Below are 115,343 nucleotides of genomic sequence, written 5' to 3'. Positions count from 1 at the left end.
TTTGGTCGAAAGCGGCATGTATAAAGGATATGCTTTCTACGATTTGAATTACCAAATCAACAATCTCGACATTTTGAGAAACATCATCACACCGATGCAAAGCAATCGTGATACTCGAAACAGTATTCAAAGTTATATGCGAAAAGCAAAAACAATCAAGATTATCAATTTCTAACAGTAGTGAAATACCTAATTACCATCGTAGGACCAACAGCCATAGGAAAAACTTCCTTGAGTATCGATTTGGCACAAGCATTTAATTGCGATATTATTTCCTGCGACAGCCGACAGTTTTTCAAGGAAATGCAAATTGGCACTGCTGTTCCATCAATGGAAGAATTGGCTGGAGCGCAACATCATTTCATCCAAAACAAATCGATTTTCGAGAATTACACCGTTGGCGATTTTGAAAAAGAAGCTATTTCTAAATTAGACGAATTGTTCCAAACCAATGACTATGTAGTAATGGTTGGTGGTTCGGGCTTGTATGTCGATGCGGTTTTGAAAGGCTTTGACGATTTTCCCGAAATTGATGTTTCGGTTCGGGAGGAAGTGACTTCCAATTATGAAAAATTAGGAATTGAATACCTGCAAACCGAATTGGAAAAACGCGACCCCAATTATTTTGAAGTCGTGGCCAAAGAAAATCCGCAACGAATGATGCGTGCCTTGGAAGTTTGCATAGGTTCAGGAAAGCCCTATTCTTCGTTTTTAAACTTGAAGAAAAACACCCGCAACTTCACTCCCATCCTCATTGGTTTGGAAGCTGAAAGAAGCGTGATTTATGATCGAATCAACCAGCGTGTAGATATTATGATAAACGAAGGTTTATTGGTCGAAGCCAAAGCATTACTCCCACACAAAGACTTGAACGCCCTGCAAACCGTAGGTTACCGAGAATTATTCCGTTATTTTGAAGGTGAAATCAGTTTAGAATTTGCCATCGAAGAAATTAAGAAAAATACGAGACGATTTGCCAAACGACAGCTCACTTGGTTCAAAAGAAATGAAAACACCAAATGGTTTGATTATTTGACGGATAGACAAAACATAATTGAATACGTAAAGGAATTCAAAATTTAAACAGGAAATAAAATGCCAATAGCAGAAAATTTCACCTCCATATTCAGCAAAGATTGGGAGATTAATTTCACCCAATGTCTTCCCAACGGATATCTAAAATATACCGATTTGTGCAACATTTTGCAGCTGACTGCGGCGGCACATTCTGAAGTTGGTGGCATCAGTTTTTCGGATATGCAGGAATTCAATCAGGCTTGGGTTTTGAGCAGAATGCGGGTTGAAATAACGGAATTACCCCAATGGAAAGACGTCGTGACGTTAAAAACCTGGATTAACACGCTCGAAAATTCCCGTTCAGTTCGTGCTTTGGAATTGTATGTAAACGGGAAAAAAATGGTGGGTTGCGAAACTTTTTGGGCGGTTTTCAATACCAAAATTAGACGACCAGAAGCTTTGGCTTTGCCTTTCGAACATTTTGAATTGTATCCGGAACAAAAAGCAACCGAAAAACCTTTTTCCAAAATCAACTTCAGTAGCGAAACCGAAATGGTCTTCGAAAAAACCGTGGCACTTTCGGATTTAGACATTGTCAATCACGTAAATAATGTAAAATATTTGGAATGGTGTTTGGATTTGGTGGATACAGAATTGATTCTAAACCAAAAAATTGAAAGTTTTGAAATGAATTTTCTAAAGGAATTGTCATTAAAAGACCAAGTCGCTATTCACGAAAACCTAACTTCGGAAGCAATGGTTTTTAGTATTACCAAAGATAATAAAACCTGCTTTGCCTTGCAATTGAATTTGAAATAAATGACCTTTTAAATTTATATCTTTATGAAAATCAAGCTTCGAATAATTGTTTTTGCTGTCTTATTTTTGTTTTTTAATACTACAATGCTACTTGCTCAAAAACATCAAGTTTCCAATAATAAAGACTTGATTTTCAATGGTAAACATATTATTTATAAAGGCAATAAAATTGAGCTTGGTCCAAAATCTTTTTATATTGACGGACAACTTTCGAATGAAGAAGCGGCTAAACACCCCTATGTTTACAACTCAATAAACGAAGCCTCCAAACATTTGACTAACGGAACCGAAGCCTCGCCAATGGTTTTGTACATTGCGCCTTGGGTGTATTGGATTGACAATCCGAACGATCCCGAAATCCGTGTTCCAAAAACTATTGGTGGAACGCCATTTGGACTCGAAATTAATTGTGAATGGTTGCGTTTTCAAGGGTTGTCCGATAATGCGCAAGATGTAGTTTTAGCTTGCAATCGTGGACAAACCATCGGATCCAAAGGTAATTTCACAATGCTAAACATCAAAGGAGAAGGTATAAGTTCCGAGAATATTACTTTTGGAAATTATTGCAACATTGACCTGATTTATCCTTTGAATCCAAAACTGAACCGAGAAAAAAGAAGCTCGGCCATCGTGCAAGGGCAACTCATTTTTTCGAATGGAGATAAAGTATTTGCACGAAATACTTGTTTTGTGAGCAGACTTAATTTGGGACCGTTTTGGGGAAGTAAAAGAACCCTTTTTGATCGTTGCCATTTCGAATCGACCGACGACGCCTTGAACGGAACAGCGGTTTACCTTAATTGCAGCTTTGATTTTTATTCCTCGAAACCTTTTGGTCACACTTCGGGAACAGGTGCCATTTTTCTGAATTGCGACATTCAATCCTTTACTCGTGAAAGACAGTATTTCGTAAAAGGAAGTGGTCCAGTGGCTGCCATCGACACCCGATTTACAGCCCAAAATCTAGATTATATTGGCTGGCGAGAAATTCCCGATACCGAAGCGCGTTACTATCAGTACAACATTTCCTTAAATGCCAAACCGATTGGCCTTGGCAAAGATTTCCCCAATATAACCGTTGACTTGACAGGAAAAGAATTACTCAATGCTTACCGCTTTGAATTCAACAATGCCACTGTCTATAATACCTACAATTTAATGCGAGGCAACGACAATTGGGATCCAATGGGAATTAAAAGTATTGTAGAAAAAGCTGAAAAAGAATCTGGTAAGAACTACTCCTCTATTCCAACGCTACTGAAAATAAAGCCTTCCAGGGAAACTTTGGAAACTGGAAAGGACAGCGTAACATTGGAAGCCACGGTGAATCGTTTTGGAAATTATGAATTAAAAGACCAAAAAGTAGTTTGGAAAATAGCTCCTGAATACCAATCCTTGGTCAAATTAGAAGTGAATGAAGACGGGAAATGTGTCGTCATTCCTATAAACAAGGGCAATGAAACAAAGGAAGTGATTATCACAGCTTCAACCGAATCAGGATTGGAAGCAGCCAGCGTATTCCAAATTGCGCCTGCTTTTATGGCTCCACCAACATTCACAACACTTCCAAGAATTAATAAAACCACTGACGGAAAATTATTGCTGAACTACGCCTTAGATATGACTTTTGAAGATGAATCGTTGGTTAATTGGTACCGATGTCGTGATGTAAAAGGTAGTCATCCCATAGAAATTGCCGTTTCTAGAAATAATAAACCCTTGAAAACCTACGATCTTTCATCTGGAGATATTGGTTATTATATTATGGCAAGCATTTCTCCAAAACATTTGCGATGCCAAGCAGGAACGCCAAAAACAGTAGTGTTCAAAGATAGGATTTCAAAAAAAGACATCAAAGAATCTACTATTCTTGTTCCAAATTTTGAAAATATGTCGGCTAAATTCCAACCCGAAATTCTACCCGGATTTTGGACTCTTGACAGTTTCGCTCCAGCCGACACAAATGACCAAAATTGGGTTGCAGACAACAGTATTTCGCCTTGGTTTTATGGCAAAGGGGAAAATGGAGCCGCTAATGATGTGGGATTTATTCAGGCTTCCAAAGGGGCTAGAATGCGTTATACTCCAGTTGGAAATTCTTTTGGAGATATGAAAATTAGCTTCACGGCTGTACCTGCCAAAACGGCTGGACAAGGATTTAGCAGTGCCAGAAGTCAATATATGGACATTGGAATCAAGATGGATACTAAAAAAATAAACGGCTATGCGCTCCGAATCATCCGCACCACAAAATTCAGCGATGCTGTCGATTTTATTCTAATGAAATACGAAAACGGGGTTGTAATTCCTATTAGCAAATCTGTGACCACATCTTGTTATCGTCCTAATTGTGTCATTACCATTGAAGTAAAAAACAAAAAAATTAGTATTCAGGCTAAAAATACTCTCGATTATTTTGCTGAAAATTATCCAGCTGAAGTTATGAAAACTGTAAATCTCGAAGCCGAAATCATTCCAAATACTTTTGGAGGAATTAGTTTTCAACACACAGGAACCATTGGAAGCGGAGCCACTTTGATAAAAGATTTACAAATAGAATGGAAACCATAAAATTTTCTAAACTATCAACAACCAAAAAGGCTTCGAATTTCTCGAAGCCTTTTTATATTTCAAACAAAATGTTTTATTTCTTAACTACTAATCTAAAACCTTCTCCGTGAATGTTCAAGATTTCTACATTTGAATCTAATTTAAGATACTTTCTTAATTTAGCGATATAAACATCCATACTTCTGGAAGTGAAATAGTTATCATCTCTCCAAATTTTAGTCAATGCTAATTCTCTTGGCATCAAATCGTTCTCATGCAGAATCAACATTTTCAATAATTCGTTTTCTTTTGGAGACAATTTCACTGGTTCTTCATCGCCAATAGACAAAAATCGAAGTTTGGAATTCAAATGAAATTTACCCACATTGAATTCAAACTGAACAGGTTCAGCTTGAACTGTAGATGATTTTCTTTGAATGATAGCTCTGATTTTCATCAACAAAACCTCTGAATCAAAGGGTTTGTTCAAATAATCATCGGCTCCAGCTTTGTATCCTTTCAACACATCTTCTTTCATAGATTTTGCGGTTAAGAATATTATTGGCACTTCTTGGTTTTTTTCTCTAATTTCTTTTGCTAAAGTATAGCCGTCCTTGTAAGGCATCATTACATCCAAAATACATAAATCGTAATTATCTTTTTTGAATTTCTCAAAGCCTTCCATTCCGTTTTTGGCCAAAGTGACATCAAAATCATTTAGCATTAAATAATCTTTCAACACAGCTCCAAAATTAAGGTCGTCCTCAACCAAAAGAATTCTTTTATTTACATTTTCCATATCTTAATTTATTAATGGTATTTTTATTATGAAGGTACTTCCTTTTCCCTTTTCACTTTCTACATAAATTTGACCGTTGTGGTCGTCTATAATCTTTTTAACATAAGCCAATCCTAAACCATGACCTTTAACATCGTGCAAATCTCCAGTATGTTCTCGATAAAATTTCTCAAAAACTCTTTTCTGAGCCACTTTACTCATTCCTATGCCATTGTCTTTGACTTTAATAATCAAATAATCTTTTACATTTTCGGTATAAATGTCAATTTTAGGAATATCCGGAGAATACTTGATAGCGTTTTCCAAAATATTCACAATTACGTTTATAAAATGAACTTCATTCAATAAAACTGAAGTTCTCTCAGCGTTAAAATGTGTATCAATTGTACCTTGTCTGTCTTCTAAAATCAAATTGACATGCTCCATAGCATCTTCAATAACCTCTTGAATATTAACAGATTCCTTACTAATATCCAACTCTTTCTTTTCTAATTTTGAAATTCTCAACACATTTTCAACTTGAGCATGCATTCTCTTGTTTTCGTCTTTAATCATTTGAAGGTACTTCAAAACCATCTGCTCATTACCAATTATTTTTGGATTTTTAATTGCATCTAAAGCCAAATTTATAGTTGCAATTGGTGTTTTGAATTCGTGTGTCATATTGTTGATGAAATCTGATTTTATCTCCGATATTTGACGCTGACGAATCAATTGGTTCAGTGCACTTGTATAAGCAATAATAATTATGAGCGTAAAAATGATTGATAATAATGTGATTCCAATCAAATCAGTAAGCAAAAATTTCTTTTTATTGGGAAAAGATACCATTAATTCATATTTGTTACTTCCCTCATTATCTGAAAAAATAGGTATAGAATAGGTGTTTTTTGAATCATAAATAAATCCATCCGATTTTACTTTAGTCGCTAAACTACTGCTAAAAACACCAAATTCAAATTTTGTATTTACACCATATTCCTCTAATTCTTTTTTCAATAACTTCTGAATTGTTTCTTTTGAAACCCTTTCTTGAAGCGGCATTGCAGAAGCAATTTCTTTGTAATTAATTTCATAAGCTATATCATCCAATACGTCCAAACTTCCCGATTTTTCATTCTTTACATCTGGTATTACCGTATTTTGCAATTTTGAATTATCAAATTTATTATTGTTATATATTTCCGTAACCCTCTTAGAATTAAAGCTTTTCAACTTTAAACTATCTGATTTTTTATCAAAGAACGATGAAGAAATTGTATAATCTTCAGATGAAATACTGTTTGTAAAAACAATAGTGGTATTATTTTTATGATTTTTTTGAACGTAATAAAACTCTAATAAATCATCCTTTTGAGGAATTTTTCCCGTGCTGTCTTTATACCGATTAAATTTCTCGTAATAGGTATATTCTTCTTGTTTTTGAAGCTTTTCGGCAACATTTCCTATTACTGATTTTACATGAAATTTAAATTGCTCGTCATTATTTTCTAACGAGGTATTAAACCAATATACTTGAACTAAAATTATCCCGATCAAGGATAAACTCATCAATAAAACCAGTATTCTAAAAAATAATTTATTCATCGATACAAATTTAGTATTTTAACAGTATAACTAATAATAAATTAACCAAAGATTAACAACAAAGATTCTGATTGTCAAATATTCAAAATTTTAAGAATTTTACCTATTTCTAATTTTGTGGTCTTTGGATCAATGTTTACTATAACAAAATCACTTTTAGAAATACGTTGAGTATCATCCCATTGTGCATTAATCCGCTTTAAAACTTGCTCCCGAGTAGTTTTGTCGCGCTGAATGACACGCTCAATTCTGGTTTCGATTGGTGCAGTTACTGTTATTATTAAATCACAATTTTTATAACTGCCACTCTCAAACAAAATGGCGGCTTCATAAATAACAAACGGATATTTCTCGTGATTTAAAACCCAATTCTGGAAATGTTTTCTAACCGCTGGGTGTATAATTGCGTTCAGAAGTTTTAATTTTTCGGGCTCATTAAATACAATTTGTGATAGTTTTTCTCTGTTTAGAATAGTATCATCAAAAATTTCAGAACCAAAAGTATTTTTGATTTCTTCAATAATTTCAGGCGATTGCATAATTTTTCTTGCCTCGTCATCAGCAATATAAACTGGAATATTAGCCTCCCTAAAAAGATTAGCGATAGTGGTTTTCCCACTTCCAATACCTCCAGTTAATCCAATTATTTTTGTCATTTTATTTTTTAAAAAACAACTCAGGAAAAGCCTCTTGCGGTTTTTGATTCAATATAATAACTTTAATGAAGGATTCGATGAACCCTGTTCCATAGCCAAAAAATTGTTTCCAAACCGCTTTGATAGATAACAAACCCACTTTGAAACTTTTATTTTTATAAGTAGAAACCAAAAAAATCATTAAAAAGTAAACAAAATACAATTGAAGCAATACATCATAAGTAAAAATCAACAAAACCACAGCAAAAAGTAGTCCAATTATAAAAAATGAGGGAAAGAAAAAAGTAAGTTTGTTGTATTGAGGATACCAACTATTGAGAATTGGCCTGGCTTTGCCAAATTTATTGACTTGAATAGTAAATTTTTCCCAATCGATTCTTCGTTTGTGATACACGAATGCTTTAGGAAAAAGCTGGGTTTCAAAACCTAAATTCCACAATCTTATAGATAAATCTGGGTCTTCGCCTGGGTGTATATTTCCATAACCATTAGATGCTTCAAAAGCTTTTCGAGACAATCCCATATTGAAACTTCGAGGTTGAAATTTATCGATTTTCTCCGAACCACCACGAATCCCTCCTGTGGTAAGAAAAGAAGTCATGGCAAAATTAATGGCTTTTTGAATATCCGAAAAACTGTCTAATGCCGCGTCTGGTCCACCAAAACAATCGACATAATTTTCTTTTAACGCCTTGGCAACTTCAGTCAAATAGCTTTTTGGAATAATACAATCTGAATCAAAAATGATAAAATAATCGCCATTTGCCTTTTTCATTCCATAATTTCTAGAATCTCCAGGACCTGAATTTCCTTTAAAAGAATAGGACAAATGCAATTTTCCAGCATATTTACGCACCACATCATCGCATCGCAACTCAGATCCATCTTCTACTATTACCACTTCAAAATTATCTGTATAATCCTGTTGTGACAAACTCTCTAAAAGTTCATCCACTTCGTCTGGGCGATTGTAAACCGGTATGATTAAAGAAAACAACATACTCTTGAATTAAAATTTATGAAATAGTATTTATTTTTTGCAAAGATATACTTTATCAATGGCGGATTCAATACTTAAACGCAAATTTTAGATAATTGATTTGGCTTTTTTGCCTTTGTTTAAGGATAGAAAATCATTAATTATCAATAATTTTATGTAGCTTTTTTTATTATAAAAATAATAAATAATAACAAAAGACAATCTAAATTTTACTATATTTACTTACTATTTAATCACTCGACTGAGCAGATTGAAAGTAAGAATAGTAGAAAGTATAATTCTGAACAATAACAACAAAAAAAAGTTCGTATATAGAAAATACTTGCTGTTTCAAATAAAAAAAAACAATTTTTAGTATAAGAAATTATTAAACACTAATAAAAAAAATTATGAAAGCACTAATGTTAACTTTAGTCATGTTGCTATCACTTGCTAGTTGCAATGATGATAAAACAAATGAAAACAACAAAAGTATTGTAGGAACTTGGAAACTAATTGCAACTTACGGAAGCGATGGTGGAAGTATTGCAAAATGGTCTTCCGTAGATAAAGGGTACACTTACACATTTAATAGCGATGGAACATTTACTTCAACCAGATTTTCGGAGTGTACACAAGGAACATACACATTAAATCCAACCTCTTTAATACTTGATTATGGGTGTAATGGATTTGATACAAAAATTGAAACTCCAGCAGGTACATTTTCAGAAAAAATTACTTATGAAAATGAGAATGTAATATTAACGCCCAGTTATTTAATGTGTGATGAAGGTTGTGCATATAAGTTTGAAAAAGTAGCCCAATAGCAAAAAACATTCAGCTTAATTCCCAAAAATATGTGGCCTTATTTTTTTGAGTTTGTCAAGCAGAATTACTTCTTTGATTACAAACAAGAATAAACCAAAAACCCTTTCAGAATTTTAAACTTTGAAAGGTTTTTTTATAAATAAAAACCATCAACTATTAATTGATGGTTTTACTTATTTAAAACAATACTTTACTTCTTAAACAATACTAGGAATCCCTACCATTTCGTCAGTATCTGCTTTATAATCTACACCTGCGAAATCGAAACCAAAAAGGTTCAAGAAATCTTTTCTATAGCCTTCTAAATCTCCTATTTCTGGCAAACTTTCGGTGGTAGCTTGTTTCCATAAAGTGGCTACTTTTTCTTGAACATCGTCACGCATTTCCCAATCGTCCACTCTAATTCTACCTTTTTCATCTGTAGGAATTGGATTTCCAGTGTACAATCTGTCTTGGTATAAACGTTGGATTTGTTCGATACAACCTTCGTGAATTCCTTCTTCTTTCATTATTTTATACAACAAGGAAATATACAAAGGAATAACAGGAATGGCAGAACTAGCTTGAGTTACCAAAGCTTTATTTACCGAAACAAATGCCTCTCCATCAACAGACTTCAAGCTATCCGAAATCGAAAAAGCTGTGGCTTCAAGATGATCTTTGGCACGACCAATTGTTCCTTTTCTATAAACCGCTTCAGTCAATGATGGCCCGATATAAGAATAAGCAACCGTTTTAACGCCTGGAGCAAGTAAATTTTCGGCTTTCAAAGCATCCATCCACATAGCCCAATCCTCGCCACCCATTACGGCAACAGTATTGGCAATATCGTCATCTTGGCAAGGTGCAATGCTAATATCAGTCACAACTCCTGTATGAAAATCGACGGTTTTATTGGTGTAAGTGGCTCCAATTGGTTTTAAAACCGAACGATGCAAAACTCCAGTAACTGGGTGCAAACGAACGGGAGAAGCCAAACTATAAATTACTAAATCAACCTGACCTAAATCGGCTTTGATTAAATCTAATGTTTGTCTTTTTATTTCATTCGAAAAAGCATCTCCGTTCACACTTTTGGCATACAAACCTGCCTTATTAGCTTCTGTTTCAAAAGCGGCTGAATTGTACCAACCTGGAGAACCTGGTTTTCCTTCTAATGGAGGTTTTTCAAAAAACACACCAATTGTTGCAGCATCTGAACCAAAAGCAGCTGTAATTCTTGAAGACAATCCAAATCCTGTTGAAGCTCCAATTACTAAAACTTTCTTCGCTCCATCAATTGTTCCTTTGGATTTGATGTATTCAATTTGATTTTTTACACTTTGCGCACATCCATCTGGGTGCGAGGTTACGCAAATAAATCCTCTCATTCTTGGTTCTATAATCATAATGGCAAAATTATTCTGTTATTCGGTTTTTGTGACGACAAATATATATTATTTCTTTAGTTTAACAAGGCTTTTGCGTGGTTTAATGCTGAATCCGAAACTACAGTTCCAGATAACATTTGTGCAATCTCGACCACACGCTCCTGACTCGATAATAATTTTAATTCAGACTGCGTATCCTCGCCAACTGTTGCTTTTGAAACTTTGAAATGTGCAGTTCCTTTTGCGGCAATTTGAGGTAAATGTGTGATGGCAAATATTTGCATCGTCTGACTCATTTCTTTCATAATCTCCCCCATTCTATTGGCTATTTCGCCCGAAACTCCTGTATCGATTTCATCAAAAATCAAGGTTGGAAGTTTTGAATATTGTGCCAAAATTGCTTTTACGGCCAGCATAATTCTAGACATTTCACCACCTGAAGCTACTTTTTTTAACAAGCCAAAATCCGTTCCTTTGTTGGCAGAAAACAAAAACTCAAGTTCGTCTTTTCCGTTTTCAAAATAAGTAGAAGATTCATTTAAATCCATTTTAAAACGAACATTTGGCATTCCCAAAGTCTCTAAAATTGAAATTAATTGTTGTGATAAAACTGGAACTGCATCTACTCTTTTCTTATGAATCGCTTTTGATAAAGCATCTAATGATTCTGTTTTTTGTTGAATAGATTTAGTAAGAAAAGCAATTTCTTGTTCTAAATTTCCTAATTCTAAAACTGAATTTTCGAGTTGGGTTTGAATTTCTAATAACTCATCAACTGTTGCAACTTGGTGTTTCTTTTGCAAATTATAAATCAATTGCAATTTTTGATTAATTGCTTCTAGTTGTTCAGGATCATTAATCAACTTTTCTGAACAACGACTCAATTCGGTTGAAATATCATCAAATTCAATCAAAAGGCTGGAAATTCTTTCTAAAAGTGAAAAATATTCAGGCGAAAAAGAAGCTATTTTTTGCAAAGAAATCTTGATTTCTTTCAAATTATGCATCACTCCAATTTGTTCTTCATTGGCTATAGCCAAAGATTTATCGATAGATTCTTTAATAATTTCGACATTATTAAGTTTTTCATAATCGGCTTCGAGCGTTTCTTGTTCACCAGATTTTAAATGAGATGTAACTAATTCATTCAATAAAAAAGTATTGTATTCTTGTTCTTTGATAGCATCTCCTTGTTTTTTAAGAAGCAAATTCAATTTTGATTTATCTGATTTATAGGTTTTCAAAAGTGTTTGATAGTCCAAAATTAATTCTTGGTTATTAGCAATTGCATCAATTATTTCAAACTGAACTTTTTCTTCTGAAAGTTCTTGTGTTTGATGTTGCGAATGTATATCTATCAAAAACAAACTCAATTCCTGTAATTCCTGAAGATTCACAGGACTATCATTGATAAAAGCTCTAGATTTTCCAGAAGGAAGAATTTCTCGACGAATGATGGTTTCGTCTTCATAATCTAAATCGTTTGCTTCAAAAAAAGGGCGCAAATTGTACTTCAAGATTTCGAAATGAGCTTCGATAACACATTTTTCTTCTTTATTTTTAAGCGAAGTTAAATCGGCTCTTTTTCCTAAAACCAATCCTAAAGCTCCTAAAATTATGGATTTCCCAGCACCTGTTTCTCCTGTGATTATCGAAAATCCTTTAGAAAAATCGATAGACAATTTTTCGATTAGTGCATAGTTTTTTATCGACAGAGAAGTTATCATTTGTATATTTTTGAAAAAAAAAGAAGATTAAAAGTTAAAAATTAAACTTTCTATTAATATTTAATTTTCGCCCAATTACTAGAGTTTAAAGGGGATGTTTTATTTAAACTTTCTACCAAATCTGCTATGGTAATACTTGGGCCGCCTGAAAAAATAGAAGTAATTTCATCAGCTTTGGCATCAAAAAATACACGAGTCAAAAAGGCATTGGGTTTTATTGCATTCAATTTTCCAACGTTTAGCAAAGCCAATTTGATTTTTTCTTTTGCTGCTTTCAAGTCCTGACTCATGATATCCAAACCTGCATGATAGGTTAATGACGATTGACGAATATCATTGTAAGCTGGCGCTAACAAATCATTCACTAAATAAAAACGACTGTTGTTTCCATCTGCTTGACTCCAACCTTTATAACCACTTTGCTGAGCAACATTTGAAATGTTTTGAGCAGTTTCATAAAACGAATTTCCTCCTAATGGCACAAAAGTGTCGGCATCCATTCCTAAAATCATATAACTATAAAAGGAAATCACCGAAACCAAATTAGATTCAAATTCAGATGGATTAAAAATTAAAGGTTGAAACTCGGTATAACTAAAGCTAAAATCTTTGTCATTATAATTAAAAACCGGAGTTAAATAAGTAGAATTATATACCAATCTTGATGATTGTACTTGAATGGTTGCTGTAAATTGATCTGAACTATTAGATGAAACCGTGATGTACATCGAACAATTAATTTTTTCGTTTTGTTTGTACAATTGACCTGTCCATTGGGTTTGATTCACAAATTCGCTCAAAGAGGTTTGAAGTGTTTTGAAAACCTGTTGATTGGCATTAGATAACTTTTCGGTGTTTACTGTAACCGTGCAGTTTAACTCCTGAGAATGAGCAAAACTAACTGTAAGCAATAAGAAAAAAGCAATTATTCTAGTCATAAAAATGTGCTATTACTTTGTTTAAAATATCATCGGCAACGGCTTCCTTCGATTTCAATTCCATAGGTTCAATCTTGAAATTTTTATCAATAAAAGTAATTTTATTGGTCAATTTTCCAAAACCTGCTCCTTCGTCTTGCATCGAATTAAGAACTATCAAATCTAGGTTTTTTTTCTGAATTTTCGACTTTGCATTTTCAATTTCATTTTCGGTTTCCAAAGCAAAACCAATTAAGAACTGATTTTTCTTGATTTTGCCCAATGAAGCTAAAATATCTTTTGTTTTTTCGAGTTCAATCGAAAACTCATTAGCTTCTTTCTTTATTTTTTGAAGCGATACATTCTTTGGTCTGTAATCAGCAACTGCTGCTGCTGCGATGGCTACATCTACATCAGAAAAATAGGAATGACATACATCAAACATTTCCTGAGCAGAAACAACCGGAATTACTTTTACCAATTGATTATCGATTTTGAAATGCGTTGGCCCTGCAACCAAAATTACCGAAGCTCCTAAATTGGCAGCACTTTGCGCAATATCAAAACCCATTTTTCCTGAGGAATGATTTCCAATAAAACGCACAGGATCTATTGCTTCGTATGTTGGGCCAGCAGTAATTAGTATTTTTTTTCCTTTGAGAGGTAGTTTTTTTTCTAAATCGGCTTCCAAAAAGGCCACAATATGTTCGGGTTCAGCCATTCGTCCTTCGCCAGACAAGCCACTGGCTAGTTCACCTGTTTCGGCTGGAATCATTGTATTTCCATACAACTTCAAGGTTTTAAAACTCTCTAAAGTTGAAGAATGAATATACATATCTAAATCCATTGCAGGTGCAAAATAAACGGGACATTTTGCCGATAAATAAACAGCAATTAAAAGATTGTCACAAGCGCCGTTTGCCATTTTAGACAAGGTATTGGCGGTGGCTGGTGCAATAATCATTAAATCGGCCCAAAGACCTAACTCGACGTGACTATTCCATTTTTCGTCTGCTTCATCTTGGTTATAAAAACTAGAATAAACAGGGTTTTTAGATAAGGTAGATAACGTAAGTGGGGTTATAAAATCCTTAGAAGCAGGTGTCATTATCACTTGGACATGTGCACCTGCTTTTATAAAAAGTCTGACTAATGTAGCTGTTTTATAGGCTGCAATTCCACCGGAAACTCCCAGCAAAATCTTCTTTCCGTTTAAAACTGACATTGACGATAAATTATTTATTTCCGTCTCTATGGTAGATTTTTCCTTCTAACCATTCTTGAACAGCTAAAGCATGAGGTTTAGGTAATTTTTCGTAAAATTTTGAAACTTCAATTTGTTCTTTGTTTTCAAAAACTTCTTCTAGACTGTCATTGTATGTAGCAAACTCGTCTAATTTTTCGGTCAATTCTTTTTTGATTTCAGAATTGATTTGATTTGCTCTCTTAGCCATAATTGTTATAGCTTCATACACATTTCCTGTAGGTTCTTCAATAACATTTTTATTGTATGTTATTGTGTTTACTGGAGCATTTGTCTTTCTTAAATCCATGACTTTGTTTATTATTTAGTGAAATTTTTTAAATCGGTTTCAATTCGAGCTAACATATCGTCAGCTTGTTTTTTATATTTGGTATCTGGTTTAAATTTAATTAAACTAGTATATGCTGTTTTGGCTATATTCAATCGTTCTTCCATTTTTTCAGGCACACTATTTATCCCTATTTGATAAGCCGAATCAAATTTATAAAACAAAGCGTCTTCTTTGTAAGGAGTTCCAGGATAATCTGAAATAAAATTATCAAGCGCTACCATTGCTGCTTTGTGTTGCGTAATCGTATTGTATTGTTTAGCGTTTTCAAAAACCTTCTTCTCGATTTTATCATTCAACTCTTTTAAAACTGCATTAGCCTCTGGCAAATAAGTAGAATTTGGATACATATCTATAAATCCTTGTAGCTTGTCTATTGCCTTGAATGTATCTACTTGATCTAAACTATATACAGGTGAAAGTTTTGAAAAACATTTAGCTCCAATAAACGATGCTTCTTCTTTTTTTTCACTTTTTGGATAACCCGATACAAAACTTTCAAATTGATACGAAGCAAGATAATATTGTTTTGTATTGTAATAAGACATTGAAAACATATAAAATAATTTCTCTGCCTGTGGTTTTCCTCTGTATGCTGGAGCAATTTGCTCTATAAGTCTTATGGCGTCATTATATTTACCTGCATCATACAATTTAGTAGCCATTTCAAACTTTACGGCAACATCTTCTGTTTTAAGTGCTTTTTGATATTCGCTACATGAAGCAAAAAGAACAACAAGAAGGAATACTGAAACTAATTTTTTCATTTTTTTATTTACTTTTTGCAACCTAATTGAAAACCAAAACTCTTAAATAAAATTATAGAAGTTTTCGGTGGCAAATTTAGGTATTAATTTAGCCACTTCAAAATATATTTTTTATAATAAAAGAGATAGAGTTTTAGATAGATTTATTAATTTTTTCAACAAAAAGATCGATTCTTTTTGCCAACGATTCATTAGAATGCACGAGTGGCAATCTCACTTTATTCTCCGACAAACCAAGTGATTGAAACACTTGTTTGATTCCAACAGGATTTCCTTGTTCGAAAATCATATCGATACAATCTGAAAAAAGGTATTGCAATTTAAAGGCATCATCTACTTTTCTATTCAATCCTAAACGAATCATTTCTGAAAATTCTTTTGGAAAACCTTGAGCAATTACCGAAATAACACCAGAACCACCCGCTAGAACCATAGGAAGCGCAATCATATCATCGCCAGAAAGTACTAGAAAATCTTTTGGTTTATCTTTTAATAATTGCAAGGCTTGAATCATATCGCCAGCAGCTTCTTTTACAGCTACAATATTTTCGAAATCGTTAGCCAAACGTATTACTGTTGATGGCAACACATTACTTCCTGTTCGGCTAGGAACATTATATAAAATAACTGGGATTGGAGAAGCTTCAGAAATGGCTTTGAAATGCTGATAAATCCCTTCTTGAGATGGCTTGTTATAATAAGGTGATATCGAAAGAATAGCAACAAATTGCGACAAATCTCTTGTTTTTAATTCTTCAACCACTTCGGAAGTATTGTTTCCTCCTACTCCAAGCACCATTGGCAATCTTCCTTTGTTGGCTTCGACAATAGTCTTGATTACGTGTTCCTTTTCATCCTTTGTCAATGTAGCATTTTCAGCAGTTGTGCCAAGTATTACAAGATATTCAACACCTCCATTAATAGAATAATTCACTATATTTATTAATGCTTCTGTATCTATTGATAAATCGTTTTTAAATGGAGTTGCAAGAGCAACGCCTGTTCCAATTAATGATTGCATAATTTGTTTTATATTTTGTTTAATATTTTTAAATATCTAAATAATTCATGAACAAAAACAGTATGATTTTCAGCATTTGTATTAATCATCAAATGATTTAGTCTTTTATCGACTGACGAAAAACCGACTTTAAACTGCGCTCTTGAATTATTGGTTACTTTTATTAAAAAAGCTTTTTCTACATCATAGTAACTGATCAATAAATCAAATTTATCTTTGATAAATTCTCTTAAGGTTGCATCCGTAATTTGTGCATTCCAATTCAGATGTTTTGTACCAAATGTTGGCTGAGTATAGACCTCATTTTTCTTCAACTTATCTCGGTAAACAATTATTTTAATATTAGATTCTTGAATACCATTAGCAATTAATTCCGATATTAAATCCTCTTTTTCTAAAAAATAACTCTCATCAATTAACAAACCAACCGTTTGAATTAACGTTAAATCCTTACTGCTCTTTACATTATCTAAATTATTTTTTAATATTTTTAATAAAAAATAATTCTTTATATAATTTAAAAACATAGTACTTTTACCTTATTGCAAAATTAATTAATTAAGTCTCATTTCAGATGGTAAATCTAAAAAAGTATAATGGTGTTTTAAAACTTTTTGTTATATTCTTAACATTTATTTTTATTGTTTCTTGCGGAAAACAAAATTATTATGTTTCAAAGATTGAAGGAAAACGCATAACAATTACCGACAAAGAAGCTAAAAATCAAGAAATTGAAAATTATGTAAAACCATATAGGGAGCATATTAACAAAGATTTAGACAGCGTTTTAGCTTATTGTCCAACAACATTAGACAAAAGCGACGGAAAATGGCAAACTACCATTGGAAATCTAATGGCTGATGTCACAATGCAAAGAGGAAATATCATTTTTAAAGCTCGTGAAAAAAAAGATATCGATTTTTGTATTCTCAATAATGGTGGTATTCGTGCTATGCTTCCAAAAGGAAATGTCACTACAAGAACTGCCTATGAGATAATGCCTTTTGAAAATGGTCTTGTAGTTATGGCTCTAAAAGGAGAACAGGTTTTAGAAATGGTTGATTATTTTATTGCAACTGAAAAACCACATCCTTTATCAGGTATTACATTCACCATTGGTAAAGACAAAGTAGCAAAAAACATAGCAATACAAGGAAAACCTTTAGATAAAAACACCATTTACTATGTAGCTACCAATGATTATTTATCGAACGGAGGCGACAATATGCTTTTCTTTAAAAAAGCAGTCCAAAAATATGATTTAGATTATAAGCTAAGAAATATCCTTATTGATTATTTCAAAGAAGTAGATACAATTCCCGTAATTAATGATGTAAGAGTTACTGTTGAATGATTTTTAGATTGCAGATTTTAGATTACAGAATTAAAAAATTAGAAGATGAAAAGAAGAGATTTTATAGAAAAAACAGCCGCTAGTACAGCATTATTAAGTTTAGGATTGTCGTTAAGTAGTTTCAAATCGGATAGTAAACATATAACGATACTCCATACTAATGATGTTCATAGTCATATTGACCCATTCCCTATAGACGATCCTCGAAATCCAAATATGGGAGGTGTTGCCAGAAGAGCTTCATTAATTGAATCTATTCGTAAAGAAAATCCAAATGTTTTGCTATTGGATGCCGGTGACATTTTTCAAGGAACTCCCTATTTTAATTATTATGGAGGTGAATTAGAATTCAAATTGATGAGTATGATGAAATATGATTTATCAGCTATTGGTAATCACGATTTTGATAATGGTGTCGATGGTTTAGCTGCTCAAATGCCTCACGCTACTTTTGAATTTGTTTCAGCAAACTATGATTTCAAAAATACTTCTATGGATGGTTTTGTAAAACCGTTTAAGATTTTCAATAAAAATGGAATTAAAATTGGTGTTTTTGGACTCGGAATTGAACTTCAAGGATTAGTAGATAAAAGAATGTCAAAGGAAACCGTATATAATGATCCATTAGAAATCACTCAGGATATGGTTCGGATTCTTAAAAAAGAAAACAAATGCGATTTGATTATTTGCTTATCACACCTTGGTTATAAATATTCCAAAGAGGATGCAAACAAAATTTCTGATTTGAAATTGGCCGAAAAAACCAAAGACATTGACCTTATCATTGGCGGTCACACCCATACTTTCCTGGACAAGCCCACAATTGTAAAAAACTTAGATGGAAAAGAAGTTTTAGTAAATCAAGTAGGTTGTTATGGCATCAATCTAGGAAGAATTGATTTCTATTTTGATAACGACAAATCAAAAATTGGCATCGGAAAATCAATTATTGTTTAACTTTTTCATTTGCTCTAATATATTTATAAAATGAAAAATAAACTCCTGTGTTTAATGTCATGGCTAATGGCCTAAAAGCTAAAGGAGATATTCCAGCTAGATAATATCTCTCTAGAAAAACAATAAGATATTGCACAACTGAAATCAGCCCGAATATATACAGCCAAGTTGAATTTTTATTGTATAACACCATATAATGTGCTAAAATAATTCCTGCCAAAATTGACATTAATATATTTTGAATTATTACAATATAATACGTTCTAAGTGTAAATACACTAGAAATTGACAACAAATAGAAGAAAATAAACAAAAAAGGAATCGTTGCTATAAGCAAAGGAATATAATCTTTAATTTTTGCCAACTCATTAATATAATAAATCAATAGCATTCGATTTATAAAAAGAAAAAGTAATCCCAAAAAAAGCATTGGCTCTTTATTAGATATAAAAAAAAAGTCAGTAATCATAGCCAATGTTACTACTACAAAAAATAGCAGATTTTTTTTATTTGACGCTACCCAATAAAGAGACATCAAAACAAAAGGTATTAGTGGCTTAAAAACATAAACTAATGGCTTGTATGCAAACGATTCTGCAATAATTTCAATTGCTGCAACAACGCAATACAAAACCAACAATATTTTTTCAGCTACACTTTTTGGACTAGAATTTTTCATTTTTTATTTGTTTTAAAAGGTATTTATCATTTTCTATAAAATAATTGACCATAAAAAAATAGGAGAAAACTTGAACTGAAACACCAATAAAACTTAAGGCATATAAACTCAAATAAAATTTATTAATTACAAAAAAAGCATCCGAAATCAAAAAACACAAACACATTATAGCCAAATTAAAAAAAGTATAATTTGGTTTTCTAATATAATTTGAAATCGAAACAAAAACTAAAAGACTTAAAATAATGGCATAAATTACATATAACGAAAAGTCTAAAGCCAAATTTTCAAATTGCAGACTTAAAACCGAAGTACTGATAGTTGCAACGAACAAGAAGGTGATTAAAACTGGAAAACGATCCTTGTTTTTAAATTTTAAACTTCTAAAATCATCATAAGTAAGTTTTAGTAGCAATAAATAAACTACTAAAAAGGACAGTAAAGCTCCTAAAGCCGAAAAAGTAAAATTCAACAAATTGAATAAATCTCCAATAAAACAAAACAAAAAAATCAATGCCTTTATCCTTCCTATTTTATAATTATTTGTAATAAAGTAATAAATAAATAGTAATGGTATGATTATCGATTTTGTATAAAGAACATAGGAATCCCATTCTAACATCTTAAATAACACAACCAAAGTACTAGCTGCGAAATATAAAAATAAAGAAGGACTATTCGGCTTCATTCAACATTGTTTTAAAATCATCTTCCGAAATAATCGGGATATTCAACTTGACTGCTTTTTCCAATTTAGCTGGTCCCATATTCGCACCTGCCACAACATAATCGGTCTTTGCCGAAATGGAACTTCCTACTTTTCCGCCATTGTCTTCGATAGCTTTCTTTAAATCATCTCTCGAAAATTGTTCAAAAACACCCGATACTACAAAAGTTTTTCCAGAGAGTTTATTTGTGGCGTTTGGATTTATAATTTCGACAGTTTCAAATTGAACTCCGTAATTTTTTAATCGTTCAATAATAAGGCTATTTTCTTGATTTTCAAAGAAATCTATCACACTTTGTGCTATTCGCTCACCAATTTCATCAACCAATACCAAATCCATCAAACTGGCTTGACTCAAAGAATCAATGCTTTTGTAATGTTTTGCTAATTTTTTAGCTACAGTTTCGCCAACAAATCGAATGCCGAGTGCATACAAAACACGTTCAAAAGGAATATTTTTCGAATTTTCGACACCGTTAACTAAATTTTCTGCCGATTTTTGAGCCATTCTTTCCAATGGTAAAATATCTGCTACAGTCAATTGATACAAATCGGCATAATTTTGCACTAAACCATTATTATAAAGTAAAGCCACCGTTTCGCCACCCAAACCTTCAATATCCATCGCTTTACGTGAAATAAAATGCTGTATTCTTCCAATAATCTGTGGTGGACAACCATAAAAATTAGGACAATAATGGTTAGCTTCTGTTTCGCCACGAATCAATTCGGTTTGGCATTCTGGACAATGGGTGATGTATTTTGTAGGTTCTGAAAGTTCAGGTCTTTTGCTTAAATCAACTGCAATAATTTTTGGAATAATCTCGCCCCCTTTTTCCACAAAAACGGTGTCACCAATACGAATGTCCAGTTTTTCGATTTGGTCAGCATTATGCAAAGAAGCCCGTTTGACAATGGTTCCGGCCAATTGTACCGGCTCTAGATTAGCCACCGGAGTTATAGCCCCAGTTCTTCCTACTTGATAAGAAATGGAATTTAATCGAGTAGAAACCTGTTCCGATTTGAATTTGTAAGCAATTGCCCAACGAGGCGATTTGGCTGTAAAACCCAATTCTTCCTGTTGTTGAAAATCATTTACTTTTATGACAACCCCGTCTGTTTCATAAGCAAGATCATGTCGGTGTACATCCCAATAGTCTATAAATTGAAAAACCTCCTCTAAACTATTGGCTAATTTGGATTCTTTTGGCACTTTGAACCCCCAATTTCGGGCAGTTTCTAAACCTTCGAATTGAGAATTGAAAGGCAATTTATTTCCAATTAGAAAATACAACAAACAATCTAATGGTCGTTTAGCTACTTCAGCGCTATCTTGCAATTTCAAACTTCCCGAAGCCGTATTTCTTGGGTTAGAATAAGGTGTTTCTCCTATTTCAATCAATTCTTGATTCATTTTTTCGAATCCAGCAAAAGGCAAAATGATTTCGCCACGAACGTCAAATTTATCTGGAAAATTACCTTTTAATTTTAAGGGAATAGATTTTATAGTTTTGATATTATTTGTAACATCATCGCCTTGAACTCCATCTCCACGAGTGACGGCGCGTTTTAGTTTTCCATTTTCATAAGTGATGCTGATTGATGCACCGTCGTATTTCAATTCACAAGTATATTCTAACGGAACATCTCCCAACACTTTTTGAACACGCTTTTCCCAATCTACTAATTCTTCTTTAGAATAAGAATTATCCAAAGAATACATTCTATGGTCGTGTTTTACGGTTTCAAAGTTTTTGGTGACTGCTCCGCCCACACGTTGAGTTGGAGAATTTTCATCAAAATATTCGGGATGTAGCTGCTCTAACCCTTGAAGTTGTTTGAATTTTTGGTCAAATTCAAAATCAGAAATAGTAGGTGTATCCAACACATAATAATTATGGTTGTGCTGGTTTAATTCTTCTCTTAACTTTTGAATTGTATTTTGAATATCCATAAAAAAATTGGCTATTTTAGTTCTTAAAATAAAACACTAAAATAACCAATTAAATAGAAAAACGATACAATTACGATTCAATAATCGAAATTATTTGTTTGAATAATTGTCCTTCACTCAAAATCGCTCCTTGTTGTATCAATTGAAAAATAGAACTATTGCGTTCATCGGTAAATACTTTTTTACCTGTTTTGATTTCGATGGTTTCGGTAAACATATTGTCGCTTAACCATTGCAATCCCTCTTTGGTCAAAAAATCGGTTTCAGGAACCAACGATTTCAAGACAATTGATTGAATATAATTATCAAAACATTGAAAAAGGAAAATATGATTTTTAGAAAAATGTTCTAAATATTCAGTTCTACCTAAAACACCTTCCCAAACCAAATCTGAAAAAACATCTAATTCTTGTTCAGCAACTTCTGGTTTTTCAATTTTTAATTGATCCCATTCGACTTTATCGATAGTTTGAGTGGCAAGAAAAGTACTAAATTCTTGATGTAATTCTTCGAATTGTTCTTTGGTTAATCTGCTATACTTCATTTATACTGAACTTGTTTCAGTATCTTCTATAAGATACGGTAATTAAAAAAATGAAAATCTGAAATAAATTCAGATTAAACAAAAAAAATCCCGACTTTCATCGGGATTTAATTTTATGAATTTAGAAATTATGCTTTTTCAGCAATGATTTCATAAGCTAACTCAACTACTACATCTCTGTGTAATCTGATGCTTGCAGCATATTTACCTGTACGTTTTACGATACCAGAAGTAATAAATTTTCTTTCGATTGATTGACCAGCTTTTTCCAAAGCTTCAGCAATATCGATGTTTGTGATAGATCCAAAAAGTTTTTCTCCACCCGCTTTTGCGAAAATTTTAATCTCTAATGCTTTCAAAGTTTCAGCCAATGCTTTTGCATCTGCAACTACTTTAGCTTCTTTGTGTGCTCTTTGTTTTAGGTTCTCAGCCAATACTTTCTTTGCAGAAGGAGTAGCTAATTGAGCAAATCCTTGTGGGATTAAAAAATTACGACCGTATCCGTTTTTTACGTTTACTACATCGTCTTTAAAACCTAAATTTTGAACGTCTTTTTTTAATATAAGTTCCATGTTGTTGTCCTTATTAAGAAGTTAGGTTTCATATTTCAGAAAACCAACAACTGTTAATTTTTTAATTATTTTAATAAATCGGCCACGTATGGCATTAAAGCTAAGTGACGCGCTCTTTTTACAGCTACAGACACTTTTCTTTGGTATTTCAATGAAGTTCCTGTCAAACGACGAGGAAGAATTTTTCCTTGTTCGTTAACAAATTTCAATAAGAAATCAGCATCTTTATAATCAATATATTTGATACCTGATTTTTTGAAACGACAATACTTTTTAGTTTTGTTAGTTTCTATGTTTAAAGGAGTAAGATATCTGATATCTCCGTCTTTTTTTCCTGAAGCAGATTGTTGTAATGTTGCCATGATAATTAAGCTTTTTGAGATTTAAGTTTTGCTCTTCTTCTTTCAGCCCAAGAGATAGCATGTTTGTCAAGACTTACAGTTAAGAAACGCATAACTCTTTCGTCACGTCTAAATTCAGTTTCAAAAGCGATAAGAACCTCACCAGCAACTTTGAATTCGAATAAATGGTAAAAACCACTTTTTTTGTTTTGGATTTCGTAAGCCATCTTTTTAAGACCCCAGTCTTCTTTAGATACCATTTCAGCTCCTCTACTAGTAAGAAAATCTTCAAATTTGCTTACTGTTTCCTTTACCTGAACTTCAGATAAAACGGGATTTAAAATGAAAACAGTTTCATAATGATTCATAAATATGTATGTATTTGTTAAATTGGCTGCAAAAGTAATCTTTTATTTCTAATATCCAAACAAAATTAAACTTTAATCGTCATAATACAAAAAAAAACCGATAAAGATTAGGTTAATTGAATTCCATGTATTACTTTTACTATCCCGAATCTAAAATAATAAGAATTATGAAACTAAATTGTGTTGTAGTAGATGATAGTTCCATTCAGAGAATGATTATCACAAAGTTAGTAAATAATCACCCCAATTTACATTTAATTGGTGATTTTTCTAACGCTATTGAAGCAAAAGGCTGTATGACCATACATAATGTGGATCTGATCTTTTTAGACATTGAAATGCCCGTAATTAGTGGTTTTGATTTTTTGGATGGTTTAAAAACTAAACCCCAAATTATTTTTATCACCTCAAAGGCAGAATATGCTATGAAGGCTTTTGATTATGATGCAACTGACTATCTGCAAAAACCTATTGCAGTCGATCGTTTTAATGCGTCTGTCAAAAGAGCGATTGATATGCATTTGCTAAAATCAGAAACCCATGATGAAGATGGTGAACACATCTTTATTAAAAGTAATCTAAAAAAATTAAAAATCTTTACTGCAAAGATTAAATGGATTGAAGCTTTTGGTGATTATGTTAAAGTTGTAACCGAAGAAGACAGTAATTTGGTACTTTCTACCATGAAATCTTTCGAAAAAGATTTACCAAAAGACAAATTTGTTAGAGTGCACAAATCTTACATTATCAATATTGATAAAGTGGAACGCTTCAACAGCAGGTTTGCCGAAATTGGAGTTACAAAAATTCCTTTAAGCAGACATAAAAAAGAAGATTTAGTGAAAGCTTTAGCTATTAACTAATAAAAATCGACATTTACAGATACTTTTATAGCTCTGTACTGTGGAACAACATCAAAACTATTCAGTATTTTCTGGATAGTTTTTTTTGTACCTTGCAAAGACTGATTGGTTGGAATTTTGACCATTATAGTTCTAATGTATTCATTTCGAATTCTAGAAATAGGCGGTTCTTCTGGACCAAGAATTGGAATAGTAAAATTTTGCTTCATTACTTGATACAACCACATAGATCCTTCTTTGAGTTTATCAAAATCTCTATGTTTCAACGTTAACTTTATAAGTTTATAATAAGGTGGGTAATGATAAATTTGCCTGTCATACAACTGCTCTTTATACATACCTATATAATTATTATGAACAACCTGTTGAATGATGTTATGATCTGGATTATAAGTCTGAATAATTACTTTTCCTTGTTTTTCAGAACGACCTGAACGCCCTGAAACTTGTGTCATCATTTGGTAACTTCGTTCGAAAGCCCTAAAATCGGGATGATACAACATATTATCGGCATTCATAATACCTACTAAACTCACGTTATCAAAATCCAAACCTTTGGCGAGCATTTGAGTTCCGACCAAAATATCAATTTCTCTATTTTTGAAACTATCAATTATTTTTTCGAAACCAAATTTTCCCCGAGTCGTATCTTGATCCATTCTTCCCACTTTTGTATTTGGAAATAACTCGACCAATTCTTGTTGAATTTGTTCTGTTCCAAACCCTTTTGTAGTGAGATGAACACTGGTACAAGAATGACAATTAGTTGGTTTTGCCATCGAATAGCCACAATAATGACAACGCAACTGATTTTTAAATTTATGATAAGTCAAACTCACATCGCATTGTGGACATTGTGGCACGTGTCCACAAGTCATACATTCGATAACTGGAGAAAATCCTCTGCGATTTTGAAACAAAATAACTTGTTCGCCCAAAGACAAAGTTTTCGTAATTTCCTCAATCAAAATATCGCTGAAATGTCCTGACATTTGCTTGCGAAAATATTTGTCTTTCAAATTGACCAATTCAATTTCCGGCATCTTGACATTGCCGTATCTTTTAGAAATTTCGACCAAACCATATTTTCCCGATTGGGAATTAAAATAGGTTCCAATACTTGGCGTTGCCGAACCCAAAAGCACTTTCGCCTTATGACTATTTGCCAAAACAATTGAAGCATCGCGGGCGTGATAGCGTGGCGAAGGATCAACTTGTTTGAATGTTTGCTCATGTTCTTCATCAACAATAACCAATCCCAAATTAGAAAAAGGCAGAAAAAGTGCCGACCTAGCTCCGATAACAATCTGAGCTTTTGGCGATTGTTCCAAAACTTGCTGCCACACTTCTACCCTTTCGTTATTGCTGTATTTCGAATGAAAAACGGCCACTTTATTACCAAAATAATCACGCAGTCTTCCCACCAATTGGGTCGTTAAGGCAATTTCGGGTAATAAATACAGGATTTGTTTTTCTTCCTTTATATATTGTTCGATAAGTTTTATGTAGATTTCTGTTTTTCCACTAGATGTTACTCCGTGTAAAAGACAGACTTCTTTTTGGGTAAAATTTTCTTTTATTTCTTCGAAAGCAATTTGTTGAACTTCACTTAATTGAAGTTGTTCGTCTTTAGTTTTTCCAATGAAATTAACACGATCCACTTGAATGTAATATTCTTCGAAAATTTCTTTATCGATTAATGTTTTTACAATTGTTGATGTCGAATTTGCAACTTCAATTAACTTTTTGACTGTGATTGGTTTTTTCTCGGAAGCACTCAATTGAAAATAACTCAAGACGATTTCCTTTTGCTTATTGGCATTTTTAAGCACTTCCAATAATTCGCTCAAGCCTTCATTTGTTTCGTACTTGGAATGTAATTTTACGTATCGAACTAGTTTTGGTGTATAAGTTTCCAACATTTCTTCTTGAAGGACTAGAATGTTTTTGTCAATCAACTTTTGAATCACTGGAAAAATATTCTTCTTATTTAAAATATTGATTATATCTTGAACTTTCAAAGAACTTTGTTGCTGCAAGGCTTCATAAATTAAAAATTCATCATCTGTGAGCAAACTTTCATCTACAAAACCATCGTTTTTTTGAGAAATAATGGTTTCGCTTTCCAGCAAAAGTGCCGAGGGCATTGCACCACGATACACATCGCCAATGGCACACATATAATAAGAAGCTATCCATTGCCAATGAGTAATCTGAATTTCGGTTACAATGGGTTTTTCGTCCAGAATTTGATGAATTTCCTTGGCGTCATACAAAGTAGGTTTGTTTTGGTGAATAGCTATAACCAAAGCCGTGTAGATCCTACTTTTGCCAAAAGGCACAGCCAAACGCATTCCTATTTTAATGTAATTGTACTCGGTTTCAGAAACGCTGTAAGTAAACGTTTTGTCAAGGGAAAGCGGTAAAATTACTTCTACAAAATGCATTATTTATATGGAATTTTAATTTTGAAAAAAAATTAATTCTTTTCTTCAGCATCAGTTTTTATTAGTTTTTTCTGCTTTAATTTGGTTATAGAAGCATTCAATTCGAAACCGAGAAGTAGAATCGCACAGTTTATCCAAATGTAAAACATCATAATCAACAAAGTCCCGATGGAACCGTACAATTCATTGTATTTGGAAAATCGCAACACCCAAATACCAAAAACATACGAATCTAAAATAACTAAAACAGTAGTAAAAACTGAGCCTATTGAAATAAATGCACTGTTTTTTGTGTGTGTTGTTCCAAACTTAAAAAGTATGGATATGGTTATCAAAATCATTAGAATTACAAAGACATATCGTCCTAAAATAATTAGGGGAATCCTATCGCTCAACACATCTTGAATGATGGTCATTTGAATAATAACTTCAAAAACAATAATTATGGTAACTGTTAGCAATAACAATAACGACAAAACTAAAGACATTCCCAAAGCAACCAAATATTGATGCAAAAAACCTCTTTTGATAAGCACATGCTTCGAAGATTCAAAACCACCTAAAATTCCATTTAAACCATTTGCCATCAAGAAAATAGACAAAATAAAACCAGAAGAAAGTAAGCCTGAATGACTATTATTGAGAATATCGCTAATGATTTTATAAATAGCATCGTAGGTATTGGGTGGAACTCCATCCTTGACAAACTCAAGGAAATCGGCCTGAAATCCTTCGATAGGAATATACGGAATGAGGTTTAAAATAAACAAAGCAAAGGGAAACAAAGCCATGAAAAAGCTAAATGCAATTGCGCTGGCATGATAAGAAAAGGCACTTTCGGCAATTCCGAGACCGTACAATTCCAATAAGTCGTAAAAAGACAAACCTCCTAATTTGGGTAGTTTTATCTTTTTTAATGGACGAACCACATTGCGCAGTACTGGTATTTTTTCAATTTTTGCTTCTATTTCTTTACTCATTTTTCAGATTTAAAAAGCCTTCAAACTCAAATCCATATTATAAATTGAATGTGTCAATGCTCCTGATGAAATAAAATCAACACCACATTCGGCATAACTGCGAATAGTGTTTTCGTTGATGTTTCCAGAAGATTCTGTTTGACATTTATCTCCAATCAAGGCAACTGCTTTTTTGGTGTCTTCAAAATCAAGATTATCAATCAAGATTCTATAAATACCATCACTTTCGAGAATTTCCTTGATTTCATCCAAATCTCTGGCTTCGACAATGATTTTTAAATCGAGATTATTTTCTTTGAGATAGGCTTTGGTTTTGGCTATAGCCAATGTAATTCCACCTGCAAAATCAATATGATTGTCCTTTAGCATTATCATATCATAGAGTGCAAAACGGTGGTTTTCGCCTCCGCCAATCTTCACTGCCCATTTTTCGCAAGCACGGAAACCAGGTGTAGTTTTGCGCGTATCTAGAATTTGTGTTTTGGTTCCTTGCAATAAATCTACATAGCTTTTGGTTTTGGTAGCAATAGCACTCATTCTTTGCATAGAATTTAATACTAACCTTTCGGATTTTAAAATAGATTGAGAACTTCCTGAAACATGAAAGACTACATCGCCTTTTTTTACAGCTGTTCCATCAGTTATAAATGTTTCCATTATTAGATTGCTATCCACATATTCGAAAATCATTTTGGCAAAAGCCACTCCTGCAATAATACCATCTTCTTTGACTATAAGTTTTGCTTTTCCTGTTGCCGATGTTGGAATACAGGCCAATGAACTGTGATCGCCATCACCAATATCTTCACGAATGGCATTATGAATTATGAGTTGTAGTTCGTTGTTAAATTGTTTTTCGCTAATCATTTTTATCTAAAATTTCAAGATGCTAAAGTATGATTTTATTTGGTGAATTAAAAATTTGAGGTTTCCCAAATTCATTAAATTACAGAATCGTTTTAATTTTCTGAATGTTTTTTTAAGCACTTTTGATTACATTTGATACTTGTAAGTTTTCTTATCTTTTAACTCACAACAATTACGAATTAAGAATTGCGGATTATGTTACTAATACGAATTTTATGCTGAAAATGAGATAGAAAATTATGAATCATAAAAAATCAATATGAAAAAAAGAAAATTTCCTTCTGCACAAACTATTTTACTAGTTATTGCAGCATTTGTAGCCCTACTCACTTGGATTATTCCTTCTGGAAAATATGATAGTTTAATTTACAACAAATCAGACAATACCTTTAGCCTTGACAGCAAAGGAAAAATAAGTCAGATTCCCGCCAATCAAAAATCGCTTGACGAACTTTCGATAAAAATACCTCTCAAAAACTTTACTAATGGAGCCATTTACAAACCCATTAGTATTCCGAATACATTCGAAAAAGTGGAAGCCAATCCGCAAGGTTTTTTTGAGTTTGTGCAATCGCCTGTTAAGGGAATAATTGAGGCTTCGGATGTTATTTTTTTGGTACTTTTTATTGGTGGATTAATCGGAATTATGAATCTTACAGGAGCATTTGATGCTGGAATTTTTTGGTTATCAGATGTGCTGAAAGGGAGAGAATACCTGCTAATAATATTTACCACCACTCTAATTGCTATTGGCGGTACCACTTTTGGCTTAGCCGAAGAAACCTTAGCTTTTATACCTATTTTAATTCCAGTTTTCATTGCTGCTAAATATGATGCTATGGTGGGAATAGCTTGCATTTTTTTAGGAAGTTCTGTAGGTTCGATGTGTTCTACTACTAACCCATTTGCAACCATTATAGCTTCTGATTCTGCTGGAATAAATTGGACTACTGGAATTTATGGAAGGATTATTATGTTCTGTATTTGTACAACCATTTCTATTATTTATATTCTTCGTTATGCGAAACGAATCAAGAATGACCCCACAAAATCAATCATTTTTGACCAAAAAGAAGAAATAGAAAAATTATTTGGGAGCAACAAAGAAAATATTCAATCAAAATTAACCCTCAGATTAAGAATCATACTTTTCATATTCACGGCAAGTTTTATCATTATGGTTATTGGAGTTTCGATGTTGGATTGGTGGTTTACAGAAATGGCATCCGTGTTTTTTGTTGGAGCTATTGGCATTGGTTTTGTTGCCAAAATAAAGGAAAATGATTTTGTAAATGCATTTTCTAATGGAGCTGGCGAATTGTTGAGTGTTGCTTTTATCATTGGCATTGCCAGAGGAGTTTCGATCCTGATGAAAGATGGTTGTATTAGTGACACCGTACTTTACAATACCAGCGCCATAACCGAAGGAATGAACAAAGGAGTTTTTGTAAACACCCTGTTTTTTATCTATAATGGTTTGTCTTTTTTCATCCCTTCTTCATCTGGAATGGCGGTTTTATCTATGCCAATTATGTCTCCATTGGCTGATACTGTTGGCATTGGAAGAGAAACCATAGTCAATAGTTATCTATATGGAATGGGAATATTCGGATTTATCAACCCAACTGGAATGATATTAGCAACCTTAGGAATCGTTAAAATTGGCTTTGACAAATGGCTCAAATTTGTATGGCCATTGGTGGTCGTATTAGTCTTAATTTCAATGGTGTTTTTAACTCTTTCTGTTTATTAATTGCAGCTTGTAATTTTTACTTTATGGGTTCAAAACTTATTGCTGTTCCTCCTCCTGGAGCCAAATTCAAATTGATTTTTGATTTATTGGTCACCTCTAATGTTCTTATTTTATAAGCAATAGGATTTTTTTGCCAATGGGCATCTTTTGCATCTTCATAGATAATGGCTTTATACTTTTGCCCTTTGTCAAGAAAGTCTAATTTAATTTCTGATTTTCTTGCATTTTCATCGGTTATTGCTCCAAGAAACCAAGTTTCTTTTCCTTTGGCTTTTCTAACTACAGTTAAATAATCACCTGGTTCGGCTTCAAGGTATTTACTTTCGTCCCAATCTGCAGCGACATCTTTTATAAACTGAAAAGCATCATTGTATTTTTCGTAGTTTTCAGGTAAATCAGCTGCCATTTGAAGAGGAGAATACATCGTTACATACAAGGCTAATTGCTTGGCTAAAGTAGTATGAACTTGTTCGGTTTTACTTTTATCATAAAAACTCATTTTAATTTCGAAAATACCCGGAGTATAATCCATTGGTCCTCCTAAAAGTCTAGTAAAAGGCAAAATAGTTTCGTGCATTGGCGGATTCCCGTTGCTCCAAGCGTTAAATTCATTGCCACGAGCAGCTTCGGCAGCTATGTAATTGGGATACGTTCTGCTATACCCTGTTGGACGAGAACTTTCATGAGAATTCACCATTAACTTATTATCGGCAAAACGTCTTGCTACAAAATTAAAATGGTTCACCATAGTTTGACCGTCATGAAATTCTCCCCTTGGAATAATCTTGCCCACATAACCTGTTTTGGCAGCTGGATAATCATATTTTTTCATTAGATCTAAGGCTCGATCTAAATGACGTTCATAATTAGCAACAGATGCCGAAGTTTCGTGATGCATAATCATTTTCACATTTTTTTCTTTGGCGTAAGCCGAAATAGCAGCAATATCAAAATCAGGATAAGGTGTTGTAAAATCGAAAACCTCTTCTTTCCAGTTGCCAAACCAATCTTCCCAACCTACATTCCAACCTTCTACAAGCACTCCATCAAAACCGTTTTTGGCAGCAAAATCTATGTATTTCTTTGTATTTTCGGTAGTTGCACCGTGTTTTCCAGTTGGAATTGGTTTTCCATCAACATTTTGTGCGTTTTGAGAACCAGCATAATCCCAAGTTGATTTTCCAACATGCATTTCCCACCAGATTCCAACATATTTCATTGGTTTAATATAAGACGTATCGCCAATTTTACAGGGGTCATTGAGGTTCAAAATCATTTTTGATCCTACAATATCTCTGGCATCATCACTAATCATTATGGTTCTCCAAGGCGAAACACAAGGAGTTTGCAAATAGGCTTTATCGCCAATGGCATTAGGAACCAATTGCGAATTAAATTTGTAATTAGCTACATCAACATTCAAATGCATCACTGGATAATTGACCACAGCAGCTTCAAATATATTTAAGTACAAACCCTCTGCCGTTTTCATCATCAATGGCGATTGAACCATATGTTTTCCTGCAATTGATTTTACTCCAATTCCATTATTCAAATTAAGTTTTTGTGTGTCAATCTCAGAAATTTTTGATTCATTATACACATATTCCTGACTATCATAATCACCTGGAATCCAGAAAACCTTGTGATTATCCGTTAAATTAAATTGAGAAACTTCATCCGAAATGATGAAATAATTCAAGTCTTTTTGCTTTGGAAAATCATATCTAAAGGCAACACCTTCATCAAAAACCCTGAAAATAATATTCATTTTTATGTGGGTTTCCTTTTGAATGAGAGCAATTATAAGTTCATTGTAATGATTGACAATAGTTGCTTGTTCTCCTAAAACGGGTTTCCAAGATTCATTGAAACTGGAATTTTTGACGTTATCTATTTCAAAATCAGCATCTAAAGCTGGTTTGTTCTTCAGTTTTATCCCTAAAGTACTTTCTAAAATTACCGGTTTATTGTTGTAATTTACTGAATAAGAAGGTTGTCCAGAAGGTGTTAATTTGAACTCAACAGCAATCTTTTGAGAAGGCGATTGAATATTTTGTGAATAAACCATATTCAGTATAAAAATTAGAGAAAGAGAAAGCAATTTTTTCATTTGAGTATTTATTTAATTTATTACACTAAAATAATTACTTATTTGAATCGATTTTATTGTAAAAAAACTATAACCTTGTAGTACTAATAAGTATTTCAAAAACAAAGTATTATCTTAATAAATGATTTACTAAACATTCGAATGTATCTATTTTTAAATTATTATCACCTAAGAAAAAGGCTATTAAGAGTGTCTGAAATCAATGTTAAAACCACTTCAGAGAAATACTATTTAAAAAAAACATTATTTTCCATCTATATAATCCTGTAAATAGCTAAATCTTGGTGTTAGTTTTCCCTTTGCGGTGATTTTTGCACGTTGCAAAATTCCGTCTTTATCGTCATTGAAAAAAGCAGGAATCACATTTTGCATAAACATTTCGCCGAAACCTTCGCTAGATTCTTTTGGCAATTCGCAAGGCAAATTGTCAACTGCCATCACCACAATTGCGGCAGGATGAAAAACATCGACTTCTTTGTTTTCGATAGGCAAATAACCATAAAAAGGTTCAGCAATGGTAGAAGTTCTTAGAGTGCAAGCTATAGAATTGTTGACATCACAAGAGATATCGGCAACTACTTTTATTTTACAATCCTTGGCATTTAGCATTTCTTGAGAGAGAATATTTGGAGCGCCATTAGCATGAAAATGTCCCGTGATATAAATGTCTGATACTTTGGTAAAACGTTCAAAATTTGAAACATAGTCCTGTGGAGTCTGAAAAAAATCATTAAAATCTAACACTTGACCGTCTTTTCGAATGTTATAATCCAAAACATCAATTTGAGTATAAACAGGTTGCGTATAATTTTTGGTCAAATAATTTTCAACTGTAACTTCCTTGATTTTAATAGCATTTAGAATTTCTTTGACACCACTTCCAACTTTTCCAGTTCCAGTATTTACAATTTTTATTGGCGGTAAAACCAATCGTTTCAAATGAGCAATCATATCTTGCTTTCCAGAAAGAGATTCAGCTTTTGGAAGTTTAAACAATTCGAATTTTATTCCAAAAGCACGAAAACCATTGTAGGCTCCAACAAATCCAGCGTATTTTCCAAAACCGATAAGTCTTATATTATGCTCATTGACAATGGTTTCGTGGTCATAAAAGTCAATATTTTTTGCTAACAAAGCTTGTAGCAATTTACGATTATGGGGTTGCTTTTTAATTGTATGTGAAAAAAAGAAATACGATTTATTAGGAATCAAATTTTCTATTGGAACCTCTTTTACACCAAAAAAAACATCAGAATCACTAATATCATCACTAACTTCTATTCCCATATTTCGATATTCATCATCTGTAAAAACTCTAATATCGGAACTTTCAACTTTCACAGAAGTGTTTGGATGAAGTTGTTTTAATCTGGCCAATTCATCTGGAGTAAATACAACTCTTCTGTCGGGCGTACTTTTTCTTTCTTTAATAATTCCGAATTTCATGCTTATGAATACTATTTAAATATAACTTTATATTGATTTTTTGTTACAAAAATAACAATTATTATGAATTATATTGCCCTTTTTATATAATGTTTTAGAAAATAAAAACATTAATGATTGATTATTAAGATCCTATTAAATAGGAATTAGAAAACTGTTAAGTTTTTCAAAAAAGGAGTAAAACTAAAGAATAGGATTCTATATATTTGCCTTAATAGCAAATCACTTATGAATTTTATCAAACGCGCAAATATACTACAATTTCTTTTCTTACTTTTGGTTTTAAGCTCTTGCATGAAAGAGAAAAAAATAGAGATTTCAGAAATTAAAGATGCTGACCTTCCAAAAGGCACATTACCAAAAATGAAGCCCTTAACCAATGAAAAGCCAAAACTCACAGCAGAATACATCAATACGACCCGAAATTCAATAGATTCATTTTATAGAAAAAACTGGCCAAACAACAGCATGAATGGTGGATTTCTTGTAGCCAAAAATGGTCAAATTATATATGAAAAATATGAAGGTTTTGCCAACTTTAGAGACAAAACACCTATAACTTGCGACACTCCTATTCACATTGCATCAGTTAGTAAAGTGTTAACGGCCACCGCCGTTTTAAAATTGGTCAATGCCAAAAGAATTAATTTAGATGCAAAAGTTACCAATTATTTAAAAGAGTTTCCGTATCCAGACGTAACCATCAGAATGCTATTAAGTCACCGAAGCGGAATGCGCAGTTATGCCTATTTTACGGATCGTGATAAAACAGTTTGGGACCGACATAATACTCTAACCAATCAAGATATCTTGACCATAATGAGAACCAAAAATATTGGTTTAGAGCAAAAAACAGGCACTCGTTTTGCTTATTGCAATACCAATTATGCTATGTTAGCTTTGATCATTGAAAAAGTGACCAAACTTTCATTTAGAGAAGCTATGAGTCAAATGATTTTCAAACCACTAAGTATGACCCATACTTTTGTTTTGGATTTTGACAAAGACAAGCATAATGTAGCTCCTTCCTATAAAGGAAATAGAGTGGAAATAGGTATTGATTATCTTGATAAAGTATATGGTGACAAAAATATTTATTCGACCCCACGAGATTTATTAAAATTTGATCGTGCTCGAAATTCACCTTCTTTTTTAGAGCCAACTCTATTAAAACAAGTTTATACTGGCTACAGCAATGAACATCCTGGACGAAAAAATTACGGCTTGGGAATTCGAATGATTAATTGGGAAAATGGGAAAAGCTTTTATTTTCATAATGGCTGGTGGCATGGTTTTACTTCGTCATACATCACGTTAAAAGATGAAAATGTTACTATAATCGCTTTGTCAAATAAGTACACCAAAAGTACTTATGCTGTTAGGAAATTAGCGCCTATATTTGGTTCCTATCCTTTTAAAGTAGAAGATGAGTAAGGAGTTAACAGTGTTCAGTTATTAGTATTCAGTTTATACTATTGTAAATACACCTGAATTAATGTAACTTTGCAGCCTTATTGTAATAAGTGTCTTTTGGATTTCGTTTAATACTGAACACTAAAAACGGATTACTGAATACTAAAAAAATGGGGTCGACTGGTTTTGACAGCAAGTCGAATTGAAAAGTAAGCACGTCGAGAACTGGGACAATTCTCGTTAATAAAAGGTCTCAAACACTTTACACGGCGAAGGAAACTACGCTCTTGCTGCATAATCTGAATCATAGTAAGATTAGCCTCGTCCTACAAGGTAGGAAAGCAGGATTCATCTCGAAAGCTCTGGTTTATAGCGTTCGATAAAGATGAATCGTAAATTTAAACCTAGATTTTCAGAAGCTTCGGCTGGATTTCGAAACTAAAGAAGCTAAGCGAAGTGTGGCTGTTTCTGGCCGAGCACAAAGTCGAAAATTCAATCAGGAAATAAGCGTGTAGAAAGTTTTTTAGTTGCTTGTTTGGACGGGAGTTCGACTCTCCCCGACTCCACTTAAAGCCTTGTAAATAATTGATTTACAAGGCTTTTTTATATTAACTATACTTTTAGTTTAAATATTTAATAAGTTAAAAATTTACGTAAAACCAAAAAATAATTAAAATCTACTAATTCTATTTTTCATCAAATTCAAATATTTTTCTTTCATAGCATTTGACAAAAATGAAATTTCAATAAGTTCAATCCATTTAGATGTGCTTTTATTCATATCCAATAAAACGGCATCAATAGTTTTATCTGTCAATCCCAAATGCTCTTTAGCATAATAATCAATAAAATCGGACGATTTGAAATTACTCATTTTTCCTTTTAAGGACAGTGCCAATTCATCTTCAGGGTTTTTTATTGCAATTGAGGAATTCAAAAAATCATAAATGGGTGTTAGGGTCGTTTTTCCTGCTTTGGTTATTACAGAAAAATTCTTTAAGTGCATATCTTCATTTCCTGTAATAAAACAGAACAAAACTCGTTTGAAAAAATCGGCTTTTTCTATTGCTGGAAATGTACAAAACTCATCAATTACTTTGACTAACTTTTCCATTGTATAATTGTACTTGGTATCTCGTGAATGATCCGTTAGCTGTGCAAAATCCTCAGTAGCGAATTTTTTTCCTTTGCCGTACCTATCAAATCTTTTTATAAAATAAGAGAGACTCCTGTCTTTAGAATAAATCAATCCGTGAAAAGGGACATCAAGTCCATAAACTTTTGCCATTTTCATAGTTAGATCTTCATTTTCAGGCAACTCAGGAAAAATATCATTTTGAGGTTTAATGATATAATTTCCAAATTGATCTACAATTTCAAATTGGTGATTTACAACCGAAATAACAGCACTTAGTTTGGGTTGTACACCTTGAATAGACAACTTCTTTGCTCGATTAGCTGCTTCTTGTCTTTGTTCGGCTGCTGATAATGGCAAATCATTTAATACGGTAAGTTTAGGAGCTATCAAACGAAGCCCTTTTTGACTGTATTTTTCAGTACCACATAATTCGTAAGTTATTGGACATCTATTCATTTTGCCACTCTTTTACTGTTACTGATCCTACTAAATCATTTCCTGTAGCAATCAACTGCGAGAAATAATCATTTTTATCAATTTTACCTATTTTTAAAAGACCTTCAAGCATAACACCTTCTGGCAATAAACCCTCAAAAAAAGGGGGGAACTTGTCAAATAAATACACTTTATTAGATAATGGCATGGTGAGAGAAACTGCTTCACCATCATAATTTTCATCATATAAAAATTGAAAACCATTAGCATCATTTTCAATCAATACTCCAGCCCTTTTATTGTGAACTATTATTATTGCTTTTCTCATTGTTGTTTATGAATTGGACTTTTAAATTGAATTTCAATATTCAATACTTTTAGTACTGATAATAGTGTATTCCAACTGACAGTTCCTTTATTTTTTTCAATATCGAAAACCGTAGTCTTCCCTACTCCAGCTAGATTTGCTAATTGCAATTGTGTTAATCCTGCCTCTTTGCGATGTTCTTTTATAAAGATCCCTAAATTAAAATCATTCATTTTTTACCGTTTAAGCAGTAAATATAGTGAATTTTAACGCTTACTAGTGTGAAATATTAAATAAACCTATTTTTTTACTGCTATAGCAGTAATTTAGACCTTATTTATAAAAAAATAAGACAATAAATAGAACTAAATTAAATTTTTTACTGTTATAGCAGTAATTAAAAATCCGATGTCTCGAAAATGCGGATGTTTTTTCTGTTACGATATTCGTGCAGTCTAATATATTTTGTTGGCATTTTTTTTTATTTTAAGATATTAAAAAAAGCCACACCTTTTTACAGATGTAGCTTTTTGACTTGTTTTGTTTGCTCAACTTTGTGGGAACGGATTACAAATCCGCTCTATCCGTAAGAGGATATTTACTCATATCCGAGCCATCGGGGTTTATATTTTGTTGATATTTTTTATTTTTTAAAGATATAAAAAAAAGCTACACCTTTGTACAGAATGTAGCTTTTGTTGATTGGTTGGCTCTTGTTTGTGGGCACAGTTTGAAAAACTGCGCTAACGATTCAAGGAGATATCCGAAGCATTAGTACCTATTTTTATGAAAATTAAGGGTAAATTGAACACAGATGCAACAAATTAATATCAATTCTTATACATCTTACATTTCATCTTGTCTATATATTATTATCAATTCTTTATAATCGCTCAATGATTGGTTTCTCGAAGTCAACCCATTTTTCATAGCCTTTATCATTTAGATGAAGGCCGTCTTTGGTCAATTCTTTTGGCAGTTCGCCTTGTGCATCCACAAATTGGGCATATAAATCAATGACTTTATAATAGCCTTTAGCCTCATTTTTTTTAATGATTGCATTCACCGAAAGAATATCTTCTTTCAGGAATTCTCTTCGGCTAGGCAAAAGTGTACGCACATAAATCTTTGTTGCCGGTGATTTGCGATGAATTTTTTTGGCAATTTTCAATATGTTTTTGGCTATATATTCTGTTGAAGGGACAATTTTATCATACTTTAAAGAACGATTGTCTTCATTGTGATGAAGGTTAAAAAGGTCATTGATTCCAATGAGGATAAATACGGCTTTGGGTTTGAAATAAATAATTTCGTCCAAGCGGTACAATACGCCATCGGTACCGTCTCCGGAAATTCCTCGGTTGCGGATATGGTTTATTCCAAATCTGGCACTCCAATCCTTTCCTCCTTCTGTAATGCTATTGCCTATAAAAACAATTTCACCAAACTCCAAAGGTTCTTTTTTAAACTCTTGAATCCGTTTTGGATAATATTTTTGGGTCCAATCGTTATGATAACGGCTTACGATTTTTTGGGTTGGGTATAATGCTGCTAATTTATTTTCATCAGCTTGAGCAGATTGTCCAAAAGTGTTGATGCTTGTAATTAAAAATAAAATTAGGCCTATTTTTTTCATAGTGTTTTGTTTGTGCTATTTTAATGGAATCCGTTTAGCTTTCAAAGCTTTTAGTAAAATTTTCAATAAAACCAACTTTATCTTTTTTTACAAGTTCAAGCATTTCTCGAATTTCTTCCGGAGTTGTCTCGTATTTATCAAACCACAGATGAATTTCGATTAAAATGGGCAACAAATCAATTCCTTTTTGGGCTAATTTATACAACACCTTGGCTTTGCTAGTCGGGTGTTCTAGTTTTTCGATTACTTTATTTTCTTCCAAAGTAACCAGCCTGCTTGCTAATATGTTAGTAGCAATACCTTCTGCCGATTTCAAAAAATCACCATAAGTACATTCTTTAGCAAATAATAAATCCCTAATTATTAGAAACGACCACTTGTCGCCAAACACGTCTAAGGTGCAGCTAATAGGGCAATCCGATCTTTTTTTTACCTCTTTCATAAAATTATTTTTAAAAACCACTTGCATATTGAAAGTAATTTATATATTTGCACTTGCGATATGCAAGCAAAAGTATAGATTAATTTTTAAAAACAATTAAAATGAAGAAAAATATTTTAGTAACAGGTGCCTCATCAGGTTTTGGTTTGTTAATCGCAAACAAGTTACATCAAAGTGGTTACAATGTAATTGGTACCAGCAGAAACCCTGAAAAGTATGGAGCAACTGTACCATTTAAAATGATAGCATTGGATCTTGATTCAGAGCAATCAATAAACTCGTTTTCAGAAAGGCTATTTAAAGAAATAGGCAAATTGGATATCCTAATTAATAATGCAGGTTTTTTAGTGTCAGGTATTGCAGAGGAAGTTCCTATTGAGTTGGGAAGACAACAATTGGAAACTAATTTTTGGGGAACCATCAAAGTAACCAACGCTGTATTGCCCCATTTAAGAAAACAAAAATCCGGTAAAATAATCACCGTAGGTTCTATTATAGGATTAGTATCTTTTCCTAATTCCGCTTACTATGCCGCATCAAAACACGCCTTGGAAGGTTATTTCAAATCATTACGTTATGAATTGAATGAGTTTAATATCAGCGTAGCAATGATTGAGCCTGCTGCTTTTAAAACAAGTATTTTAGACAATTCAACTTCTACTTTAAATAAAATTCAAGATTACAATTCTTTGAGAAGTAAAATAGAAAAATTCACAAATGAATTGGTTAAAAGTGCCGAAGACCCAATTATAGTTGCAGAAAAAGTGCTTAAAGTGGTGCAAACGGATCAACCTAAATTTAGAAATATTGTTGGTAAAGGTACCACAGCCTTAATAAATCTACAACATTTTGCTTATGGCTTATTAGAAAAAAATGTGCTGAAACAATTAAATAAATAGAATGAAAAAAATTAGCATTATATTAGTAGTGTGTCTTTTAGTATTTACTAATGTTTTCTCACAAATTAAAAATTCTGAAATCATGGCTTTTCAAAATGTAAAAACAGAATCTATAAACGTAGATGGAACTCTATTTTATTATAGAAAACTTGGAGCAAGTAATGATGGAATTCCTGTCATTTTCTTAAATCACCTAGGTGCTACTTTAGATAACTGCGATCCAAGAATTATGGATGGTATGGCAACAAGACATCAAATAATTCCATTTGATAATAGAGGCATTGGTGCAACTAAGGGGACAACGCCAAAAACTATTGCCGAAATGGCAAAAGATGCCATTAGTTTCATAAAAGCTTTAGGTTATGAGAAAGTGGATCTGATGGGATTTTCAATGGGGGCTTTTGTGGCTCAGGAAATTGTGCTTCAACAGCCTCAATTGGTTCGCAAAATGATTATGACCGGAACAGGTCCTGCAGGCGGAATTGGTATTGATAAAGTTACCCCTATAACTTATAAAGATATGCTAAAAGGATATTTAACTTTTAGAGACCCTAAATTTTATCTGTTTTTTAATCAAAACTCCAATGGAAAAGCAGCAGCCAAAGCTTTTTTGAAACGCATCAAAGAACGTAAAGAAAACCGCGACAAAAAAATCAGATTGGGTTCGTTTGGCAATCAATTGGACGCCATAAAGGCTTGGGGACAACAAAAGCCACAAGATTTATCCGTAATTAAACAGCCTGTTTTAATTGCCAATGGTGATAATGACAAAATGGTACCTAGTAGTAACACGTATGATTTAGCAAAACGTATTTCGAATTCTGAATTGATTGTTTATAAAGATTCAGGACACGGAGGCATATTTCAGAATCACGAAGAGTTTGTAAAAAGTGCCTTAGCTTTTTTAAATAAATAAATTTCCAACAACAATTTAAAAACAACAAAATGAAAGCATTCATAGTAAAAAAATACAGCAAAAAAGAAAAATTGCATTTAACAGATGTAAATACTCCAACAGTAAACGAAAATCAGGTTTTGGTTCAAATTCATAGTGCTGGTTTGAATTTATTGGATTCTCTTATTAGAAATGGCGAATTTAAAATATTTTTGCCCTACAAAGCCCCTTTTATAAACGGTCACGATATGGCTGGAACTGTTATAAAAGTCGGTTCAGGTGTAAAGAAATATAAAGTTGGAGACGAAGTCTATTCCAGAGTTGGCGACCACAGAATAGGGACATTTGCAGAACAGATTGCCGTAAATGAAACCGATTTGGCATTAAAACCTAAAAACATTTCAATGGAAGAAGCCGCTTCTATTCCTTTAGTTGGGCTTACTTCTTGGCAGGCTCTTGTTGAAATTGCGAACCTGAAAAAAGGGCAAAAAGTGTTCATTCAAGCGGGTTCTGGAGGCGTGGGTACTTTTGCCATTCAGTTAGCCAAACATTTGGGGGCTTTTGTTGCCACTACAACCAGTTCGGCAAATACGGCTTTGGTCAAAAGCCTCGGTGCCGATTTGATAATTGATTACAAAACACAAGATTTCGCTACTATCTTAAAAGATTATGATATGGTATTGCATAGCAACAGAGAAGCAAAAATCCTGGAAAATTCGTTAAAAATTTTAAAACCAGGAGGTACACTTGTTTCTTTGACTGGACCTCCTACTCCAGAATTTGCAAAAGAAATTGGGTTAGCCTGGCCTTTTAGAATACTGATGGGACTATTGAGTGGATCGGTAAGACGAAAAGCCAAAAAGTTAGGTGTGAATTTTAACTTTTTGTTTATGAGAGCCCAAGGAAGCCAATTACAACAAATTACCCAATTAATAGAATCAGGTGTTATAAAACCTATTATCGATAAAGTTTTTCCATTTGAGAAAACCAACGATGCTATGACTTATGTAGAATCGGGACGTACCAAAGGGAAAGTAGTTGTTAAAGTAAAATAGTTACTAATAACATTGTCGTTTCTGCAAAAAAACCGTTGACATTTATTAAACTGCTCCCAAATAGTGTCTAACTTTTTGGGGGCAGTCTATTTTTAGGGTGATTTGATAAAGAACATTTAGTCTGAACTAAAAACAAAATTTCAACTGTTTTACTCCATGAAAAGAACAGGCTTAATGGAATTTTTAATCCAAATGTAGTCAAAGAACAACTTCAAAATAGAAAACAATTCTAAACTGCACTTAAATTTGAAGCATCAATAGTTTGCAAATTTTTAAGTCTTTTAATATTGTCATTCAATTTCAAAATTCTATCCAATTGTTTTTTTTGAATTGTATATTTAGTGTAATATTTATACAATTCTTTACCGATAAAAAAGGTGCTCACGGAAACTCCTGTGAGTAAACCAATAAAGTAATAAGTAAGATCCATAATTATATATTTTTAAAATTAAAAAGCATTTTCATCTCCTTTCAAGGTTACAATAATTGTTAAAAAACAAATTTTAACATCAGTAATTAAACTCCAACGCTGAACATATTCGATGTCCTTATTGACGCGTCGTATCATATCAGAAACTCTTTTAGTTTCTCCCCTAAATCCCGAAACTTGAGCCAGACCAGTAATTCCAGGCTTGACAAAATGACGAACCATAAAATTATGAATGTGGTCATTATAGTCTGATGTATGTTTGATCATATGAGGTCGTGGCCCTACAACACTCATATTTCCCATAAATACATTAAAAAATTGAGGCATTTCATCCAAACTAGTTCGCCGTAGGAATTTCCCAATTGGTGTGACCCGTGCATCTCCTTTTTTAGCTTGTTGACTTTCATCGCCAACATTTATATACATACTTCGAAATTTATAACAACAAAAAGGCTCATTTTTTTTACCTGTCCGCATTTGTTTGAATAAAACAGGTCCTTTGCTTTGTTTCTTAATGATAATGGCTAATAAAGGATAAAGCCAAGACAGGATAAAAACAATAACCAAACTGCTAAAAACAAGATCAAATATCCTCTTTATTAACCTATTATAAGCATTTTGCAATGGCTCAAAACGGGGCATTATTACATGAAAATTATCTAGATGGCTAGAGCAAAAATGCTTTTTTGAAATTAAAGAGAAATCAGGAATAAATTTCAAACGCATACAATGTTTGTCGCCAAGCTCAAAAAAATAATTTAAATCAGAAATATAATCAGGTTTTGATACAATATACAATTCATTTACATTCTCGTTTGAAGCCTTATGAATAGCTTCTGTCAATGCTATACTAAAATCTTCATTGTTTGTATAATTTACAGTTGAATTTTCGTTAATAATTCCTATAAAGTCAATAAAAAATGAATTTGCTTCTAAATGTGATGCTAATTCGATACTCGTTTTATTAAACCCCCAAATTGCTACTGTATATTGTTTAAATACCCAACCTTTAATTTTATTTATCACTACTGTAAACAAAATTCTGGATATCAAAAAATAGAACAGCAAAAAACTCAATTGAAACAAATTGGCTTTAGTCCCAAAAAAATATAGTACATCGTCCTGAAAAACATAAATATAGCCATACCATATAATTCTTTGTGTAAAGAATGCTCGCCAACTATTTCGATAAAAAAAATCTAAACTAAAAAGAACATCTACTCGATACAATTGAAAATAGGTAACCGAAAATAACCAACTTAAAATTGTAATAGGAATCATTTTATCAAGAAACATTAGGTTCCACCCTACTGCCTCAGTTGTTGTAAAATTCAAAAATAGTATAGTACCTAATACCATTGCTATCATATCTGCAATTGCACAGCAAATTATGAAGGCAAATTTATGTCTATTACGCATTTCTCAATCTTTTAAATAAATTATAGACTAATGAACCTATGCTACTTCCTAGAACTCCATAAAGAACATCCATTAAATCTGGATTCCTTTTTTGAATTAAAAATTGTCCTCCTTCGGCCATACAAACAATTATTGTTGCTATACCAATATTCTGGATGAAATTTTTATTTTTATTATGTTTTATTTTAAATGCATTTCTATGTTGTGTATAAACTTCTAATAACCAACCTACAGCTATAAAAGGGATTGCAGTGCGCAAATTGTAATTCTCATTACTCCAATCTAAAAGCCATTTTGGTATGAAAATTTGATTCTTAAAACTAGAATCAGGCAACCAAGAAAAATAAAATACTAAACCAACAACTACGAACAATAGTACTAAAACAATTTTATTAGACATTTTATACTATTTAATAATTGATGCTACTTTTTATACTGCTTGAAATAAGTTTATGAATGAAAAATTATTTGCTCAGTATTTTTTTATACCAAGGCTTCTTGACTTTTGCTTCTTGATACTGATAACTGTAATTTCGTCCATAACCATATCCGTGGGCTGTTTTCATATTTACACCGTTGATAATAATACCAATATTTTTTAATTGTTCTTTTTTAATAAAACTATTAATATTGGCTAAAGTGTTCTTTTCTGAATAATCATATTTCAAAACAAATGCAGTTACATCAGCCAAATAACTGAAATTGAGCGTATCAGAAACCATTTGCACCGGAGCTGTGTCTAAAATTATATAATCATAAAGATTTCTCGCTTCTTCAATTAATGATTCAAAATTTGAATTAGTCAATAATTGAGTCGGATTGGGAGGAATTTCTCCTGAGAATAGAACATCCAGATTATTTGAAAAATTAGTATCTTTTTGCAAGAATTCTTTCCAATCATCACTTTTATTAGACAAATAATTTGTTAACCCTAAAACATTTCTATCAATATTAAAATATTCATGCAATTGTGGATTTCTTAAATCAACCCCAATTAGCAAAACTTTTTTATTAAGGTTACTAATTGTTATTGCATTATGAAAAGCACAAAATGATTTTCCTTCTCCTTGAATTGAGGAGGTAAATAGTATTACACTTCCTTTATTTTCTTTATTTCTAGGCAGCAGGTAGGTTATGTTTGAACACAAGGTGCGGGTTGCCTCGGCTATCAAAGAACGTGAATTTGCTGTGTTGTCTAATTTTTCGTCATCACTAATTTTAGGAATAAATCCCAAAATAGGCACATTAGGAACAACACTCTGAATGTCTTCTTCGTTGTGTATTTTAGTATCCAATCGGAAATTAATATAAAAGATTCCAAAAGGGATTAGAAAACCAAACAAAAAGGCACCTATCATAAATGATTTGGGCTGAGGAAATATTGCTGAATAGTTTGTTTCAGGTGAATTTAGCGTCTTTAAATTTGATTCTATAATTGCACCATTTAAAACGGCTTCCTCTCTTTTTTGCAATAATGCTACATATGTTTCTTCCTTCAATTGCAGATTACTATTGATGTTACCCAATATTTTATCTTTTGTTGGAATACTTTTGGCTTTTGAATTTGCTACGCTTTGTTCTGTTTTATTAATCCTATTGGTTTGTTTTAGAAAATTTAAATACCCTTCTAAAGTATTCAATATCTCTTGTTTTTGAACCTTCAACTGTGTCATTAAAGCTGTATAAGCCGGATTATTTTTTCCCGCTCTTTGTAACACTAATTCACTTTCTAAAAGTCTTGAATTGTAATTTATAAGCATTTGATTGACTGTAGGTGCATCTAATTTGTAATCTGTACCTAAAGTTGAAGTTGCACTTGAATTTCTTACATCATTAATTGCAAAATTTGTTAGTGAAATTTGTTTTTCATTGAGCATTGAGCTCTCATTTTTCAAGCTTCTATCAGAGGTTTTTTCGACAATATAATTGTCCATTGCCACTATATCATTTTTTTGCAAAAACTTTTCTTTAGAGCTTTGAATAGAATCTTTTTCTTTATTAAAATTCTTTATTCTTTCATTTAAATAATTTACTGTGTTGATATATAATTTTTGCTTATTAATTACAATATTTTTATCCAACAAGACGATAATGTCGCTTAGTATTTGTCTTGAACGAACTGGGCTTGTGCCAATATGATTCAATTCTATAGTTCCTTTTGACTTTTCATCAGATGAGACTATAAGTGATGATTTTAAGTTTTTTAAAGCTATATCAGTAGGTTCAAGACTTACCATATATTCATTTTCGAAATAAAAAGAAGGATTCTTCTTTGCTTTATCTGATAATTGAATCGTAAATGGCAAACCATCTATAGTTTGTTTTCCTTCATATCCACTAAAACTATAACTTATATCTGTATTTGGATCAGTTAAAGTAAATCCTTCTGAATTTATTTTTACATCATAAGAAATTAATGGTAATGAATCAACAGAAACTGTAGGATTCAAAATAAAAGGAACTGCGTTTACATATTTACCTTTTAATTTATCAACCTTTTCAAAATATCTTACATTTAGATTTGTGCTCTTTACAACTTTCAATAAAAAATCGTTGGATGTGATAAGCCTAATTTCATCTTCTAAATTATCTTCTTTGTCTTTTTGATCAGAACTAATGGTAATAATTTTGTTTTTATCTTCTTGTTTTTTATCAATCAAGATTAAAGCAGAAGTTTGGTATGTTGATGGTACTGTTTTTATATAATAAAATGCGGCTCCTATGGATATAATTAAACTAGCTAAAAACCAAGGCCAATATTGGAAATACTTTAAAAATTCTTTTTTAAAATCCATCTTATTTTTATTTATTCAAATATAATTTTATTCCTAGGTATAATTCAAGCTTAATTACCTGAAATACTTAAAAAAAATTATTTTATTCAATCTATGTTAATTTTGTTTAATAAGTAAGAAGAGTGCAAGTATAGAAGCTGTTAATCCTAATACTTGAATAGGATCTTTGATTAGACCTCCACTATTTACTTTTAACTTATTAGGCGATACAACAATAACATCATTTTGTCTGATTCTATATTCTGGATTAGACATCCAAGAAGCTGTTCTCAAATCAATATGATACACCAAACGTTTTCCATCAACTTCTCTAATTAATTTTATATCTTTTCTAATTGCTGAATAAGTAAGATCTCCTGCCAAACCTAGCGCATCAAGCAAACTTATTGACTCTTCTGTAAAAGGTTTTACACCAGGCGAATTCACTTCTCCTAAAATGGTAAATTTATTATTAAGTACTCTAACAAGCACTGTTGGACTAACTAAATACCCCTCAGTAATTAAACGCTGTTTAATCACCCCTTCCACACTTGTTGGAGTCAATCCGCCTACTTTGACTTCATTCAGAATTGGCATAGTAATATTTCCTTGAGGCGTAACTAAATATCCAGATAATTTCATCATCTCTACATCTGAATTATTTGAAGTTGCTGCATTATGATTGAATGGAGCAGCTACTGTAGGATTTAAATCACCAATATCTATTTTTAGGATATCGTTAGGTTGAATTTTAGTTGTTGCATAATTTAATTGAGAATTAGAATACTTATCTATATCTTGTAAATACAACATGTTTTTCTTAGTAGTGCAAGATTGCAACAACAATAATAGCAATAAAAATATCGAAAGAAGAGTTTTTTTCATTTTAATTGTAGGTTATATTGGGGATTTTAATTTTTATAAATTATTATTGAAATAAAAATTGATTTAGACAAAAAAAATACTTTTATAATTGAACTAAATACTGTCTCAAAGCAATAGTTTTTTTAAGAAACACTACCATAAATGCTGTTAGTCCGTGAAATTTATAAATTTTATAGTCTTCACGCAAAACTTCAAAAGCACGTTTTGCATTAGTACTCATACCACCCATTCTCATTTTGACAATGTAAGCATTGATATAACTCATCTTAATTTTATATTTGTACAAATAGCGTAGCAAGAATTCTGTATCTGAAGCTATTTTAAAATCAAGGTTGTAAAAACCATTTTTATCAATTACTGATTTTTTCAAATAAACGGTAGGATGCAATGGCAACCAACCTTCTTTAACTTTTTTGAGACTAAAAATACCACCTATTCTATCTCGAACCAAGCGTTCTTGCTTATCATTCGTAACATAAACACCATCACCATAAACACCTTCTATACTAGGATCGTAATTGAAACGAGCAGCAATTCTTGAAATAGCATTTACATCATAAAATTCATCGTCTGAATGCATCAAACCAATAACATCGCCCGTTGCTAATTTGAGTCCTTTGTTTATAGCATCATACATTCCTTTGTCAGGTTCCGAAATATATTGACTAATCCTATCACGATAGGACTCAATAATTTCTTGTGTTCCATCTGTAGAGTTACCATCAACAATAATGTATTCAATGTCTTGATAATTTTGATTCAATACACTTTTAATGGCTTTTTCAATTGTCGCTTTCCGATTAAAACATACAGTAATTATAGTTATTTTCATAATTATTATTATTTAAAACCCGTTAGATGAATTATACTATTTATATTAATTAAATTTAAAAAACAGTTTATATTTATTATTAATTATTCGTTTCAATTGGCTAGAATTTATGTTAATATTCTATTTCCTGAACAAAAAAAAGAAATATATATCACTAAAACATATATTCTCTATATACAGCTATAATAATCGATAAATAGCATATTTTTATAAATACAAGACTGTTTTTAGAAAATTTTGAGTAGTATTTTTATTATCAATTACAAGTCATAAAACTTGTTTTTATTACCATTTTTGACTGTTTTAAAAGCAGAATTTCTTGAAAGAATTACCTTTTATTTAGTGCTTTAATTGACATATAATTTGCTCTAACAAAAAAACTTCTTCCTCTATTAAAAGAGAAAGAAGTTTTTAAAATAAATCATGAAAAAAGTTAAAAGAAAAGTTTTATTGATTTAATAATAGTTCATCAAAATAGCTGATAGTTGTAATTAAACCTTCTTTCAGTTGTATTTTAGGCTCCCAACCATTGAGCTTATTTTTAGCTAAAGAAATATCTGGTTGTCTTTGTTTGGGGTCATCTTGAGGCAAATCTAAATGAATAATTTTTGATTTAGAACCTGTCAATTCAATAACAGCTTGCGCCAATTCGAGCATAGTAAATTCATTAGGATTTCCTAAATTTACTGGACCTAAAAATGAAGGTTCAGAGCCCATCATTCGAATCATACCTTCAACTAAATCGTCAACATATTGAAACGAGCGGGTTTGTAAACCATCACCAAAAATAGTAATATCCTTTCCTTGTAAAGCTTGCACAATAAAATTAGAAACTACTCTTCCATCTGCTGGATTCATATTGGGGCCATAGGTATTAAAAATACGAATGATTTTGATGGCAACATTATTTTGATTGTGATAATCCATAAATAAAGTCTCAGCACAACGTTTTCCTTCATCATAACAAGAGCGAATACCTATTGGGTTTACATGTCCCCAATAAGTCTCAGGTTGTGGATGCACTAAAGGATCACCATACACTTCACTCGTACTGGCTTGTAATACTTTAGCATTAACGCGTTTTGCTAATCCCAAAACATTTATGGCCCCCATTACAGAAGTTTTTATCGTTTTTATTGGATTATATTGGTAATGAACAGGTGATGCGGGACAAGCTAGATTATAAATCTCATCCACCTCAGCATAATAAGATTCTGTAATGTCGTGTCGTACCATTTCGAAATAGGGATTGTCTAATAGCTCGACAATATTCGATTTGGCTCCTGTAAAGTAATTGTCTAAACAAATTACTTCGTTCCCTTCATTTAATAATCTTTTACACAAATGGGAACCTACAAATCCAGCTCCTCCGGTTATTAATACTCTTTTCATTATGTTTTGTTTTGTTTATATTAATACTGTCTCAATTTGACAGTGTTTTTTAATTCTAAAATTAAATTAAGCACCGTTTAATAAAATAGCCATAATCCTATTATTGGAAAACGTTTTTAAAAAATCTAGTACAAATATGAGACTATTTATCCCATTTAGCTTCAACCTTTTTTAAAATAATAAATTGCTCATAGATACTTTTCATCACACAAAATCTAAATCCTACTTTACCATCTAAGAAACCGAGTTTAAATATATACATATAAAAAAATTTCAATAAAGGACGTAAAGGCATTTTATAACTAATAGCCTTTAAAACTCTTCGTTTTTCGTATGACTTACCAGTAATTAATTTACCAAAAGGTATTTTATTTAGAGATACATTTTGTTCATTTTCAGCTTCTTCAGCTGCATATTTCAAATGCTTGACAATCCATTGATTCAATCCTTTGCTAAAAAAATAATGTTCATAAGAGTTTTTTAATTTTCCTAAACCTTTTTTAAGATCACATTCTCTTTGTCCGTGACCAAATTGTTCAAATCGAGCATCTGAAAGTTTATGAAAACGCATTTGATAAACTGTTCCAGCAGAATGTTTTAACCAGGTACCCCAAAGAATTTCTTTTGCAGGTACCAAAAAAGCTCCAAATTGATATGCTTCAATCCTTTTATTGCATTCTACTCTCAACTCATTGGTAAAATGTTCATCTGCATCTAAATGAAAAACCCATTCGTGTTTAAAATCAATAGTATCATTGGCAAAATTGCGTTGTTGAGCAAAGTCTGTAAATTTATTTTGAAAAACCCTTGCTCCTGATTTTTTAGCAATTTCACAAGTATTATCACTACTAAAACTATCTATTACGACTATATCATCACACCATTTTATAGAATCTAAACAACCTTGTAAAGTGTCTTCTTCGTTATAGGTTAATATGATTATACTAAATTTATTTTCAATACTCATTCTTATAGAATTATTTATTAAACCCTTTGATTTTGATTAATTCAAATTTCCATTATTTATATTAAACTCTCTTAAGTAAAAAAGTACTAGATTATAATAAATTAATTTATAATTCAAGTTGTCTATTTAGCTTAATAGTTTTTGCAGGATTCCCTCCTACTACGGTATTTTCTTCCACCTTTTTGATGACAACAGCACGTGCTGCTATGACTGCATTATTCTCAATACTAACTCCAGGACCTATGAAAGCATCAGCGGCAATCCAAACTCCATTTCCAATCGAAATTGGTTTTAATATCAATGGAAAATCTTTTTGGGAATAATCATGAGTCGATGCACATAAATATGTCTTTTGCGAAATTACTGTATTGTCACCAATACTAATTCTACCCTGATTGTAACAATCTACTGTAGGTCCTAAACTTGAATTTTTACCTATTTCTAAATTCCAAGGAGCCCATATTTTTACAGAGGCATAAATATGAGAAGACCAATCTATTTTTGCTCCAAAACACTTTAAAACTAAAACACGCCATTTTTTAAACAGCCGAGAAGCAAAAGGTCTAAATAAAATTAAACGGATACAATTCCATACTAATCTTAAAATTTTATTTTTTAAACTAAAGGAATGATTGTAAGTAGATAAGTCCAATGTATTAGATATTAGTTGTTATTTTTAATTAAGAACTTTTTGATATAAATCGATTATTTCTTTTGCCACCACTTTCATTTCATACTTTTCAGAAACTAGCCTTCTTCCTTGAATTCCCATATTTTTCAATTCATCAACCGATGTATGGGTTACTTTTTCAATGATTTTTTGTAAATTTAATACCGATAAGTTTATCCACCAACCACATTGATGTACTTCTAAATCTTCCCAAGGTGTTCCTTGAGTTGTTATTACAGGAACTCCTACTGCTAGAGCTTCGGCAACAACAATCCCAAAATTTTCACTATATGTGGGAAGCACCATTACATCCGCCGATCTTAAAAAATCCCATTTATCTTCACCGTATTTGGATCCAACAAAATGTACATTATTTAAATCCTGAACACTTTGAGTTAAACTTGATATGTAATCTTCATCTCCATTTCCAGCAATTTCAAGAGTCCAACCCAGGGTATTAGAATTTCTCCAAGCATCGACTAATAATTCAATTCCTTTTTTAGGATGAATTCGAGACAGAAACACCATCTTCTTAGTTCCATAATGAGTTTTAATTCCTTTCACATCATTTAAATCAATGCCATTTGGAATAATGTAGATTGGATTTTTGAAACCTAATGCTTTAATATTTTCTGCTTCCATTTTAGCGGTTGCATGAAGACAAACTGATTTTTGTATGGCTTTTTTTTGATATAAAAATAGTGCTATTTTCTTTTTTAATGGGTTATGAGCCAGAATCCAAGGTTCCAACATACCGTGAGGAGAAACAATTACTTTAATTGCTAATTCTTGAGCCACTTTTTGAAAACCCCAGTTTTGAGGGCTCCAAATTCCATTAATATGAACAATATCTGGTCTTTCATTTTGAAGAAAAACACGAAATTCTTTAAGTAAAGCAAACCAATGTAACAAACTATTATTAAAAAACTTAACAGGAATTTCTTCTATATATATTGGATCTTTAGAAACTCCTGTAGCGATACTAAATGAGGTATTCTTATTGAATGATTTACTCAACAAACGCATATATTCTGTTGTTCCTCCACCTCTTTTATCGATACTGGCTATGTAATGAATTACTTTCATTTTTTTATTAAGTTCTTTAATCAATTATTATTTTGTGTTTTATATTTAAAAAACAAAGCCTACTTCTCTAGTAAAATATTTATAATCTTTTGACAATTCTTTAATTTCTCGAGCTGGATTTCCACCATACAATCTGTAAGGAATTGTAAAGGCTTTATTTAATAATGAGCTGGCTCCAAGTACACAATAAGGAGGTAAAATTGCACCTCCTAAAATAGTTGATGCTGTGCCAACAAAGCAATAATCTCCAATGGTTATAGGATGACTATCTTGAATATTTAATTCGATATTAATGGAATGTGTCAATAATTGACTCGAATAACCTGCAATTGTGACAAAATTACCAATTTGAATTACATTGGTACAATCGATATGGTGCTTTTTTGTAATGGAAGAGTGCTGTCCGATAATTAAACTTGATTTACGCTCATTTTGATGAGAAAAATGCTTGGAATTAGTATTAGTAGGAAATCCTGTAATCCAGTTACTTCTTGCTATTGTAGATTGATTTCCAATTGATATAAGATCTAAATGTACAGCTACATTAAAATGTCCAATACTCGAATTCAAATCCATAATCAATTTTTTTGGATAAATCCAAGAAAGCCCAATTCTAGCCGATGGATGAATTTCGTATTTAAAAAAATGGATTAATACCCATCGCTTTAATGGCCATGGTAATAAAACGGTTATCAATTTTAAAAATACCATAATTATTTATTTATTAATTCAATATATTGCTGAATCGTATTATCAAAATCAAACCTTTTTGCATTTTCAAAACCTAGTCTAACGATTTCATTTCTAAACTTTTTATCTTTCAGTTTCAGAAATTGATTTGCAAAAGAGTGTGCATCGTCTGGATCTGCATATAATGCTGCATTTCCACCCACTTCATTCATCATAGGAGCTTTATTACTAGTAATAACAGGTGCTCCACAAGCTTGAGCTTCGATTATAGGCCACCCAAATCCCTCTGAATAGGATGGAAAAATCATAGCTTCGCACATAGAATATAATGCTATGATTTCTATATTAGTAGGATTGTTAATTTGTAAAACTCGATCTGAAACTTTTAATGTTTGAATTAATTCAAGTAAATCCTCATTTAATGCTTCACCAGCTAAAACTAAAATTCCATCCCAATTGTTTTGCAGCTCATAAATCATATTGATTAATAATTTTCTGTTTTTGCGCTCCAAATCCGAACCAACATGCAATATAATTGTTTTGTCTATTAGCTGTTGATACTTACTGAGCTCTGCTCGAATTTGATCTTTTAACAAAGGAATGAATTTTTCAGACAAAGCATTATGAATGTATATCCAATTTTTGATTTTATCTGACTTAGTATCAATACCTTTTAATTGATTTAATGTAAATTTAGAAACTGCTGCCATTTTTTTAGCTCCAGACAAGGCATTTAAAATTATTTTTTGCAAAACTCTACCTGATTTTGTTGCAGAGCAATAGGTATCTGTAAATCCAAGACCAGCCCGTATTGCTAAAACATCATGACAAGTTATTATTGTCTTTGATTTGGGTAAAAAATGAAGATAAAAGGCATTGGAATGATCGCAAATATGGTAGGCTACTTTTCTAGATAAAACAAAATTCAAACTTCTAATGCACAAAAGTTTAACCGGAAATAAAAGAAATTTATCAATATACCCCAACCATTTGAATAGACTTGAGCTAATAAAACCAAGCTTCCCAAATATTTCATTGGGACGAATCACATCTACTTTAAATTTAGATTTCGCATATCCCTCCGCCATCAACACCTCAAAAATATACATACTAAATTGCTTATCAGGCTTATAATTACCAATTAAAATTATTTTAGAAATCATAAAATATTTTTTTGAAGTGGAATTTCATCTTTTTTTAAACTAGCCATAACCAAACCTGCCATAATGATTGAGTAACCCAAAATACTAGGCTGAGCCCATTGCCCCTGAATTATTGCCACACAAGCAGATCCACAAATTATAAAAGGAAGGATTTTTTCTTCTTTTGGTAATCTTAAAGACTTAATCGCAATACTAATGGCTAAAAAAATACGCAAAACGATTAGTCCTCCACCAAAAACAATTCCTTGTTCGCCTGCTAAACGACCAAACTCGCCTTCTGCAACAAGAAATTTTATTTTACCAGATAACATTTGAGCACCAGCATTTGTTCCCATACCCAAATTTCCTACGAACAAAGGTTGCTTAAATAGGTTGACAATGGGATCAATTAAATCGTTTAGCATTCTTAAACCAATAGAGTCTTTAAATCCACCTCCGGCAGTAGATTTGTTTGCCGCATCAACACGATGCATAAACACTTCTGTACTCAAGCTAAATATGGTTGAATATTGCTGTAAAATAATTATTAAAAAATAAAAAACAACACCGATAAAAACTAACTTAAATACCATTTTGAAAGTAGTAACCGATGCAATTATTGCAAATAAACCAACAATAAGAACTCCAACTACCGCACCACGGCTGATGGTTAAAGGCAAAGCAATTATCAAAGTTATTGTACTTGTGTATAATAAAATTTTAGAGCAATAATCTTTAGACAACCAAAAATAAAAAACAAAAACAGAAACAGCTGCATAAAAAATGACCAAACCTGAAGTAAATGAAAATGTACCAGGTGGTCTGCTATATCCCATTGCTCCAGAAAATCCCGCACTCCCCTCTCCGCCAATTCCAATATTAATAAAAGCAGTTTGGGGACTTATATATTGAAAATAAACCACTAAGGTCATCAAAATATTCATCACTAAAAGAAATCTCCCCATTTTGAGCACATCCTCTTTTGTAAAAACTTGCCCAATTATAAAAATCAAGGGGAAATGAAGCAACATAATCCTAGCACCATAAAGACCTACAAAAAGATTACCATGTCCAAAGGTTAAAGTAATTGCTAATCCAAATAAGGTAAATATCACCCCTGCAACAGTATAAGTATTTAAAAATTTATAATTCAAATATAAAGCTCTAATTATTATATAAATAGCAATTGGATCACGTACTACTAATAATGGGGTAGCCAAACTAGGTAAAATCCATTTACGCAAAGCCCCTTCAAAAATCCAAAGTAAAAGATACAACCAAATGGCTATTTTCAAAGAATTATCCGTAGCGGGTTTTAAAATTTTTTCTTCCGTTATATTCATTTAACTCGGTTGATTATAAAAATTTAATTGAAGAAAGTGCATCAGCCATTTCTTGTCCATAAACTGACCAAGGCCTAGTTTGTGCCTTTCTTTGAGCCGCAAGCCCAAATTGTTTCACCAGTTCTGGATTTTCAAGTATTTTAGTTAATACTTGTTTTATTGCAATTGAGGAGGCAGCTGGTACAATCCATCCATCCTCACCATCTTTGATTAAATCAGGTCCAGCCGTACGATCTGTTGTAATAACAGGAACTCCTTGTGACATTGCTTCAGTAATCACCAAACCAAAACCTTCAAAAAGTGAAGGAAAAACAAAAACATCATGTTCTCGCATACAAGATAATACTTGATCATGTGACATTGATGGAATCCATTGGTGTTTTTCTAAAGCTTGATTTAATACTTTACAATTAGGAACCGCTTTGTGTCCCACCACTGTTAATTCTAATTTATCTTGTAACCCTTCAACTGCTTCAAATAAATATGAAAGTCCTTTTCGTTGAGACAAACCACCTGTAAATAATACTTTAAGCTTTCGATTTACTAATGGTAGATATTCTTTTTTTATCACACTGTCAGGAAAACCGTAGGGTATGACTTTTATTTCTGGTAATTTACCTGAATACTCCTCCAATGTTTTCTTAGTAAAACTACTTGCAACAAAAATGACATCTGCCAAGGCTAATTCTTGATCTTTTTTATCCAACTTTGCATTAGAATCACTAAAACCAGTTAGCGTACTTGACCAATCAGGATTGATATCAAACTCTTTTTGCATTAACAAACGAGCACTTTTCCAATAACCAATAGGTAAATCATAAATACAATTAATGCCTAATTGTTTTGCTTTTGTAAAAGTAGCTAATGCTCCATCTTCGTATCCATACACCCCCGTAACCCCTTCTTTTTTAGCTTTAACCAGATTATTAGCTACCCATTTATCGTGATTCTCATAAACTTTATCAATACAAAAAAAGCCTGTTTCGTGTTTTATTAAAAATTCAATATTCAGCTTTGAAGCCAATATACGTCCAAATTCAAAAAAAGAGTTGGATCGGGTAAATGTTTGCCAAGTCTTTTCAAGTCTTCTTCTTTTTAAATCTTTTAACTTAGAATTATTCCCTAGCTTGTGTAATAATTGACCTTGAAAAATAGCAACACAAGTATATAATTTATATAAAATTTTATTTTTATATAAGCCATTAATCAATGCCTTAGTGTTTGCATTTAATGTTGGATGTGAAAACAATATCATTTTAACCATGCGTTATTAGTTGCAAGAAATTCACAAGGATTATAATTCAAAACGTCAATTCTCTTTTTTTCAATTTCTCTTGCAGGATTTCCAGTTACTATTGAATAATCATTTACATTTTTACTCACTACTGCACCTGCACCTACTACTGCTCCCTTACCAATACTTACTCCTGGTAAAATGATGGCATTGGTTGCTATCCAAGCATAATCTCCAATCGAAATTGGTGCTTTTTTATGTCGCCATAATGAATCAGAAACATCGTGAGAAGCACTTAATAGTATCACTCCATCATTTATACAAACATATTTTCCAATAGTCACTTTATCGTGTAGTGCAATCTCAACCCTACCTAAAGTACTAAAATCATCAATTGATAAATTATCTTTCTTCCCATTAATGTTAACAATTCCAATCTCGGCTGTTTCTGATATTATTGCTCCATCATTAATAAGCTTTTTTCGTCTTTTATTATTTTCAATTAATTCTGAAAAGGTCAACAAACGTTTGGCCCAACTAATAAAAAAAGGTTTGCTAAACAGTTGAAATTTAACTCGGTTATTCCATAAATATTTTAGACTAGCCATAATTAATACCTTATTTTAATCCCTTTATAAATTTTATTGCTACAGATTCTAAATTATTCTCATTAGAGGCTATAAATTTTCTATTAATAAACTCATTTATAGATTCTATGTTTTGATAATTTACTAAATTTAAAAACCTTTCTTGATTAAATCCTTTAACTGTCCAATTTCTAGCAACACATAAAACGGGCAATTGATGATCAAACATAGCTGCCAAACTACCACTTTTTTGATTCAATATATAAGGGGTTGTCGAAATTCCATATTGACAACTTGACAACAACATACTAATTTCTGAATCGGTAACAAATCCTGTAATTTCAAAATTAACTTGATTGCCCAAGAATACTTTTTTCCATTCTTCTATAGCAACACCACAGTTTCCGATGAAAATAAAATTTAATTTCCTTTTTTCTTTTGATGAGGACAAAACCTGTTTTAATTCATCAATAAATTTTGCTACAGGTGCTCCATAATGAATACCTCCAAAAACACAAAATCTCAACTCAAATTCATCTGTAACTGTTCTGGTATTTGAGTCTACACTTTTAATAATATTACTAAACAAAGGCAATATTTGCGCATTATATCCTAAAGCTTGTATTTTAGATTGATATAAATCTGTTTGGGTATTAATTATACTATTATTATTTTTTAAAATATTTAAAACTATTTTCTTTTGTAACAAGCCAATACATTTACTCTTAAATGTGGCACCCGAATCCATTCCTATCCACAATTCATGAAACATAATTTGCCATTTATGATTTCCTTTTAATTTCTTTAAAAAGGAAGGCAACCAAAAAGGCAATCCCTTCGGATTAAAACTGTAAGGCACAAATTGTAAACTAATCCAATCGGGTTGAAAATCATTTAAAATATTTTGAGACCAAATAAAACGTTGTTTAGTAGAACTGGATACAGGAATACGATAAACTACAATTTTATTTCCTTCAATTTCCTGAATTTCATTTATATATAAACTAGAATGGTTATCACATAGTGTTAATATTCTAGTTTGATGACCCATAGTAGTCAACATACCGCACAAACGACGCGTATAATCTCCAACTCCATCTTTACCAGGTTGGGCTGAGCCACATATAAAAATAATTCTCATTTTTTAATTTAATTTTTCCTCCAATTTTTATTAAAACACAATGTACTAATCTAACCAACACTAATAAATTTGAATAATAATTTTTAAAGTAGGAGCGAAATATATAATCTTCAATTTTTTCTGACTATGAGCCGACAATAAGATGAACCTCGTGTAGCTTTTTAGACAAAAAAAACAGAATTACCAACTAATACATTCGAGTTAAAATAATCATATTATTTTTTAATAATTGTTTCAGAATCTTTTTTAGCAAAACCATACTTTTTAGGATATTTTGATATTATGTTTTTAATTTATTTACATATAATCATTCAAATTAACTCTATAAAAACTATAAAACACCAATAAAATTGCTTGAACCGAAGTAACTGCTATGTTAAAATACAGAATACCTACTAGTGTAGAAACATCAAATACCATAACAGATGAAATTATTGACAAAATAGTTACCGATATATAAAGGATAGGATTAATAACCCACCCCCTACTATTGTTTAAACCAAAAAAACACACTTGAACAAATGAAATACCTGAACAAATTATACTTAAAACAAGTTCGTGATTTAAGTTTTTATATTTTTTACCAAGTATCCATAATAATTCATTCGAGAAAATACTAGTCATAGCTATTACAAATACCATTAACGCAATACAACCCGCCAATATAATCAATATTGTATTATTTAAACTAGACTTATTTATAGTTAATTTGGCGAAGCGCGGTACAATTAATGTACTAAATATAACTACGAAAAAATTCAATACTACCCCAAATCGACCAATAGCACCAATACTAGCAAGAGAACTAACTGTACCCAATAAAGAAACAATCCAGATTGTAATTTGCCCAGATAAACAAAAAAATATTGCTTCGGGCATCATTCTTTTGACGACAGACAAAATCTCATTCCGAACCAAAGCATTCGGTTTTTGTGTTGAATCAATTCTAGAAAAGGCAATTTTTTTTAATTTAATATTTCCATATAATCGGGGTAATCCACTTGCTAATATGGCTATAAATGTCCAAGGGAAAATAAAAATGGTTATTGCTGTTAACAATAATCTAGCGACTCCTACTTCAATTTGGTTTTTTTGTAAAGGTAAAATATCCTGATGTAGTTTGGGTACTATTTCTAATAAGGTGTCGGACAAGGCTGCAAAAAAAGCAGGAATTAATGAAGTCACTATTAATAAAGTAACTAACCAAGATGCGTCATTATGCAACAACAAATAGATAAGAACAGGCGAGGCAATTAATAAACTTCCGATAGCAAACTTTCTTCTTAAATCTAATCCAGTTGCTAAGACAACTCCTAACTTCTTTTTGTCGTCCCATACTTTTGCGCCTTGTGAAATTACCCCCGTAGAGATTCCTCCATCGGCCAAAACGGTCATTGTACCTAACATAGTATTTGCTAAAGTATATAATGCATATTCATGTAAAGGTAACAAGCGGATAATTAAAATTCCACTAAAAAAACTGACTGCTTGCACAATAACTTGTGCGCCTCCAGTAATAGAAATCAACTTACCCCAATTCAGTATGGTATCATACTTTGGGTGTTGTTTAATTTTAGTTAGTTTTTCTTTCAAGAAATGGAGATAAATAATTAAAAAATAGTTTTTTTTTTTACAATTGATTCTCTTAACCTTTGCCAATCCCTTTTACCTGAAAACCAATTGTAAGTAGTTGTTCAGCATCTAAAATATTACGACCATCAAATACAAAGGCTGGTTTGTACATATTACTATATATTGCTTCCCAATCATAATATTTAAATTCATCCCATTCAGTCAATACAGCTACAGCATGGGCTTGATTTAAAGCTTCCTCTGGTGATTTATAAACAAAAATTTGCTCCAATTTTAAAGCTATTTTTTGTTCATTAAGACCATTTAATTCCCATAAATAACTCATATCTGCTTTAATTTTTGATTCAGAAACTTTAGGGTCAAATATATGAATTTCTGCACCATCTTCTATTAGGTGTTCTGCTACATAAATTGCTGCCGATTCTCTTGTATCATTCGTGTCTTTTTTAAAAGCCCAACCTAAGAAAGCAATTTTCTTTCCGCTCACAGTGTTAAAAAGAGAACTAATGATTTTTTTAGCAAAACGATATTTTTGATAATCGTTTAGAATTATCACTTGCTCCCAATAATTAGCTACTTCTGGCAAATTAAAATAACGGCACAAATATACTAAGTTTAAAATGTCTTTTTGAAAACAAGAACCACCAAAACCTACTGAAGCTTTAAGAAATTTAGGTCCAATACGACTATCGGTTCCTATGGCATTGGCCACTTCATCAACATTAGCTTCTGTAACTTCGCACAAAGCCGAAAGTGCATTTATTGAAGATATACGTTGTGCCAAAAAGGCATTTGCAGTTAATTTAGATAATTCTGATGACCAAACATTTGTTGTTAAAATTTGCTTTGGTGTCAACCAATGTGCATAAATATCAACCAAGGATTGAATAGCTTCTTTCCCTTTTGGTGTTTGTTTTCCTCCTATCAATACTCTATCGGCATTGAATAAATCTTCGATAGCGGTACCTTCGGCCAAAAATTCTGGGTTTGATAATACTTCAAAATGCACCCCATTTCCAGTACTGTCGAGAATAGTTTGCAAGGTTTCAGCAGTACGAACAGGTAAGGTCGATTTTTCAACAATAATTTTATCGTTTTTTGCAATTCTGGCAATTTGTCTAGCACACAATTCAACAAATTTAAGATCAGCCGCCATACCCTTTCCTTCACCATAAGTTTTAGTTGGTGTGTTGACTGCTATAAAGATCATATCTGCGTTATCGATTGCACTATCTACATCGGTCGAAAAAAAAAGATTACGACCACGAGCTTCTCCAACAACTTCTGCAAGTCTTGGTTCGTAAACTGGTAAATTATCTAAATTTTCATCATTCCAGGCAGCAATTCTTGCCTCATTTAAATCGACTACGGTTACTTTGATTTCTGGACATTTCAATGCAATTACTGACATAGTTGGTCCTCCTACATAGCCTGCTCCTAGGCAACAAATATTTTTGATTTTCATTATTATATTTTTAAATAGAAAGCTAAATTGAATCCGAGATTTAATATCCCACTCACTTTAAGTTCTAGTCTAATTATTTTAAAATTGTATATATTATATTCGTTTATTGACAATTAATTGAATGAGATACCATAAGTTTCTTAAGAAGTTGCAAAGACATTCGTTCAGATCCTTTTAGAAATTTTATTTTTTCATAATCAATAGTTTCCAAAAGATATCTGTCCATAGCTTTTAAATCGTCCCATTGAAGGGTTATAGCATAATACATTTGATAATATTTTTGAAGTATCCTAAAAGTATTTTCTCTTATATCTCCTTGAATATTGATTTTTTGATTTCTAGCTGATACTTTTTTTAATTGATTATCCAATTGCAATTTATAATCAGCAATAAGTTGCACAGCTAAATCAAATTCTTCAGAAGTAATCATTTTTTTTTCTTTTGACATCAAAATCCGAACTAATTTATTTAAGAATCTCTTTCGTGAATTGTATTATTTAATTATGACAAACAAAGGATTTGATGATAAACTATCCTTCATATTGACTTCAGTATTGTTTTTCTATGTTTTATTAGAAATCCTAAAACATCTGCTATTAATTTCAACAGCAAAAATTACTGAAGCATTAAATTGTTAATACATTGCATTTAAAAGTTCTTTTTGATACACTTCTTGACGCAAACTAGAACTCGAAAAACGATGGTCTCGGGTATTAAAATACAATTCGATTCCCTTTTCTTCACAATATGCTCTCCCAGTAAAATCTCTATCTTTATATTCATCTCCCACAATGCGCAAATCAATAATAAAAGATTTCAAAATATCTTCTAAATCTTGTTCTGTAGTATAAGGAACCACTTCATCAACAAACTTACAAGCCTTTAGTTGTATGTAGCGTTCTACAACGGTTTGTGTGGGTTTGTTTTTTGTTGGACGATCTATAGTAGGATCGGTCTGTAAACCAACTATTAGATAATCACATTTAAGTTTGGCTTCTTCTAACATTTTAACATGTCCTGCATGTAATAAATCAAAGGCACTAAAGGTTATTCCTGTTTTCATTTTTGTAGGTTTAAAAATTAAAAATTTGGTTGTTTATTATTTGTATTACTTAGCAAAATTTTAGATTACTCTTTTTCAATTTATAGTCTAAAATTTAATAGTTATTTTTCTATTACTCATATTTTTTTAATACTTATTAAATAACACGTTCTAGTCAAATAATTGATTTACAGAATATTAAAAGAATAAAATACAATAAACTATTGTTTATCTATTATTCATCTTTTAATTATTTTCAAAAATATATAAGGTTTTTAAATTTAAATAATAAATCTGTTCAAAAGATTTCAAAATCCGATTAAATACAATTTTTTACAAATATTGTCAATCATTTTCTTGCACTATTAACAAAAAAAACTCCAATTATATAGCAATAGTGACACAAAAAAAATATTTTAAAATAAAAAAAAGGCCCCTCTTTTGTATTACTGATTTGATCTTTCAATGCAAAATTAGCTTGCTGTTAAAGAACATATTTGAAGGGGAATAATTAATTTCTGATAATTTTAATTTGAAAAGTAATTTTATTTAAATAAAAAAATGAATGTTTATGGTGATCAAAGAAGTAAATGTCTATTGCTAAAGAATTGGGCAATAACCATTAAAAAGAGGTTCAGATTAAATTGTCTTAATCCGAACCTCTAACATATGATTTAAAAATTGTAAAAAAATGAAGTCAAACAGAGTTAAAAAAACCTGTTTCAAATTTTATTGAGTTACTAAAAGTTGTGGATAAGGATTAGGCGTAGCATTTATAAGTACCGTTGGAACATTATCTTTAACGTTTACCAACAGCTTATTCAATGTAGGGTTTGCAACTAAATTACTATTTACAAATACACCTTGTGATATCCCATAAGTTCTTGTAACATTTCCTTTGATTGTTGAATTCAATATGTAATTACTCATAAGATAATGCACAGTTGATGAAAATACAGGAATATTATCCAATAAGTTACAACCTTCCATAAAACTTCCTTGAGCTCTTATTATTGCATCAGTAGTAGCATTATTATAAAAATTACAGTTGTATAAAGCTAAAGGAGAATCACGGATAATATTAGCCCCTTTGTGATTAGTAAAATCACAATTAGCAGCAATAGGAAAATTGTTTCCAGAAATATCGAAAGCTAAAGTGTTAGCATCAAATTTACAATTTATCCAGGCGTTTAAATTATCTGCTCTTGTAGCTTTCATTGACACTGCTGTTCCACAATTCAAATATTGTCCATTATAAAAAACAACTTTGTCAACATAACCTGCATCAGCAAAAGTATAAGTTGGATGAGGATCTTGAAAAAAACCTACGGTACAATTTACAAAACTTACGCTATCAAAAAAGCAATTGTCAAGTCCAAAAATTCTATATAAATGAATCCCGTATTTCTGATTTCTAAATACAACATATTTTAAATTCGTAAATGCAATCATATCCATTTCATCTGGTGCATACAAACCAGCACTTCCTCCTTGTAGAGTTAAATTAGAAAGGACAAAATTATTATCACCTGAAGCAGATTCGGCTAGAGTAATTAAAGGAAAGTCATCTGTCAAACCAATAATAACTGTTTTTCCAGTACCCGCACCAATAATTCCCTTTGTGCCATCTACAATCATAGATAGAGTTGAACTTATGTAAAAAACCCCTTCTGGAAGTTCAGCAATACCTTTAGTATTTATTAAGTTTTGAATATAACTTGTACTATCTGTTTTCCCTACTCTATTTGTTGCCCAATTCGCACCTGAAGGGTCTGGCAAAGTTTCCCAAGTTGTCCTTGAAAAAGGAGTGTATTGCGTTCCTAATATAGCATTGGCTAATGTTGAATTTGAAATTGTAGAAGTTTGAATTATGCCGTTTAAAGTTATATTCTTGTCGTTTGTTCCCGCAAAATGAGATTTTAAATCAAATCCGGTAACGGTTCCAGAACCTCTCATATAATCATCGTCTGCCCCTTTGTAATAAAGCACATTCGTTTTTGCAGCTACAGTTGGAGAACCACTAGTTCCTTCTCCTTTTATGTATTTATTAAAAAAAAATAAATTATTAGCATCAATATTAAAAGTTGGCGTTTGAACAGTAGAATATCCATTTCCTCCACCAAAATCTGTAATTTTTACATTACCCATATTTTGCATACTCAACATTGGCTTTTTTCCTGCACCACTAAAATTCCAAGCTTCACTATCTAATCCAACAAACGTTATTGATTGTAAATTTTGAATATCTGTAGCATCTCCAGCAGGCGTTAAAAAGTTTGAATGTAAGTGAACATTTCCAAAACTTGGAGTTGTATTATTCCCTTTCATAACAAGCATATTGGAAACCCCATGTACTTGATGTTTTATAAATTTATTATTTCTAAAATAACCAGATGTACTACAATCAAAATTTATAGTACTCATTACATTAATGAATAAATTATTTTCTAACATAGCATTAGTAGCTTTTATATTGGCCCACTTAATAGTTTTAAGCGTACAATTAGAAATAACTCCTCCTGCTTGAAAAATTACATCTTTACCTGATGGAAATAAATCTTGTAAATACACATTACTACTTCCTGCCGCAATTGTTATATTAGAAACTGGGGTCAAAGTAGGATGTCCATATAATCTTTGATTACTTCGCATTACAATATTAACTCCAGAGTAGTCCCCTTTTTCTAATCTAACAGAACCATATTTATCTAAAGCAGCTTGAAGAGTTCCTTTTTGTGCAATTGGCAATAAATAAGCCTTAAAATAGTCAATTTCTTCTAATTGGTTATTTACTACAGGCAATACTGGAAGCGCTTGTTTTCGTGGTTCTTCAATAGCATAATTGTAATTTTGCGAAAAAACTACAGTTGAAAAAAGCAAATAAAGGAAAATTATATGTTTCATTGTCCAGAAATTATATAAGAATTTAATCCTGTTTTTCTAAGCATCCCAAACCTTACGTTTCCAGCAACACTATTAAACTGTGCACTACCATTGGGATTATAATTTATTGTTACACCTGTAGCCGCTTGTATTGTAAGGACAGCACCATTATGGGCTTCAAAATTAATAGTATCTCCCACTACCATTGCTCCAAATCCAGAAGTCAATGTCAATGTAGCTGATGTTGTACATTCTATCGTATTATTTATATCTGTACTAGCAATATTTCTAGAAGAAGTAAATGAAATAATTGCAGCTTTATTGGCATTTGTTCCATTTGCACCTACTAATCTTTCAGCAGTTTTTGCGTGTAAAGCATAAGGCACGCTCAATAGCTGCGTAACCCCAATAATGCCATAATTTGTTCCTCCAGTTACATCAACTTGTGTTTCAATAAAATAAGGGCCTTTTTCCCATGCTAAACCACTAAAAGTTCCGTTAGCAATAACACCTGTACCGATTTCAAGAGAAACTAGTCCATTAGCATTTGTCTTAACATTATGAGTTTCTTCATAAACATTAGTTCCTGTTACCGCACTTTGATGTACAATAACTTTAAGGCTTATATTCGTATTGGTTACCAAAGCATTATTTTGTTTTCTAATAATTGCTTGATAACTCATTTTTTCTGGTGCTTGTGCAAATACATTAAGCGCAACGGTCACAAATAATAGTATAGTAAGTGTAAGTTTCATTTTTTTAATTTTTTATAATTTTAAATGTTTTTAAAGCTTTGTTATCAACATATACTTGAAGTAAATAAATAGATGAACTAAGGTCACTTAAATTAACCTGAGTTTCATTTTGATTAATTGTGTTTTGTTTTAAAAGTCTTCCTTGAAAGTCATAAAGTTGATAGGATTTTAATCCATTTTCTAACTCATAACCCTCCATATTTATATTAACAAAATCTGTTGTTGGATTTGGATAAATGGATATTTCTATTTTAGGATCTATAACATCTTGTGTATCTAAGGAACTATAAGTGTCTTGGTGCTGTATTCCCTGTACTACATTGTATTCTGATTCTTCTATAGATGTATAGAATACTTGCCCTATTGAATATGTAACTGAGCCAGAACTTCCAGTTGCATCATTACCAGATGCAATTATAGTATCCATCAAATCATTTGTATTAGTTTCTGTATTTTGAGCAATTCCTTTAAAAGAAAAAAACAACATCACAATTATAAATAATTTTATAATTTTTAGGTCTATATGCGTTACCATTTATCGGGCATTTAATTAATTAGCAAATTTTAACTCTACAAAAATATTCAATTGTAAAAATAAAATCGACATAATTTAATTTTATCCGATGAAATACACAAAATACACACATTTAATGATAACTTACTTACAATAAAAAAGACAATCTAACAGCTTAAGAAGTCGATACTATAAAAAACCATGCAATATAATTTATAATAAACAAAAAAAAAAGGACGAAACACCTCATATAATCGACAAACTACATGTTTTTTGCAAAATAACGATAATTTATTTCATAAATTACATCCATACACACTTTTTATTTAATTATCATATTTAAGCATCTCTTTTTTTTAAATACTCATTTTCAAGACATTTATTTACAAATATCTTAGTTAATTAACAACTTATTTATTAATCAAAAAATGACCCAAAAAATCTATAAAGCACTAATTAATAACAACTAACAAGTTTGACTTTTTACTATTTTTATTCTTTCAATTATTTCATTTTGCAGGATGGTAGGCAAAAAAAAGCCTATGCTTTTTTGCATAGGCATAAAAAAGTAAAATTTATGTCTTTTTTATTGTGAGTAAATTTTTATTTTTATACTATTTTTGAACCCATAAAAATAAAACATAAATACTAACATTACAAGGAAATAAACAATACTAAATGCCCAATAAGTTGTGACATCAGATCTTGGCGAAACAGGAAAAATAAGACAAGAACTATTTAGCATAATCTGAAGCACCCAAACACATATACCACTTTTAGTCTTTCCGTAAATAAAGGCACACATTCCTGCCGCTCCCATCATATTAATCATTAATGCGACAATAGGCAAATCTTCAATAACACCATCATTCATAATTACAATTGGAATCCACCATAGTGTCCATACAGCACCAACAATCTGACTAGCAAAGAACGGATTCATAATTTTTGAAAGCTCCCTAACTGCAAAGCTAACCCATACGACTTCTCCAACTAAAGCGAATAAAATTATATTAAAAGTAAAATAAAAACTTGAAAAATAAGAAAAATTCAAAGTAAAATCTGTAAAATCTACCCCCAAATAAAGTGATCTTAAATACAAAGTTAAACAAGCAATAGACGAAGCAAAAAAGAAAGCGAACAAATACCATCGCAAAGGAACTTTCCATATTAGCATCGGCTTAAAAAGATCTTTTAAACCAGCATTGCCTCTTGTTAATTTCACCATACCAATCAAAAGAAACAAAAGCACAAAAAAACGTCCATGTAAATAAAGTCGACCAGGTATAAGATGCAAATGTACCCCATAAACAAAAATTGCGCTTGTTATAGGGGCAAATAGCAAAAATATCCATATCTCGTAAGTCTTTATAAAATTGTATAAATTATTCATATTCAATTTATTAAAATTATTAAAAATATTTTGCTAATATAAAAAAGAATCTTTTAATGATTCTTTTAATTTGTTTTTTTTAAAATTATTAATGAATTTTGATTTTTGATTCCTTATAAAAATTCTTTCAAAAACTAAATAATAGACTTCTTAAAAATAATCTAAAAAATGTTATTCATCGATTATACTAGCATTATATAGAAGATATGATTTTTAATAGTAATTTTTTCTTTCTTTTGATAAACATTCTAATAAAAACAACTTGAATTTTCTTTCATTCAATAAGTATTATTTAATGTAATTAAGTAAAATATTACACTTTTGCATTCAGAAAAATTTAATCAAGTAAAAGTATAATGATTTTCATTTAATTACATTTTATTACTTTAAATGTGAACTTTAAATATTAATTATCCTCTTTTGAAATCAACTTAGTTGCCATGACTAAATCAAACAATAATAATTTGAATTACGAAATAACCGGGACAAAAATAGACTATCCAAAAAGTACTTTGCAAGAGCTTTTTGCCAAAAGAGTTGAAATATCCCCTAGATCGATAGCTCTTGAGTGTAATGATCAGAAAACAACTTATGGTGAATTAGGAATAATGGTAAATCAAATGGCAAATTATCTTTGGTCTCAAGGCTTGAGACCTGGACAAATTGTTGCTATATCATTAGATAGATCTCCCGAATTAATCGCTTCTCTTTTTGCTGTTTTGCAATGTGGTGCAGCCTATGTTCCTGTTGACACAATGTATCCCGATGCTAGACTTGATTTAATGATTGAAGATTCAAATGCGGCATTTTACATCGGTTTAAACTCAAATAGAGTTTTTCAAAATAAAGTAATTTCTCTTTCTATTGCCACAATTTTAAATGCAATGGTGGATTTATCTGTAGAACCTTTAAATATTAATGTTCCCTCAGAATCTGCTGCATATATAATTTACACCTCTGGTTCTACTGGAAAACCAAAAGGGGTGCAAGTGGCACATTGCAATGTAATTAACCTTGTTTATTCAATGGCTAAAGAGCCTGGAATTTGTGCAACAGATAAAATATTTGCTGTAACAACCATCTCTTTTGATGCCATGGTGATGGAAATCTATCTCCCTCTACTTTTTGGTGCAAGCGTTGTACTTGTTGATGAAGAAACAAGAAGAGACGGACAACTATTACTTAAAAAAGCAGTTAAAGATAAAATTACGATGATGTGGGGAACTCCAAGTATTTGGCAAATCCTACTAGATTCAGGTTGGGAAACTCCTTTGAATATTAAAGCACTAATTGGGGGCGAACCCGTGCCATTACCCTTGGCACATGAATTACTTTCTCTATGCAGCGAATTATGGAATATTTATGGACCTACGGAAACTACCGTATGTTCCTTTCTTACTCAAATTACACTCAATGATAACCCTATAACTATAGGAAAACCTATTGCCAATACACAAGTTTATTTATTAGATACAAAAGGAATACCCGTAAATCCTGGCGAAGTTGGAGAAATTGTTATAGCTGGAGATGGCGTTTCTTTAGGATATTTAAATCGCACAGAACTTACTAACGAACGTTTTGTAGCAAATACTTTTCAAAATGAATCTGGTCGAAAAATGTACCTTTCTGGAGATTTGGGAAAACTATTGCCTAATGGAAATGTTCAATGTCTAGGTAGAATAGATCTACAAGTTAAAGTTAGAGGCCACCGTATAGAATTAGGTGAAATAGAATCTGTGATAAATAATCTTGACGAAATTAAAAGAGCAACTGTAATAGTAAGTAACCACATTGGTGGAGAGCCAAGTTTAGTTGCTTATTTACAATCTTCAGGAACTGCACAAGATACAAATAGTATTCGACACAAACTCGAAGAACTTCTACCTGAATTTATGGTTCCAACATTTTTTATGTGGATTAATGATTTTCCGATAACAACAAATGGAAAAATTGACAAAAGTAATTTACCCTTACCTGAATATATTCGTCCTGATTCGGCACCTCTTTTAAGAAAACCTCGAACAACAATTGAAATAGAAATAGTAAAGGTTTGGAGCGAGCAGTTAAAGATACCTGTAATAGGTATTGATGATAACTTTTTTGAGATGGGCGGAACTTCTCTATTAACACAACGAGTTGCCACAACATTAAGAAAGCGTCTAAATTTAGATGTAACTGTTACTAATATTTATCAATATCCTACAATAGCATCATTATCTGAATTTTTAGAAGCTGCCAATAAACCATTTAGTCTAACCGATTTTTCAAAATCAAAACAAAATAAGACATCGGGAGATGTTGCCATTATTGGTATGACGGGAAGGTTTCCAGGAGCAAAATCTATAAACGAATTATGGGATGTTTTAAAAGAAGGTAAAGAAACCATCACTTTTTTCAAACCGGAAGAACTTGACCTCAATATTCCAGAATCATTACGCAATGACCCGCTTTATGTTGGGGCTCGTGGTATTGTTCCATCTGCAAATACATTTGATGCTGCTTTTTTTGGAATAAATCCAAAACTAGCCGAAGTAATGGATCCACAGCAACGTTTATTTTTAGAAATTGCTTGGGAAACTTTAGAACAAACGGGGTATTTACCAAAACACTTCAATGGTAGCATAGGAGTTTATGCTGGGACAGGAACTAATACCTATTACAAAAAAAATATCCTACCAAATAAAGAAATAGTAGATGAAATTGGATATCTTCAAGCCGAAACAGTAAATGAAAAAGATTACATATCCACTAGAACTGCCTATCACTTAAACCTAAAAGGGCCAGCAGTAAGTATTCATTCTGGGTGCTCTACTTCGCTTCTTGCCATTGCCGAAGCTGTAACATCCATTAGGAATGGTCAATGCGATATTGCACTTGCGGGAGGATCTAGCGTAACTGCTCCTATTTTTAGTGGACATCTTTATCAAGAAGGGTCGATGTTAAGTTCTGACGGACATTGTCGATCTTTTGACGCAGATGCTAAGGGAACTGTTTTTAGCGATGGAGCTGGAGTTGTACTTCTAAAAAGTTTAGAGGCAGCCCAAAAAGATGGTGACAAAATTTATGGAATTATAAAAGGAATTGGAATCACAAATGATGGTGGCAACAAAGGGAGTTTTACCGCTCCTAGCACCGAAGGACAGGCTGTTGCGATTAGAAAAGCCATTCAAGATGCTCAAATCTCACCTGATACAATTAGTTATGTAGAAACTCACGGAACTGCAACACCTCTTGGTGACCCTATTGAAATTGAAGGACTTAAAATGGCTTTTGGCAAACAATCTACAACTGGTTTTTGTGCCATTGGATCCATAAAAAGTAATATGGGACATCTTACCGCTGCTGCCGGTGTAGCTGGTTTGATCAAAACAATCTTGGCGATGAACAATAAGCTCATCCCTCCTTCTCTAGGTTTTGACAAACCGAATCCAGCAATAGATTTCGAAAATAGTCCGTTTTTTGTAAATTCTAAATTGAGTCGTTGGGAGACTAATGAGCCTTTAAGAGCTGGTGTAAGTTCGTTTGGTGTTGGCGGAACAAATGTGCATCTTGTAGTTGAAGAATATCCAATAGAGCAAAAAAATTCTAGTCCAAGTCGATCGCTACAATTACTAATGTGGTCGGCCAAATCAGAAAACAGTTTAAAAGGATATGAAACTGAACTGGGTAATTATCTTAAATCAACACCTGATTTACCATTAGCAGACGTTGCATTTTCATTAAATAAAACGCGCGACACTTTTGTACATAGAAGTTTTATTTTAGCAAACAATACTGCTGATGCAAGTCAAGAATTGCTTTCGTCCGAAAAAAGAACTACTAAAAACAACGTCTTAAAAATAGCCCCTAGCGAACTAGTTTTTCTTTTTCCGGGACAAGGATCTCAATTTTCTCAAATGGGAATCAATCTTTATAAAAACGAAATTGTTTATAAAGAAGCTATAGATAAATGCGCTGAATTTTTATTAGATGAATTAAAATTAGACATTCGTGAAATTCTATATCCTGAAATAATAACTCCAGAATCAGAAGCAAAATTAAAAGAAACTCGTTACACACAACCAGCTTTATTTGTAACAGAATATGCCTTATCTCAACTTTGGTTAAGCTGGGGAATTAAACCAACAGCTTTCTGCGGACACAGTATTGGTGAATTTGTAGCTGCTCATTTAGCGGGAGTTATTACCTTACAAGAAGCTTTGCATCTAATTGCTGTTAGAGGTCGGTTAGTTAATGAACTTCCTGGAGGAAGTATGTTATCAGTTAGACTTTCTGAGGAAAAATTAATAGAAATCCTTCCCGACACACTTTCGATTGCAGCCATAAATTCTAATGTGTTATGTGTAGTTGCAGGCGAAAATGAAAAAGTAAACGAATTTGCCAAATCCTTAGATACACTAGAAATAGTAAATAAGCTCTTGTTTACTAGTCATGCTTTTCACTCCAAAATGATGGATCCAATTTTAGAAACTTTTGAAGCTGAAGTGAATAAAATTCAACTCAACAAACCTAATTTACCCATTGTTTCTACTGTTACAGGAACTTGGCTAAAAGATGAAGAAGCTATAAATTCAAAATACTGGACAAACCATTTACGCAATACGGTTAGATTTGCAAATGCAGCTGATACTCTGTTAAAATTAGAGGATCTAATTTTCTTAGAAGTTGGTCCTGGTCAAACATTAACCACACTAACAAAACAACAAGGAGTAGGAAAAATAATTCCAGCCTTTGCAAGTTTAACATTACCAAAAAATCAGGAAAATCAATATACTACCAGCCTCAATACTTTAGGAGAGTTATGGCTTAGAGGAATTGAACCTGATTGGAACGCTTTTTACAAAGAGCAAAAAAGACAAAAAATTGAATTACCTAGTTATGTTTTCGACCGCAAAATTTGTTGGATAGATCCTCCAAGTTTTAAAATACAAAACTCAATACCTACTATTATTACAACACAAAATACAATTAGCAATCACATTGAAAATAAACCCATGAGAAAAAATACTATCCTTAGCAAAATCTCTTCAATTGTAAGCCAAACATCAGGTATAGATTACCCAAATGATGCTTGCTCGCAAAGTTTTCTTGATCTCGGATTAGATTCATTGACACTTACTCAGCTTGCCATTAAATTAAAGAAAGATTTCAAACTTCCTATAACCTTTCGTCAACTTAATGAAGAATTTGGTTCACCCTCTCTTTTAGCAGATTATTTGGATCAAAATCTTCCAAAAGAAGAATACAATGACAATATCGCATCTAAAACTGTTACTAACTCAATCGCAACGCCATTACCAATATCAAATACCACTAGCCTTCCCATATCAAACGGTCAAAATGATTTGGCTTTAGGATTAATAGCACAACAACTCCAATTGTTAGGAAAGCAAATGGAACTCCTTCAAGGAAATAATATAACACAACCAAATGGTCATGCTCAAGAAACATTTCAAAAATCAGAACCTGTAATAATTCAAAATAACACAACCGAAGATTTACGAACTCCAGAAGAAATTGTCGAACATCAAAAACCATTTGGAGCGTCTCCAAAAATTGAAAAACAAGCAAAAGAAATGAGTCATTCTCAAAAGGAATTTCTTAATGGATTGATAGCAAGCTACACAAAAAAAACAGGTGCAAGCAAATCTTATGCTCAAAAATACAGAAGCATTATGGCAGATCCAAGAGTAGTTTCTGGATTTAAACCATTAACAAAAGAAATTGTTTACCCGATAGTTATTGAAAAATCTAGTGGAAATCGCCTTTGGGATATAGATAGCAATGTTTATATTGATGCTTTAAATGGATTTGGATCTTGTTTTTTTGGACATCAACCCGATTTCATCAAAGAAGCACTTCATAAACAAGTAGATACTGGATTTGAAGTTGGACCACAACACCCATTAGCTGGTGAAGTTTGTGAGCTACTTTGTGAATTTACTAATCATGATCGTGCCGCACTTTGTAACACTGGTTCTGAAGCTGTATTAGGAGCTATGCGAATTGCGAGAACCGTAACCGGTCGATCGTTGATTGTTGCTTTTTCTGGTTCTTATCACGGAATAATTGATGAAGCCTTAGTTCGGGGTTCAAAAAAGTTAATCACTTTTCCTGCTGCTCCTGGAATTATGCCTGAATCCGTTCAGAATATGCTAATTTTAGAATATGGAACCGAAGAAAGTCTTCGCATAATTGCCGAACGAGCAGATGAATTAGCAGCTGTAATCGTAGAGCCAGTACAAAGTAGAAGACCTGAATTTCAACCAATAGAATTTTTACACAAGCTAAGAGAACTTACTACTCAATCAGATATTGCTCTTGTTTTTGACGAAGTTATTACTGGCTTCCGAATGCATCCTGGTGGAGCTCAAGCCCTTTTTAATATTCAAGCCGATATAGCAACTTATGGCAAGGTAATTGGTGGAGGAATTTCAATTGGCGCCATTGTTGGTAAACGAAAATATATGGATGCTCTTGATGGTGGGCATTGGCAATATGGAGATGATTCTATTCCAGAAGTTGGGGTTACTTATTTTGCGGGTACTTTTGTAAGACACCCACTGGCATTAGCGGCTTCAAAAGCTTCTCTAATTCATCTAAAAAAACAAGGGCCAGCTTTGCAAGAAAGGCTAAATGATATGACTAGTCGTTTAGCATCTGAATTAAACTCCGAATTCAAGAAAAAAGATTTGCCAATGATAATCAATCATTTTGGATCTTTGTGGAGAGTTAAGTTTAATGATGATGTATTATATGGAGAATTATTATTTACTTTGTTACGCGAGAACGGAATTCATATTTGGGATGGTTTTCCTTGTTTCTTGACTGAGGCTTATAAAGAAGAAGATCTTACACAAATTATCGATACTTTCAAAAAATGTCTTGAAATAATGGTTTCTGCAGGATTCTTTATCACTAATAAACCTGAATCTATAACATCAGAACAATCTAACGTAAATCGTTTCATTAATCTTAGTAAACCGCCAGTAGATGGAGCCAAATTAGGACGGGATAAAGAAGGAAATCCTGCTTGGTTTGTAGCCGATCCAATTAATATCGGCGAATATGTTAAAATTGATTTGTAAATTATAATTATAAAAAAACTACTAATAGTAGATAAAAAACAAAATTGAATTGTCCAGAGATATGTTAAAAGAAAACACCAAATTTGATCCCTTTTCAGGTCCAGAAATAGAATCTGTTGTCTTTACTACAAAATCACAATCTGAAATTTGGACTGCTTGTTATTTTGGCGGAAGTGATGCAGCAAGAGCCTATAATGAATCGATTTCAATGGAATTTAACGGTTCATTAGACTCTATAGCTATGGATAGGGCTATTCAAACATTGGTTGAAAGACATGAATCACTTCGAGCTACATTTAGTACAGATGGTGTTTACATGTCCATTTACAAACAATATCCTACAAAAATAACTCATTTAGATTTATCTAACTTAGATGAAATTGGTAAAAAAGAAGGTGTAAATAAATACATTAGTAAAGATGCGCATTTCCTTTTTGACTTAGTACACGGACCGCTAATTAAATTTGGGTTACTTAAGTTATCTAATACTGAGCATCAATTAGTAGTTACCGCCCATCATATAATTTGCGACGGTTGGTCTATTGGAATTATGTTACAGGATTTAGGAGCAATTTATTCAGCTAATGTAGAAAATAAAATACCTGACCTACCTGAATCCATTCAATTTATAGCCTATGCAAATGAAGAACAATTGTTTTCAAATAGTGAAGAAAACAAAGAAATAGAAGCCTATTGGTTAAAAATGTATGAGGAATCTATTCCTATTGTAAATGTACCAACTGATAATGCTAGGCCGTCCTTAAAAACCTATAAAAGTCATCGTTTAGATTTCGCTTTTGACCCCAATTTATTATTAAAACTAAAACAAACTGGATTGAGCGTTGGCTCAAGTTTAGTAACAACATTGTTGACTAGTTTTGAGATTTTTTTATATCAATTAACAGGTCAGGATGATATTGTAGTTGGAATGCCTGCGGCTGGGCAACCCGCTGTAGATATGAATCATTTGATAGGACATTGCGTTAATTTACTTCCATTAAGAAGTAAAATTAATCCTAATATGAGTTTTAAAGATTATTTAAAACAACGTAAATCGGAACTTTTTGATGCATACGATCATCAACATCTAAGCTTTGGTCATCTTTTACAGAAATTAAAAATAGCCAGAGATCCTTCTCGAATTCCTTTAGTACCTATAGTATTCAATATCGACTTAGGAATGACAGATGGAGTTCATTTTTCAAATTTAACTTATCAATTAATAAGTAATCCTCGAGCTTTTGAAGTCTTTGATATTTTTCTTAATGCCAGTGGTAATGAAAAAAATCTCGTTTTTGAATGGTCCTATAACGAAGTTCTATTTAAACCAGAAACCATCCAGAAAATGATGACTTCTTTTGAAAAAATAGTAGAACTAGTTGTAGAAGATCCATCAAAAACTTTAGGAGAAATTACATTTCAAGATTTTACTAGTAAATACGATGAAATAAATGCTACAAAAACTAGCTATCCTAATGTTTCTTTATACGATTTATTTGTTTTACAAGCTCAACAATCACCAAAGAATATTGCATTAGAATATCTTGACAATGTTATTTCATATGAAGACCTACAAAGACAGACCAATCAAATGTCTCATTATTTGAAAGATCAAGGACTTGTAGCTGGCGATTTTATTGCTGTATCATTACCCCGTAGTCCAGAACTTCTTATTTCATTATTAGCTATTATGCAGTGTGGTGCAGCATATTTACCTTTAGACAATGAATATCCCATATCGAGACTACAATTTATGTTGGAAGATTCTAAAGCTAAATTTTTATTAACCAGCAAAACCATATCCAATTCGTTACCAAAATTAGGGAATACAATTTTAATAGAACAAGCTGTCGCATCATTAAATCAATATCCTGTCACAAAGTTACAAACTAAAGTAACTCCTGAGGATTTAGCATATATACTCTACACATCTGGATCTACTGGTAATCCAAAAGGAGTTCCTATTACTCATAAAAACCTGGTAAACTTTCTTTGCAGTATGGCTTTAGAACCTGGTATTAATGAAAATGACAGGCTATTATCTATTACTACAATCTCATTTGACATTGCTGGTTTAGAATTATATTTACCACTCATTAAAGGCGCAACATTAATACTAGCCGACCAAGAAACAGCTAGAGATGGGCGACTTTTACTAGAATTAATAGAAAACGGAAATATTAATTTTTTACAAGCAACACCCACAACTTGGTTAATGCTGTTAGATTCTGGTTGGTCAAAAAAATTACCACTTAAAGCATTATGTGGTGGTGAGGCAATGCCTGTAGATCTTGCCAAAGATCTTTTAATTAAGTGTGACTCTCTTTGGAATATGTATGGACCAACAGAAACCACAATATGGTCATCTATAAAACAAATAAAAACTGACCAAAGTATAATAACCATTGGTAAACCTATAGCAAATACACAAATATATATTATTGATGATCAATGTCAACTTGTAGCTCCAGGAAACATTGGCGAAATAGCCATTGGTGGTGATGGCGTAGCAAAGGGCTATTGGAATAGACCTGAACTCACCTCCGAAAAATTTATTGAAAACAAATTTTCTACTAATAAAGACAATTTACTTTATCGTACAGGCGATTTAGGAAGAATCCTTTCTAATAATGAAATAGAGTGTTTAGGACGTCTGGATCAACAAGTTAAAATAAGAGGGCATCGAATAGAACCCGGAGAAGTAGAACAAGCCTTAATAGTACTTGAAGGAATAAAATATGCTGTTGTATTGGCTAATGAAAATTTTCTAATTGCACATATTGTACCTGAATCTGATATTGAAAGCGCAGAAATACAAATACCTAGGTGGCGTGAGGCCTTGGCTTCGCAATTGCCGCCCCATTTAGTGCCACAAGATTTCAATTTATTAGAGAAATTGCCAAAAACACTTAACGGCAAGATAGATCGCAAAGCATTATCTGAATATAAAACAAATAAAATAATCAATTATACTGCCCCTCGAACAGAAGAAGAGAGATTAGTAGCCTCGATTTGGCAAGAAAGTTTAAACTTAGAACAAGTAGATATTTTTAGTAATTTCTTTGAAATAGGTGGACATTCAATAAAAGCAGTAAAAGTTATAATTGAAATCGAGAAACATATTAATAAACGAATTCCTCTATCTTCTCTGTTTGAATATTCAACAGTTGAAAAATTTGCTAAATTATTAGAGACAAATAACGAAAGTTATTCAAATTGTATAGTACCAATAAAACCTAAAGGAAATAAAGTCCCTCTATTTATAATTCATGGAGCTGGGCTCAATGTTTTAAATTTTGTTTCTATGAGCAAACACTTTGATGAAGACCAACCTGTTTTCGGTATTCAAGGTACTGGACCAAATGGTTATGATAATTGGTATGAATCAATTGAATCTATGGCAGCGCATTATATTAATGCTATTGAAAAAATAAATCCAGATGGTCCCTATGCTCTAGCGGGTTTTTCTTTTGGTGGTATTGTTGCCTTTGAAATGACCCGTCAATTAAAAGAAAAAGGAAAAAAAGTAAGTCTGACAGCATTGCTCGACTCTTATGTTGATTCATCCTACTACTATAAAATATACAGAGACAAAAAAATAATTAGATACTTTGATGTTACAAAAAGAAGATTTGATTTTTTAAAAGAAATGTTAACAAGCTGGAAGGGATTTAAGTTTCGTATTAATGCAAAAAAAGAGCATATATTAAAAAATTATTTTGGTGTAAAAGATAAAATGACAGACGAAGAAACTCTATCACTTGAACAATTTACAATAGCCAATAATATGGTTCAAAAAATAGTAGATCGCTATCATCTTAAGCCTCAAAATCTTGAGGTAGATTTATTTCGATCTAAAGATGATATGAATTATAAATTAGACCCAACACACTTGGGATGGAAAAAAGCAGCAATAAAAGGAGTTAATATTCATAATATTCCTGGTAATCACCTTGGTATTGTAGATCCTCCAAATGATAAAGTTTTAGCAAAAATGCTTCAAACTATTCTGGATGAAAAACATATTAAAATAGTATTGTTAATTTTGCAATTCAGTCTAAACTAATAGTTCAAACAAAATTAAAAATAAAAAAAAAATCTACCCATAAAATGAAAGACCAATCGAACGCCCCCAATAAAACTAAATTCGATTTACTTTCTCCAGAAATAGAGAGTGTTATATCTATTACAAATACACAATTAGAAATATGGACAGACTGTTTAATAGGAAGCAGTGATGCAAATAAAGCCTATAATCTATCTTATTCTATTAAATTCAATGGTGAATTAGTCCTAGAAGCGCTTGAACATGCATTGAATACATTAGTACATCGTCACGAATGTTTGAGAGCAACATTTTGTTCTGATGGAATGTTTATGAACATATATAAGGAACTTACTATTGAAATATCTCGAAATGACATTTGTCAACTTCCAGTAAATGAAAAAGAACAAGCCTTAGACTTTATAATTGATGAAGAAGTTAATGCCCTATTTGACCTTGTTAAAGGCCCTTTGTTTAAAGTCAAATTAATTAAAATTGATGATTCAGAGCATATACTAGTGATAACCCACCATCATATTATTGGAGATGGTTTAAGCATTAACATCATTTTAGAAGACCTTAGCAAACTATATTCAGCATTTATTGAAAATACAGTACCTGAATTAACAAATCCTGAACGCTTTAGTGAATATGCCAAAAAAGTAAATTCGCTTACAGAAAATAGTGAATACAAACAAATAGAAGACTATTGGCTTTCTATTTACAAAGAATCTGTTCCTGAAATTGAATTACCAATAGATTTTTCAAGACCTCCTTTACGAACTTACAATAGCCAACGCCTTGATTTTCCAATTGACATTAAACTTATTAATTCTCTAAAACAACTTGGAAAAAGTGCTGGTTGTAGTTTAGCAACGACTTTACTTGCAGCTTTCGAGCTGTATTTATGTAAATTCACTGGTCAAAATGATTTAGTGGTAGGGTTTCCAATTTCAGGAAATCGAAGATACAATATGAAACATATGATTGGAGATTGTGCAAACCTTCTTCCATTACGAAGTAATATAAACACAAAAAATAGTTTTTTAGAATACTTAAAACAAAGAAATACAGAGGTATTAGAAGCTTATTCATATCATCAAGTTAGTTTTGGACAACTTCTTCAAAAATTGGCAATAGCTCGTGATCCATCAAGGGTTCCTATGGTTCCTGTTACTCTAACAGTTGATTTAAATAGCAATATAGAAAGTGAGTTTTCATTTATTGGTCTTACTTATGAATTTAAAATTAACCCTAGAAAATATGCGTCTTTTGAAATTCAGTTGCATATTTGTATGTCTAAAAACCATCCCACTTTTCAATGTTCTTATAATACTAGATTATTCAAAGAAGAAACTATAAATCAAATGATGATATCATTTGAACAAACCCTAAATAAATTAATATCAAAACAAAACAGCCCAATAACAGATATTATAAATGAAGATTTTTTAGCAGCTTACGCCACTCTAAATGACACCATAACTCCTTATCCATATGTTTCATTATCAGAAGTCTTAAACAAACAAGCCGAAATTACGCCTAATAATATTGCTATTGAATATAACAATACTAAAATATCCTATCAAGATTTACATACTAAAGTCAATCAGTTTGCGCATTATCTAGAAGCACAAGGCGTTCAATCTGGCGATTACATTGCTGTTTCTTATCCGCGAAGTCCAGAATTAGTATATTCCATTTTAGCCATTATCCAATGTGGGGCAGCCTATCTCCCATTAGATCACGAATATCCAACTAAGAGAATAGAATATATGATGGAAGATTCTGAAGCTAAATTTTTGCTAACTAGCAAAGCTTTGTCTTTATCATTACCAAAATCTTCGAATACTATTTTGATAGATGATGCTATGCAATCATTAAATCAATACCCATCAACAAAACTAGAAAGGTATGTAGATCCCGAAAATGTATTGTATCTTTTATATACTTCAGGATCAACAGGCAAACCAAAAGGGGCTAAAATAACCAATAGAAATGTAGTTAATTTATTTTATTCTTTAGAAATTGAACCAGGTATAAAAGAAACAGACAGAGTCCCTTTTATTTCGACCATTTCCTTTGATATTGCTAGTTTCGAATTATTTTTCCCTCTATTTAAAGGAGCTGTTTTAGTAATACCTGATCATAATACACCAAGTGATGGCAGACTATTTAATGAGATGCTTGAAAAAGAAAAAATCTCCTTAGTTGTAGCTACACCAACTACTTATCAAATGCTATTAGATTCGGGATGGTCAAAAAAATTACCGATAAAAATATGGTGTTGTGGCGAACCCCTACCTGCTAAATTAGCTAAGGAATTGATTCAAAGAAGCGAAGAACTATGGACTTTATATGGACCAACCGAAGTCACTATTTTTTCTTCATGTAAACATATAAAAGATGAAGAAACAATAATTTCTGTTGGAGGTCCAATTGCTAATATGCAATATTATATTGTCGATGAACAAATGAATTTATTGCCGCCAAATGCTATTGGCGAAATTGCCATTGGTGGAGATGGTGTTGGTAAAGGCTATTTGGGAAGACCCGAATTGACTGCAGCAAAATATATTCCTAATATCTTTTCGGACAAAGAAGATGCTATTATGTATCTTTCTGGTGATATTGGAAAACTACTTCCAAGCAATGAGGTTATGTGTCTTGGGCGAATCGACCATCAAGTTAAAGTAAGAGGTCATCGAATTGAAATTGGCGAAATAGAACATGTTTTAACATCAATTGAAGGGGTTAAATCGGCAATTGTTTTAGCTAAAAATGATATTCTTGTGGCTTTTATTGTAGTCGATTATGAGTTCACTTCAGAGCTAGATGAAATTCGATTATGGAGAACAGAACTAGCTTCGCAATTACCGACTTTTATGGTTCCTCATGTTTTTCATATTTTAGACAAAATGCCGAGAACGCTAAACGACAAAGTAGATCGTAAAGCTTTATTAGAATATGAATCCAATCCTGATAGTGAAGAAGATTACACAGAACCTCGTACAGCAGAAGAAAAGTTAGTGGCCGAAATATGGCAAGAAATTCTAAAAAAAGAACGTATTGATATTTTTAGCAACTTTTTTGAAATGGGTGGGCATTCAATCATGGCCGTAAACGTTATGATTAAAATTGAAAAAAAGACTGGTATTCGAATTCCTCTTTCTGCATTATTTCAACATTCAACTATTGAAAAATTTGCTAAATTATTAACAACAGAAAACGAAATTCCATTTGACCATTTAGTTCCCGTAAAACCAAACGGATATAAACCACCTCTTTTTATAGTTCATGGAGCTGGACTCAATATTTTAAATTTTTCTCACATCATTCAACATTTTGATGAAGATCAACCCGTTTATGCTATTCAAGGAGTTGGCCCAAATGGCTATGATAACTGGTTTGAATCTATCGAAGCTATGGCGAAAACCTATATAGATTCAATTCTAAAAATTAACCCGAATGGTCCTTATGCTTTAGCTGGTTTTTCGTTTGGGGGTATTGTTGCTTTTGAAATGGCTCGTCAATTGAAGGAACAAGGAAAAACGGTAAGCTTTATTGGATTATTAGACACTCATGTTGATTCATCCTATTATTATGCTTCAAGTTCTAAAAAGAAACTGGCAAGATTTTATGATCGCACTCGAAAATGGTTCGATTTTTCAAAAGAAATGCTCACGAGTTGGAAATTATTAAAATTGCATTTAAACTTGAAAAAAGACTATATACTAAAAGAATATTTTGGTATAAAAGACACTATTTCTGAACAAGAAGCACTAGCACTTGAACAATTTATTGAAGCTAATAGTATGGTTGATAAAATTGTTAATCGATACCATCTTATTCCTCAAGATTTGGAAGTTGAATTATTTAGAGCAGAAGAGGATGAAAACCACAAAATAGACCCAAAATATTTGGGATGGAAAAAAGTAGCTCTAAAAGGAGTAAATACTCATAACATATCAGGTAATCATCTTAGTATTGTTGCCCCACCAAATGACAAAATATTAGCACAAATGCTTCAGAAAATTTTAGATAAAAGACATATAAATAGCTGATTTAATAAAGAAAAAAAGATTCAAATTGCTAGAGTTAAAAAGTAGATGTTTATAATAGTAGTTAAAGACATTTGTAAAGAATGAATAAAACTTGAAGTTTTTAACTTTAAACTAATTAGAATGGGGAAAAACAACAAAAATAGTTCAAAGAACGAAATTTGTGGAGCAAAAATGATGTATCCGAAGAGTACATTACATGAACTTTTTGCATTGCAAGCTGAAATGCTTCCTAATGCAATAGCAATTGAATTTAACGGTAAGAAGCTTACATATAGCGGATTAGAAAAAAAAATTAATCAAATGGCAAATTATCTTTGGTCTCAAGGTTTGAGACCAGGACAAATTGTTGCTGTTTCGTTAGATAGATCTCCCGAATTAATAGCATCTCTTTTTGCTGTTTTGCAATGTGGTGCATCTTATGTTCCTATAGATACAATGTATCCTGATGCAAGATTAGATTTAATGATTGAAGATGCCGATGCTACTTTTTATATAGGTCAAAACTCAAAAAAGGCCACTTCAGATAAAGTGATTTTTCTTTCTATTGCTGATATTTTAAGTGCTATAGAAAATCAACCTACCGAATCTTTAAGCTTTAAAACTCCAACAGAATCTCCTGCCTATATAATTTACACCTCTGGATCTACAGGTAAGCCTAAAGGAGTTCAAGTAGCTCATTGCAATGTAATTAACCTTGTTTATTCTATGGCTGAAGCCCCTGGAATTAATCAAACGGATAAAATATTTGCACTTACAACCATCTCATTTGATGCTATGGTGATGGAAATTTACCTTCCATTACTTTTTGGAGCTTGCGTTGTAATTGTTGATGAAGACACCCGATTAGATGGACAACTTTTACTTGAAAAAGCGATTACAGATAAAATTACAGTCATTTGGGGAACTCCAAGTATATGGCAAATTTTACTAGATTCAGGCTGGGAAAAACCACTAAATATAAAAATATTAATTGGTGGTGAATCTGTACCAATGGCTTTGGCTCATAAATTATTATCTAGATGTAATGAATTATGGAACATTTATGGACCAACAGAAACTACTGTCTGCTCTTTTCTTACTCAAATTTCAATAAATGATGACCCAATAACTATTGGAAAACCCATTGCCAACACCATTGTTTATTTATTAGACACCAATAGAAACCCTGTAAATCAAGGAGAAATAGGCGAAATAGTTATTGCTGGCGATGGAGTGTCTTTAGGCTATTTAAATCGTCCTGATCTTACTAATGATCGCTTTATTCCAAACCCATTCGAAAGTGAATCAAATGGAAAAATGTACCTTTCGGGTGATTTAGGAAAATTGCTGCCTAATGGTCAGGTTCAATGTCTTGGACGTATCGACCATCAAGTTAAAGTAAGAGGTTATCGTATTGAAATTGGTGAAATAGAACATAGTTTAATGTCTATTGACGGTATTAAAACGGCTGTAGTACTAGCTGAAAAAGATATTCTCATTGCGTTTATTTCACTAGATGGTCAAGTAACTAATGAACACGAATCTATTCAGTTATGGAGAAAGGAATTGACCTCACATTTACCCGTTTATATGATTCCAAATGTATTTTATATTTTGGAAAAAATACCAACAACTGCAAATGATAAAATAGACCGTAAAGCATTATTAGAATATAAATCTAATGCTGAAAGCAAACAAAAATACACTGCTCCTCGCACAGAAGAAGAAAAGTTAGTTGCCACAATATGGAAAGAATGCTTGAATATGGAAAATATTGATATTTTCAGTAATTTCTTCGAATTGGGCGGGCATTCTATTAAGGCAGTTAAAATTATGTATGAAATAAAAAAACATACAGGAAAACGGATTCCTATATCTACTTTATTGGAACATACTACTATTGAGAAGTTTGCCAAACTAGTAGAAACAAGTGAAGAATTATTTTCAGATTGTTTAGTTCCATTACAACCTAACGGAAATAAGCCACCACTTTTTATGCTTCACGGAGGAGGCCTCGATGTCTTATGTTTGGTCAATATGAGTAAACACTTTGATGAAGATCAACCTTTTTATGGACTTCAAGGTGTTGGACCAAAAGGGTTTGATGATTGGTATGAGTCTGTCGAAGATATGGCGGCACATTACATAGAAGCTATTGAAAAAATAAATCCAAATGGACCTTATGCTTTGGCTGGTTTTTGTGTTGGAGGTATCGTTGCTTTTGAAATGAGCCGTCAATTAAAAGCAAAAGGAAAAGATGTTAGTATGCTAGCATTGCTAGACTCTTATGCCGATTCTTCTTATTATTACAAAACACAAAAGCAAAAAAAACTAGTTAAATATTATGCAAAAACAAGGAGAAGATTGATTTATTTAATGGAAATGCTTACAAGTTGGAAAGGTTTTATGAAGCGTTTTAATTCAAAAAAAGAATATTTACAAAAAAAACATTTTGATCAGAACATTCAATTGACAGAACAAGAAATTCTTGCTCATGAACAATTTACAAAAGCAGTAGGTTTAATAATGGAAATTTTAAACAAATATCACTTAAAACCTCAAAAATTAAAAGTAGATTTAATACGATCAAAAGATCATCCAGAATACGGATTAGCACCCATTCATTTAGGATGGAAAAAAGCGGCATTAATGGGAGTGAATATTCATAATATTCCAGGAGATAATTTTGATATTAGAGAAAGCCCTCACGACAAAAATTTAGCAAAAATATTTCAAGAAATTTTAGATAAAAGACATGCAAACAGCTAAACTCTTTATTTCTAATTCAAATCTAAAACAAATTGAATTTATACCTAAAAAAGAATATTCATTAAATAGTAATGATGTAATCATTTACACAATTTATTTACCCAGTTTCATCAACTTGAAATCTGATTTGGCTAATTTTCTTAATTCTACTGAAATTAACAGAGCAGAACGTTTTCATAAGGAAATAGATGGCAACCGATTTATTATTTACAGGTCTATTTTAAAATTAATTTTAGCAGCTTACACAAAATTGGATGTCAAAAATATTTGCTTTGATTATCATTCCAATAAAAAACCCTATTTAGCCTCTCACCCCTGGTTGCATTTCAACATTTCACATTCTGAAGACTATGCAATTATTGCTGTTTCTCGCAAAAAAGTTGGAATAGATGTTGAATTTATGTCTGAGGATTTTAACTTCAATGATATCCTTCCAGATATTTTTAACGAAAACGAAATTTTATCCATACAAAATGCGGCTAATAGAAAACATGCTTTTTACACCTCATGGACTCGAAAAGAAGCCTTTGTAAAAGCTTTAGGAAAAGGGATTGATGAAGATTTTAAATACATTCCTTGTTTAGATGGTCAACATATTATAGATACTACTTTACTAAAAACTACTGAAAATTGGAAAGTGTTTAGTTTAAATATTGAAGATCAATATAGAGCTGCTGTAGCTATGGAATGTTTGCCTAAAATTACTCCAAACATAGTACTATTCACTTTACCCAACACAATAAATACATTAATAGGAAACTAAAGAAATAAAATATTTCACCCGAGCGCAGCGAACTTACGAAGCATAATTCGTAAAATCTGCAAATCTGCGGTAAAAAAAAAGTCCCGATTGCTCGGGACTTTCTATATTCAAACGATTAAAAGATTATTTCTTTTTTTCGTTTTTTTCCATTTGGGCTTTAAGACCTGCAAGGATATCATTGTTGTCTCCAAGAGTTGCAGCTGGTGCATTTGTATTAGAGGCAGCAGCAGCTTCAACAGCTTTCACCGCTTTTTCTTCTTCTTCACGGAAGATAGCAGTGTGAGAAGCAACTACTCTTTTGAATTCTTTGTTGAATTCGATTACTTTGAAATCAGCAGTATCGCCTTTTTTCAATTTCTTACCGTCTTCTTTTTCAAGGTGACGTGTAGGAATGAAAGCAACGATATCATCACCAAATTCTACAGTAGCTCCTTTGTCAACAATTTCAGAAATTTCACCTGAGTGGATAGTTCCAACTGCGAATGAATCTTCGTATTGATCCCAAGGATTAGCAGTAGTTTGTTTGTGACCTAAAGATAATTTACGTCCTTCAACATCTAATTCTAATACTACTACTTCTAATTTTTCACCAACATTTACAAATTCAGATGGGTGTTTGATTTTCTTAGTCCAAGAAAGGTCAGAGATGTAAATCAATCCGTCGATTCCTTCTTCTAATTCTACGAAAATTCCAAAGTTTGTAAAGTTTCTAACGATACCTGTGTGTTTAGAACCTACTGGGTATTTAGAAGTAATATCAGTCCAAGGATCTTGAGTCAATTGTTTGATACCCAATGACATTTTACGATCATCTCTATCCAAAGTAAGGATAACAGCTTCAACAACATCACCTACTTTTACGAAATCTTGAGCAGAACGTAAATGAGTTGACCAAGACATTTCAGAAACGTGGATCAAACCTTCAACACCTTCAGCTACTTCGATAAATGCACCGTAATCAGCGATTACAACTACTTTACCTTTTACTTTGTCACCAACAGTCAAGTTAGCATCAAGAGCATCCCAAGGATGAGCATTCAATTGTTTCAATCCTAATTGGATTCTTGTTTTCTCGTCATCAAAATCAAGGATAACCACGTTAAGAACTTGGTCTAATTCAAGAACTTCAGATGGGTGGTTGATTCTTGACCAAGAAAGGTCAGTAATGTGAATCAATCCATCAACACCTCCAAGGTCAATAAACACACCATAAGAAGTAATGTTTTTAACAACACCTTCTAATACTTGTCCTTTTTGTAATTTTCCGATGATTTCTTTTTTCTGTACTTCAATATCCGCTTCGATAAGCGCTTTATGAGATACAACAACATTTTTGAATTCGTGGTTAATTTTTACCACTTTGAATTCCATGTTTTTATTTACATATACATCGTAGTCTCTAATTGGTTTAACATCAATTTGAGAACCTGGAAGGAAAGCTTCAATTCCGAAAACGTCCACGATCATACCACCTTTAGTTCTGCATTTCACAAAACCAGTAACGATTTCTCCTGTTTCGTTAGCCGAAATAACTCTATCCCATGATTTGATAGTACGTGCTTTTCTGTGAGATAATACTAATTGACCTGTTTTATCCTCACGGATGTCAATCAATACTTCTACTTTGTCACCTACTTTTAATGCTGGATTGTAACGGAATTCGTTCAATGAAATAACACCTTCCGATTTTGCGTTGATATCAACGATAACGTCTCTATCAGTAATTCTAACAACGATACCTTCTACTACTTCTTCTTGATCTGTCGCGATAAAAGTTTTTGAAACTAGGTCTTCGAATTCTTGTAAGTTTTTCTCATCTACTGCATCAATACCTTCTTCAAAGTTGTGCCAGTTAAAATTTGCTAAAAACTCTTCTTGTGATTTTAATTGTTCAGACATGCTGATTAAAAATTTGTATTCTGCATTTTCTCGAGTTTCATAACGTGCTAGAAAACAACAGAAGTTGTTTGTATAAATTAGTTTTTACCCAAAGGAAACTCTTATTCACCAAAAGGTGTGCAAAAGTAATTCTTTTATTTTGAACTGCAAAATAATTCTCCAGAGATAATGGATTGATTTTTAGGAGCAAGACTTTTTGAGGTTTTTATGGGCTCTGCTCCCGCTTTTCGCTACAATCTTTGTGGCCGAACACCGGCCACAAAGGATTTCCACTACTATCGGGGCTATTTATGACTTTGGGGATTTCAAAATAAATATCCTTAATATGACAAAATTAGACTTAGTGTCTTCAAAAAAAACTATTACTCAAATGTTATATCTAAATTTATAACTTTTTGCAAAAGTTTTATTTAAAAATAAAGAAAAGTGTAATTACAATTATTATAATAACTGTGAATACTAATAAGCCATTTAGATTAGGAATTTTTTCAATGTAAATATCTTTGTTACTCAAATTATAACCACATTTTGGACAATGTTTGTTACTGCCAACTGTAGAAATTTTTTGACAATGACCACATTTATATTTTTTTAAAGGCTCAATATTGCCAACATATTTTTCATCAGATTCTTTATTTTCCTGATATTGTTGTGGCTTATGTACTTGCTCCCCTTCTCCTGGTTTAAATTCATGTCCACAAGATAAACATGTTATTTTTATTTTATTACTTCCTATAGTTCCAGCGAGAATACCAATGCCTCCTGTTAACAATGCTCCAGCTACAGCTTTTTTTCCACTGAAACCTTTTTTATCCGAAGTTATTTGATTTGATCCACATTTTGGGCAATGTAATTCTGTACTCATTTTAAATTATAATTTTTATATTGCTTCTAATATTATTATTCTCAAATGTATAGATTTTTATGTAACAAACAAATTATATTTTTGATAAAAAATATGAATATATTTAGTAATGTAAATAGCTTTACAATGTCTCTAGCTTTCGACTTTATGTCTCCACTTTTTCATGAGAATATTGACTCTAGCGGGGCTCATTTTGACGTTTTAAATTTCAGAAGTAATAATCCTATAAGCACAACATAAAATCAAAACATTAGCTAAAAATAAAAAGTTATAATTTAAATTATTTGTAAGAAATAAAACCTACATTTGAATTTAAATACTATGTGGTATTTTAAACTACTATCTACCATTTATTAGGTAATTTCATTACAAATACATACAATTTTTAAGTCATACAAACAGATTAATATTAAAAAATCATGAGTGTTATTCCAAAAGATAAAAATGAATTTATTGCCTTTTTTAAAGAGAATATTGCTCTTTTACTTTTAGGTTTATATACTTTAAGCTTTGTAAATTATTATTTATATTATAAAAGTTTTGAAATATCCATATTCAATTATGTTGGAATAAATGATTTATTGTTTTTTAGTCTAGAATATATTTTCAAAATAATATTACTAATATTTATTAGTGAGGTAATACTTTTTATGATTTATGCTATGATTTTTAGTATTTACGAAAAATTTATAATATTCATTATCAAGAAAAAAGGGATGTTATATTTAAGTTCTAAAAAGGAAAATAAAGAACGAATAAAAAAGTTATTCGATAAAAATTTTAGTAATTCATTAAAGGTTTTCAAATTTGCAATTGTTTTTTTATCAATATTTACTATTCCATTTTTTTCGTATAAATTAATATTATACCCAACAATGCTTGTTTATATGGTTTACCATTTAGAAAAAATATCACAAGAAAAGGTTACTTATTTGATGCTTTCGGCTTCCTCGATAATTATCATTTTTTTTTCAATAATAACAACCTTAGTAAATGCATATAACAAAAGATTTGAAAAAGATGATTATATAATTTCGTTTAATGAAGATAAAGATTTCATATCTACTGATACCACAATAAGTTGCTACAATTATTTAGGAGAAACTTCATCCCCAGATGGCGCGAGCGTCCCGCTCGTGAACACAAACAAAAGTAACTACATTCAAAATTGTAATTGGCACGAGCGTGACGCTCGCGCTAGCAAAGAAAACGAACGGAACATAAATTAACTTTGAATCAAAAAATAATAAATATGGAAAATAAAAAAGGAATAAACTGGTTTTTTGCATTTATCGCATTGACTTTAGGTTTGACATTATTCAAACACATTGACTTTAAAAATTTCACGTTGAAAGAGCCAGCTTTTGATATTCTTTATTTAATTGTTTTTGTACTATCTATTTACTTTTTAATAAAAGGTAATAACCAGCCTGAAAAATAAAACCAAAGCTAGCAAGAGCGTCACGCTCGTGAAGCAAACAAAAGTAACTACATTCAAAATTGTAATTGGCACGAGCGTGACGCTCGCGCTAACAGTGATTTATTAGTCTAAACAGTCGCTAGTGCGAGCTTCTAGCTCGTACCCACAAAGTTGAGTAAACCAACTACAAACCCAAAAAAATTATAACTTTTTTGTTGTAAGAATATTTATATTTACAAAAAAGTAAAATGAGCCGAAAATATAAATTCCACGAAAAAGGCGGCGCTTATTTTGTAAGTTTTGCCACAGTCAATTGGATAGATGTATTCACAAGAGAGCTGTATTTTTCGATAATGACAGAATCATTAGACTATTGCAGAAAAAACAAGGGTATGGAAATTTATGGTTATTGTATTATGCCAAGTCATGTACACTTAATTTTCAGGTCGGCTTTAGGAGACCCATCAGGATTAATGCGTGATTTAAAAGGTTTTACATCCAGAAAAATAATGAAAACGATTCAAGACAATCCGCAAGAAAGCAGACGAGAATGGTTGCTTTGGATGTTTGAAAGAGCAGGAAAGAAAAACTGCAATGTCAAAGAAAAACAGTTTTGGCAACAAAACAACCAGCCTATAGAAATTTGGAGTTTGAAAGTGTTTGAACAAAAACTGAATTATATACATAATAATCCTGTCGAATCGGGTTTTGTAACCGACCCCACAGATTGGAAATAAAGCAGCGCCAGGAATTATAGCAATAACGACAACACCATTTTAGAAATAGATTTGAATTGATTGTGATAACGGGTACGAGCTTGAAGCTCGCACTAGCCCCAAATAAATACTAAAAATTAAGAAAAATAAATGCAAGATTTAAAACCAAACGAACAGCGGTCTCAAAATGCAATTCTCCTCATTTGGATTGCTTTGGCACTGAATTGTATTTCATTAGTTTCCAGCTATTTTCAATATGATTTACTGCAAACAGCTGCCAATGGAGGCGAAATTTCGACAGAAGCAGTAACTTCAAATGACAATCGGGAACAAGCCATTGGTATCATTCAACTTATTATTTTTGTGTTGTCTGCAATTACTTTTATTCAATGGTTCCGACGGGCTTATTTTAATCTTCATTTGAGAGTGAATCACTTATCGCAGACCGAAGGTTGGGCTGCAGGTTGTTGGTTTGTGCCCATTGTAAACCTATTTAAACCGTATCAAATCATGAAAGAATTGTTTCAGGAAACCCATTTATTTTTAAAAAGAAATGAGGTGCATACAAGGGAGCACTTATCAATAGCTTCCTTGGGTTTATGGTGGACATTTTGGATTATGGATCGATTTGTTGGACAGTTTGTCTTTAAATATTCTATGAAAGCTGAAACAATTGATGAATTGACTACGAGTACAATTGCTCAACTAATCTCCAATGGCATTGGAATAGTATTAGCCATAATTACAATAAATATCATTACGGATTATAGCAAACTCGAACTAGTAATGCACAAAGTAAAAATAACGGAATGAAATATAGCAACAGTAATAAAGCTCAAATCAATAAATCAAACAATTACTAAAAGAAACGAACTAATCATTCTCAAACATATCTGAAATATTTTCCATATTTACACAATCAAACCAAATACACAAATGAAAAAAACCTTCCTACTCCTGTTCGTTATTACATCACAACTAAGCATTGCCCAAACCAAAAACGAATTGGATTTCAAAATTCAATACAATCCTGAAACCAAATACGATCAAACAATGGATCAAACAAGTCATTTAGAAATGACCTATTCAGGCGATCCAGAAATTATCCAAATGTTGAAAGACAAAGGAATTCAAAACCCAACCATTACTGACAATAACTCAATAATCGAATCTGTTTGCAAAACGGGAAAACTAAAAGACAAAACCTATTACCCATTAACAATTGAGTTTCTGAAAACTACAAGCAGCAACAACAAAATAGCAATTCCAAATGGCACTATTATCTACGGAAAAGGAACCATTGGAAATATGCCTACATTAGATTCTATTGTATCAGCTGATTTAAGTGATGAATTAAAAAAAACTACATTAGAAACGGTGCAATCTACTTTTTCTCAATTGAATTTTCCAGAAAGAAAAGTCAAAGTAGGCGACGTTTTTACGGTAGATTCTCCCCTATCCATTCCAATTGCCAATGCACAATTGGATATGACCATTACTACAACTTATAAATTAGTAAGCATCAAAAACAATGTTGGCAATTTTGATATTTCACAAGTATATACAATGAAGGCTAATACAGGCAAATTCCCAATTACCGCAACAGGAACTGGAAAGGGAAAATTAGAATATGATGTAATTCATAATTTCAACCTCAAATACCAAATTGATATGGATATGTCTGCCAACCTAAAAATCGAGAAAGTGGAATTATCTATTGTAACAAAATCTGGAATAACTCAAACTGCGAGAATTTCGAAAATCTAAAACTGTTTGAAATCAATATTGGCTAATTTTACTACTATTTTAGCATTTCAACCACAAAAAAACCTCCTTTAAATCAGTTTTAAAGGAGGTTTTATATTTATAAAATTTTTGTTAATGACTCACATTCGCCACTTCTTCAGGATTGTGTTTGTGTTTGAACATAACTGAAAAAGCAATCGCAATTACCAAAGCATAAGTTGCAAATGCCAACCAGATATTGTGCCAGTCTCTCACGCCATCGTGGGTAAAAAAAGCATCAATCACTTGTCCGCTAATGATTCCGCCAAAGAAAGCGCCAAAACCATTGGACATCATCATAAACAATCCTTGTGCGCTAGAACGAATCTTGGAATCGGTAGTGGTTTCGATAAATAACGAACCCGAAATATTAAAGAAGTCAAAGGCCATTCCGTAAACAATGCACGACATAATAATTAAGGATGTTCCTCCAAAAGAAGGGTCGCCATAAGCAAAGAAGCCAAAACGCAACACCCAAGCTAACATAGAAATCAACATCACTTGCTTGATTCCAAATCGCTTCAAGAAAAACGGAATCGCCAAGATAAACGCTGTTTCCGAAAATTGCGATATAGACATTATTAAAGTAGATTTTTGCACTACAAAACTATCTGCGTATTGAGGCATATTTCCAAATTCAGACAAGAATACATCTCCATACATATTGGTCAATTGCAAAGCAGCTCCCAAAAACATCGAGAAGATAAAGAAAACAGCCATTTTGTAGGTTCCAAATAATTTAAAAGCATCCAAACCTAATTTTTGAGACAAAGAAGAACCTTTTTCAATCAATTTTTGAGGTGGACATTTAGGCAAGGTAAAAGCATAAATTCCGAGAATAAAGGCAGCAAAAGCAGATATATAAAACATATTGGCCGACGCTTTGTTTCCTGACAAATTAGTGAGCCACATAGCAGCAATAAAACCAATAGTTCCCCAAACCCTGATAGGCGGAAAAACCTTGACAACATCATAATCATTATTTTTCAAAATGGTGTAAGCCACTGAGTTTGACAAGGAAATCGTAGGCATATAACAAAGCATCGCCCCAAAAATTACCCAATAAAAAGTAGCCGGATTATCAACTTGCGGAATATAACAAAGGGCTAAACCTCCAAATATGTGTAGAATTCCGTATAATTTTTCAGCACTAACCCATCGATCGGCAATAATTCCAATCAATGCTGGCATTAAAATCGAAGAAAGCCCTAAGGTTGAAAATATGGCACCAAATTCGGCACCACTCCATTGCTTGGTTGCAAACCAATAATTACCAACAGTTATCAGCCAAGCTCCCCAAACAAAAAACTGAAGAAAACTCATCAGTGTTAGCCTATTCTTAATATTCATACCATTTAATTTTAATTAAAAAAACATCTAATCTATTGGGTAAATCTAAGAATAATTTAAGATATTTAAATTAAAAACGAGAATTCTTTTATATAAAAAAACCGTCTCTTGGGGAGGGGACGGTTTTTCTAACTAACTTTCAACTAAATCTCAATTATTTAACTAATTAGGTTAAGTTTTTAATGGTAGATTGTGGGGCAAACTTTTTAAAATCTTACTAATTGAGTATGTTGCTTTAATTTCTTGGTGTAAATATAGAACAATTACCGATTAAAATACAAATAAAATCGACAAAATACACAATATTGCAATATTAATATATATATTTCCTACAAAAATATTGTTTTTTTACATTGCAATATCAATAAAAATAAGGAGTTCAATAATTAGGATTTAAGGTGCAAGTCTATCTATTTTCCAAAAATAATCATCTTGCAACTTATATCTAATTCTGTCGTGAAGTCTATTGGGGCGTCCTTGCCAAAATTCAACTGCTACAGGACGAATTAAATAACCTCCCCAATAATTAGGTCTTGGGATTTCTTTGCCTTCAAAATCGTGTTCTAATTGTTTCAAACTCTCTTCTAAAACGCTTCTAGAGGCAATAATTTCACTTTGATTGGAAACTATTGCACCCAATTTACTTCCTGTTGGGCGAGATTCAAAATAACCATCAGATAAATTCTCCGAAATCTTCTCGGCAATTCCTTTTATAATAACTTGGCGTTCTAAAGATGACCAAAAAAAGGAAAGACAAAGATTGGGATTATTGGCTATAGCTCTACCCTTTTCAGAATTATAATTGGTATAAAAAATAAATCCTTCATAAGTAAATTGCTTCAAAAGCACGACTCTAGACTTTGGAAATCCATCCAATCCAAAAGTCGAAACCGTCATAGCATTGACTTCATCTACACCGCCAAAATCTTCGACTTCATGAAACCATCTGTTGAATAAATTGATAGGATCTTCTGGAATATTGGTTTCCAAAAGTTCACTTTTTTCGTATGATTTTCTATAATTACTTAAATCTTCCATTGTTTAATTTCTTTAGTTGCAAAAATAAGCAAACTTATACTCATAAAAGAGTTTAGCGCAAATGTATTATCTTGATATTTGTCACGCTGTAAGCGTCTAAATTATGTTGCTAGATTGTAATTTGAGACGCTTACAGCGTGACAATTGGAATGATTAAATCAAAACTCAAAACATTTTCCATCTTCTGCTAAAAGCACATTCGGAAAAATAGTTTCGGCTTGCTCTTTAAAAAGCTCAATGCTTTCATATCTAGTAGAATAATGCCCTAAAATCAATTGTTTGACGTTGGCTTTCAAAGCTATTGTCGCAGCTTCTTTTGCCGTAGAATGCATCGTTTTGCCTGCCAATTCTTCCTCTGAATCCAAAAAAGTAGATTCGTGGTATAATATGTCAACACCATTAATAATAGGAATTATAGCTTCATTATAAACCGTATCCGAACAAAAAGCATAACTCAAAGGCAAAACTGGATCGAAGGTCAATTTATGATTTTCGATCACTCGTCCGTCATCCAGCGTGATGTCTTTTCCGTTCTTGATATTTTGATAATAACATTTTTCAATTTCGTAGTTTTGAACGGCATCCAAGTTCAATTTTCGCTCCCTACGTTTTTCTTGAAATAAAAAACCATTGGTGTAAACTCGATGTTTTAAAGGAATTGTCTTTACTATTACTTTATCGTCTTCAAAAACCACTTCACTTTCTTTGGATTCTAATTCGTGAAAAAACAAGTCGTATTTTGTCCAAGAATTAGACAATCGCAACTGCAAATTGATGATTTCCTTGATTCCTTTTGGCCCATAAATATGCAAATCGGTAGTTCTACCCAGCAAAGCAAAAGTAGAAATCAAACCAATCAATCCAAAAAAATGATCGCCGTGCAAATGCGAAATAAATACATGATTAATTTTCGAAAATTTGATTTTGTTTTTGCGCAACTGTACTTGAGTTCCCTCACCACAATCGATTAAGAATAATCTGTTTCTGATTTCTAAAACCTGTGAAGTCGGATTGGTAAAAGTTCTTGGAGTTGCGGCATAACAGCCGAGGATGGTTAGATTCATTTTTTAGTGTTCAGTCGCAGTAATCAGTATTCAGTGATAATTAGCTGAAAAAATCTAAAATCTGCAATCGTTAATCTTCATTCAAAAATCTAAAAGCCCAAATCTCTTTCGATTTCTTCCATTTCTATAATATCGTGCGCTTCTTGAACCGATCGAACCACAGCCAATTTATGAGAAATCGCATTAAAATCAAACTCTGATGATACTACAACAAATGATTTTTTGTTTTTTTTATGGGTTTTGGAAAGAGGCAAAAAACTTTCAATATCTTTAATCGAAAGAGTTTTATGCATTCGAATATCAACAATAATATTGCTTTTTTGGAATGTTTTATATTCGTTAGTCAATTTCAAACGAAATGAATCCAAATCACCTTGAGTATCTTTGATAGTCACCGTGTGTCCTTTTTGTTCTACTTTCATATGTTGAAATTTAGGGTATTGCTAATTAACAAAAGATATTTATTGTTTGAAAGGTAGTAAAAAAAAAAAGAATTATTGAATTTTTGAAGCCAATAAATAAATTACAGCCATTCGAATGGCAACACCATTTTCTACTTGATTCAGTATGATGGATTGTTTAGAATCGGCAACATCTGAGGTAATTTCCACACCACGGTTGATGGGGCCAGGATGCATAATTAAGATTTCTTTATCCAGTGAATCTAGCAAGGTTTTGTCTAATCCGTATTGTTGAGCATATTCTCTTGTAGAAGGAAAAAAGTTAACATCCATTCTTTCGTTTTGAACACGAAGCATATTAGCTACATCACACCATTCCAATGCTTTACGTAAATTAGACTCAACCGTAACTCCAAGTGATTCAATATACCTTGGAATCAAGGTATTTGGTCCACAAACTCTAACTTCGGCACCTTGCATTTGCAAAGCGTAGATATTAGAAAGAGCAACTCTAGAATGCAAAATATCTCCGACAATGACCACTTTTTTACCTGCAACATCGCCCAGTTTTTCTCTGATGGAATAGCTATCTAGCAAAGCTTGTGTAGGATGTTCATGTGCTCCGTCTCCAGCATTTACAATACTGGCTTTTACATTTTGCGATAAGAAATGAGCTGCTCCAGGATTTGAGTGTCGCATTACCACCATATCTACTTTCATCGACAGGATGTTGTTTACGGTATCAATTAGAGTTTCTCCTTTTTTGACAGAAGATTGTGCTGCCGAAAAGCTAATCACGTCAGCAGACAACCGTTTTTGTGCTAATTCAAAAGAAAGTTTGGTTCGGGTACTGTTTTCGAAAAAGATGTTGGCAATGGTAATGTCTCGAAGTGAAGGCACTTTTTTGATGGGACGATTGATAACTTCTTTAAAATGATCGGCAGTTTCAAAAATGAGGTTAATATCTTTTTCATTGATATATTTAATTCCCAATAAATGATTTACACTTAACTCGCTCATTTTCTATTATTTATTAATTAAATAAACAGCATCTTCGCCGTCTTGTTCTTTCCAACACACTAACACTCTTTCGTCATTGATAGCATCTACCTGACGACCACGATAATCGGGTTGAATAGGCAAATGGCGACTAAAACGACGGTCGATTAGCGTCAATAATTCAATTTCAGATGGCCTTCCAAAAGACTGAATAGCAGTCAATGCCGACCTAATACTTCGACCTGTATATAAAACATCGTCAATGAAAACGACTTTTTTATTTTCGACAATAAAATCGATTTGAGTTTTGTTGGCTTCCAATGGTTTGTTGGTTCTGCGGAAATCATCTCTAAAAAAAGTGATGTCCAAATAGCCCAAAGCAATTTTTGAAATATTGTATTCCTTTTCCAACATATCTTTTAATCGCCGTGCTAAAAAAGTACCACGTGGCTGAATACCAACTAGAATAGTATCCGAAAAATCAAGATGTTTTTCGACTAACTGACAGGCCAAACGATGCAGAATGATATTGACTTCCTTTGAAGTGAGCAATACTTTTTGACTCATAATGAAGTGTTGTTTGAAATGTAAAGATATACTATTTTTTGAAATTTTAAAATTGGTTTATTTATAAAAATTTTCACAAAAAATCCCGCTGTATGCAACGGGATAAAATCTTTACTCTATTATCTATACTCTATTCTCTTTTAAGAATACATCTTAGTTCTTAATTCCTGAACGCCTTCGTTATCCAAATATTCGTCAAAAGTCATATAGCGATCAATCGCTCCTTTTGGAGTCAATTCAACTACTCTATTTCCAACAGTTTGAGAAAACTCGTGGTCATGAGTGGTAAAAATTACTGAGCCTTTAAAGTTTTTCAAAGAGTTATTGAATGCTGTAATCGACTCTAAATCTAAGTGATTTGTAGGTTCGTCCAACATTAAAACATTGGCACGCTGCATCATCATTCTAGACAACATACAACGCACTTTTTCGCCTCCAGATAAAACTCTACAAGTTTTCAAGGCTTCTTCTCCAGAGAAAATCATTTTCCCCAAGAAGCTTCTAATATTCACTTCATCGCGTTCTTCTTCAGTTTTCACCCATTGACGCAACCAATCTACCAATGAATCATCACTTTCAAAGAAAGAATGGTTTTCTGCAGGCAAATAGGCTTGAGTTGTAGTCACTCCCCAATCAAATATCCCTGTATCGGCTTTCTGTTTGTCGTTCAAAATTTCATAAAAAGCGGTTGTAGCACGAGAATCTTTCGAAAAAAGTACAATTTTATCGCCTTTGGCCATATTCAAATCGACACCTTTAAAAAGAACTTCCCCATCAACCGAAGCGCTTAGGTTTTGTACATTCAAAATTTGATCTCCCGCTTCGCGTTCTTGGTCAAAAATAATAGCTGGATAACGACGACTTGACGGTCTAATTTCTGAAATATTCAATTTAGAAATCATTTTTTTACGAGAAGTCGCTTGTTTGGATTTGGCCACATTCGCAGAAAAACGACGAATAAATTCTTCTAATTCTTGTTTCTTTTCTTCGGCTTTTTTGTTTTGTTGAGCCCTTTGTTTAGCTGCTAATTGACTGGATTCATACCAAAAAGTATAGTTCCCTGAATAATGATTAATTTTTCCAAAATCTATATCCGAAATATGAGTACAAACCGCATCCAAAAAGTGACGGTCGTGAGACACAACGATTACCGTATTTTCATAATTGGCCAAGAAATTTTCTAGCCAAGCAATGGTTTCAAAATCCAAATCATTGGTAGGCTCATCCATAATAAGCAAATCTGGATTTCCAAATAAGGCTTGAGCCAAAAGCACTCTTACTTTTATTTTTCCTTCCAAATCAGCCATTAAAGTATAATGATTTTCTTCTGTGATTCCAAGGTTTGAAAGCATTGAAGCGGCATCAGAATCAGCGTTCCATCCATTCATTTCTTCAAATTGCACTTGCAACTCTCCTATTCTATCGGCATTTTCATCTGTATAATCCATATACAGTGCGTCCATTTCGGTTTTAATTTTATGCAAAACCTTATTCCCCATCATTACCGTTTCAAGAACCGTATGTTCATCAAACATATTGTGATTTTGATTTAAAACCGACATCCGTTTTCCAGGTTCTAGGTGAACATTTCCTGAAGTAGGATCCATTTCGCCTGAAATAATTTTTAGAAATGTAGATTTTCCAGCTCCGTTTGCGCCAATAACTCCGTAAACATTTCCGTGAGTAAAAACCGTATTTACTTCGTCGAATAAGATTCTTTTGCCAAACTGAACCGATAAATTATTGATAGATAACATAAGTTGTTTTTATAAAATTTTGTGCAAAAGTACAAAAAAATGTGCCATTTAAAATCCAAAATAATGAACAAATTGAATTATTTCATTTTTCATCACTCACTCTAAACGGCTATAAAAATTTCTGATTAAAAAAATGTAGGCACTTAATTTTAACACTTGATTTGCTTAATACATTTGATTTAAAACTAATCCATTTCATAATAGTATCATTTGTATAAAAAAAATAGTTCCAGAATCATATACATGTTATCAAAAAAGCTAATATGTCCATTATTTTGAATGATACGTCCATTTTAGATTATAAATAATTACTGTATTTTTACCTCTTAATCAAGTGAACTCTTTGTATTATTATTTTTCAAAAATACAGTTGGTTGAACAAATCGTGTTGTTGGTATAATTTCCATAACATTTGAGCTAAAATGTTTTTTATTTGTTTCTATTCAGTTTATATTTACAGTAATTTACACTAATCTAATAACCATTTTTAAATTATGAATTCAGAAAATTCACAAACCAAATGGGGGCAATTTATTCCCCTTGTAACCGTATTCTTTTTTTGGGGATTTGTTGCAGCGAGTAACGATATTTTAATCCCAGTATTTAAAAAAGCATTTGATTTAACACAAGGTCAAAGCCAGTTTGTATCTATCGCTTTCTACATCTCATACACTGTAGGTTCTTTAATATACATGGGAGTTTCTTTAGCATTAGGAAAAGATTTAGTTAATAAAATTGGGTATAAAAATGGACTAGCATTGGGATTGGTAATTTCGGCTTTAGGAACATTATTATTTTATCCCGCGGCCAATACGGGTTCATATCCTTTAATGTTGGCTGGTTTATTTACCGTGGGTTTAGGATTTTCATTGCAACAGACTGTTGCCAATCCATTAGCCATTGCTTTAGGACCAATAAAAACGGGTTCACAACGTTTGACATTAGCGGGAGGAATCAATAATTTTGGAACAACCATTGGGCCACTTATTGTAAGTTTTGCCATTTTTGGAGCTGCCGCATCAGGAAACACAGATATGAGTATTGAAAGTGTAAAAATCCCTTATTTGATTTTAGGTTTAGCCTTTATAATTGTAGCCGTTTTATTGAAATTTTCATCCTTACCTGAACATCCTGAAACCATTGTAGAAACTACTGAGGAAGCTACTTCTACAAAAACTACCGCTTTGCAATACCCACAATTGTTAATGGGAATGTTAGCTATCTTTTTATATGTTGGTGTTGAAGTTGCAACTGCAGCCAATTTACCAGCCTATATGGAATCTAAATTAGGATTTGCCATTGGTGATATTGCCCCATATGTTTCATTGTATTGGGCAAGTTTAATGATTGGTCGTTGGACAGGAGCTGTTGAAGCTTTTACTGACGACATGTCTATTCAAAAAATATTACGTTTCGTAGCACCTTATTTGGCGTTTGGAGTTTTCTTAATCGTAAATGCCATTGCAAAACACGATTTAACACCTTTCTATGTTTATGGATTAATCATTTTAGTTTTAATTGCTGCCGATATGGCTAGTAAAGGGAATCCGGCTAGAATGTTACTTATTTTTTCCGTATTAGGTGCTATTGCATTATTTACAGGAATGGCTACTTCAGGAATGATTAGTGTTTATGCTTTTACTAGTGTTGGTTTATTTTGTAGCACGCTTTGGCCATGTATTTTTACTTTGGCCGTTAGTGGACTAGGAAAACACACCAGCCAAGGAAGTAGTTTCTTGATTATGATGATAATGGGTGGTGGAATTATAAGTTGGACCCAAGGATTTGTGTCTGATAGTATCGGAATTCAAAACAGTTATATAGTTGGCGTTTTATGTTTTGCTTATTTGGCGTTTTATGCTTGGAAAGTAAGCGGAATTCTGAGAGCTCAAGGAATAGATTTTGATAAAAAAATCAGTGGAGGTCATTAATATCCAAAAACATCTTAACAAAAAAAAGGACTCAGAAATGAGTCCTTTTTTTATTTAGCAACAATCTTAAACAGATTGTTCTGCTTCTTTTTTTGCTTTTTTTTCTTTGTAAGCTTCCCAAGTTGCTCCTCCTACCCAATAGGATACGAAACCAACCAAGAAAAACATTAACCAAAATCCTATAGTAAGAACGGTTAAGAAAAGTAAAAAGCCTAAATACTGTTGAAATTCAAACATGTTTTCCGGAATTTTGAATGTAGCGACAAATGTATGTTTAATATTTTTTCTTAGCAATAAAAATTGATACTATTTTATTTATTACACTTATTTATTCCTTTTCAAACGCCTTTAATGAAATTCAGGTTGACTCGTTGATTACGATAGCAATTCAAATACTTGATTGGCAATTTCTATTTCTTCATTGGTTGGAATCACTAAAATTTTAGCTTTGGATTGTGGTAAATTGATTTCTCTAATTTCTTTTGAACGAATTTCATTTTTTCCGTTATCTAATTCAATTCCGAAAAACTCCATATCAGTACAAACTAATTTTCGAATGAAAGACGAATTCTCACCAATTCCAGCAGTAAAAATAATGGCATCTAAACCTCCTAAGGCTGCAACATAAGAACCAATATATTTCCTGATTCGGTAGGCATTCATATCTAATGCCAATTGACATTCTTTGTTTCCTTGTGCTGCATTAGACTCAATATCTCTCAAATCGCTAAAACCTGTTAAACCCAACATTCCGCTTTGTTTGTTGAGCATCGTGCTAACTTCATTAACTGTATAACCCAATGAATTCACCATATAAAAAATAGCTGACTGATCTACATCCCCACTTCGAGTTCCCATAATCAAACCATTCATTGGTCCAAAACCTAAGGTTGTATCAATACTTTTTCCATCTTTTATGGCAGCCATACTACACCCATTTCCAAGATGTATGGTGATTATTTTAGAAGATTTCTCTAAATAAGCTTTTGCTTGTTCAGAAACATATTTGTGGCTAGTTCCGTGAAAACCGTAAACACGAATTTTGTTTTCTGTTAAAAGAAAATTGGGAATAGCATATTTATAAGCTTCTACAGGAAGTGTTTGATGAAATGCTGTATCAAAAACCGCAACTTGTTTAGCCGATTCAAAAATCTCTTCGGCAACTACTATTCCTTCAAAATTGGCTGGATTGTGCAAAGGAGCCAATTCAAAAAGTTGTTTAATTCTATCTTTTACTTCCGCATCAATAATGGTTGTATTCGAGAAATCACTTCCTCCGTGAACCACACGATGCCCTACTGCATAAATTTCATTAGTGCTTTTTATCACCCCAACTTTTTCATCCATCAATAAAGCAGCAATTTTTTTTAATCCTTTTTTATGATTAGGAATTGGAATTGTCTTTTCGATTTTATCTGTTTTGGTAACATAACTTAAATTTGAAGTCTCCAAGCCTATTCTGTCAATCATTCCTGAACAAATGATTTCTTTTGAAGGCATTTCGATTAATTGGTATTTAATGGATGAACTTCCTGAATTTATAATTACTATTTTCATTTTTTTTGATTTTTTCCTCAGCTCAAAGAGATTTGGAGATTTATTTTATAATTATTTTCCTTTACTGCAAAAATTGTTAAACCGTTTAATCGATTACACAATAAACCAATTCAATTGTTTTACAAACCTTGAGCTTGAATTGCAGTAATAACTACTGTATTGATAATATCGTCAACGGTACAACCACGACTCAAATCGTTTACAGGTTTGTTTAATCCTTGTAACATTGGACCAATTGCCAAAGCTCCTGTTTCTCTTTGAACGGCTTTGTATGTGTTATTTCCTGTATTTAAATCAGGGAAAACCAATACACTAGCATGTCCTGCTACTTCAGAATTTGGCATTTTGCTTTGTCCAACTTCTAAATCAACGGCTGCATCATACTGAATTGGACCTTCAATTTTCAAATCAGGGCGTTTGCTTTTAACGATTTCAGTAGCTTCTCTAACTTTATCAACTTCATTACCTTTTCCTGATGAACCTGATGAATACGATAGCATAGCTACTTTTGGTTCGATTCCGAATGCCAAACTTGAATCGGCCGATGAAATTGCAATTTCTGCTAATTGTTCGGCTGTTGGGTTTGGATTAATCGCACAATCTCCAAAGATAGAAACTCTATCTTCTAAACACATAAAGAATATGGACGAAACTACTGAAGAATTAGGTTTTGTTTTGATGAATTGCAAAGCTGGCAAAATAGTATGTTGGGTGGTATGAGCCGCACCCGAAACCATTCCGTCTGCATGACCTTTATAAACCATCATTGTGCCAAAATATGAACCGTCTTCCATTAAATCTTTGGCAATTTCCAAAGTCATTTTCTTTTCTTTTCTCAGCTCATAATAGGTATTCACATAATCATCATAATTGTTATCTTTTCTAGGATTGATTAGGTTCACTTTAGTAAAATCGATATCTAAACCTAATTCGGCCGATTTGCTGATAATTTGTTTAGTGTTTCCTAAGATAGTAATATCGACCACATCCATCAAGTACAGTCGGGCTGCTGCAATAAGGATTCTATCGTCGTTTCCTTCCGGTAAAACAATATGTTTGCGATGTTGTTTGGCTCTTTTTACTAAGTTGTATTGGAACATCTTTGGAGTCATTCCTTCTACTTCAAACTTGATGAATTTCTCAGTCAAACTATCTAAATCCACATATTTTTCGAAGGTATCTATCGATATTTGAATTTTTTGTTTGTTGTTGGCATAAATTTTAGGTTTGATATCCCCTATTTTATTAGAAATCACATAAGTACCTTCTTTTACTGCAATAACTGGTACAACTGGCGAAAGACCTTCAATTAATTTAAGAATCGTGTCTTCTGGAATAATATTCCCCGTCAAAACGATTCCAGAAATCGAAGGATAATTTTTAGATTCATTAGCTTGTAAAGCACCCAAAATAATATCGGCTCTATCACCCGGAGTAATTACTAATCCGTCTTCTTTTAGATGATTTAAATAATTTCTTAATTGCATCGCTCCTACGCTAAAACTAGAAATTTGATTGTTCAAATAAGACTCTCCAAACAATACTTTAGCATCTAAAGCTTTTACAATTTCTTGAATTGTGGTGTTCTTTAAACTCGGAATCATCGGAATAGCATTGATCAAAACTCCGTCTGGTAAATTTTTCTTCAAACCAGAGGTAACCAATTCTATGTTTTGTGACTCTACTTTATTACCAATAACGGCCAAAACTTCAACATCTTTTTGCTTAAATGAATCATAGGCTAGACACATTCCATCAACCAATTCATCTAATGTTTTGTTTACTCCTGAGCCTACAATAATTGCTGGAATTCCAAGATTTTTAGCAATAAGTACATTCATATCCATTTCGATAACTGCACCTTCACCTATAAAACTAGTCCCTTCGACCAAAACAAAATCAAATTGTTCTTCTAGTTGTTTGTATTTTTCAATAATCAAATCGATTACCTCTCCTAGTTTTCCTTTGTTTTTCTTTTTAATCAATTTACTTTTCTTGATAGCATAGGCATCGTGAAAAGAAATATCCAACCCAAAATGGTTGATTACTGTATCGATATGATTATCTAATTCGCCTTCTTCAAAATCTTCGACTATTGGTCTAAAATAACCCACTTTGGCAGTCCTGCCAATAAGCATGCTCATTAAACCCAAAGTAACAATAGATTTACCACTATTTTCTTCGCTTGTTGCGATGTATATCGCTTTATTCATTTTCTTTATTTTTTAATTTATTATATTCTTAAGTTAAATTTACTTTTTTCTTTTAATCATTTTAAATTCAAAACCAATTCCGCTTTTTAAAATAAAACAACATTCCCAAAACAATTAAAATCATTATGCCAACAACTGTATAATAACCGTGTTCATATTCTAGCTCAGGCATATACTTAAAATTCATTCCATACACACCCACTATAAATGTAAGCGGAATAAAAATTGCCGAAACAACGGTCAACGTCTTCATAATTTCGTTCATTTTATGACTTTGTGCCGAGAAATAAAAATCAGAAGCACTATGAAGTGTACTCATATCAGACTCAATTTGTTCTAAAAGCTCTAAACTCTTTTGATGTAACCTTGAATAAAAACTAAAATTTTCATCTTCAATTACATTAAAAACATTATCGTCTTTCATACTTTTTATATCATACAACGAATCTCGAAGCGGTGTGATGGCTCTCTTTAAAAAATTAAAATTATCCCGATGCTGTTCAATTTTTTCTAAAATAATGGGACCTGCATTTTTCTTTGTCAAATCAATCAATTCTTCTATTTTGTCTTCTTCATTTTCTAATGTAATATAGAAATTCTCCATAATTGAATCCAGAAGAATATACAGCAAATAATCCGCTTTTTTGCCTCTAACAATTCCGGAATGTGTTCTAATTCGCTCTCGAATATGGGTAAAAAAATCACTTCTTTTTTCCTGAAACGAAATCAAAACTCCTTCTTTTATCAAAAAACTAATTTGTTCGGCACAAATATTATCAGAATCTCCTGCTGGCAACAAAGATTTTATATTAAAAAATAAAACATCATGTTGCTCTTCTGTTTTTGTCCTTCTATTCGTATTCAAAATGTCGGCGAGCATAAAATCGTCTATTTTAAAATAGAACCCCACCTTTTTTAACAAATCAATATTATTAAGACCGTGTATATTGAGCCAATTTGCTTTTTGATAATCAATACATTTTTCAATATCAAAAACATTAAAATCCTGATATTCTGATAAATTCAAATCATCATAAACAAACAATTGCATCTCTGAATCTGTTTTTTTATGAATTCCTGTGTATTCCAGATTATAGGGTTGTATTTTTCTCCCTTTTTTGTATTTGATCTTTCTCATTCAAATTGTTTTATGAAGTAATATTACAAAAATCTTTTTATACGAATATCAAAATTAATTGATTATGATTTTTTAAAATAAAAAACAATTTAGCAAAACTACTTCACGTTACAAATGTATTTATAAATAAAAAGCATATTTATGAGATAAATCATTTGTTTATTCAAAATAAAATTATAAACCTTTTTAAACATAAAAAAAACCGAGCCATTGCTGACTCGGTTTTGATTTTATAAAGAGAGATACGATATATCGCGTCTCGACGAGAAATAATTATTTTACTTCTTCGAATTCAACGTCTTCTACGTTGTCTCCTTGAGGTTGTTCTCCCTGTGGTTGTTGAGCACCACCTTGAGCTTGTTCTCCTTGAGCATACATTTCTTCAGTAGCTTTTTTCCAAGCTGCGTTGATGTTGTCAAGCGCTTTTTGAATAGCTGGAATGTCTTGAGATTGGTGAGCCATTCTCAATTCAGTCAAAGCATACTCGATAGCTACTTTGTTATCATCAGTCAATTTTTCTCCAAGTTCTTTCAATTGAGACTCGGTTTGGAAAATCATTCCATCAGCTTCGTTCAATTTTTCAGCTTTTTCTCTTGCTGCTTTGTCAGCATCAGCATTAGCTTCAGCGTCTTTTTTCATTTTTTCGATTTCTTCAGCAGTTAACCCAGAAGAAGCTTCGATACGAATATCATGAGATTTTCCAGTTCCTTTGTCAGTTGCCGAAACTTTAATGATACCATTAGCATCAATATCAAAAGTTACTTCAATTTGAGGAACTCCTCTTGGTGCTGGTGGAATACCATCTAAGTGGAAACGACCAATTGTTTTATTATCAGCAGCCATTGCTCTAGCTCCTTGCAATACGTGAATTTCAACAGTTGGTTGAGAATCTGCAGCAGTAGAGAATACTTGCGATTTTTTAGTTGGAATAGTTGTGTTAGACTCAATTAATGTAGTCATAACTCCACCCATAGTTTCGATACCTAAAGACAAAGGTGTAACGTCAAGTAACAATACATCTTTTACATCTCCAGAAAGAACTCCACCTTGAATAGCTGCTCCAATGGCAACAACCTCATCAGGGTTAACTCCTTTAGACGCTTTTTTACCGAAGAATTTTTCAACTTCGTCAGCGATTCTTGGCATACGAGTAGAACCTCCAACCAAGATCACTTCGTCAATATCAGAAACTGATAAACCTGCATCTTTCAACGCTTTGGCAACTGGAGCCATAGAACGTTTTACTAATGAGTCTGTCAATTGTTCGAATTTAGCTCTAGTTAATTTTTTAACTAAGTGTTTTGGTCCTGAAGCAGTAGCAGTAACGTATGGCAAGTTAACTTCAGTTTCAGCAGATGAAGACAATTCAATTTTTGCTTTCTCAGCTGCTTCTTTCAAACGTTGCAATGACATTGGGTCTAAACGCAAGTCAATACCTTCTTCAGCATTGAATTCGTTAGCCAACCAATCGATAATTTCGTGGTCAAAATCGTCTCCACCAAGGTGAGTATCACCATTTGTAGAAAGCACTTCGAAAACTCCATCACCTAATTCAAGAACAGAGATATCAAAAGTACCTCCACCTAAATCGTAAACAGCAATTTTTTGATCTTTTCCTTTTTTATCCAAACCATAAGCAAGCGCAGCTGCAGTTGGTTCGTTGATGATACGCATTACTTTAAGACCTGCAATTTCACCAGCTTCTTTAGTAGCTTGACGTTGCGCATCGTTAAAGTAAGCAGGAACAGTAATAACTGCTTCAGTAACTGTTTGACCTAAATAGTCTTCAGCAGTTTTTTTCATTTTTTGAAGTGTCATAGCTGACAATTCTTGTGCAGTGTACAAACGACCATCAATATCCACACGTGGCGTATTGTTATCTCCTTTTACAACTGAATAAGAAACTCTTTTAGCTTCGGCTGAAACCTCAGAAAAAGAATGACCCATAAAACGTTTGATAGAAGCAATAGTCTTAGTTGGATTAGTTACCGCTTGTCTTTTTGCAGGATCCCCTACTTTAATTTCTCCACCTTCAACAAAAGCGATGATAGATGGTGTTGTTCTTTTTCCTTCTGCGTTAGGAATAACAACTGCTTCATTACCTTCCATTACAGAAACACAAGAGTTGGTCGTACCTAAATCAATTCCGATTATTTTACCCATTTTTAGTTATATTTAATTTTATTGAATACTTATTTTAACGGTTCGAGTTGCAATAGTCAATCTTTGTGCCAAGGCTATGGCAGTCTGTAAATTGTCAGTTTATGGCAAAATTGGCGGAAAATAATATGACAAGATGACATTTTTACTCCCCCTTTTGAGGGGTGACCGAAGGTCGAGCTGTGTTTTTTTTTGGATTAATACTGACGGTTTTCAGGAGCTATTTCCCGCTATTCGCTCTATCTTTATGTTCTTAAAGAAAGAACATAAAGGATGCCGCTGCTATCGGGGCTAGGGCAATTGGGGAATCAATTGTATAAAGAAATTAGGCAGACAATTAACGAACCAAAATAAAGAATATCAAAAAGGAAAATCATAGATTTGCAAGACTCTAAATTATAATACGAAAATTACAAGTAAAATGGCAAAACCTTTTTTAAAATGGGCTGGTGGTAAAACGCAGTTGACAACTTCTGCCTTTTAATAATCATTGCAAAAAAATCGTTTTATATGAACTTAAATTTCAATTTGAAACTTAGCGAAGGGTACAAAAGCAACTCACAGATTGCAAGAGTTTTAACCGAAAACTGGGTTAAAGAAAATTCATATTGTCCAAACTGTGGTCAATTACCATTGAACGATTTTGAAAACAATATGCCAGTTGCAGATTTTTATTGTTTAAAATGTAATGAAGAATTTGAATTAAAAAGTAAAAACGGAAAATTAAGTTCCATAATCAATGATGGTGCTTATGAGAGTATGATTAAAAGGATTACTTCGGATACAAACCCAAATTTTTTCTTTTTGACTTATGATAATAGTGTTGTAAATAATTTTTTAGTAATTCCTAAACAATTTTTCACACCTGATATAATTATTAAACGTAAACCTTTATCTGAAACTGCAAAACGAGCAGGTTGGATTGGTTGTAATATTGATATTTCAAAAGTTCCAGAAAGCGGAAGAATCTTTATAGTTGAAAATTCAAAAATAATTGATAGAGAAAAAGTGCATATAAAATTGAAAAGCACGGATTTTTTAAAATCTAAAAGTTTAGAAACGAGAGGTTGGATATTAGATATTTTAAATTGTGTTGAAGAAATTAAAAAGCAATCATTTACATTAGACGAATTATATGCATTTGAAAATAAATTGAAAATTAAATATCCAAACAATAATCATATTAAGGATAAAATCCGTCAACAATTACAGTTTTTGCGAGATAAAGGATTAATAGAGTTTAACGGAAGAGGAAATTATAAAAAAATTGAACTATGAAAAAATTTATATTTATTTCACCCGAAGGTACAACAGAAGCTCCAAACAGTTCATTCGAAGTAAATAATATGCAAGTAATTGGAATTGTCGAAAATGTTACCAATGAAGATGAAGCATTAAAAAAACTTTTAATTGAAAATGATTGGATTATTGATGCCGAATTCAATATATCCGAATTCATCGTTTATGAAATCTTATAATTTTAAATCCAAATATCTCCCTTCAATACCAGAATTTTTTAAAGCCAAAGCATTCTCTTTTCCGTAAGCAATAAATACACTTGGAGCACCGGGCGTTCCTGCTTGAATACCCGAAATATGGTAAAATCGTATTCTTCCTTTTACGAATAATATAGCATCTGCATCATTCCAAATATGATCAAAGAAACATTTCGTTTCTGTCCTTGCAAAAATTAATGCAATTCCGTTTCCGTGAAATTTTAATTTCTCTAACCATAATTCCATTCCTCTTCCATAAGGAGGATTTAAATAAACTCTACCAAACCAATCTTTTGACAAACCATCATCAGAAATTGTAAAATTATTTTTTGCGTGCAAAAAAGGAGGGTTTATTGGACTACACGGGTCTAAATCAAATTTCCCTAGTTTAATCGCCAATTCAGGTGGTGTTAGCCATTCTACCTTTGTTTCTTTGCAACGTTCAAATGATGTATTCATAAAATATTATTTGATACAAATATTTGATCAATTTTTAATAAAAACAAATTATAATATGATCATTTTCAATAACTTATAAACATTTTTATAATTGTTTATGTAACAGGAAATTATATCTACTAGCTCCGCAAAGCCTCCGACTTTGAGGATGCGTTTGTCAGTCTATGATTGACATAAAATTAAACTCAAAATAAAGTCGGTTGAAAACCGAAAATCACTACCTCAAAGTCGGAGACTTTGCGGAGCCTTGAATAAATTATCTTGTCTTACCAACCATTACATTCCAAACTACTGTGCTATATTGCATTTTTAAATATACAACTTTTCTGTATTATATTGTTTTTTTTTGCTATATTTGTTTGACCCCAACTGGTACTCGATTGCATCGAGTACCTACTTAAATCAATAATCAAATCTTAGCGTTTGCAACGCAGTTTATCTCCATAATCCACCACGCCTAGCTTCAAAACAGTAGGTTATATTACAAAACAGAATCTATTAATTCAAGATATAAAATGACCAAAAAAAATATAAAAATATATACAATTACAAGCTTTACCGTAATTTTCCTTATCTCTCTTACTCAAAACGCAATAGTAGTTAGTAAGGATTTTCATAATGAAAATGTTTCCTCAATTAATTTATTCCTCTCTGGTGCTTTTGGTTGGATTTTAGGCGGACTTCTAGAATCTATAATTTGGCTTGCTAACCCTTTTGCATTTTTGACTATCGTATTCCTTTGGAAAAACAATAAAAAGGCAATGTCCACTGTTTCTGCTTCACTATTTTTATCTATTTGTTTTTCATTTTGGAATGAAATTCTACAATCTGGAAGTGGAAGAAATGACGCAATTGCACATTTGGATAAAGGATATTATTTATGGTTGTTAAGCATAATCGTGCTTGCGATTGGAACTTTCCTCTATTTCAAAAAAGCAAACGGTCTAAAAAAGTAAATTTTAAAAATAATGACAGTATTCAACCTCTTTTAAAGTAATTTAAAGGAGGTTTGTTTTTAGGGATATTTCACCTTTGCAATTTGAACTTTTGAAGTGTAATAAATCCCTATTTGAACCAAGGTAAAAGCGTAATAACCCCATTTAATTTGTTCATAGGTTTCGAAAAGAGAATCGAAAAACAGAATACAAATTAGTGTAATTAAAATTAAAGAGATATTGACGATAGATAATTTGTAAACCCATTTTATTCTTTTTATGAACGATAAAATCAAAATAGAAAACGAGATCAACACTATAAAAACAAAAGAAAAGGATCTAATAAATAATGACAAACCATCGTATTTGTGCTTTTTAAAATCTTTGATTACTTCCTTCCTAAACTCGGCATAAGAACCTTCAAAATATGCTCTTGACACAAAAGCTAATTAAAAGGCATTTTCATTAGTAACATCATCAACAAATTCATAAGCTTTTTTATAAATAGGAATATCTTCTTTTATTATTTCAGTAATAGTATCAGAGTTGATAATAGACTCTTTTCCTACTACAATTGGAATATTATTTTTAACCGAAGAAGTTTCAACTGCTGTGGTATCAATTGCCTCTACTGCTGGAGCATCAACATTTTTTGTCCAACCGTGACCATTACATTGGTCATAAAAAGGAGCCATCAATAATAAAAAAGCTACTAAAGATAGGACTTTGAGTAATCTAGTATTTTCCATTTGAAAAAATTAAGCTGTTAATAAAATCTTAAAAAATAAGAATCAAACTGTATGCCAAAAACATTCAATTAATTACACTAAAGAAGTATTATGAAAATAAATGAATATATTTATTTGAAGTAAAAGGAGGTTTTTTCACAGACTGATGTTGGTGAAAATGCCACAAAAAATATCCAGAAATATATACTTCTAAATTAAATTTTAAAATAATTAAAATTATAATGTTACACTTTAGCGCAACTTTATTAATTTTGCATTGTGGAAAAAGAAAAGAAAATAAGAACGGTAACATTTTACAAAGATTATTTTGTAGAATTTTTTGTAAAACAACGTGAAAAGGTTCAAGATAAAATTACTTGGACTTTGGAATTAATTGAACATTTAGAAAAAATTCCAGAAACTTATTTAAAACATCTTGAAAATACTGATGGTTTATATGAAATAAGAGTAAAACAAGGAAGTGATATTTTTAGAATATTCTGTTTTTTTGATAAAGGAAAATTAATCATTCTTGCGAATGGATTCCAAAAGAAAGAACAGAAAACACCCAAAAAAGAAATCGAAAAAGCATTAAAAATAAAAAAAGAATATGAAAGCGAAAACAACTAATTTAAAAACTCTTGCCGAATTCAAAGATGAATTTTATGGCAAAACAGGAACTGAAAAACGTGATAAACTAGAAAAAGGCTATGAACAATTCAAACTTGGTGCATTAATTCACGAAGCAAGAATTGAAAAAGGTTTAACACAAGAAGAACTTGCTCATAAAAGCGGAACTACAAAATCTTATATTTCAAGAATTGAGAACAATGTAAAAGAAGTAAGATTCTCTACCTTGCAAAAAATTGTAGAATTAGGATTGGGAGGAAAATTAGAGCTTGCAATAAAGTTGTAAATAAAGGCTCTATCCACCAACAGCCGCAGCTGTTACACAACCCTAATTTTTTAAAATAATCTTCTGACTAGTCCTAAATAATCGATACAGATTATTAGACAAATTTAAATAAATTAAACAGCATCAAAAACGTTTTTGGTGCTGTTTTTAGTTTTATAGGTTTTCATTAATATTTTATTTTGTTCGT

At 32.1% G+C, this 115,343-nt stretch carries 99 protein-coding genes and 1 other RNA gene (1 of these 100 running past the window's edge); 30 read left to right on the top strand and 70 right to left on the bottom strand.

What is annotated here, in order from left to right:
• The 4 genes in view from C3L50_RS11390 to C3L50_RS11375 are tightly spaced (at most 24 nt apart) and all read left to right on the top strand, a layout consistent with a single transcriptional unit that may run on beyond the window.
• On the top strand, window positions 1-175 hold the final stretch of the coding sequence (locus C3L50_RS11390) for an exonuclease domain-containing protein (RefSeq protein ID WP_103806311.1). 1,187 nt of this gene lie to the left of the window's left edge; the window shows 175 of its 1,362 coding nt (coding positions 1,188-1,362); its start codon lies beyond the left edge, outside the window; its stop codon occupies window positions 173-175.
• Window positions 176-180: 5 nt separating this feature from the next.
• Window positions 181-1,083 carry a tRNA (adenosine(37)-N6)-dimethylallyltransferase MiaA gene (gene miaA / locus C3L50_RS11385; RefSeq protein WP_103806310.1) on the top strand — a complete coding sequence of 301 codons (903 nt, stop codon included), beginning with the start codon at window positions 181-183 and terminating at the stop codon, window positions 1,081-1,083.
• Between the two features lie 12 nt (window positions 1,084-1,095).
• Complete coding sequence (locus C3L50_RS11380; RefSeq protein WP_103806309.1) at window positions 1,096-1,836, top strand: acyl-[acyl-carrier-protein] thioesterase; 741 nt, start codon at window positions 1,096-1,098, stop codon at window positions 1,834-1,836.
• Between the two features lie 24 nt (window positions 1,837-1,860).
• Window positions 1,861-4,407, top strand: a complete 2,547-nt coding sequence (locus C3L50_RS11375) for a hypothetical protein (RefSeq protein ID WP_103806308.1) — start codon at window positions 1,861-1,863, stop codon at window positions 4,405-4,407.
• Window positions 4,408-4,480: 73 nt separating this feature from the next.
• Here C3L50_RS11375 and C3L50_RS11370 read toward each other — a convergent pair whose 3' ends face one another.
• The 4 genes from C3L50_RS11370 to C3L50_RS11355 all read right to left on the bottom strand — a co-directional run bounded on the left by C3L50_RS11370 (window position 4,481) and on the right by C3L50_RS11355 (window position 8,428).
• Window positions 4,481-5,185, bottom strand: a complete 705-nt coding sequence (locus C3L50_RS11370; protein WP_103806307.1) for a response regulator transcription factor — start codon at window positions 5,183-5,185, stop codon at window positions 4,481-4,483.
• Between the two features lie 3 nt (window positions 5,186-5,188).
• Window positions 5,189-6,772, bottom strand: a complete 1,584-nt coding sequence (locus C3L50_RS11365; protein WP_103806306.1) for a sensor histidine kinase — start codon at window positions 6,770-6,772, stop codon at window positions 5,189-5,191.
• 74 nt (window positions 6,773-6,846) lie between these two features.
• A complete protein-coding gene (coaE, locus tag C3L50_RS11360; RefSeq protein ID WP_103806305.1) occupies window positions 6,847-7,428 on the bottom strand; it encodes a dephospho-CoA kinase in 582 nt (193 codons plus the stop codon).
• Between the two features lies 1 nt (window position 7,429).
• Window positions 7,430-8,428 (bottom strand): glycosyltransferase, encoded by a 999-nt coding sequence (locus C3L50_RS11355; RefSeq protein ID WP_103806304.1) that lies wholly within the window; start codon window positions 8,426-8,428, stop codon window positions 7,430-7,432.
• A 389-nt stretch (window positions 8,429-8,817) separates the two neighbouring features.
• Here C3L50_RS11355 and C3L50_RS11350 point away from each other — a divergent pair, with 389 nt between their 5' ends.
• On the top strand, window positions 8,818-9,237 hold the full coding sequence (locus C3L50_RS11350) for a lipocalin family protein (protein WP_103806303.1): 420 nt from the start codon (window positions 8,818-8,820) through the stop codon (window positions 9,235-9,237).
• 198 nt (window positions 9,238-9,435) lie between these two features.
• On the opposite strand, the gene fabV is transcribed toward C3L50_RS11350, so the two are convergent.
• The 8 genes from fabV to C3L50_RS11310 all read right to left on the bottom strand — a co-directional run bounded on the left by fabV (window position 9,436) and on the right by C3L50_RS11310 (window position 17,159).
• Complete coding sequence (gene fabV, locus C3L50_RS11345) at window positions 9,436-10,626, bottom strand: enoyl-ACP reductase FabV (RefSeq protein ID WP_103806302.1); 1,191 nt, start codon at window positions 10,624-10,626, stop codon at window positions 9,436-9,438.
• 56 nt (window positions 10,627-10,682) lie between these two features.
• A complete protein-coding gene (gene recN / locus C3L50_RS11340; protein WP_103806301.1) occupies window positions 10,683-12,335 on the bottom strand; it encodes a DNA repair protein RecN in 1,653 nt (550 codons plus the stop codon).
• A 53-nt stretch (window positions 12,336-12,388) separates the two neighbouring features.
• Complete coding sequence (gene porD / locus C3L50_RS11335; RefSeq protein WP_103806300.1) at window positions 12,389-13,273, bottom strand: type IX secretion system protein PorD; 885 nt, start codon at window positions 13,271-13,273, stop codon at window positions 12,389-12,391.
• On the bottom strand, window positions 13,266-14,477 hold the full coding sequence (gene coaBC / locus C3L50_RS11330; protein ID WP_103806299.1) for a bifunctional phosphopantothenoylcysteine decarboxylase/phosphopantothenate--cysteine ligase CoaBC: 1,212 nt from the start codon (window positions 14,475-14,477) through the stop codon (window positions 13,266-13,268). Before coaBC ends, porD begins: the two co-directional genes overlap by 8 nt.
• 10 nt (window positions 14,478-14,487) lie before the next feature.
• The gene (locus C3L50_RS11325; protein WP_103806298.1) at window positions 14,488-14,805 is read right to left on the bottom strand and encodes a DNA-directed RNA polymerase subunit omega; all 318 of its coding nucleotides are present in this window, start codon (window positions 14,803-14,805) and stop codon (window positions 14,488-14,490) included.
• A gap of 11 nt (window positions 14,806-14,816) precedes the next feature.
• Window positions 14,817-15,611 (bottom strand): outer membrane protein assembly factor BamD, encoded by a 795-nt coding sequence (locus C3L50_RS11320; RefSeq protein ID WP_103806297.1) that lies wholly within the window; start codon window positions 15,609-15,611, stop codon window positions 14,817-14,819.
• Window positions 15,612-15,744: 133 nt separating this feature from the next.
• The gene (dapA, locus tag C3L50_RS11315; protein WP_103806296.1) at window positions 15,745-16,632 is read right to left on the bottom strand and encodes a 4-hydroxy-tetrahydrodipicolinate synthase; all 888 of its coding nucleotides are present in this window, start codon (window positions 16,630-16,632) and stop codon (window positions 15,745-15,747) included.
• Between the two features lie 8 nt (window positions 16,633-16,640).
• Window positions 16,641-17,159 (bottom strand): DUF6913 domain-containing protein, encoded by a 519-nt coding sequence (locus C3L50_RS11310; RefSeq protein ID WP_103806295.1) that lies wholly within the window; start codon window positions 17,157-17,159, stop codon window positions 16,641-16,643.
• 47 nt (window positions 17,160-17,206) lie between these two features.
• Between C3L50_RS11310 and C3L50_RS11305 the strand changes: the two genes are divergently transcribed.
• Entirely contained in the window at window positions 17,207-17,986 is a 780-nt protein-coding gene (locus C3L50_RS11305) for a 5'-nucleotidase C-terminal domain-containing protein (RefSeq protein WP_103806294.1), read from the top strand.
• Between the two features lie 45 nt (window positions 17,987-18,031).
• On the top strand, window positions 18,032-18,943 hold the full coding sequence (locus tag C3L50_RS11300) for a bifunctional metallophosphatase/5'-nucleotidase (RefSeq protein WP_103806293.1): 912 nt from the start codon (window positions 18,032-18,034) through the stop codon (window positions 18,941-18,943).
• On the opposite strand, the gene C3L50_RS11295 is transcribed toward C3L50_RS11300, so the two are convergent.
• The 7 genes from C3L50_RS11295 to rpsF all read right to left on the bottom strand — a co-directional run bounded on the left by C3L50_RS11295 (window position 18,933) and on the right by rpsF (window position 24,128).
• Window positions 18,933-19,622, bottom strand: a complete 690-nt coding sequence (locus C3L50_RS11295) for a hypothetical protein (RefSeq protein WP_103806292.1) — start codon at window positions 19,620-19,622, stop codon at window positions 18,933-18,935. The two genes, C3L50_RS11300 and C3L50_RS11295, sit on opposite strands and share 11 nt — an antisense overlap.
• On the bottom strand, window positions 19,609-20,310 hold the full coding sequence (locus C3L50_RS11290; protein WP_103806291.1) for a lysoplasmalogenase family protein: 702 nt from the start codon (window positions 20,308-20,310) through the stop codon (window positions 19,609-19,611). Before C3L50_RS11290 ends, C3L50_RS11295 begins: the two co-directional genes overlap by 14 nt.
• Window positions 20,297-22,303, bottom strand: coding sequence for an NAD-dependent DNA ligase LigA (ligA, locus tag C3L50_RS11285; RefSeq protein ID WP_103806290.1), 2,007 nt, complete (start codon window positions 22,301-22,303; stop codon window positions 20,297-20,299). The genes C3L50_RS11290 and ligA overlap by 14 nt, the downstream gene beginning before the upstream one ends.
• A 70-nt stretch (window positions 22,304-22,373) precedes the next feature.
• On the bottom strand, window positions 22,374-22,847 hold the full coding sequence (locus tag C3L50_RS11280) for a DUF6495 family protein (protein ID WP_103806289.1): 474 nt from the start codon (window positions 22,845-22,847) through the stop codon (window positions 22,374-22,376).
• A 128-nt stretch (window positions 22,848-22,975) separates the two neighbouring features.
• Window positions 22,976-23,419: a 50S ribosomal protein L9 gene (gene rplI, locus C3L50_RS11275; protein ID WP_103806288.1), complete on the bottom strand. Its 444-nt coding sequence runs from the start codon at window positions 23,417-23,419 to the stop codon at window positions 22,976-22,978.
• A 65-nt stretch (window positions 23,420-23,484) separates the two neighbouring features.
• Window positions 23,485-23,781, bottom strand: coding sequence for a 30S ribosomal protein S18 (gene rpsR / locus C3L50_RS11270; RefSeq protein WP_007138295.1), 297 nt, complete (start codon window positions 23,779-23,781; stop codon window positions 23,485-23,487).
• A gap of 5 nt (window positions 23,782-23,786) precedes the next feature.
• Window positions 23,787-24,128 carry a 30S ribosomal protein S6 gene (gene rpsF, locus C3L50_RS11265; RefSeq protein ID WP_103806287.1) on the bottom strand — a complete coding sequence of 114 codons (342 nt, stop codon included), beginning with the start codon at window positions 24,126-24,128 and terminating at the stop codon, window positions 23,787-23,789.
• A 167-nt stretch (window positions 24,129-24,295) separates the two neighbouring features.
• Between rpsF and C3L50_RS11260 the strand changes: the two genes are divergently transcribed.
• Entirely contained in the window at window positions 24,296-24,991 is a 696-nt protein-coding gene (locus C3L50_RS11260; protein ID WP_103806286.1) for a LytR/AlgR family response regulator transcription factor, read from the top strand.
• Here C3L50_RS11260 and priA read toward each other — a convergent pair.
• Genes priA through nadC form a run of 3 tightly spaced genes read right to left on the bottom strand, consistent with a single transcriptional unit; the run spans window position 24,988 to window position 29,285 of the window.
• Window positions 24,988-27,438: a replication restart helicase PriA gene (gene priA, locus C3L50_RS11255; RefSeq protein WP_103806285.1), complete on the bottom strand. Its 2,451-nt coding sequence runs from the start codon at window positions 27,436-27,438 to the stop codon at window positions 24,988-24,990. The two genes, C3L50_RS11260 and priA, sit on opposite strands and share 4 nt — an antisense overlap.
• Before the next feature lie 32 nt (window positions 27,439-27,470).
• Entirely contained in the window at window positions 27,471-28,418 is a 948-nt protein-coding gene (locus C3L50_RS11250) for a YihY/virulence factor BrkB family protein (RefSeq protein WP_103806284.1), read from the bottom strand.
• Between the two features lie 9 nt (window positions 28,419-28,427).
• Window positions 28,428-29,285 carry a carboxylating nicotinate-nucleotide diphosphorylase gene (gene nadC, locus C3L50_RS11245; RefSeq protein ID WP_103806283.1) on the bottom strand — a complete coding sequence of 286 codons (858 nt, stop codon included), beginning with the start codon at window positions 29,283-29,285 and terminating at the stop codon, window positions 28,428-28,430.
• A 259-nt stretch (window positions 29,286-29,544) separates the two neighbouring features.
• Between nadC and C3L50_RS11240 the strand changes: the two genes are divergently transcribed.
• Window positions 29,545-31,038 (top strand): YfcC family protein, encoded by a 1,494-nt coding sequence (locus C3L50_RS11240; protein WP_103806282.1) that lies wholly within the window; start codon window positions 29,545-29,547, stop codon window positions 31,036-31,038.
• 16 nt (window positions 31,039-31,054) lie between these two features.
• On the opposite strand, the gene C3L50_RS11235 is transcribed toward C3L50_RS11240, so the two are convergent.
• Both C3L50_RS11235 and C3L50_RS11230 read right to left on the bottom strand, forming a co-directional pair.
• On the bottom strand, window positions 31,055-33,151 hold the full coding sequence (locus C3L50_RS11235; protein ID WP_103806281.1) for a glycoside hydrolase family 97 protein: 2,097 nt from the start codon (window positions 33,149-33,151) through the stop codon (window positions 31,055-31,057).
• Window positions 33,152-33,394: 243 nt separating this feature from the next.
• Complete coding sequence (locus C3L50_RS11230) at window positions 33,395-34,597, bottom strand: NAD(P)-dependent oxidoreductase (protein ID WP_103806280.1); 1,203 nt, start codon at window positions 34,595-34,597, stop codon at window positions 33,395-33,397.
• 228 nt (window positions 34,598-34,825) lie between these two features.
• Here C3L50_RS11230 and C3L50_RS11225 point away from each other — a divergent pair, with 228 nt between their 5' ends.
• The gene (locus C3L50_RS11225; RefSeq protein WP_103806279.1) at window positions 34,826-36,031 is read left to right on the top strand and encodes a serine hydrolase domain-containing protein; all 1,206 of its coding nucleotides are present in this window, start codon (window positions 34,826-34,828) and stop codon (window positions 36,029-36,031) included.
• Between the two features lie 151 nt (window positions 36,032-36,182).
• Window positions 36,183-36,579: a transfer-messenger RNA gene (gene ssrA / locus C3L50_RS11220) on the top strand.
• A 101-nt stretch (window positions 36,580-36,680) separates the two neighbouring features.
• On the opposite strand, the gene C3L50_RS11215 is transcribed toward ssrA, so the two are convergent.
• From C3L50_RS11215 to C3L50_RS11195, 5 genes are all read right to left on the bottom strand, one after another.
• Window positions 36,681-37,604, bottom strand: a complete 924-nt coding sequence (locus C3L50_RS11215) for a HipA domain-containing protein (protein ID WP_103806278.1) — start codon at window positions 37,602-37,604, stop codon at window positions 36,681-36,683.
• Entirely contained in the window at window positions 37,597-37,911 is a 315-nt protein-coding gene (locus C3L50_RS11210; protein ID WP_103806277.1) for a HipA N-terminal domain-containing protein, read from the bottom strand. The genes C3L50_RS11215 and C3L50_RS11210 overlap by 8 nt, the downstream gene beginning before the upstream one ends.
• Entirely contained in the window at window positions 37,908-38,123 is a 216-nt protein-coding gene (locus tag C3L50_RS11205; protein ID WP_103806276.1) for a helix-turn-helix domain-containing protein, read from the bottom strand. Before C3L50_RS11205 ends, C3L50_RS11210 begins: the two co-directional genes overlap by 4 nt.
• 650 nt (window positions 38,124-38,773) lie before the next feature.
• Entirely contained in the window at window positions 38,774-39,526 is a 753-nt protein-coding gene (locus C3L50_RS11200) for a GDSL-type esterase/lipase family protein (protein WP_103806275.1), read from the bottom strand.
• A 34-nt stretch (window positions 39,527-39,560) separates the two neighbouring features.
• Window positions 39,561-39,968, bottom strand: coding sequence for a winged helix-turn-helix transcriptional regulator (locus C3L50_RS11195; protein WP_103806479.1), 408 nt, complete (start codon window positions 39,966-39,968; stop codon window positions 39,561-39,563).
• 101 nt (window positions 39,969-40,069) lie between these two features.
• Between C3L50_RS11195 and C3L50_RS11190 the strand changes: the two genes are divergently transcribed.
• Genes C3L50_RS11190 through C3L50_RS11180 form a run of 3 tightly spaced genes read left to right on the top strand, consistent with a single transcriptional unit; the run spans window position 40,070 to window position 42,817 of the window.
• Window positions 40,070-40,867 (top strand): SDR family NAD(P)-dependent oxidoreductase, encoded by a 798-nt coding sequence (locus C3L50_RS11190; protein ID WP_103806274.1) that lies wholly within the window; start codon window positions 40,070-40,072, stop codon window positions 40,865-40,867.
• A gap of 1 nt (window position 40,868) precedes the next feature.
• The gene (locus C3L50_RS11185) at window positions 40,869-41,783 is read left to right on the top strand and encodes an alpha/beta fold hydrolase (protein WP_103806273.1); all 915 of its coding nucleotides are present in this window, start codon (window positions 40,869-40,871) and stop codon (window positions 41,781-41,783) included.
• A gap of 29 nt (window positions 41,784-41,812) precedes the next feature.
• A complete protein-coding gene (locus C3L50_RS11180; RefSeq protein ID WP_103806272.1) occupies window positions 41,813-42,817 on the top strand; it encodes an NADP-dependent oxidoreductase in 1,005 nt (334 codons plus the stop codon).
• A 229-nt stretch (window positions 42,818-43,046) separates the two neighbouring features.
• Here C3L50_RS11180 and C3L50_RS11175 read toward each other — a convergent pair whose 3' ends face one another.
• The 24 genes from C3L50_RS11175 to C3L50_RS11060 all read right to left on the bottom strand — a co-directional run bounded on the left by C3L50_RS11175 (window position 43,047) and on the right by C3L50_RS11060 (window position 69,054).
• Window positions 43,047-43,247: a hypothetical protein gene (locus tag C3L50_RS11175; protein WP_103806271.1), complete on the bottom strand. Its 201-nt coding sequence runs from the start codon at window positions 43,245-43,247 to the stop codon at window positions 43,047-43,049.
• An 18-nt stretch (window positions 43,248-43,265) separates the two neighbouring features.
• Window positions 43,266-44,666, bottom strand: a complete 1,401-nt coding sequence (locus C3L50_RS11170) for an exopolysaccharide biosynthesis polyprenyl glycosylphosphotransferase (protein WP_133158879.1) — start codon at window positions 44,664-44,666, stop codon at window positions 43,266-43,268.
• Window positions 44,659-45,066, bottom strand: coding sequence for a VanZ family protein (locus C3L50_RS11165; RefSeq protein WP_103806270.1), 408 nt, complete (start codon window positions 45,064-45,066; stop codon window positions 44,659-44,661). The genes C3L50_RS11170 and C3L50_RS11165 overlap by 8 nt, the downstream gene beginning before the upstream one ends.
• A gap of 64 nt (window positions 45,067-45,130) precedes the next feature.
• Window positions 45,131-47,461: a GumC family protein gene (locus C3L50_RS11160; protein WP_103806269.1), complete on the bottom strand. Its 2,331-nt coding sequence runs from the start codon at window positions 47,459-47,461 to the stop codon at window positions 45,131-45,133.
• A gap of 96 nt (window positions 47,462-47,557) precedes the next feature.
• Complete coding sequence (locus tag C3L50_RS11155) at window positions 47,558-48,325, bottom strand: polysaccharide biosynthesis/export family protein (protein WP_103806268.1); 768 nt, start codon at window positions 48,323-48,325, stop codon at window positions 47,558-47,560.
• A gap of 82 nt (window positions 48,326-48,407) precedes the next feature.
• Window positions 48,408-49,157: a glycosyltransferase family 2 protein gene (locus C3L50_RS11150; RefSeq protein ID WP_103806267.1), complete on the bottom strand. Its 750-nt coding sequence runs from the start codon at window positions 49,155-49,157 to the stop codon at window positions 48,408-48,410.
• 447 nt (window positions 49,158-49,604) lie between these two features.
• Window positions 49,605-50,549, bottom strand: a complete 945-nt coding sequence (locus tag C3L50_RS11145) for a UDP-glucuronic acid decarboxylase family protein (protein ID WP_103806266.1) — start codon at window positions 50,547-50,549, stop codon at window positions 49,605-49,607.
• A 142-nt stretch (window positions 50,550-50,691) separates the two neighbouring features.
• Window positions 50,692-51,516, bottom strand: coding sequence for a glycosyltransferase family 2 protein (locus tag C3L50_RS11140; RefSeq protein ID WP_103806265.1), 825 nt, complete (start codon window positions 51,514-51,516; stop codon window positions 50,692-50,694).
• Window positions 51,517-51,622: 106 nt separating this feature from the next.
• Window positions 51,623-52,168 carry an LbetaH domain-containing protein gene (locus C3L50_RS16595; RefSeq protein WP_317044961.1) on the bottom strand — a complete coding sequence of 182 codons (546 nt, stop codon included), beginning with the start codon at window positions 52,166-52,168 and terminating at the stop codon, window positions 51,623-51,625.
• Window positions 52,169-52,192: 24 nt separating this feature from the next.
• Entirely contained in the window at window positions 52,193-53,272 is a 1,080-nt protein-coding gene (locus tag C3L50_RS11130) for a glycosyltransferase (RefSeq protein ID WP_133158878.1), read from the bottom strand.
• Window positions 53,273-53,317: 45 nt separating this feature from the next.
• Window positions 53,318-53,983 (bottom strand): acyltransferase, encoded by a 666-nt coding sequence (locus C3L50_RS11125; RefSeq protein WP_207764326.1) that lies wholly within the window; start codon window positions 53,981-53,983, stop codon window positions 53,318-53,320.
• A gap of 2 nt (window positions 53,984-53,985) precedes the next feature.
• Window positions 53,986-55,125 carry a glycosyltransferase family 4 protein gene (locus C3L50_RS11120; RefSeq protein ID WP_103806261.1) on the bottom strand — a complete coding sequence of 380 codons (1,140 nt, stop codon included), beginning with the start codon at window positions 55,123-55,125 and terminating at the stop codon, window positions 53,986-53,988.
• A complete protein-coding gene (locus C3L50_RS11115) occupies window positions 55,122-56,447 on the bottom strand; it encodes a hypothetical protein (RefSeq protein ID WP_103806260.1) in 1,326 nt (441 codons plus the stop codon). Before C3L50_RS11115 ends, C3L50_RS11120 begins: the two co-directional genes overlap by 4 nt.
• A gap of 13 nt (window positions 56,448-56,460) precedes the next feature.
• A complete protein-coding gene (locus C3L50_RS11110; protein WP_207764325.1) occupies window positions 56,461-57,702 on the bottom strand; it encodes a glycosyltransferase family 4 protein in 1,242 nt (413 codons plus the stop codon).
• Window positions 57,699-58,289: an acyltransferase gene (locus C3L50_RS16590; RefSeq protein ID WP_103806258.1), complete on the bottom strand. Its 591-nt coding sequence runs from the start codon at window positions 58,287-58,289 to the stop codon at window positions 57,699-57,701. Before C3L50_RS16590 ends, C3L50_RS11110 begins: the two co-directional genes overlap by 4 nt.
• Before the next feature lie 10 nt (window positions 58,290-58,299).
• The gene (locus tag C3L50_RS11100) at window positions 58,300-59,409 is read right to left on the bottom strand and encodes a glycosyltransferase family protein (RefSeq protein ID WP_103806257.1); all 1,110 of its coding nucleotides are present in this window, start codon (window positions 59,407-59,409) and stop codon (window positions 58,300-58,302) included.
• Window positions 59,410-59,706: 297 nt separating this feature from the next.
• Complete coding sequence (locus C3L50_RS11095) at window positions 59,707-61,002, bottom strand: MATE family efflux transporter (RefSeq protein ID WP_103806477.1); 1,296 nt, start codon at window positions 61,000-61,002, stop codon at window positions 59,707-59,709.
• A 52-nt stretch (window positions 61,003-61,054) separates the two neighbouring features.
• On the bottom strand, window positions 61,055-62,467 hold the full coding sequence (locus tag C3L50_RS11090) for a UDP-glucose 6-dehydrogenase (protein WP_103806256.1): 1,413 nt from the start codon (window positions 62,465-62,467) through the stop codon (window positions 61,055-61,057).
• A 103-nt stretch (window positions 62,468-62,570) separates the two neighbouring features.
• A complete protein-coding gene (locus tag C3L50_RS11085; RefSeq protein ID WP_165784003.1) occupies window positions 62,571-62,897 on the bottom strand; it encodes a hypothetical protein in 327 nt (108 codons plus the stop codon).
• A gap of 204 nt (window positions 62,898-63,101) precedes the next feature.
• Window positions 63,102-63,530 carry an adenylyltransferase/cytidyltransferase family protein gene (locus tag C3L50_RS11080; protein ID WP_103806254.1) on the bottom strand — a complete coding sequence of 143 codons (429 nt, stop codon included), beginning with the start codon at window positions 63,528-63,530 and terminating at the stop codon, window positions 63,102-63,104.
• Window positions 63,531-64,238: 708 nt separating this feature from the next.
• Entirely contained in the window at window positions 64,239-66,413 is a 2,175-nt protein-coding gene (locus C3L50_RS11075; RefSeq protein WP_103806253.1) for a hypothetical protein, read from the bottom strand.
• A complete protein-coding gene (locus tag C3L50_RS11070) occupies window positions 66,410-67,147 on the bottom strand; it encodes a hypothetical protein (protein ID WP_103806252.1) in 738 nt (245 codons plus the stop codon). The genes C3L50_RS11075 and C3L50_RS11070 overlap by 4 nt, the downstream gene beginning before the upstream one ends.
• Window positions 67,148-67,151: 4 nt before the next feature.
• Window positions 67,152-67,682 (bottom strand): T9SS type A sorting domain-containing protein, encoded by a 531-nt coding sequence (locus C3L50_RS11065; protein ID WP_103806251.1) that lies wholly within the window; start codon window positions 67,680-67,682, stop codon window positions 67,152-67,154.
• A gap of 565 nt (window positions 67,683-68,247) precedes the next feature.
• The gene (locus C3L50_RS11060) at window positions 68,248-69,054 is read right to left on the bottom strand and encodes a hypothetical protein (RefSeq protein WP_103806250.1); all 807 of its coding nucleotides are present in this window, start codon (window positions 69,052-69,054) and stop codon (window positions 68,248-68,250) included.
• Between the two features lie 440 nt (window positions 69,055-69,494).
• On the opposite strand from C3L50_RS11060, the gene C3L50_RS11055 reads away from it, so the two are divergent.
• From C3L50_RS11055 to C3L50_RS11035, 5 genes are all read left to right on the top strand, one after another.
• Window positions 69,495-76,142 carry a type I polyketide synthase gene (locus C3L50_RS11055; protein WP_103806249.1) on the top strand — a complete coding sequence of 2,216 codons (6,648 nt, stop codon included), beginning with the start codon at window positions 69,495-69,497 and terminating at the stop codon, window positions 76,140-76,142.
• A gap of 61 nt (window positions 76,143-76,203) precedes the next feature.
• A complete protein-coding gene (locus C3L50_RS11050; protein WP_103806248.1) occupies window positions 76,204-80,208 on the top strand; it encodes a non-ribosomal peptide synthetase in 4,005 nt (1,334 codons plus the stop codon).
• 44 nt (window positions 80,209-80,252) lie between these two features.
• Window positions 80,253-84,251: a non-ribosomal peptide synthetase gene (locus C3L50_RS11045; RefSeq protein ID WP_103806247.1), complete on the top strand. Its 3,999-nt coding sequence runs from the start codon at window positions 80,253-80,255 to the stop codon at window positions 84,249-84,251.
• A 120-nt stretch (window positions 84,252-84,371) separates the two neighbouring features.
• On the top strand, window positions 84,372-86,999 hold the full coding sequence (locus C3L50_RS11040) for an amino acid adenylation domain-containing protein (RefSeq protein WP_103806246.1): 2,628 nt from the start codon (window positions 84,372-84,374) through the stop codon (window positions 86,997-86,999).
• Window positions 86,986-87,762, top strand: a complete 777-nt coding sequence (locus C3L50_RS11035) for a 4'-phosphopantetheinyl transferase family protein (protein WP_103806245.1) — start codon at window positions 86,986-86,988, stop codon at window positions 87,760-87,762. The genes C3L50_RS11040 and C3L50_RS11035 overlap by 14 nt, the downstream gene beginning before the upstream one ends.
• 123 nt (window positions 87,763-87,885) lie before the next feature.
• On the opposite strand, the gene rpsA is transcribed toward C3L50_RS11035, so the two are convergent.
• Window positions 87,886-89,661 (bottom strand): 30S ribosomal protein S1, encoded by a 1,776-nt coding sequence (gene rpsA / locus C3L50_RS11030; RefSeq protein WP_103806244.1) that lies wholly within the window; start codon window positions 89,659-89,661, stop codon window positions 87,886-87,888.
• Between the two features lie 406 nt (window positions 89,662-90,067).
• Window positions 90,068-90,526 carry a hypothetical protein gene (locus C3L50_RS11025; protein ID WP_103806243.1) on the bottom strand — a complete coding sequence of 153 codons (459 nt, stop codon included), beginning with the start codon at window positions 90,524-90,526 and terminating at the stop codon, window positions 90,068-90,070.
• A gap of 887 nt (window positions 90,527-91,413) precedes the next feature.
• Between C3L50_RS11025 and C3L50_RS16220 the strand changes: the two genes are divergently transcribed.
• From C3L50_RS16220 to C3L50_RS11000, 5 genes are all read left to right on the top strand, one after another.
• Window positions 91,414-91,755: a hypothetical protein gene (locus C3L50_RS16220; RefSeq protein ID WP_133158877.1), complete on the top strand. Its 342-nt coding sequence runs from the start codon at window positions 91,414-91,416 to the stop codon at window positions 91,753-91,755.
• A 23-nt stretch (window positions 91,756-91,778) separates the two neighbouring features.
• A complete protein-coding gene (locus C3L50_RS11015) occupies window positions 91,779-91,967 on the top strand; it encodes a hypothetical protein (RefSeq protein ID WP_103806241.1) in 189 nt (62 codons plus the stop codon).
• A gap of 227 nt (window positions 91,968-92,194) precedes the next feature.
• Window positions 92,195-92,683 carry an REP-associated tyrosine transposase gene (locus C3L50_RS11010; protein ID WP_103806240.1) on the top strand — a complete coding sequence of 163 codons (489 nt, stop codon included), beginning with the start codon at window positions 92,195-92,197 and terminating at the stop codon, window positions 92,681-92,683.
• A 129-nt stretch (window positions 92,684-92,812) separates the two neighbouring features.
• Complete coding sequence (locus C3L50_RS11005; protein WP_103806239.1) at window positions 92,813-93,475, top strand: DUF4328 domain-containing protein; 663 nt, start codon at window positions 92,813-92,815, stop codon at window positions 93,473-93,475.
• Between the two features lie 123 nt (window positions 93,476-93,598).
• A complete protein-coding gene (locus C3L50_RS11000; RefSeq protein ID WP_103806238.1) occupies window positions 93,599-94,429 on the top strand; it encodes a hypothetical protein in 831 nt (276 codons plus the stop codon).
• 111 nt (window positions 94,430-94,540) lie between these two features.
• Here the strand turns inward: C3L50_RS11000 and C3L50_RS10995 are convergent, their stop codons facing one another.
• The 7 genes from C3L50_RS10995 to C3L50_RS10965 form a co-directional block, all read right to left on the bottom strand.
• Window positions 94,541-95,797 carry a nucleoside permease gene (locus C3L50_RS10995; protein ID WP_103806237.1) on the bottom strand — a complete coding sequence of 419 codons (1,257 nt, stop codon included), beginning with the start codon at window positions 95,795-95,797 and terminating at the stop codon, window positions 94,541-94,543.
• A gap of 393 nt (window positions 95,798-96,190) precedes the next feature.
• The gene (pdxH, locus tag C3L50_RS10990; RefSeq protein ID WP_103806236.1) at window positions 96,191-96,835 is read right to left on the bottom strand and encodes a pyridoxamine 5'-phosphate oxidase; all 645 of its coding nucleotides are present in this window, start codon (window positions 96,833-96,835) and stop codon (window positions 96,191-96,193) included.
• 158 nt (window positions 96,836-96,993) lie between these two features.
• Window positions 96,994-97,899 carry a ribonuclease Z gene (locus C3L50_RS10985; RefSeq protein WP_103806235.1) on the bottom strand — a complete coding sequence of 302 codons (906 nt, stop codon included), beginning with the start codon at window positions 97,897-97,899 and terminating at the stop codon, window positions 96,994-96,996.
• An 89-nt stretch (window positions 97,900-97,988) separates the two neighbouring features.
• Window positions 97,989-98,321, bottom strand: a complete 333-nt coding sequence (locus C3L50_RS10980; RefSeq protein WP_103806234.1) for a ribonuclease Z — start codon at window positions 98,319-98,321, stop codon at window positions 97,989-97,991.
• 72 nt (window positions 98,322-98,393) lie between these two features.
• Window positions 98,394-99,320, bottom strand: coding sequence for an aspartate carbamoyltransferase catalytic subunit (locus C3L50_RS10975; protein WP_103806233.1), 927 nt, complete (start codon window positions 99,318-99,320; stop codon window positions 98,394-98,396).
• 6 nt (window positions 99,321-99,326) lie between these two features.
• Window positions 99,327-99,866 carry a bifunctional pyr operon transcriptional regulator/uracil phosphoribosyltransferase PyrR gene (gene pyrR, locus C3L50_RS10970; protein ID WP_103806232.1) on the bottom strand — a complete coding sequence of 180 codons (540 nt, stop codon included), beginning with the start codon at window positions 99,864-99,866 and terminating at the stop codon, window positions 99,327-99,329.
• 140 nt (window positions 99,867-100,006) lie between these two features.
• Entirely contained in the window at window positions 100,007-101,623 is a 1,617-nt protein-coding gene (locus C3L50_RS10965; protein ID WP_103806231.1) for an ABC-F family ATP-binding cassette domain-containing protein, read from the bottom strand.
• 494 nt (window positions 101,624-102,117) lie between these two features.
• Between C3L50_RS10965 and C3L50_RS10960 the strand changes: the two genes are divergently transcribed.
• Window positions 102,118-103,554: an MFS transporter gene (locus C3L50_RS10960; protein WP_103806230.1), complete on the top strand. Its 1,437-nt coding sequence runs from the start codon at window positions 102,118-102,120 to the stop codon at window positions 103,552-103,554.
• Between the two features lie 66 nt (window positions 103,555-103,620).
• Here the strand turns inward: C3L50_RS10960 and C3L50_RS10955 are convergent, their stop codons facing one another.
• The 5 genes from C3L50_RS10955 to dnaK all read right to left on the bottom strand — a co-directional run bounded on the left by C3L50_RS10955 (window position 103,621) and on the right by dnaK (window position 110,625).
• Window positions 103,621-103,791, bottom strand: coding sequence for a hypothetical protein (locus C3L50_RS10955; RefSeq protein ID WP_103806229.1), 171 nt, complete (start codon window positions 103,789-103,791; stop codon window positions 103,621-103,623).
• Window positions 103,792-103,929: 138 nt separating this feature from the next.
• Complete coding sequence (locus C3L50_RS10950; RefSeq protein WP_103806228.1) at window positions 103,930-105,111, bottom strand: acetate/propionate family kinase; 1,182 nt, start codon at window positions 105,109-105,111, stop codon at window positions 103,930-103,932.
• Between the two features lie 119 nt (window positions 105,112-105,230).
• Window positions 105,231-107,324, bottom strand: a complete 2,094-nt coding sequence (gene pta / locus C3L50_RS10940; protein ID WP_103806226.1) for a phosphate acetyltransferase — start codon at window positions 107,322-107,324, stop codon at window positions 105,231-105,233.
• A gap of 67 nt (window positions 107,325-107,391) precedes the next feature.
• A complete protein-coding gene (gene corA / locus C3L50_RS10935; protein WP_103806225.1) occupies window positions 107,392-108,462 on the bottom strand; it encodes a magnesium/cobalt transporter CorA in 1,071 nt (356 codons plus the stop codon).
• Between the two features lie 273 nt (window positions 108,463-108,735).
• Complete coding sequence (gene dnaK, locus C3L50_RS10930; RefSeq protein WP_103806224.1) at window positions 108,736-110,625, bottom strand: molecular chaperone DnaK; 1,890 nt, start codon at window positions 110,623-110,625, stop codon at window positions 108,736-108,738.
• A gap of 507 nt (window positions 110,626-111,132) precedes the next feature.
• On the opposite strand from dnaK, the gene C3L50_RS10925 reads away from it, so the two are divergent.
• Both C3L50_RS10925 and C3L50_RS10920 read left to right on the top strand, forming a co-directional pair.
• Complete coding sequence (locus tag C3L50_RS10925; protein ID WP_103806223.1) at window positions 111,133-111,900, top strand: DpnI domain-containing protein; 768 nt, start codon at window positions 111,133-111,135, stop codon at window positions 111,898-111,900.
• Window positions 111,897-112,100 carry a hypothetical protein gene (locus C3L50_RS10920; RefSeq protein WP_103806222.1) on the top strand — a complete coding sequence of 68 codons (204 nt, stop codon included), beginning with the start codon at window positions 111,897-111,899 and terminating at the stop codon, window positions 112,098-112,100. The genes C3L50_RS10925 and C3L50_RS10920 overlap by 4 nt, the downstream gene beginning before the upstream one ends.
• Here the strand turns inward: C3L50_RS10920 and C3L50_RS10915 are convergent.
• Window positions 112,095-112,577 (bottom strand): DNA N-6-adenine-methyltransferase, encoded by a 483-nt coding sequence (locus tag C3L50_RS10915; protein WP_103806221.1) that lies wholly within the window; start codon window positions 112,575-112,577, stop codon window positions 112,095-112,097. The genes C3L50_RS10920 and C3L50_RS10915 overlap by 6 nt on opposite strands.
• A 515-nt stretch (window positions 112,578-113,092) precedes the next feature.
• Between C3L50_RS10915 and C3L50_RS10910 the strand changes: the two genes are divergently transcribed.
• The gene (locus C3L50_RS10910; protein WP_103806220.1) at window positions 113,093-113,533 is read left to right on the top strand and encodes a hypothetical protein; all 441 of its coding nucleotides are present in this window, start codon (window positions 113,093-113,095) and stop codon (window positions 113,531-113,533) included.
• Between the two features lie 59 nt (window positions 113,534-113,592).
• Here C3L50_RS10910 and C3L50_RS10905 read toward each other — a convergent pair whose 3' ends face one another.
• Together C3L50_RS10905 and C3L50_RS10900 are read right to left on the bottom strand one after the other, a co-directional pair.
• A complete protein-coding gene (locus C3L50_RS10905) occupies window positions 113,593-113,952 on the bottom strand; it encodes a hypothetical protein (protein WP_103806219.1) in 360 nt (119 codons plus the stop codon).
• Between the two features lie 9 nt (window positions 113,953-113,961).
• Window positions 113,962-114,261, bottom strand: coding sequence for a hypothetical protein (locus tag C3L50_RS10900; RefSeq protein ID WP_103806218.1), 300 nt, complete (start codon window positions 114,259-114,261; stop codon window positions 113,962-113,964).
• A gap of 258 nt (window positions 114,262-114,519) precedes the next feature.
• Between C3L50_RS10900 and C3L50_RS10895 the strand changes: the two genes are divergently transcribed.
• Window positions 114,520-114,870, top strand: coding sequence for a type II toxin-antitoxin system RelE/ParE family toxin (locus C3L50_RS10895; RefSeq protein ID WP_103806217.1), 351 nt, complete (start codon window positions 114,520-114,522; stop codon window positions 114,868-114,870).
• Window positions 114,851-115,156, top strand: a complete 306-nt coding sequence (locus tag C3L50_RS10890; protein WP_103806216.1) for a helix-turn-helix domain-containing protein — start codon at window positions 114,851-114,853, stop codon at window positions 115,154-115,156. The genes C3L50_RS10895 and C3L50_RS10890 overlap by 20 nt, the downstream gene beginning before the upstream one ends.
• Window positions 115,157-115,343 lie beyond the last annotated feature (187 nt).

Origin of the sequence: Flavobacterium alvei (genome assembly GCF_002920895.1) — a bacterium.
Lineage (GTDB): Bacteria > Bacteroidota > Bacteroidia > Flavobacteriales > Flavobacteriaceae > Flavobacterium > Flavobacterium alvei.
This window is presented reverse-complemented; position numbering and strand designations above follow the sequence as displayed.

What these genes read in the sequence shown, in the direction of transcription:
- C3L50_RS11380 (WP_103806309.1), top strand. Translation starts at nt 1,096, where the DNA reads ATGCCAATAGCAGAAAATTTCACCTCCATATTCAGCAAAGATTGGGAG.
- C3L50_RS11375 (WP_103806308.1), top strand. Translation starts at nt 1,861, where the DNA reads ATGAAAATCAAGCTTCGAATAATTGTTTTTGCTGTCTTATTTTTGTTT.
- C3L50_RS11370 (WP_103806307.1), bottom strand. Translation starts at nt 5,185, where the DNA reads ATGGAAAATGTAAATAAAAGAATTCTTTTGGTTGAGGACGACCTTAAT.
- C3L50_RS11365 (WP_103806306.1), bottom strand. Translation starts at nt 6,772, where the DNA reads ATGAATAAATTATTTTTTAGAATACTGGTTTTATTGATGAGTTTATCC.
- coaE (WP_103806305.1), bottom strand. Translation starts at nt 7,428, where the DNA reads ATGACAAAAATAATTGGATTAACTGGAGGTATTGGAAGTGGGAAAACC.
- C3L50_RS11355 (WP_103806304.1), bottom strand. Translation starts at nt 8,428, where the DNA reads ATGTTGTTTTCTTTAATCATACCGGTTTACAATCGCCCAGACGAAGTG.
- C3L50_RS11350 (WP_103806303.1), top strand. Translation starts at nt 8,818, where the DNA reads ATGAAAGCACTAATGTTAACTTTAGTCATGTTGCTATCACTTGCTAGT.
- fabV (WP_103806302.1), bottom strand. Translation starts at nt 10,626, where the DNA reads ATGATTATAGAACCAAGAATGAGAGGATTTATTTGCGTAACCTCGCAC.
- recN (WP_103806301.1), bottom strand. Translation starts at nt 12,335, where the DNA reads ATGATAACTTCTCTGTCGATAAAAAACTATGCACTAATCGAAAAATTG.
- porD (WP_103806300.1), bottom strand. Translation starts at nt 13,273, where the DNA reads ATGACTAGAATAATTGCTTTTTTCTTATTGCTTACAGTTAGTTTTGCT.
- coaBC (WP_103806299.1), bottom strand. Translation starts at nt 14,477, where the DNA reads ATGTCAGTTTTAAACGGAAAGAAGATTTTGCTGGGAGTTTCCGGTGGA.
- C3L50_RS11325 (WP_103806298.1), bottom strand. Translation starts at nt 14,805, where the DNA reads ATGGATTTAAGAAAGACAAATGCTCCAGTAAACACAATAACATACAAT.
- C3L50_RS11320 (WP_103806297.1), bottom strand. Translation starts at nt 15,611, where the DNA reads ATGAAAAAATTAGTTTCAGTATTCCTTCTTGTTGTTCTTTTTGCTTCA.
- dapA (WP_103806296.1), bottom strand. Translation starts at nt 16,632, where the DNA reads ATGCAATCATTAATTGGAACAGGCGTTGCTCTTGCAACTCCATTTAAA.
- C3L50_RS11310 (WP_103806295.1), bottom strand. Translation starts at nt 17,159, where the DNA reads ATGTTTTTAAATTATATAAAGAATTATTTTTTATTAAAAATATTAAAA.
- C3L50_RS11305 (WP_103806294.1), top strand. Translation starts at nt 17,207, where the DNA reads ATGGTAAATCTAAAAAAGTATAATGGTGTTTTAAAACTTTTTGTTATA.
- C3L50_RS11300 (WP_103806293.1), top strand. Translation starts at nt 18,032, where the DNA reads ATGAAAAGAAGAGATTTTATAGAAAAAACAGCCGCTAGTACAGCATTA.
- C3L50_RS11295 (WP_103806292.1), bottom strand. Translation starts at nt 19,622, where the DNA reads ATGAAAAATTCTAGTCCAAAAAGTGTAGCTGAAAAAATATTGTTGGTT.
- C3L50_RS11290 (WP_103806291.1), bottom strand. Translation starts at nt 20,310, where the DNA reads ATGAAGCCGAATAGTCCTTCTTTATTTTTATATTTCGCAGCTAGTACT.
- ligA (WP_103806290.1), bottom strand. Translation starts at nt 22,303, where the DNA reads ATGGATATTCAAAATACAATTCAAAAGTTAAGAGAAGAATTAAACCAG.
- C3L50_RS11280 (WP_103806289.1), bottom strand. Translation starts at nt 22,847, where the DNA reads ATGAAGTATAGCAGATTAACCAAAGAACAATTCGAAGAATTACATCAA.
- rplI (WP_103806288.1), bottom strand. Translation starts at nt 23,419, where the DNA reads ATGGAACTTATATTAAAAAAAGACGTTCAAAATTTAGGTTTTAAAGAC.
- rpsR (WP_007138295.1), bottom strand. Translation starts at nt 23,781, where the DNA reads ATGGCAACATTACAACAATCTGCTTCAGGAAAAAAAGACGGAGATATC.
- rpsF (WP_103806287.1), bottom strand. Translation starts at nt 24,128, where the DNA reads ATGAATCATTATGAAACTGTTTTCATTTTAAATCCCGTTTTATCTGAA.
- C3L50_RS11260 (WP_103806286.1), top strand. Translation starts at nt 24,296, where the DNA reads ATGAAACTAAATTGTGTTGTAGTAGATGATAGTTCCATTCAGAGAATG.
- priA (WP_103806285.1), bottom strand. Translation starts at nt 27,438, where the DNA reads ATGCATTTTGTAGAAGTAATTTTACCGCTTTCCCTTGACAAAACGTTT.
- C3L50_RS11250 (WP_103806284.1), bottom strand. Translation starts at nt 28,418, where the DNA reads ATGAGTAAAGAAATAGAAGCAAAAATTGAAAAAATACCAGTACTGCGC.
- nadC (WP_103806283.1), bottom strand. Translation starts at nt 29,285, where the DNA reads ATGATTAGCGAAAAACAATTTAACAACGAACTACAACTCATAATTCAT.
- C3L50_RS11240 (WP_103806282.1), top strand. Translation starts at nt 29,545, where the DNA reads ATGAAAAAAAGAAAATTTCCTTCTGCACAAACTATTTTACTAGTTATT.
- C3L50_RS11235 (WP_103806281.1), bottom strand. Translation starts at nt 33,151, where the DNA reads ATGAAAAAATTGCTTTCTCTTTCTCTAATTTTTATACTGAATATGGTT.
- C3L50_RS11230 (WP_103806280.1), bottom strand. Translation starts at nt 34,597, where the DNA reads ATGAAATTCGGAATTATTAAAGAAAGAAAAAGTACGCCCGACAGAAGA.
- C3L50_RS11225 (WP_103806279.1), top strand. Translation starts at nt 34,826, where the DNA reads ATGAATTTTATCAAACGCGCAAATATACTACAATTTCTTTTCTTACTT.
- C3L50_RS11215 (WP_103806278.1), bottom strand. Translation starts at nt 37,604, where the DNA reads ATGAATAGATGTCCAATAACTTACGAATTATGTGGTACTGAAAAATAC.
- C3L50_RS11210 (WP_103806277.1), bottom strand. Translation starts at nt 37,911, where the DNA reads ATGAGAAAAGCAATAATAATAGTTCACAATAAAAGGGCTGGAGTATTG.
- C3L50_RS11205 (WP_103806276.1), bottom strand. Translation starts at nt 38,123, where the DNA reads ATGAATGATTTTAATTTAGGGATCTTTATAAAAGAACATCGCAAAGAG.
- C3L50_RS11200 (WP_103806275.1), bottom strand. Translation starts at nt 39,526, where the DNA reads ATGAAAAAAATAGGCCTAATTTTATTTTTAATTACAAGCATCAACACT.
- C3L50_RS11195 (WP_103806479.1), bottom strand. Translation starts at nt 39,968, where the DNA reads ATGAAAGAGGTAAAAAAAAGATCGGATTGCCCTATTAGCTGCACCTTA.
- C3L50_RS11190 (WP_103806274.1), top strand. Translation starts at nt 40,070, where the DNA reads ATGAAGAAAAATATTTTAGTAACAGGTGCCTCATCAGGTTTTGGTTTG.
- C3L50_RS11185 (WP_103806273.1), top strand. Translation starts at nt 40,869, where the DNA reads ATGAAAAAAATTAGCATTATATTAGTAGTGTGTCTTTTAGTATTTACT.
- C3L50_RS11180 (WP_103806272.1), top strand. Translation starts at nt 41,813, where the DNA reads ATGAAAGCATTCATAGTAAAAAAATACAGCAAAAAAGAAAAATTGCAT.
- C3L50_RS11175 (WP_103806271.1), bottom strand. Translation starts at nt 43,247, where the DNA reads ATGGATCTTACTTATTACTTTATTGGTTTACTCACAGGAGTTTCCGTG.
- C3L50_RS11170 (WP_133158879.1), bottom strand. Translation starts at nt 44,666, where the DNA reads ATGCGTAATAGACATAAATTTGCCTTCATAATTTGCTGTGCAATTGCA.
- C3L50_RS11165 (WP_103806270.1), bottom strand. Translation starts at nt 45,066, where the DNA reads ATGTCTAATAAAATTGTTTTAGTACTATTGTTCGTAGTTGTTGGTTTA.
- C3L50_RS11160 (WP_103806269.1), bottom strand. Translation starts at nt 47,461, where the DNA reads ATGGATTTTAAAAAAGAATTTTTAAAGTATTTCCAATATTGGCCTTGG.
- C3L50_RS11155 (WP_103806268.1), bottom strand. Translation starts at nt 48,325, where the DNA reads ATGAAAAAAACTCTTCTTTCGATATTTTTATTGCTATTATTGTTGTTG.
- C3L50_RS11150 (WP_103806267.1), bottom strand. Translation starts at nt 49,157, where the DNA reads ATGAAAATAACTATAATTACTGTATGTTTTAATCGGAAAGCGACAATT.
- C3L50_RS11145 (WP_103806266.1), bottom strand. Translation starts at nt 50,549, where the DNA reads ATGAAAAGAGTATTAATAACCGGAGGAGCTGGATTTGTAGGTTCCCAT.
- C3L50_RS11140 (WP_103806265.1), bottom strand. Translation starts at nt 51,516, where the DNA reads ATGAGTATTGAAAATAAATTTAGTATAATCATATTAACCTATAACGAA.
- C3L50_RS11130 (WP_133158878.1), bottom strand. Translation starts at nt 53,272, where the DNA reads ATGAAAGTAATTCATTACATAGCCAGTATCGATAAAAGAGGTGGAGGA.
- C3L50_RS11125 (WP_207764326.1), bottom strand. Translation starts at nt 53,983, where the DNA reads ATGGTATTTTTAAAATTGATAACCGTTTTATTACCATGGCCATTAAAG.
- C3L50_RS11120 (WP_103806261.1), bottom strand. Translation starts at nt 55,125, where the DNA reads ATGATTTCTAAAATAATTTTAATTGGTAATTATAAGCCTGATAAGCAA.
- C3L50_RS11115 (WP_103806260.1), bottom strand. Translation starts at nt 56,447, where the DNA reads ATGAATATAACGGAAGAAAAAATTTTAAAACCCGCTACGGATAATTCT.
- C3L50_RS11110 (WP_207764325.1), bottom strand. Translation starts at nt 57,702, where the DNA reads ATGATATTGTTTTCACATCCAACATTAAATGCAAACACTAAGGCATTG.
- C3L50_RS16590 (WP_103806258.1), bottom strand. Translation starts at nt 58,289, where the DNA reads ATGGCTAGTCTAAAATATTTATGGAATAACCGAGTTAAATTTCAACTG.
- C3L50_RS11100 (WP_103806257.1), bottom strand. Translation starts at nt 59,409, where the DNA reads ATGAGAATTATTTTTATATGTGGCTCAGCCCAACCTGGTAAAGATGGA.
- C3L50_RS11090 (WP_103806256.1), bottom strand. Translation starts at nt 62,467, where the DNA reads ATGAAAATCAAAAATATTTGTTGCCTAGGAGCAGGCTATGTAGGAGGA.
- C3L50_RS11085 (WP_165784003.1), bottom strand. Translation starts at nt 62,897, where the DNA reads ATGATTACTTCTGAAGAATTTGATTTAGCTGTGCAACTTATTGCTGAT.
- C3L50_RS11080 (WP_103806254.1), bottom strand. Translation starts at nt 63,530, where the DNA reads ATGAAAACAGGAATAACCTTTAGTGCCTTTGATTTATTACATGCAGGA.
- C3L50_RS11075 (WP_103806253.1), bottom strand. Translation starts at nt 66,413, where the DNA reads ATGAAACATATAATTTTCCTTTATTTGCTTTTTTCAACTGTAGTTTTT.
- C3L50_RS11070 (WP_103806252.1), bottom strand. Translation starts at nt 67,147, where the DNA reads ATGAAACTTACACTTACTATACTATTATTTGTGACCGTTGCGCTTAAT.
- C3L50_RS11065 (WP_103806251.1), bottom strand. Translation starts at nt 67,682, where the DNA reads ATGGTAACGCATATAGACCTAAAAATTATAAAATTATTTATAATTGTG.
- C3L50_RS11060 (WP_103806250.1), bottom strand. Translation starts at nt 69,054, where the DNA reads ATGAATAATTTATACAATTTTATAAAGACTTACGAGATATGGATATTT.
- C3L50_RS11055 (WP_103806249.1), top strand. Translation starts at nt 69,495, where the DNA reads ATGACTAAATCAAACAATAATAATTTGAATTACGAAATAACCGGGACA.
- C3L50_RS11050 (WP_103806248.1), top strand. Translation starts at nt 76,204, where the DNA reads ATGTTAAAAGAAAACACCAAATTTGATCCCTTTTCAGGTCCAGAAATA.
- C3L50_RS11045 (WP_103806247.1), top strand. Translation starts at nt 80,253, where the DNA reads ATGAAAGACCAATCGAACGCCCCCAATAAAACTAAATTCGATTTACTT.
- C3L50_RS11040 (WP_103806246.1), top strand. Translation starts at nt 84,372, where the DNA reads ATGGGGAAAAACAACAAAAATAGTTCAAAGAACGAAATTTGTGGAGCA.
- C3L50_RS11035 (WP_103806245.1), top strand. Translation starts at nt 86,986, where the DNA reads ATGCAAACAGCTAAACTCTTTATTTCTAATTCAAATCTAAAACAAATT.
- rpsA (WP_103806244.1), bottom strand. Translation starts at nt 89,661, where the DNA reads ATGTCTGAACAATTAAAATCACAAGAAGAGTTTTTAGCAAATTTTAAC.
- C3L50_RS11025 (WP_103806243.1), bottom strand. Translation starts at nt 90,526, where the DNA reads ATGAGTACAGAATTACATTGCCCAAAATGTGGATCAAATCAAATAACT.
- C3L50_RS16220 (WP_133158877.1), top strand. Translation starts at nt 91,414, where the DNA reads ATGGTTTACCATTTAGAAAAAATATCACAAGAAAAGGTTACTTATTTG.
- C3L50_RS11015 (WP_103806241.1), top strand. Translation starts at nt 91,779, where the DNA reads ATGGAAAATAAAAAAGGAATAAACTGGTTTTTTGCATTTATCGCATTG.
- C3L50_RS11010 (WP_103806240.1), top strand. Translation starts at nt 92,195, where the DNA reads ATGAGCCGAAAATATAAATTCCACGAAAAAGGCGGCGCTTATTTTGTA.
- C3L50_RS11005 (WP_103806239.1), top strand. Translation starts at nt 92,813, where the DNA reads ATGCAAGATTTAAAACCAAACGAACAGCGGTCTCAAAATGCAATTCTC.
- C3L50_RS11000 (WP_103806238.1), top strand. Translation starts at nt 93,599, where the DNA reads ATGAAAAAAACCTTCCTACTCCTGTTCGTTATTACATCACAACTAAGC.
- C3L50_RS10995 (WP_103806237.1), bottom strand. Translation starts at nt 95,797, where the DNA reads ATGAATATTAAGAATAGGCTAACACTGATGAGTTTTCTTCAGTTTTTT.
- pdxH (WP_103806236.1), bottom strand. Translation starts at nt 96,835, where the DNA reads ATGGAAGATTTAAGTAATTATAGAAAATCATACGAAAAAAGTGAACTT.
- C3L50_RS10985 (WP_103806235.1), bottom strand. Translation starts at nt 97,899, where the DNA reads ATGAATCTAACCATCCTCGGCTGTTATGCCGCAACTCCAAGAACTTTT.
- C3L50_RS10980 (WP_103806234.1), bottom strand. Translation starts at nt 98,321, where the DNA reads ATGAAAGTAGAACAAAAAGGACACACGGTGACTATCAAAGATACTCAA.
- C3L50_RS10975 (WP_103806233.1), bottom strand. Translation starts at nt 99,320, where the DNA reads ATGAGCGAGTTAAGTGTAAATCATTTATTGGGAATTAAATATATCAAT.
- pyrR (WP_103806232.1), bottom strand. Translation starts at nt 99,866, where the DNA reads ATGAGTCAAAAAGTATTGCTCACTTCAAAGGAAGTCAATATCATTCTG.
- C3L50_RS10965 (WP_103806231.1), bottom strand. Translation starts at nt 101,623, where the DNA reads ATGTTATCTATCAATAATTTATCGGTTCAGTTTGGCAAAAGAATCTTA.
- C3L50_RS10960 (WP_103806230.1), top strand. Translation starts at nt 102,118, where the DNA reads ATGAATTCAGAAAATTCACAAACCAAATGGGGGCAATTTATTCCCCTT.
- C3L50_RS10955 (WP_103806229.1), bottom strand. Translation starts at nt 103,791, where the DNA reads ATGTTTGAATTTCAACAGTATTTAGGCTTTTTACTTTTCTTAACCGTT.
- C3L50_RS10950 (WP_103806228.1), bottom strand. Translation starts at nt 105,111, where the DNA reads ATGAAAATAGTAATTATAAATTCAGGAAGTTCATCCATTAAATACCAA.
- pta (WP_103806226.1), bottom strand. Translation starts at nt 107,324, where the DNA reads ATGAATAAAGCGATATACATCGCAACAAGCGAAGAAAATAGTGGTAAA.
- corA (WP_103806225.1), bottom strand. Translation starts at nt 108,462, where the DNA reads ATGAGAAAGATCAAATACAAAAAAGGGAGAAAAATACAACCCTATAAT.
- dnaK (WP_103806224.1), bottom strand. Translation starts at nt 110,625, where the DNA reads ATGGGTAAAATAATCGGAATTGATTTAGGTACGACCAACTCTTGTGTT.
- C3L50_RS10925 (WP_103806223.1), top strand. Translation starts at nt 111,133, where the DNA reads ATGAACTTAAATTTCAATTTGAAACTTAGCGAAGGGTACAAAAGCAAC.
- C3L50_RS10920 (WP_103806222.1), top strand. Translation starts at nt 111,897, where the DNA reads ATGAAAAAATTTATATTTATTTCACCCGAAGGTACAACAGAAGCTCCA.
- C3L50_RS10915 (WP_103806221.1), bottom strand. Translation starts at nt 112,577, where the DNA reads ATGAATACATCATTTGAACGTTGCAAAGAAACAAAGGTAGAATGGCTA.
- C3L50_RS10910 (WP_103806220.1), top strand. Translation starts at nt 113,093, where the DNA reads ATGACCAAAAAAAATATAAAAATATATACAATTACAAGCTTTACCGTA.
- C3L50_RS10900 (WP_103806218.1), bottom strand. Translation starts at nt 114,261, where the DNA reads ATGGAAAATACTAGATTACTCAAAGTCCTATCTTTAGTAGCTTTTTTA.
- C3L50_RS10890 (WP_103806216.1), top strand. Translation starts at nt 114,851, where the DNA reads ATGAAAGCGAAAACAACTAATTTAAAAACTCTTGCCGAATTCAAAGAT.